The organism is Roseovarius sp. (assembly GCF_027019125.1).
GTDB lineage: Bacteria > Pseudomonadota > Alphaproteobacteria > Rhodobacterales > Rhodobacteraceae > Roseovarius.
Window position 1 is genome coordinate 1 of record NZ_JALUXE010000032.1, and the last position, 109,927, is coordinate 109,927.

Consider the following 109,927-nt stretch of genomic DNA (forward strand, 5'->3'; position numbering starts at 1 on the left):
CAACCGCCAGCTATTTGGGGAGCGCGGTCGACTGGCCGCCAGCGCTCTATGCGCCCTTCACGCCCAACCCCAAAGTGGCCTACTTTTGCGCCGCCCTTTGGTCGGGTTTTACTCCGCCGTTGACAGAAACTGCGCTGATCGTAGACGCGGACGCGCTCTGATCATTTGTAAGCACTTGGCCCGCAATCACGAGAGGTTGATCGGCGCCAGGGTTGGTGTCAACTGATCCGACATTTGTAGCGAGCGACAAATTGTTGGTGTCGGAAGTCGTCACAAGGCGATTGGTTGCCGTCGCACCCGTCACGCTGGCATCGATCTGGTTGTTAGTTGTCAGGACAGATGTGTCGTTGACATTGCTCGAGACCGTATTGTTGATACGGTTGCCTGTCGCACTCGCAGATACCAAACCGTTTATGGTTTGTACTGATGCAACTGCACCCGCTTCGCTCATCTCGGCGCCAGAGGCGAGGGTCAGAGTGTTCGAGGTTTGAAGACCCGTAGTCGTAGCTGACTGCCGGTTACCATCAACCTCAAGCGTGGAGTTAACTGTAGCTTCGGAGGCCGCACCGACAATGCTCTGAATATCGTTACCGGAAACCGCTGAGGTAACAGTGCTGGAGCCAAGGGTCTGAACATTGGCCACAACAGCATCGGCGTCGGCCGCCAATTGGACGCTGGGTGCTACACCTGAGTCGCCAACTACTGCGGCGAGACCCTCGCCGGTGATGCTGCTTGCATTCAAGGACAAGGACTGCGTGCTCGTGCTGCCAGTTGCAGAAGCAGTTTGCGAGTTTGCGTTCAAAGAAACGGTGCTGTTTGCTACCGCACCGCTGTTGACAACCACATCAGAAGTTTCCGCGACAGCCTGAACGGAAGCTCCAAGCAAACCCTGTAGGTTTGCGACGGCCGTAGACGCTGTGATGCTAGCGGTTGTGTCACTCGACACGATGCTGTTCGAAGCAGAATTTCCGGTAGCCGATGCGGCTTGGTCACTGTTTGTGATGGTCACTGTCGCCCCATCAAGCGCGTCGACCGACGTACTTGTCGCCGCGGTCTGCACCGAACCAAGGATCGCGGCGCCTTCAACTTCTTGCGCGGAACTGACCAGCAAATCAGCATCGGTCGCGCTCTGTGGATTGGTAGCAAGCAAAGTGTCAATGCGCACAATGGCCTGTCCGGATGCTGCCTGAACAAGATCAAGGCCGCTGGCAACTTCGATGGTAGAGGTGCCGCTGTTTCCGGTCGCCGTCGCCGTAATATCGTTGTTGTCTTGGATAGCAGCACCAGTCAGGGTTCGGGTTCCATCCCCCTGGTTTGTGATCAGAATAGAATTTGTATCGCCGAGAGAACTGGCGGATACGTTTGCTTCGACCGACTGGAGGGTGGCAACTGCGGCGGTGTCGCCCGCGGTGGAGGGCGCAAATTCTAGCTCTGCAGATGCGGTCGAAATGTTGCCTGTCGCAGAGGCTGACAGCAGGTTGTTCGTGGCAGGCGCAACGCCGGTGATGATATCGTCCACAAGGTCGTTGCGCGTCAGGTTGATATTGACGTTCGTGCCGATCAATGACCCAGTGATGCCCGCCGTCAGACGCTGATCATTGCCACCGGTCAAGGTCGCCGATGAGGCAATTGACTCGAAGGTCGAAATATTGAGGTCAGCGCTCGCTTGGGCAAGGGCTGACGTCGGATTAAAGGCAATGAGCAATGCTGCCGTTGCCGTCGAACTGAATAGCCTTAAATGGGCCGCTTTCATCGTTTTCTCCTGTTGAGATGATTCATATTACAAAAATGCAACGCTATCCTTTTCGCCCCCTCAGGCGATGCGTTGCCAATCACTGGTAATCGTCACAACTGTTGCAACTAGCAGTTCAATTAGCCTGCTCAGTTGACTCAACCGACTGATCGCAACTGCCCACGGGCACATCGGTCACGGTCGGAACTATCTCCAGAAGGGCGCTCTCGATCGCCATGCGTACTGCAAGGTGCAGCGGCTCTTGGTGCTTTGCCCCAGCGTTCACGTCCCATAGGGTGTCGTCAAAGAAGCGGAATAGATCGGCCCCAACCTCGTAGCCCGTGATTTGCTTCTGAATGGATACTGTGTCGTAAACTCGTAGGGACTGACTACCGACAATTCGTAGGTCCAAACCCACGTTCATCGTGTAAATCCGGCCCTTGCCACCGATATTGTTTAAGCCCAACTCGGCACCACCGGACTGGATATTGAAGTTCAACTCAGTAATTCCGCCAACTATGAAAAAATCTGATTGAAGAACACTACCGCCATAATAGGGCATCCAGGGAACTTGATTAGTTTCCCCAGTTTGTTGGTCCACAGTCTCGTGCTGCCCTCCATTACCGAGCTGTCGATTGGCGAGGTAGGCGAGTTCCGCATCCGCAATCTGCGTGTCAAATCTCTCGTAAAGGGAAATGCCTGGAACCAGATGACCCAGCGCAGTGTATGCCATCAACGCTCCACCTTGGGTCACAAGATACCCTTCCAAGTCGCTTTGCTTGCCAGTGTAATCACGTATATTGCCTACCGCGATTGCCACCGGCCTGGACTTCGCGGACTTGAGTTGTTCTCCGTAGCAAACAAGTTGCCGCGTGAGCGGTGTAACGTTCGTTGTTGGCGTAGTGGTTAGAATGATGGGCACGTCGCCAGCGTTCAGTGTCTCTCTCCGCATATCATTAGGCACGACAGCGCATGCAGCTGTCGTGCAGGCAATAATAATCGCCCCGAAACGTTTTACATTTCTAATCATTGGCCTGCTCTTTTTTGTTTAGTTTAGTGGACCGCTATCGGGGGCATTTACCGTACCGGTCACCGTAGAGCCCTGCATGTTGCAAGCTGTGCTGCTTTCAACTCCCGCAGTCTGCGATCCAGAGTTTTGCTGGTCATTGTTCAACGCCTGGTCGGTGCCGCCGTTCGTAACGTTCCCGAAGCTGTTTTGAATATCGCTGTTGCCGATCGTCGCAGTGATCTGCCCAGAGTTGGTCTGATTGCTCGTCTGGGTTGTCAAACCGCCGCTCGATGGATCCTCCGCGACCGACGAGGAATCACTATTTGCAGTTCCGTCTGCCGAAATCGTGGGGGTGCCATTTGAAGATGTATTTGGACCAGCCTGACCATTGTCAGCGATGTTAGCCGTCGCATTGGCGTTATTGTTACAGTTTATCTGGGAGGCAATATTCGTTTCGTTGTGAATGTTTGTGATAAATCCGTCATAGAAGCCGCCTTTTTTGCGCTCTATCAAGTCCAAAACCACCGCTTTATTGGCGCGGTCTGCGGTTGTCTGGAACTGCCAAGGGCGGTTCTCGAGATAGCCATTTGCAAGAACTGCAGGAGCTGAGAATGTGCACAACGCCACCGTTGCTACTTTAAAAATATCGCCTTTTTTCATAGCAAACCTCGCGCGCATTATTGAGCCGTTGCCACTAGCTCTGTCAGTTTTCCGTTATCCCCAATGGCGATAAGCTGCGTTCTGATGATGGCGCTGTCTTGAAATTAAAGCATTATCTCATAACGGTCTTTTTTGATCTTTAGAAATAACGTGCTGGCATCTTGGGATAAGATGTCGCGCAACTTCTATTAACATGCAGGAGATATAGGAAAGATTATTGGTTCTTTTGGCACATGACGTGGTCCAAACGATTTGTGCGACATGACTGCAAGAATCTCTAGTTTTCACGTGGCACACGTATTGGGTGCAACCGATACAGCCGCGCCAATTGACGGACCGCGACACCTTAGATTAGCGTCTCGACCACAGTCTGGCCTTCGCCTCTCCCCCGCCCAACGCAGCTCGACTTTCGAAGCCGCTAAAAGGTTTATAAACCCAGCGGAGGCAACACTCTGCTCGCGATGAATTTCTAATACGCTGTTAAATGCAAATATCATAATGTGTCGGATTTGCGCTGCCTGCTTAAACCGGGCCAACCGATAGGTGCGCACCAACGTCCTGTCCGGAGAGTTTATTTGAAGAGCGTTACGACGGCGGCGGGTGAGTTCTCAGATACCCCCCAAACTGAAAACCTCGCCACGCGTCCGACCGCCGCCAACTGCAACTGCTTTAGCAGGGAGACCTGAGTTTGGTGCCCAATCGCACTTAAAAGCTTCAAAAGCGCATGCTACTCAGAGAACTGAGAATGTGCTGCTATTTGATTGGATCTCGCAACTGTCCGCGCGGACTGAAAACTGAGTTCTGGTGCGCTTCGTCGCGTGAAATTTCTCACGCTACAGATCATCCGCGGGGTCGATTACATTTATGATGCTCATCATCTTTTCTGCGGCTTCTCGTAATCGTATGATCAGCCCGTCCAACAAGCTCAGTTGCAGCTCCGGAACAGATGTGGGCAAAATGATATCATCTATTTCTTCAATTGTTTTAACCAAGTCTTCAAGCTCGGCGCGGATAACTTGGTATTCTTCTGGCTCTAAAACCGCTGGAGTGGTCATAGTCTGAGTATTCTCCCGGACAAGTTAACAATTGGCAGCGTTCATTCAAACGGGATAGCGATAAGCTACTTTCTGAAGCTCACGCCATTTTGCAACTTTCCAATTTTATCACGATCTGATCTGATTCTGCATAATCTTACGATAGTAGTTTACTGCGTCGCACCATCTGGGCGGAGTGAGCTGCTACCCGAAGATCGGACAGTGACGTAAGCTACGATCTGACGTCTGCTGATCTCCAAGAGCGAGGAGATCAGAACATGAAGAAACACAGGAACCATGATGCGGGATTCAAAGCCCGTGTGGCGCTGGAAGCCGAGAAGGGCGAGCGCACGGTGTCGGAGCAGGCCGCCGAATATGGCGTGCATCCGACGATGATCGATCAGTGGAAACGCGTTCTGCTCCAAGGTGCTTATTGCGTGTTCGAGCGCGGGGCAGCAAGAAGCTCGCAAGTGATGAAGATCTGGTGGAGGAACTCCAAGCCGGAATCGAGGAGCTGGCGATGGCCAACTCTTAGTTGGAACTAAAATTGAAGCCTTGGGGCGGGAAGTGAGGCGCGGTATGATCGAGCCGGACAATCCGGACCTGTCCATCGGTCAACAGTTCAAGCCGCTGTCGATTGCGCGCTCGTCTATCCATTACATACCCAAAGGCAAGATCGAGCCGAACCTTGGCTTTATGCGTCAGATCGACGAGCAGTTCCTGAAAACGTCGTTCTTCGGTGTCGGCCAAATGACCTAGCACCTTCGCGACGATGGCCAAATGGTAAACGAGAAGCCAAAACGTCGACAGATACGCCTCATGGGACTGATGCCGATGTACCAGATGCCCGACACGAGCAGGCAGGCACGCGAGCAGAATAGAAAGCTTGAATGAGAGGCTTTCCCGGTATAACGCGCAGGCCATAGCTCTTCTTCGCCGCCCTTCCAAGCTAACAGAAACAGTGGACAGAAAAGTGGATAATTACATGATTTTCGACGTATAGTATTGACATATATACGTTTTTCAGCTTGACAATACCCCCGCCGGAGGCTCCGACCCTCGCGGCATTCGCAAAGGCATGACAGTGCGCCCCTATGAAAAGAACCCCTCGGCCATCTACGAGATGAGCTTTGCCACAGTGCGCCAAGAGGCGCGGCTCGATCGGTTTGGCCCCGGCATGGAGGCGCTTGCGATCCGGCTCATTCATGCCTGCGGTATGGTCGAGGTGGCGGATCGCTTGGCCTTTTCCGGCGGGGCATATGCCGCGGGCCATGCTGCCTTGCAGGCGGGTGCGCCGATTTTTTGCGATTGCGAGATGGTGGGCGCGGGTATCATCCGCCGCTATCTGCCGCAAGACAACGAGGTGATCGTCACGTTGAATGATCCGCGCGTGCCGGGACTCGCTGCGGGGATTGGCAATACGCGCTCGGCGGCGGCGGTGGAGTTGTGGGCGGAACGGCTGGAGGGGGCCGTGGTGGCGATCGGCAATGCGCCCACCGCGCTTTTTCATCTCCTCGAATTGCTCGACGAGGGCGCGCCGCGCCCGGCGCTGATCCTGGGCTTTCCCGTGGGGTTCGTTGGCGCGGCTGAGAGCAAGGCGGAACTGGCGGACAATCCGCGCGGCTGCAACTTTGTGGCCCTGCGCGGGCGGCGCGGCGGATCGGCGATGGCGAGCGCGGCGGTCAATGCCCTTGCCGCAGGCTTGCCAGAGGTGCGCGCATGACGAGCAAAGTGGATCCATGGCTGCATATCGTAGGCATTGGCGAGGATGGGATGGCCGGGCTCTTGCCCGCAACCCGCGCCATCGTCGAGGCCGCAGAGGTGATCGTGGGCGGCGAGCGGCATCACCACTTGTCCGAGGCCGTGACGGCAGAGCGCATCGCCTGGCCCTCGCCGTTTGATGCGCTGACCGACCTTCTGGCAGGGCTGCGCGGGCGGCGTGTGGTGGTTCTGGCCACGGGCGACCCGCTGTGGTTCTCGGTCGGCGCGCGGATCGGACGTTCTTTGCCGCCCTCCGAGATTGTCTATCATCCGCAGCTTTCGGCGTTTCAGCTTGCTGCGGCGCGGATGGGCTGGAGCATGGCGGATCTTGAGACGCTGACGGTGCATGGACGCCCCGTCGAGCAGATGATCGCCTTCATTCAACCCGATGCGCGGCTTTTGATCCTGACCACGGGCGCCGAAACGCCCGGACAGATTGCGCGGTTTCTGACCGAACGGGGGTTTGGTCAATCGCGGATGACGGTCCTGGCCAATATGGGCGGGGCCGAGGAGGCGCGGTTTGATGGGCTGGCCGAAAGCTGGGCGCATGTGGTGCCGCCGTTCAACACGCTGGCAGTGGACTGCGTGGCCGCCCCGGATGCCGCGCTGATGCCGCGTGTGCCGGGACTGGCGGATGATCTCTTTCAACACGACGGCACCATGACCAAGCGCGAGGTGCGCGCCGCCACGCTGGCCAAGTTGATGCCGATGCGCGGAGCCTTGTTGTGGGACATCGGCACCGGCTGCGGTTCGGTCGCGGTGGAGTGGATGCGCGGCGCGCGCTATGCTCGCGCGATTGGCATCGAGCCGCGCGCGGATCGCCGCGCGATGGCGGCGGCGAATGCATTGGCGCTCGGAGTGCCGCGACTGGAATTGATCGAGGGGCGTGTGCCCGAAGCGATGAGCGGCCTTGAGGCCCCGGATGCAGTTTTTATCGGTGGCGGGCTGTCGGAGGCGGTGTTCGAGGCGGCCTGGGCGGCGCTGCGGCCTCTGGGACGGCTGGTGTGCAATGCCGTCACGTTGGAGAGCGAGGCGGTGCTTGTCGCGCTCTACAAGCGGCATGGGGGTGAGTTGGTCAAGTTGCAGGTCAGCCGCGCGGAACCGGTTGGCGGTTTGACCGGCTGGCGGCCACTCATGCCGGTTACGCAATGGAGCCTGGTGAAGCGATGAGCGGCGGGCGTCGGATTTGAGTATTTTGAGAACGATGAAAGGCGTGCGCGCATATGTCCGGTAAGCTCTTTGGCGTGGGTCTGGGGCCGGGCGATCCGGAGTTGATGACGCTCCGGGCGCATCGGCTTATTTCGTCTGCGCGCGTGGTGGCCTATCCGGCATTGGCGGGAGGTGAGAGTTTTGCCCGCGCGATTGCCGCCGGAGCGATTGCGCCGGGCACGCGCGAGATCGTGATGGATGTGCCGATGACGGTCGAACGGGCCCCGGCACAAGCGGCCTATGACCGAGGCGCGGCCGAGATTGCCGAGGCCTTGGACGAGGGGCAGGACGTGGTGTGCCTCTGTGAAGGCGATCCGTTTTTCTATGGGTCGTTCATGTATCTCTTTGCGCGCCTCAGCGGGCGGTATGAGGTCGAGGTTGTGCCCGGCGTCACCTCGATCGCCGCTTGTGCGGCGCGGGCGGGGCGGCCCTTGGTGGCGCGCAACGAGCGGCTGACAGTGCTGCCGGGGCCGTTGCCCGAGGCAGAGTTGCGGGCGCGGATCGAAGGGGCCGAAAGCGTTGCCATCATGAAGGTGGGGCGACACCTTGCCAAGATCCGGGCGGTGATCGACGATCTGGGGCTGACCGCGCAAGCGGTCTATGTCGAACGCGCGAGCCTGCCCGAAGAGGTGGTGTGCCCGCTGGCGCAAGCGCCTGAAAAGGCGCCGTATTTTTCAATGATTCTGCTCACGAAAGGGGCCGATCCATGGCTGTGAGACCTGTTATTCTGGCGTTGAGCCGCTCTGGTGAGGCGGTGGCGCATCGCGTGGCGGAGCTGATCGGCGGCGATGTGCATGGGCGTGAGGGGCGTGTGGACCAAGCGGCTGCCTGGTTTCCCAATGCACTCGATCATGCGCGTGACCTCTTTGCTGCCGGGGTGCCGGTGGTGGGCGTCTGTGCCAGCGGCATCCTGATTCGGGCGGTTGCCCCGCTGTTGAGCGACAAGCGGGGAGAGCCGCCTGTGGTTTCGGTGAGCGACGATGGCTCGGTGGTCGTGCCGCTCTTGGGGGGGCACCGGGGGGCCAACCGGCTGGCGGCGGTGATTGCCGAGGGTCTGGGCGCCGTGGCCGCGGTGACGACGGCGGGCGATGTGGCGATGGGCGTGGCGCTCGATGCGCCGCCCATGGGCTACCGTCTGGCCAATACCGAGCATGCCAAGGCGGCGATGGCGGCGATGCTGGCGGGTGAAGGTGTCAGTGTCACTGGAGAAAATATATTTGACATCGAAGAGATGGGTGGATCTGTCGAGTTGGTGGTGAGCGAAGCGCCGGTTGCGGGCCATGATCGCAGGCTCGTCTATCATCCGCAGCGTTATGCCCTCGGTTTGGGCTGCGCGCGGGGCTGCGAGACCGAGGAACTCTGGGATCTGGTCTGTCGGACCTTGGACGAGGCTGGCATTGCGCCGGGGGCGGTGGCCTGTGTCGCGTCGATCGACCTCAAGGCTGACGAAGGTGCCATGAATGCGGTGGCGCGGCGGTTGGGTGTGCCCTTTCGCCTGTTCAATGCAGCGGAGCTAGAGGCCTTTGCGGGACAGTTGGCGAACCCGTCCGAAGTGGTCTTTGCCGAGGTTGGATGCCACGGCGTGTCCGAGGGTGCGGCACTGGCCTGTGGTGGTCAACTGGTTGTAGAAAAAAGGAAAACCGCCAATGCAACCTGCGCGCTGAGCCGGTCCGAGGCGGTCATTACCGAGATGCCGGGGCGGGCGCGCGGGCGTTTGAGCGTGCTGGGCATTGGCCCCGGACAGGCAAGTTGGCGGACGCCGGAAGTCTCTCGTCTGGTGGCGGAGGCGGATGAGCTGGTGGGCTATGGTCTCTACATCGACCTCTTGGGACCATTGGCGGCGGGGAAGAGTCGCAGCGATTTTCCGCTGGGCGGTGAGGAGGCGCGGTGCCGTTATGCGCTGGAACAAGCAGGGCAGGGAAAGAACGTTGCGCTGATTTGTTCAGGAGATGCAGGTATTTACGCGATGGGGGCGCTGGTTTTCGAGCTCTTGGATCGCGGGCCGGAGGCGCAGGGGGTGAGTGACGCGGCGCGGCGGGTGGAGGTTGTGTGCTCGCCCGGTGTGTCGGCGCTGCAGGCGGCGGCGGCGCGGGCGGGGGCCCCTCTTGGGCATGATTTCTGCACGATTTCGCTAAGTGACCTATTGACGCCGCGCGAAGACATCATTCGGCGATTGAATTCTGCGGCAGAGGGCGATTTCGTGATCGCTTTCTACAATCCGGTGTCCAAGACGCGGCGGACTTTATTGTCCGAGGCGCGGGATATTTTGCTCAAACACCGTCCGGCGGATACGCCTGTGCTCTTGGCAAGCTCGCTGGGGCGACCGGAAGAATCCTTGCGATACAGGCGCTTGGCCGATTTGCAGGTGGATGAGGTGGATATGTTAACGGTTGTTCTGGTCGGGTCGTCCAACAGCCGTCTGGCGCAGTTGGGCGAAGGGCCGCGCATGTTCACGCCGCGCGGCTATGCGCGCAAGATTGACGGCGATCTGGCCGAGGTCAGAATAGGGAAGGCATTGAAATGACTGTCTATTTCATCGGTGCAGGGCCGGGCGACCCGGAACTTTTGACCAAGAAGGCGGAGCGCATCATCGGGCAATGCCCCGTCTGCCTTTATGCCGGGAGCCTTGTGCCGGCCGAGGTTGTGGCCGGGGCACCTGAGGGAGCGCTGGTCATGGACACCGCGCCGATGACGCTGGAGGATACCCATGCGGTCATTTTAGAGAGCCATAACAAGGGTTTGGACGTGGCGCGGGTGCATTCGGGCGATCCGTCACTCTATGGTGCGATTGCGGAACAAATTCGTAAACTTCGGGCAGATGGCATTGATTATCAGATCATTCCGGGGGTTCCGGCCTATGCGGCGGCGGCGGCGGCGCTGGGACAGGAATTGACCGTGCCAGAAATCGCGCAAAGCATTGTTTTGACGCGGGTTTCCATGAAATCCACGTCGATGCCCGAGGGCGAGACGCTGGAGAATTTCGCGCGCACCGGGGCGACGCTGGCGATCCACCTCGGGATCCGTAACCTACGGGAAATACACAGAATTCTGGCGCCCTACTATGGCGATGACTGTCCCGTGGTGGTGGCCTATCGGGTGGGCTGGCCGGATCAGATGTTTATCCGGGGCACGCTGGCCGACATTCACGCCAAGGTTCGCGCCGAGAAGATTACCCGTACCGCGTTGATTCTGGTGGGAAAAGTTCTGGGCGAGATTGCTGATTTCAAGGATAGCGCGCTCTATGATCCGGGTGTTCCGCATGTGCTGCGGCCCAAGGTGGCGGCGAAGGTGTAGACCTTACGATCCGTAAGGTTTGCAAGGGGATTTTGTAAGGTCGGCGTTGTGATTTAAAGAATCCACCTGACCTGCCCCTATGTGGGTGCCTGTTTGTGATCCGTCGCGCGGTGCCCGTCCGCCGGGTGGGCGCAGCGACAGAAGTGATTGGCACTTTATGTCTGCCAAGTCTTCCGCGCTTTCGCTGAGATGAGCCGTTGCAAAAGCGCCCGCCCGAGGGGGCGGGTCATGCCAGAGGCATGCCTTCGGCATGACCGCTGCGCGGCGGTGCCTGCGGCACCTTGATTCCGCGCAAGGGAGATTGGAAAAACGCATGAAATTTCAGTTGATTTTTTCACGGAATCGGCGCAGCGTGAAAATTGAGCGGAAATTTTCACGAGACCTTCCATGCAGCAGAGTCAGATCGACGGGATGCGCAGCCTTGGTGCGGACCTGCGCGCCCTGCGCAAGGCGCGCGGGCTGACGCTCGCGGCGCTGGCCGAGATGCTGGGTCGGTCGGTGGGCTGGCTGTCTCAGGTTGAGCGTGATCTGTCGGAGCCGTCGATCAGCGATCTGCGGCAGGTGGCCGAGGTCTTGGGCGTGCCGATGTCGCTTCTCTTCGGTCACGCGAGCGCGCCCGCCGAGGAACAGGGCTATGTGGTGCGCGCGGGCGCACGGCGGCCGATGGGATCGGGCGAGGAAGGGTTGATCGAGGAGTTGCTCTCGCCGGACCTGACCGATGATTTCGAGGTGATCCATTCGACATTCCGCCCCCGGTCCAGGATGCAGCGCCCGGCGCAGCGCCCGACGCAGGAGGTGGGCTATATCCTGTCCGGGCGACTGGACCTGAGTATTGGGGAGCGGAAATTTACTGTCGGTCCCGGTGACAGTTTCCGGTTTCGCGGCGAGCCCTATGGCTGGGCCAATCCCTATGACATCCCTTGCGTGGCGATCTGGGTGATCGCCCCGCCGGTGTATTGAGGGCGCGCCATGAGCTATCACGCCTGGACGGTCTTTGCGCTCTTCTGGGTGGTGTTCGTCACCACGCCGGGGCCAAATGCGGTCAATTGCATCACCAACGGTATGACCATCGGGTTTCGGCGCAGCCTCTGGGGGGTGTTGGCGATCCTGACGCAAGCGACGCTGTTCCTGAGCCTGTCGGCAGCGGGGATCACGGCGCTGATTGCGGCCTCACCGGTGGCGTTTCAGGTGGCCAAGCTGATCGGGGCGGGGTTCCTGATTTACCTCGGGGTGCGCGGTTGGATCCTGGCGCGGCGACCTGTTGAGGCGGGGGAGGCCCCGAAAGGCTCGGTCTATTGGCGGGCCTTGGCGATTGCCACGATCAACCCCAAGAGTGTGGCGGGCTATCTGGCGGCGTTTAGCCAATTCGTGCAGCCCGATGTGCCGATTGGCGCGCAGATGTGGGTGATTTTCCCCACGGCGCTGAGCCTGACGACGCTGAGCTATGTGGGCTACACCGCGCTTGGGGCAGGGCTTGGCCGGGCGGCGCTGGGGGCTGTGTTCAATGTCTGGCTGCGGCGGGGTATGGCCGCCTGTTTCGTGATCTATGGCGTGGCGCTGGGCAGCGCCGTAACTCCGGGGAGAGGATGATGCACAAGGGATCGTGTCTGTGTGGGGATGTGACATTTACGGTGAATGCGGCACCGAAAGGCGCGAGCGTGTGCCATTGCGGGCAGTGCCGCAAGCAATCGGGGCATGTCTGGGCCTCGGCCTATGTGGCGCGGTCGGATTTGAGCATTTCGGGATCCGTGAGCTGGTACGCGGCGAGCGACATCGCCAAGCGCGGGTTTTGCCCCAAATGCGGTTCGTTCCTGTTCTGGGCCGCGCATGACGAGGACACCATGAGTTTCGCGCTGGGGGCGCTGGAGGCACCGACCGGGCTGCGCTTGGAGAAGCACATCTTTGTCAAGGACAAGGGTGATTATTACGACATCGCGGACGGCGTGCCGCAGAAGGACTGAGGGAGAGGGACATGGCGGAATTTCCGGGCACGGCGCGGGTCGTGATCATCGGCGGGGGCGTGGTGGGCGCGTCCTGCCTCTATCATCTGGCCAAGGCGGGGTGGAGCGATTGCGTGCTGCTCGAAAAGAACGAGTTGACCGCTGGCAGCACATGGCATGCGGCGGGCAATGTGCCGACCTTCTCGACCAGCTGGTCGGTGATGAACATGCAGCGCTATTCCACCGAGCTTTATGCACGCCTTGGCGCGGAGGTGGATTATCCGATGAATTACCACCAGACGGGGTCGATCCGTCTGGCGCATAGCCGCGAGCGCATGCAGGAGTTTCAGCGCGCGCGGGGGATGGGCAAGTATCAGGGGATGGATCTGGAAATCCTCGGGGTGGACGAGATCAAGGCGCGCTACCCGTTTCTGGAGACGCATGACCTGCAAGGCGCGCTCTATGATCCCAATGATGGCGATATTGATCCCGCACAGGTGACGCAGGCCTTGGCCAAGGGCGCGCGCGACATGGGCGCGACGATCCTGCGGTTCACGCCCGCCACGGGCGTGCGGCGCGAGGGGGCTGAGTGGATCGTCGAGACCGAGAAGGGCGAGATCCGCTGTGACTATGTAGTCAATGCCGCCGGATATTATGCGCAGCGGGTGGGCGAATGGTTCAAGCCCTATGGCGGGCGCACGGTGCCGATGATGGTGATGAGCCATCAGTATCTCTTGACCGATGAAATCCCGGAACTGGAGGCATGGAGCCGGGAGCAGGGGCATAAATTGCCGCTCTTGCGCGATGTCGACAGCTCTTACTACCTGCGGCAGGAAAAGTATGGTCTGAACCTCGGGCCCTATGAGCGCAATTGCAAGGCGCATTGGGTGAAGCCTGACGATCCGATGCCGGAGGATTTCAGCTTTCAGCTCTACCCCGACGATCTGGAGCGGCTGGAGTGGTATATCGAGGATGCGATGGCGCGGGTGCCGTTGCTGGGGCAGGCGGGGATTTCCAAGGTCATCAATGGGCCCATTCCCTATGCGCCCGATGGTCTGCCGCTGATTGGCCCGATGCCGGGGGTGCCCAATGCGTTCGAGGCCTGTGTCTTTACCTTTGGCATCGCGCAGGGCGGGGGTGCTGGCAAGGTGCTGGCGGAATGGGTGACGGAAGGCGCGACCGAGTGGGACATGTGGGCCTGTGACCCGCGCCGCTATACCGATTACACCGACCGGGACTATTGCATCGCCAAGGGGATGGAGGTGTATGGGCATGAATATGCCATGCATTTCCCGTGGCACAGATGGCCCGCGGCGCCGGATCGCAAGGTGAGCCCGGTGCATGACAAGGTGAAGGCATTGGGCGGCGTCATGGGCGTCTACAATGGTTGGGAGCGGGCCAATTGGTTTGCAAAGCCCGGCGATGACACGTCAGAGGCCGCGACGCAGACCTGGGACCGCGCGGGCCCTTGGGAGGCGCGTATTCGCGAGGAATGCGAGGCGGTGCGCGATGCCTGCGGCGTGCTCGATCTGCCGGGGTTCACGCGGCTCTGGATCGAGGGGGCGGGGGCAGATGACTGGCTGCGCGGCTTTGTGACGGGGGGATTGCCCAAGGTGGGGCGGATGAACCTTGTTTATGTGGCCGACAAGCGCGGGCGGATCGTGACGGAGTTTTCCTGCATCCGGCTGAAGGAGGACAGTTTCGTGCTGATCACGGCGGCCACGGCGCAGTGGCATGACGGCGAATTGGTGCGAAAGGCGCTGCCCGAGGGGCTGAGCCTGCGCGAGACCACGACGGAGCGCGATGCGCTGCTCCTGGCGGGGCCGAAGAGCCGCGAGATTCTGGCGGGGCTGACCGATGCCGATCTGAGCCTGCCGTGGTTGAGCCATCAGCATGCGACCGTCGCGGGGCAAAAGGCGTTTCTGATGCGGGTGAGCTTTACCGGCGAATTGGGCTGGGAAATCCATGCCGAGAATGCGGCGATCCCGGCGATCTATGAGGCGTTGATGGCGGCGGGGGTGAAACCCTTTGGCATGTTCGCGCTGAATTCCTTGCGGATCGAGAAGGGCTATCGCGCGTGGAAAGGTGATCTGAGCACCGATTATTCGATGCTGGAGGGAGGGTTGGACCGGTTCGTCAAACTGGACAAGCCGCAGGATTTCCCCGGCAAGGCGGCGCTCTTGGCCGAGAAGCAGCGGGGGGTGAAGAAACGCTTTGTCACGCTGATCGTCGAGGCCAAGGCAGCGGATGCGCCTTATATGTCGACGCTCTGGCATGACGGGCAGATCGTGGGCGAAACCACGAGCGGGGCCTGGGGCTATCGCGTGAATGCCAGCGTGGCCCTGGGCATGTTGCGCGCCGATCTGGCGGTGCCGGGAACCGAAATCGAGGTGGAGATTTACGGGGAACGCTGCCGCGCGGTGGTGCAGCCCGACGCGCCCCTCTGGGATCCGGAGAATGAGCGGTTGCGGGCATGACCCTGCCTGAAACCATGTGCGGCGTGTATCTCACCCGTCATGGCGGACCTGAAGCGTTGCAGTGGCGCGCGGATATTCCCGTGCCACGGCCCGGCCCCGGCGAGGTGCTGGTGCGGGTGCGGGCGGCAGGTGTCAACAACACCGACATCAACACCCGCGAGGGCTGGTATGCGGCAGAGGTGACAGGGGCCACGGGCGAGACTGCGGACGGCGTGGAGAGCGGCGGCTGGGCGGGCGCGCTGGCGTTTCCGCGTATTCAGGGCGGTGATCTCTGTGGCGAGGTGGTGGCGCGCGGGCCGCAGGTCGAAACGCCTGCGCTGGGCGCGCGCGTCACGTGCCCGATCAACATTCCGCGCCCAAGCGCGGAAAATCCGGTCGGATTCATCGCGCTCGGGTCCGAGATCGACGGCGCCTTTGCGCAATACTGCCTGATGCGCGCCGATGACCTCTATGACGTGAGCGATGTGCCGCTCTCGGATATCGAGATTGCGGCGATCCCGTGTGGCTTTGGCACGGCGCTGGGCCTCTTGGATCGGGCGGGGGTTGGGCCGGGGCAAGAGGTGTTGATCACCGGGGCGTCGGGCAATGTCGGCCTTGCGGCGGTGCAGCTTGCCACGGCGATGGGCGCGCGCGTGACGGGGATGGCTGCCGCCGCCAAGGCGGCGGTGTTGCGCGAGGAAGGCGCGGCAGAGGTGATCGCGCGCGACGCGCCCTTGCCGCAGGATCGCTATGACGCGGTGATCGACCTTGTGGGCGGTGCGGGCGTTGCCGCGCTGATTGATGCGCTGCGCCCCGGTGGGCAGTATGCCGTGGCCGGTGCCGTTGCCGGGCCGATGGTCACGGTCGATCTGCGGCGTATTTACCTGCGCGACATCACGCTGCATGGCTGCACCTATCAGCCGCCGGAGGTGTTTGCCCGGCTGATCGATATGGTGCGTGCGGGGCGCGTGCGCCCCCGCATTGCCGCCACCTACCCGTTGCGCGACATCGCCCGCGCGCAGGCGGATTTTCAGGCCAAGACCCATGCTGGGAAATTGGTGCTTTTACCCCCGGAGGATAAACGATGACCGCAATCACGCTGCTCGATGGCTCTATCGGGCAGGAATTGGTGAAACGCTCGGGCGACCGGGCGACGCCGCTCTGGTCGACGCAGGTGATGATCGACCATCCCGGATTCGTCCGGTTGGTGCATGACGATTATTTCGCGGCGGGGGCCACGGTGGCCTCGACCAATACCTATGCGGTGCTGCGCGACCGGCTGACGCGCGTGGGATTGCAGGATGAGGTGGCGCGGCTGACCGATGTGGCGGTATCGGCGGCGGTGGCGGCACGCGATGCCCATGGCTCGGGCCGGGTGGCCGGAGCGATCGGGCCTCTGGTGCAGTCCTATCGGCCTGACCTCTGCCCGCCCGCCGCAGAAGCCGCCGCACTCTACGCCGAGAATGTGGCGCTGCTCAGGGATCGGGTGGACCTGATCCTGCTGGAAACCATGGCCTCGGTCGATCAGGCGCGCGGCGGGTTGATGGCGGCGGGGCAGAGCGGCCTGCCGGTCTGGCTGGGGGTCACGGTGATGGATGACGACGGCACGCGCCTGCGCTCGGGCGAGGCGTTGGGCGATCTGGCCCCGTTGGTGGCCGAGTTTGCGCCCGAGGCGGTGTTGATCAACTGCACGCGGCCTGAATCCGTGGCGGCGGGGCTGGAGATCGTGCGCGGGTTCGGCCTGCCCTTTGGCGCCTATGCCAATGGGTTTACCTGCATCAGCGCGGGCTTTCTGGGGGCGGCCCCCACGGTGGACGCGCTGGAGCAGCGCAGCGATCTGACCCCGGACGCCTATGCCGATTTTGCCATGGGCTGGGTCGCGCAAGGGGCCAGCATCGTGGGCGGCTGCTGTGAAGTGGGGCCTGCGCATATCGCGGAACTGGCACGGCGGCTGCGCGCGGCCGGGCATGACATCGTCTGAGACTTTCATCGTTATATCATGGGGTTATGAATGACCTATCTTCCAACTCAGGCCCGTGTGGTCATCATCGGCGGCGGCGTCGTGGGCTGTTCCGTGGCCTATCATCTGACCAAGCTCGGTTGGCGGGATGTTGTCCTGCTGGAGCGCAAGCAATTGACATCGGGCACCACCTGGCATGCGGCCGGGCTGATCGGGCAATTGCGCGCCTCGGCCAACATGACGCGGCTCGCGCGGTATTCGGCAGAGCTCTACACCGGGCTTGAGGCCGAGACCGGCGTTGCCACCGGGTTTCGGCAGGTGGGATCGGTGTCGGTCGCGCTGACGGGCGAGCGGCTGGAGGAACTCAAGCGCAATGCCGCGATGGCGCGTGCCTTTGGTGTGCCGGTCGAGGAGATGAGCCCGAGCGAGATCAAGCTGCGCTATCCGCATCTCAATCTTGACGGCGTGACGGGCGGTGTCTGGCTGCCCACGGACGGGCAGGCGGACCCCGCGAATATCGCGCTGGCGCTGGCCAAGGGCGCGCGCAACCGCGGCGCGCGGGTGCAGGAGCGGGTCAAGGTCACGGGGATTGCCCGCGCCGGGCGGCGCGTGACCGGAGTCGAGTGGCAGGGCGAGGACGGCAGCGCGGGCCATATCGCCTGTGAGATGATCGTCAATTGCGCCGGCATGTGGGGGCATGAGGTGGGCCGGATGGCGGGCACCAATGTGCCGCTGCATGCCTGTGAGCATTTCTATATCGTGTCCGAGCCGATTGCGGGATTGACGCAATTGCCGGTCCTGCGGGTGCCCGATGAATGCGCCTATTACAAGGAGGATGCCGGCAAGATCATGCTGGGCGCGTTCGAGCCGGTGTCAAAGCCCTGGGGGATGAATGGCATCCCCGAGAGTTTCGAATTTGACCAGCTGCCCGAGGATTTCGACCATTTCGAACCGATCCTGGAAGCGGCGGTGAACCGGATGCCGATGCTGGCCGAGGCGGGGATTCACACGTTCTTTAACGGTCCGGAAAGTTTTACCCCCGATGATGCCTATCATCTGGGGCTCTGCCCCGAGATGGACAATGTCTGGGTTGCCGCCGGGTTCAATTCCATCGGTATCCAGTCGGCCGGGGGGGCGGGCCATGCGCTGTCGCTCTGGATGGATGCGGGAGAGCGGCCATTTGATCTGGGCGATGTGGATGTGGCGCGGATGCAGCCCTTTCAGGGCAACAAGCAGTATCTTTTCGAGCGCTCCAAGGAAACCTTGGGCCTGCTCTATGCCGATCACTACCCCTACCGGCAAAAGGCCACGGCGCGCGGTGTGCGGCGCACGCCGTTTCATGCGCAGCTCTTGGCCCAAGGTGCTGTCATGGGCGAATTGGCGGGCTGGGAGCGGGCCAATTGGTATGCCGAGGCCGGGCAGGAACGGGAGTATCGCTATAGCTGGAAGCGGCAGAACTGGTTTGAGAACACGGCGGCGGAGGTGCGGGCCATTCGCGGGGCCGTGGGCATGTACGATATGTCGAGTTTCGGCAAGCTGCGGGTCGAGGGCCGCGACGCCGAGGCGTTTCTGAACCATGTCTGCGGCGCGGATATGTCCGTGGCGCCGGGGCGGATCGTCTATACGCAGTTCCTGAATGCCAAGGGCGGCATCGAGGCCGATGTGACGGTGACGCGGCTGAGCGAGACCGCCTATCTGGTGGTGACACCGGCGGCGACGCGGCTGGCGGATGAAACCTGGCTGCGGCGGCATGTGGGGGAGCGCGCGGTCGTGATCACCGATGTGACGGCGGGCGAGGGCGTGCTGGCCGTGATGGGGCCGAAGGCGCGCGACCTCATGCGCGCGATTTCACCCGATGATTTCTCGAACGACGCGCATCCCTTTGGCCATGCCCGGCAGATCGAGATCGGCATGGGCGTGGCGCGGGCGCATCGTGTGTCCTATGTGGGCGAGTTGGGCTGGGAGATCTATGTGAGCGCCGAGATGTGCGGCCATGTCTTTGAGGTGCTGCATGCGGCGGGGGCGGATCACGGGCTGAAACTCTGCGGGATGCACGCGATGGACAGTTGCCGCATCGAAAAGGCGTTCCGGCATTTCGGCCATGACATCACCTGTGAGGATCACGTGCTGGAGGCGGGGCTTGGTTTTGCCGTGGCCATGGGCAAGGCCGATTTCATCGGGCGCGATGCCGTTCTGCGCAAGAAGGAGGCGGGGTTGGAGCGGCGGTTGGTGCAATTCCGCCTGACGGACCCCGAGCCGATGCTCTATCACAACGAGCCCTTGCTGAGGGATGGCGAGATCGTGGGCTATCTGAGCTCGGGCGCCTATGGGCATCATCTGGGAGGGGCGATGGGCCTGGGCTATGTGCCCTGCGCGGGCGAGAGTGCCGAGCAGGTTCTGGCCTCGGGCTATGAGGTCGATGTGGCCGGGGTCAGGGTGAAGGCGGAGGCGTCGCTCAGGCCGATGTACGATCCCGGATCCGAGCGCGTGAAGGCGTGAGCAGGGTGGGGGGGCCAGCCCCCCACGCCCCCCGAGGTATTTCGGGCCAGATGAATGTGGGAGTGGTCATGGCGGGGCGGGTCGTGTAAGGCGCGGCCATGAGTGACTATGATCCGCCGACCGATCCGCTTGAGGTGCTGCATGACGATCACGAGATCGTCGTGGTGAACAAGCCTGCGGGCCTATTGAGTGTGCCGGGCAAGGGCGAGCATCTGGCCGATTGCCTGATGGCGCGGGTGCGCGATGTGTTTCCCACCGCGCTCTTGGTGCATCGGCTGGATCGCGACACCTCCGGCGTGATGATCTTTGCGCTGACGCCCCATGCGCAGCGGCATCTGGGGCTGCAATTCGAGAAGCGGCAGACGCGCAAGACCTATGTGGCGCGGGTCTGGGGGCGGATGGAGCCGGAAACCGGCGTGGTCGATCTGCCGCTCATCGTGGACTGGCCCAACCGCCCGTTGCAGAAGGTCTGTCACGAGACCGGGCGCGCGGCCTTGACCGAATGGCGGGTGCTGCGCGCGGGGGACGAGGAGAGCCGGGTGCGGCTGAGCCCCAAGACCGGGCGGAGCCATCAGCTGCGGGTGCATATGCTGGCGCTGGGCCATGTGATTTTGGGCGATCCGCTCTATGCGAGCGGGGCGGCGCGGGATTTTCCGCGCCTGATGCTGCATTCCGAGGAATTGCGGCTGCGCCATCCGGATGGCGGTGCCGGGGTCAAGTTTCGGGCGGCGGTGCCGTTCTGAGGCCGATGTGGGTCACGCTGTGGCAGAGGTCGAGCGCGGCGGTGAGGGCGCGGCCCGTGGCCTGTGCCAGTTGCGGCAGGAGCATCCATTCCAGCGCCCAAGCCGCGCCCGAGCGTTCCTGTTCATGGATCAGCGCGTGATGCAGGCCGGAGACCTGCACCGCGTTGAAGCGGCCGAGGGTCACGAGCAATTCGGCGAGGATCGGGTTCTGTTTATGCGGCATGGCCGAAGAGGTGCCGGTGCCGGTGAGGTGAATCTCTTCCAGCCCCTGTTGTGCCATCAGGGTCACGTCCTGTCCCATCTTGGCCAATGTGCCGGAGATGAGCGAGAGGGTGCTGGCATAGTCGGCCAGCCCGTCGCGTGTGGCATGCCAGCAGGCGGGCGGATTGCCGAGGCCCAAGGCATTGGCCAGATGCGCGGCGATACCGGGGGCATCCGCGCCCATGGCCGCGCGGTCGCCTGCCGCGCCGCCGAATTGCAGAAGCGCCACGCCTTCGGTCGCGCGGGCCAGGCGGGAGCGATGGGCCGCGAGCGGCGTGATCCAGGGGCGCAGGCGGTCGCGGACATGGATCGGCATGGCGGCCTGCATCCGGGTGCGGCCCATGAGCGGGTTGGCCCCGAAGCGGTGGTCGAGATCGGTGAGGGCGCCGTGCAGTGCGGCGAGGCGCTGATCCAGCAGCGCGCTGGTGGCCTGAAGGGTGAGGGCAAGGGCGGTGTCCATCACGTCTTGCGAGGTGGCGCCCTGATGCACGGCGGTGGGATCGGGGGCGTTGGCCTTGAGCAGGCGCACGAGGGCCGGGATGGGCAGGCCATCGCGCGCGGTGCCGGTGGCAAGTGCCGTGAGGTCGAGGGTGGTGCCGAGGATGTGGCGGGCGGTTTCTTCGGCTGTGTTCGCGTCGATGCGGCCGACATGGCCCAGGGCGCGGGTCCAGGCCGCCTCGAAGCGCAGCATGTGGTTGAGTTGAGTCTCGGGCGACCAGAGCGCGGCAATCTCGGGATCGCCAAAGAGCGCGCCGAGCCAGGGGTGATCGAAAACGCCGGTCATGCGAGCGTGCCGTAGAGGTCGCGCAGGAGCGGGGTCAGGCGCTCGGGGGCTTCGATGCAGGGCAGGTGGCCGACACCGTCGAGGCAGGTGTAGCGCGCGCCGGGGATCATGCCGGCCAGCGCCTCGACCAGCGGTGGCGGGGTGGCGCCATCCTGTGCGCCGGATACGCAGAGGGTGGGGAGGCGCAGGCGCGCGGTGTCGGCAGTGAGGTCGGCGTCGCGGATGGCCGCGCAGGTGGCGGCATAGCCGTCGGCGGGCGTGCGGGTGAGCATCTGTCGCCAGCCCGAGAGCGCCACGGGATGCGCCGCGCGCCAGTCGGGGGCGAACCAACGCTCAAGAATGGCGTCGGCCATCGCCGCGATGCCGCTGCTCTGGACGGTGTCGATGCGCATGTTCCATGCCTCTGCCGTGCCGATCCTGGCCCCTGTGTTGCACAGCATCAGCCCTGCCACAAGATCGGGGCGCAGGTGCGCCAGCGCTTGCGCGATCATGCCGCCCACGGAGACACCGCAGATCAGGGCATCTGAGAGGTGCAGATGGTCCATCAGCGCGGCAAGGTCCGTGGCGAGGGTGGCGATGCTGATGGGCCCGTATTCCGAGAGGCCGTGGCCGCGTTTGTCCAGCGCGAGGGTGGGGATTTCGGGCGGCAACTGTTGGCGCACCGCGTCCCAGATGCGCAGGTCGGTGCCGAGGGAATTGGCGAAGACAATGGCGCGGCGTGCGGGCTCGCCCGCGTGGTGATTGTAGTGCAGCGTGACATCCTTGGGCCGGGCAAAGCGGGTCATGCCGGGGGCCTCAACCCCAGAATGGCGCGTGCCTCTTGCCAGGTGGCCACGGGGCGTTCGTATTTCTCGCACAGCTCTGCCGCGCGGCGCACGAGGGCCGCGTTGGAGGGGGCGAGGCGGTCGCGATCCAGCCGCACGTTATCCTCGAGCCCTGTGCGGGTATGGCCGCCCTTGGCGATGCACCATTCGTTAAGGGTGATCTGGGCCGGGCCGATGCCCGCGCCGCACCACTGGGCATCGGGGGCCAAGCGGTTGAGGGTTTCGATGTAGAAGTCGAGCACGCGCTCATCGGCGGGCATGGCATTCTTCACGCCCATGACGAATTGCACGTAGAGGGGCGATTTCAGGCGTCCGTCCCTGGCCATGGTGCAGGCCTGGATGACATGGCCGAGGTCGAACGCCTCGATTTCCGGCTTGACGTCATGGGCGATCATTTCGGAGGCGAGCCAATCCACGAGATCGGGGCTGTTTTCATAGACGCGGGTGGGGAAGTTGTTGGACCCCACCGAGAGCGAGGCCATGTCGGGGCGCAGCGGCAGCATGCCGCCGCGTTCATACCCCGCGCCGGAGCGGCCGCCGGTGGAAAGCTGGATGATCATGCCGGGGCAGTGCCGTTCCAGCCCTTCCTTGAGGCGGGCGAAACGCTCGGGGTCGGAGGTGGGGCGGCCCGCGTCGTCGCGCACATGGCAATGGGCGATGGTGGCCCCGGCCTCGAACGCCTCTTGCGTGCTTTCGATCTGTTCCGAGATCGTGATCGGCACGGCGGGGTTGTTGGCCTTGGTGGGCAGCGAGCCGGTGATGGCGACGCAAAGGATGCAGGGGTTGGACATGGCGGCCTCAGACATCGAAGAACACGGTTTCGGCCTCGCCCTGAAGGCGGATGTCGAAATGGTAGGTGGAGCCATCGGCGCGGGCAATCAGGGTGGCGCGACGGTGGGTCTGTTCAATCAGATTGAGCACCGGGTCGGCGGCATTGGCGGCAGCTTCGTCGCCGAAATACATCCGGGTGTTGAGCCCGATGTTGAGGCCGCGTGCGACCAGCCAGAGGTTGAGATGCGGTGCCATCGGGCGGGCGTTGCGGCCCATCACCGGGCCGGGTTTAACGGTGTCGAAGCGGAATTGCCCGGTGTCGAAATCTGGCACCACGCGGCCCCAGCCGCGAAACCCCTCTTCGACTTTGCCAGCACCGGGGTAGATGCCTGCGGCATTGGCCTGCCAGACCTCGATCAGCACATCCTTGACCGCGGCGCCGGTGCCGTCGGTGACGGTTCCGGTCACGGTGATGGGCGTGCCTGCGGCGTTGGGACCGGCGATGTCGCGGCCGAGTTCCTGCGCGTAGATGTCAAATCCCGCATCGCCGGGCGCAAGGCCGATGTGAACATAAGGACCGGCGGTTTGCGAGGGGGATTCCTTGAGATAGGGAAGCGGTTGGGCCATGGTCAATTCCCCTCGGGACGGTTTTCGAAGTAGGTGGAACGGGTGCCGCGCAGCACGATGTCGAACTTGTAGGCGATGGCATCGAGCGGGACGGAGGCATTCATGTCGAGCGCCGCGACGAGTTGATCAATCGCGCGCGGATCGGGGATGGTCTGGACGATCGGGCATTTCGCGATGAGCGGATCGCCCTCGAAATACATCTGGGTGATGAGGCGCTGGGCAAAGGCGGTGCCGAAAACCGAGACATGGATATGCGCGGGCCGCCAGTTGTTGACCCAGTTGCGCCAGGGGTAGGCACCGGGTTTGATGGTGCGGAACACATAATAGCCGTTCTCGTCGGTCAAGGTGCGCCCGCAGCCGCCGAAATTGGGATCGATCGGCGCGAGGTAGCTGTCCTTTTTGTGGCGATACCGCCCGCCGGCATTGGCCTGCCAGATTTCCACGAGCGTATGGGGCACGGGGCGCGCGTTTTCATCGAGCACGCGGCCATGCACGATGATCCGCTCGCCGATGGGGGTGCCGCCATGGGCGTAGTTGCGGATGAGGTCATTGTCGAGCGCGGCGATGTCATTGTGCCCGAAGGTCGGGCCGGTCAGTTCGCTGGCCGAGGTCTGAAGCGAGAGAAGGGGCAAGCGCGGCGACCGGGCGACGGAGGTCTTGTAATCCGGCGCGAGGGCGGGCGGGTGCCTTGTGCGGTCGCGTTGATAGAGGTCGGTTGCGGTCATGGTCTGTCCTTTTCCATCTCTGCATAGGTGTCTTTGGCCAGTTTGATGGCGTGATTGGCGGCCGGAACCCCGGCGTAGATCGCGACATGCTGGAAAGCCTCGATCACGTCGCGGGGGCTGGCCCCGGTGTTGGCGGTGGCGCGGATATGCATCGGGATTTCCGCGAAATTGCCGGTGGCGGCGAGCAGTGCCAGCGTGAGCATTGAGCGTTCGCGCAAGCTGATGCCGTCGCTGGCCCAGACCGTGCCCCAGGCGGATTCGGTGATGAGGGTCTGAAAGGCCGCGTCGAACTCGGATTTGGCGGCCTCGGCGCGGTTCACGTGGGCGTCGCCCAGAACGCGGCGGCGCACGGCCATGCCGGTGGTATATCGGTCGGTCATCGTCTGGGAATCCCCTTGTGGCGCATCAGGCGTTTCTGGGCGGCGATGCGGAAGGGGGCGTTGGGCGCGCCATAGCCCTGATAGCCGCCCGAGCGCTGGAGGATTTCAAAGAACATGCCGCCTGCGTAGGGGCGCGAATAAAGCTGGTAGAAGGCGCCTGTTGCATCCTCGTCATAAAGGATATTGCCCGCTGCGAGCCGCGCCAGAAGATCGGGCGCGAGATCGAAACGTGCGGCGAGATCGGCGTAGTAATTGGGTGACATCGGCAGCGGTTCAAAGCCACGGGCGGTGAGGGCGCTTGCGGTGGCGAAAATATCGTCGGTGGCCAGTGCGATATGCTGCACCGACGCGCCAAAGCTGTCGGCCAGAAAATTGCCCGCCATGGTGCGGTGGGTTTCCGCGCCATTGAGCGTGATGCGGAAGGCACCATCGGGGGTTTCGAGCGCCTGAGAGCGCACGAGGCCGTCGGGATCGACCACATCGACCATGGGCGATTTGCGCATGTCGAAAAGCGTGGTGTAAAAGAGCGACCACGAGAGCATCTGGTCATAGCTCATGGTCTGGGCCAGATGGTCGATGCGGGTGAGGCCCGCGCCGGTTTGGGCGGGCCGGTCGGGGATGAATTCGACCGACCAGACATCGCTGAGGCCGCTCTTGTCGTCGATGAAATGCAGCACGCTGCCGCTGAGGCCACGGATGGCGGGAATGTCCAGTTCGCCGGGGCCAAGCGGCTGCGAGAAGGGATGCGCGCCAAGGCCTGTGGCGCGGGTGACGGTGGCGGATGCGTCATCCACGGCCAAGCCCACATCGCAGACGGTGGTGCCGTGCATCGTATAGGCGCTGCTGGCGTAGCCGGTGTTTTCGCGGTTGATGACGATGCGGATGTCGCCTTGGGTCCAGAGCGCGAGCTGTTTCGAGATGTGGCGCCCCGCGGGGGCGAAGCCCAGGGTTTGCAGGAGGGATTCGAGCGCTGTCGCCTCGTCGCCGCGGGTGGCGAATTCGACGAAGGACACGCCCTGAACCTGTGCTCGGGCGGGCATTTGCGGAAGGTTGAGGGCGGTATCCGGCTGCCGCCTGCGCACCTCGTCAAGGAGCGCCGTGAGCGAGCGGTAGCCGTCTTCGGCCACGGTGCGGGCGCTGCCGCCGCGAAACTGATCGTTGAAGATTTCGAGCGAGACCGGCCCGGCATAGCCGGTGGCCGCCACCGCCTGCATGAAGGCGGTCACATCCAGATCGCCCTCGCCGGGCATGTTGCGGAAATGACGGGACCAATAGAGCAGGTCCATCTCGATGCGGGGGGCGTCGGCGAGTTGGACAAAGAATATCTTGTCGCCGGGGATGCGGCGGATGGTGTCGGGATCAATGCCGCGCCCGAGGGTATGAAAACTGTCGAGGATGAGGCCGACATTGGCGTGATCGGCACGGCGCACGATTTCCCAGGCGTCGCGGTGATCATTGACATGGCGGCCCCAGGCGAGCGCCTCGAACCCCACGCGCAGGCCGCGTTTCGCGGCGCGTTCCCCAAGCTCGTGAAAGTCCTCGGCGGCGCGGTCGATGCCGCCCAAGGATTGCGGGTGGCAGGAGGAGCACATGAGAATGAGATCGGTGCCCAGTTCCTGCATCAGGTCGAATTTGCGTTCGGCCCGGTCAAAGGCCTTGGCGCGCAGGGGGGCGGGCAGGCCTTCGAAATCGCGGAAGGGCTGAAAGAGGGTGATCTCAAGCCCCATGGCGCGGATCATCTCGCCCACCTCGCGGGGGGCGCCGTCATGGGCGATGAAATCCTGCTCGAAGATCTCGATCCCGTCAAAGCCGGCGGCGGCGATGGCCTCGAGCTTTTCGGGCAGGCTGCCTGAGACCGAGACCGTGGCAATGGAGGTTTTCATGCAGCATCCCCTTCGATGGCGGCGCGCAGGGCGGGCTCGTCGAGCGGCGTTTCGGTGAAGATCGCCCAGGCATCCACGCCCTGGCCGAAGAACAGCTCGTAGCCCGAGATGATCTGCAGCCCGGCGGCGGTGGCGTCGTGCAGGAACTGTGTGTCGACGGGGGTATAGACCGCATCAAAGGCCCATTTGGCCCCGGCCATGGCGGGGGCGGGCAGGGGGGTGCCGCCGATGCCGACCATGCCAAGGGGGGTGCAATTGATGAGGCCATCGGCCCCCATGGCGGCGCTGACGGGATCGGTCGAGACCTCGATTTTTGTGTCGGTGCCAAGGGCGCGCAGGCTGGCGGCCAGTGCCTCGGCCTTGGCGGCATCGAGATCGACGCAGCGGATGGCGGTGGCGTTGAGGCCGATCAGACCGAAGGCCACCGCCTTGCCCACGCCGCCCGTGCCAATGAGGCAGACGGTGCCGGGATTGGCCGTGCCCAGCACCGCCCGATAGGCGCGCATGAAGCCGGTGTAATCGGTGTTGAAGCCCTTCGGGCCGTCCGCGCCAAAGATCACGGTATTGACCGCGCCGATGGCACGCACCAGCGGGTCGGAGACCGTGACGCGGCGGGTCACGAGTTCCTTGTAGGGGTAGGTGATGTTGAGGCCGCGATAGCCTGTTGCCTGCGCCTGATCGAACACCTCGTCAAAGGTGAGGTGCAGGTCGCGCGGGATCAGGCGGTCGTAGGTCACGTCGAGGCCGGTCAACTGGCCCGCCGTGACATGCAGGCGCGGCGATTTCGAGCGGGTGATATTATCGCCGATGAGGCCGAGTTTCACGGCGCGGGTGCGGGTCGTGGTCATGGTCATGCCTTTCGGAAGAGGCGGGTTTTCAGGGCGGTCCAGAGCGGGGTCTGGCTGACGAAGATCAGGATCACCGCCGCAAAGAGGGTGACGGAAAGAGGGCTGGTGAGGATGCCTTCGAAGAAGCGGCCGAGGTCCTCGCGCTCGGAGATGATGGCGCGGCGCCAGTTGTCATCGAGCAGGCGCGACAGGATCACGCCGAGGATGACGGGGCCCAGCGGATAGCCGTAGTGGCGCATGAAGTAGCCAAAGACGCCAAAGCCCAGCATCCAGTAGACATCGGAAATCGCGTTGTTGACCGCATAGGCCCCGACGATGGACAGCAGGAGAATGAGCGGGATGATGACGGCGCGGGGCATTTCCACGATCTTGGTGAAGATGCGGATGCCGGTGAGGCCAAAGATCAGCATGAAGATATTGGCCATGAAGAGCGCACCGACGATGAACCAGAACATATCGGGCTGATCCACCATCAGCATCGGGCCGGGGTTGAGCCCGTGGATGAAAAGCGCGCCGATCATGATGGCGGTGACGGCATCGCCGGGGATGCCCAGCGTCATCATCGGGATGAAGGCCCCGCCCACGGCGGCGTTGTTGGCGGTCTCGGGCGCGACGAGCCCCTCCATCGCGCCTTTTCCAAAGGGGACCTTGGGGGTCTTGGTCACGCGCTTGGCATGGTCATAGGCCATGAGGGCCGCGATGTCGCCGCCCGTGCCGGGCAACGCGCCGATGATCACGCCGATGGTCGAGGTTTGCAGCGAGAGTGGCAGGTATTTGCGGATCACGCCGAAGGAGGGCACGATCCTGGTGATTTTCTGGCGCACGGCGGTCTTGTTGACGTTCTGGAGTTGCAAGAGCGCCTCGGACACGCCGAACATGCCGATCATCACGGCGATGAAGGAAATCCCGCCCTCCATCAGTTGCAGATCGAAGGTGAGGCGTTCGGTGAAGGTGAGCGGATCACGCCCGACCGCGCCGATGGCAAGGCCCAAGGCCCCGGCAAAGATGCCCTTGACCAGAGAGCCCGACGAGAGCGAGCCGACCAAAAGGATGCCCAGAACCGCCAGGAGCATGTAGTCGCGCGGTTGGAACTTGAGCGCAAAGACCGAGACATAGGGCGCGGCGAGGGCCAGAACGAGGATGCCGATCAGCCCGCCGAAAAAGGACATGACGGTGGTCACGCCAATCGCCTGTCCTGCCTCGCCGCGCTGGGCCATGGGATAGCCATCGAGGGCCGTGGCAATGGCCGAGGGCGCGCCGGGGATATTGAGCAGGATCGCCGTGCGCGAGCCGCCATAGACACCGCCCATATAGATGCCGACCATGAGGGAAATCGCCGGATAGACATCCCACGAGAAGGTAAAGGAAATGAGGATCGACACGGCCATCGTGACCGAAAGGCCCGGGATTGCCCCGATATAGATGCCCGCGAAGGTGCCGACGCCGACCAGAAGCAGCAGATCAGGTTGGGTAAAGACCGTGAGAAGGGCGAGAAACGCTTCCATCAGGCGCCCCCCCCGGACAGAAGTGTGCGGAAGACCTGGATGATCTCTGCCTCGGGCACCACGCCGGAGGGCAGGAGCACGGTAAAGATCACGCGGAACACGATCCAGATCACGGCAAGGGCAAAGAGGGCTGTGAGGATGGTCCGGGGCCAGCCCCAGCCGGACAAGAGCCGGATTGCGGCAATCAGAAAGAGGGCTGCGGTGGGCAGGAAGCCAAGAGGTTTCAGAGCGAGGCCGAAGATCACGAGGAAGGCCACGAAGACGAGGACCGTGACCGGCAGGATGTCACGCGCGAGGGTTTCGGTCGTGACCCGCGGCAGGCGCGCGGTGCGCCAGGTGACGACGAGGGCCGCGATGAGCATGACGGCGGTGGTGGCCATGGGCACCGAGCCGGGGGCCGAGAGGGCGTCAAACCCGGAAATTGCGTAGGCGTTGTAGAGCAGGATCGCGCTGGCACCCGTGAGGAAGAGGGCAAAGCCCAACTCGCCGGGTCTGCGCTCGGCAGGGTATCCGCCGGGGGTTGCGTCGGACGTGCCGTCGTGGTGGTCCTGATCGCCTCTGAATTCGGGGTCCATGCGGGTCTCCTCCGTTGACGTGGCGGTGATCGTGCAGGCCATGTGCCGCCCAGCCCAAAGCCGTCGGCGGGATGCCGATGCGCTGACTCACGATCTGTCTGATTTGAGGCAACAGCGAGATCGAAAGTCACGCGTGTTGTGTCTGTGCGGCGCGCGGCGCGGGCCGGGGAGTGGCTGGCCCAGCGGCCAGCCACGCGGTCAGGGTTTACTGGCCCGGACGGGCGATGCCGAACTCTTCCGGCGAGGCCTTGGTCAGACCTGCGTCTTGCAGGAGCCATGCGGTGTTTTGCTGCCAGGTGGTCAGGAACTCGGCGGCGGCGTCGCCGCTGATCGACATCATGGTGAAGCCGCGGCCATCCATCAGCGACAGGAAGTCGGGGTTCTGCGCGCCCGTGGCATAGGCCTCGGTCAGTTTGGCCACCACGTCATCGGGGGTGCCTTTGGGGACGAAGACGCCAAAGAACGGACCCCAGGGCAGATAGGTGCTGTAGCCGTCGTTGAAGGAGGTGACGGTGGGCACGTCGGGCAGCTTGGGGCTGGCCTCGGTGTCGAAGATCGCCAGCGGTTTCATCGCCCCGGCGCGGATCGACTCGATGGCGGCCCCGAGAACGGCGGGCATCACGTCGATGGCGCCGCTCTGGAGCGCGGTGAGGGCAGGGCCGTCGCCGTCATAGGGGATGGCTGTCACGTCGAGTTCGCCTTCGACGGTGTTCATCATCGCGGTGACGACGGAGGGCACGCCGCCCGGACCGGTGGAGCCGAGGCGCAACTCGCCCGGATTGGCCTTGATGAAATCCATCATGCCGGCGTAATCGTCGAAAGGTGCGTCGTTGCGGGCCACGAGAATGGGTGTGCCGCGCGCGAGAATGTTGATCGGGGTGAATTCCGAGTAATCCTTGTCGCCAAGGCCCATCACCTTGTAGAGCAGCGGGTTTTCGGCGCCCATCAGCAGCGTGTAGCCATCGGCATCCGAGCCTGCGACATGGTTGAGGGCAATCGCGCCCACGGCGCCGGTCATGTTCTGCATGACCACGGTGCCACCCAGCACGGCTTCGGCATGGGGGGTGACGGCGCGCATCACGGTGTCGGTCGAGCCCCCGGCCCCCCACTGGATGATGCCCTGAATTTCCTTGGCGGGGTAGTCTTGCGCGGTCGCGACGGCGGCACTGAGGCCGAACGCAACGAAGGCGCCAATCAATTTACGAGACATCTCTGTCCTCCCTGGATTTCAACGCTGACGATTCGCTCCTCGCATCGCCAGTTGATCCCTTTATGTACCTTGGGGTTAATTTGTCAAGAAAAATGGACCTGCGGGTTAAATTCGTGCTATCCAATAAGGAATCAGAGTTTGAAATGAGGCGGTTGCATGGACGCGTCCGAGGGCGGTGCAGGCCAGAAGCGCAAGACATCGTGGAAGAAAGACCCCGAGGCGGTGCGCCGGGACATTCTGCATATCGCCACGCAGGAATTCGCGGCGCATGGGCTGTCGGGGGCCAATATCAACGAGATCGCGCGCCAGACCTCTACTTCCAAGCGGATGATCTACTATTACTTCGGTGACAAGGAAGGTCTCTATCAGGCGGTGCTGGAGGGGGTCTATGCCACGCTGCGCGCGCGCGAGGACGATCTGGATGTAGCCGGGCTCGAGCCGGTGGCGGCGCTGCGGCGGCTGATCGAGGCCACCTTCGAGGCGCATGTGACCGCGCCGCATTTCATCCGGCTGGTGATGATCGAGAACATCCACAACGCCGAATATCTGCGCAAATCCGAGATCGTGCCACGCCTGAACCGCTCGATCATCGACAAGCTCGAGGATGTCTGCGCGCGGGGCAAGGCGGCGGGGCTGTTCCGGGCGGGGGTGGATGCGCTGGAGCTGCATTGGCTGACGAGTTCGTTCAGCTTCTACAACGTGTCGAACCGGGCGACTTTTTCGACGTCGTTCGGCAACGATCTCTATGCCGAGGGGCGGCAGGCGGCGCTGTTGGAACGGTTGGTCGACATGGTGCTGGCCAGCGTGGTGATCGGCTATGAGCCGCGAAGCTGGAGCGCCTCTGTCTGACGTGGGGCTGGCGCGGCACACACGAAACGGGCCGGGCGTGAACGCCCGACCCGCATCACGTTCGGATTTTTCGGGGGCGTTTCAGCCCTTCCACTCTTTCATCGCTTCGAACTCTTCGATGGTGAGGCTGGTCGTGGCCTCGAGAGTATCGGTCTCGCCTGCCTGATCGCGGCTGATCTCGATTTCTTCAAACGCGACCGCGACCGGCTTTTCGCCCAGCCCGAGGAAGCCGCCCACGTCGACGATGACCTGCTCGACCTGACCGTCATCGGTCAGCACGATGTCGGAGATTTCGCCGACACGCTCGTCGGTGGCGTCGAAGAGCGCCACGCCTTCGAGGTCCTCGGCGGTCAGCGCGGTGCGCTCCTCATCGGTCAGTTGCGGCATCACGCCCGCATCGGCGCTGCTGTCGGTGTTGGCTTTGGTTGCGGAGTGGTCGCTCGACACATCAGAGGATTCCGTCACGCTCGGGCTGGTCTGGTCCGTGGTTTCGGCCTGCGCCACGGCTGGCATTGCGGTCAGAGCGACGATGGCGGTGGTTGCGAGAATACGTTTCATTGCTTGAACTCCTCAGTCCTGCGTTGAAGGGATGCTGCGGGGATGCAGCGCCCTGTTCACCCAACCATCGGTGACGCGGAAAGTTTCTCGTACGGGGTGAAAAAACATATGAAAATCAGAGGGAACATTGATCGCCCTCATACGTTTCATGACTGCAGGCCCCGTTTGAATCCGGGGGGATTATCCGATGCGCCGCGCGCGGCGCGCGAAGTAAGATTGGAGTTTGGACGATGCTTGAGATCACCGGCATTGGCGGGATCATTCTGTTGATCCTCGATATTTGGGCCATCATTTCGGTTGTGGGGTCGGGGGCGACCACGGGCAAGAAGGTGCTCTGGGTTGTGTTGGTCCTGTTGCTGCCGCTTTTGGGCTTTATCCTCTGGCTATTGTTCGGGCCGCGCTCTGGCCGGGCGTGACGCCGGCCTTGCGGCAGGGCATCCTTTCTTTGGTGGCTCCGAATTTTTCAGGGAACCGAATGGCGGGATGCGCGTTGCAAAAATATGGTCGGCGTGATGCGCCGACCGTCCGGAGCCTGACAGTCATCCCCCAAGATGCAAGCCAAGCTCTGCCGCACCCGGCCCGTGTCCCTGGGGTGCGTGCCCCCGCCTGTCCCGGCGGGGGCATTTACGACAGATCGTTCGGGAGACCGGACCTGGATTCAACCTCTGATCGGCAGGACAATGACCCAAGGCAGGCCCGCGCAGGGTGATACAGCAGCAGATGCGATCACGGACCTTGAGGTTCTGATTACCGCGGAAGAGGCGTATCCGGCTTTGGAACGCGCCTTTTTGCAGGCGCAGACCGAGATTTCGGCCTGTTTCCGGGTTTTCGATTTGCGGACGCGCCTGCGTTCGGCCGAGGCGCGCGCGATCGGTGCGACGTGGTTCGATCTTGTCGTTCACACGCTTGACCGCGGGGTGGCGATCCGGCTTGTCGTGTCGGATTTCGATCCGATTGCCGCGGTGCATCTGCACCGGTTGGCATGGCAGACCCTGCGTCAGATCGCGGCGGTTCGGGAAATGGCGAAGCCAGAGGCGCGGCTCGACTTTACCGTGGCGCTGCATGCGGCCAAGAGCGGGATATTCCCCCGCCTGCTGCTCTATCCGCTGGTGCGGATGAAAATCCGCGAGATGTTGGACCGCTGGTGCCACATGAACAAGGACGAGCGCGAGCGGTTCCGGGTCGAGACGCCGCGCTTGCGCAGCCTTTGCCGTGTGGATGAACGGGATCAACTGTGTTTCCCGATGCGATTGATGGACCTGCATCCGGCGACGCATCATCAGAAGCTGGCGGTGTTCGACCGCCGTCTGGTTTATATCGGCGGTCTCGATCTGAATGAGCGGCGGTATGACACCAAGGACCATCGCCAAGAGCCGAACCAGACCTGGCATGATGTGCAGGTTCTGGCGACGGGCAGGGTCGCCGAGGCAGCACAGGCACATCTGGAGGGATTTCTGGCAGCGGTTGCGCGCAGATCCGAGCCGCCGCCGCAGGTGCCGGGATTTCTGCGCACGCTGTCGCGCCGCCGGTTGAGCGCGCCGATGCGATTGTCACCGCATCGTGTCCTGCGCGAGATCGAGCGCGCGCATACGGGGGCTATCGCATCGGCGGAGCGGCTGATCTATCTGGAAACGCAGTATTTTCGGCATGTGCCTCTGGCGCGGGCCTTGGCGCGGCGGGCGGGGCAATGCCCGGACCTGCGCCTGATCCTTGTTCTGCCGGCGGCCCCCGAGGAAGTGGCGTTTTCGAGCGATCCGGGGCTCGACGGACGGTTTGGCGAGCATCAGCAGGCGCGGGCGCTGGCCTATCTCAAGGCGGCGTTCGGGCCTGAGCGGCTGGTGATCGCATCGCCGGTGCAGCCGCGCGCCAGCGACAGCGCTGCGCGTGATGCGCTGGAGGGCGCGCCGCTGATCTATGTGCATTCCAAGGTTTCGATCTTTGACGAGGCGGAGGCGATCGTTTCTTCGGCCAATCTCAACGGACGCAGCATGAGATGGGACACCGAAGCGGGGCTGCATGTGACCCGGAGCGATCATGTCGCCGAAATCAGGGCAAAGGTGATGGGCTGCTGGGTGCCGAAGGAGGCGGATGCATCGTTTCTCGACATCGAGACAGCCTTTGACGCGTGGCAGCGCATGGTCGCAAGCAACAGCGTGCTGCCGCCGCAGCATCGTGCGGGATTCCTGGTGGATTACGATTCGGACGCCGCCCAGGCGATTGCGACGCCCCTGCCGGGGATGCCTGAAGAGGTGGTTTAGGGCGCGGGCGTGGGTGCGGTGCCGTCGACCGTGAAGATGTCGAGAAGGGCGAGGGCGATGACCAGGACCGGGATCGCGATGATGCCACCGATGGGCCCCCACAGCCAGAGCCAGAACACCAGCGACACGAAGATCAGCAGCGGGCTGACGGAAATGTGGCGTCCGACCAGGGCGGGGGTTGCGAACTGGGCCTCAAGCATGTTGAGCGCGAGAAAGATCGCCGGGGGCGCCAGGACCATCAGATCGTCAAAGGCCACGATGCCCGCCACGAGCAGCCCCGCAGTCACGGTCATTGGCCCCACGTAGAGCACGAAATTGAGCAGGGCCGCGACCATGGCCCAGACGAAAGGCCCCGGCAGGTTGATCAGCAGAAGCGCCCCGCCCAAGGCCGCACCAAGGCCGGCATTTATGCTGGAAATCGCAAGAAAATAGCGGGCGACCAGCCGTTCGGCATTGGTAAACCGGCGCTGAAGGTCGGCGGTATCGTCCGGGGTGCCGATCCAGAGCGACAGCCACGCGTACATGCCCTTGCGGGTCAGCAGGAAGAAGAAAAGCGTGCCGCAGAAAACGAGCGCCTGCGCCAGAACCACCGGGGCCATGAAGAGCGCGCTTGTGATACTTGGTATGCTGCCGCCTTCCCCGGTGTCCTTGGCGGGGGTCGGGGCGGCCCCTAGTGCGGCTTCGACCTCTCGGTTGATTTCTTCCAGACCGCGAATGAGGCTGCTGAATTCCGCGATGATCGAGCGGAGTTCGTATTGGATGCGCGGCAGTTCTTCGGCGATCTGCCAGATCACGGGTTCGGCCAGGATGGCCAGGATGGCAATGGCCGAGACCCCGAGGATCAACACGGTCGAGGCGGCGAGACCCGGGGAAAAGCCGATGCGCTCGAAGGCATCCGTGACGGGGGCGAGCATGACCCCGGTGACGATGGCCAGGGTCATCGGTGCGAAGATGTCCGCGCCGATCTTGAGGGCGGCAAAGCTGAGGATGAGTGCGATCACGATCACCGCCACGCGCTGAGCCGGATCACCGTGGACGGAAAACCTGTGCATGAAGCCCCAACGCCGCCGCGGCGATTTTGTTCCGCCGTGGTTCCACAATTCTCAGATCAGCGGGCGGGTCATCGGCTTGCGGTCACTTTCGAGCCGGGCGATGCGGCAGAGCTTGTCGCGGTCATTGACGGTCAACAGGCCGTTTTGCCACGTCGCCGCGCGCTCTTGGCGCAGGCGCTTGAGCATCTTGTTGACATGAACGACCGAAAGGCCGAGCGCATCCGCGAGATCCTGTTGCCGGTAGGGCAGCGGCATTTCCGATCCGCGGGCCAGACCGACGGCCGCACCCCGGTCAAAGAGCCGCACGAAGGCGCGCGCGATGCGTTCAAGCCCGCTCATATGGCCGAGGATGGCGAGGCTCTCGCCCAAGAGGTGTTCCTCGACGGCGGCAAGCCATGTGAGGTCATAGGCGCGGTCGGGATGGTCGCGAAAGAGCGTCCAGAGGCGTTTGCGGTCAAAGACGCAGAGTTTCATGTCGGTCGTGGCCTCGACCGAATGTTGCATCTCCTGCATGACCCCGGCCTGAAGGCCTATGAAATCGCCGGGCACCACGAAGTTGATGACTTGTCGTTCGCCCGAAATGAGCGTCTTGTAGCGCAGGCCCATGCCGCTGAGGGCGGTATAGAGTTGCGGGCTGTTGGAGGCCTCAAGCATCAGGGTGGTTCCACCCTCGACCTTGAGTTCGCCGGTTTTGAAGCCTTGCATGAAGGCCACCTCTGTGGCGGTCATGGGGGCAAAGATGGGGCGGGTGCGCAGGGGGCAATTCTGACAATCCGTGGGCATGAAAAAAATACTCCGTCGAGATGTCATAGTTTAATGCGGAAACTCGGAATATGTTCCAGATTTAGGGATGTTTGGACCTGACCCTATGAAAGAGCCCCTGATGCCCTACGACGAGAGGACGCCGCCGGAGCCGCCGGTCTATATTGTCATGGACAGTAACCTGTTGATTGCAGAGGATCTCTGCGGGTCGCTACAGGCGACCGGGCCCTGTCGCGTGATCAGCGTGTCGCACCCGGATGAGTTGATTCGCGTTCTCGGAGAGGAGTTGCGGGTCTCGGCGGCATTTCTGGAAATGCGCTATGATCAGGTGATCGCGTCGGAGCTGGATGGCGCGCTTGGCCAGCGCGGTGCGCGTATCGTGCTGACGATGGGCGAAGAGGACGAGATCAGGGTCGCCAAGCAGGGTTGGGCCATGCTGATCCGGCCCTTTACCGAAGACATGGTGCGCGGTGTCTTGCGCCCGGTGGTCGAGGAGGGGTGACGCGGCGCTGCCCGCTCAGGAGCGCGGCGCGCGCGCCTCGCGTCCGGCCGCCAACCCCATGGCAAAACCCTCGGCCACCTGTAGAAACGGGTCTTTGGCGGCGCGCTCTTCTGGTGCGGCTTCGGCCTCGGTTGACTGAGAGCCAAGGGCCAGGAAGCAAAACCCGAGGATCAGATAGAGCGTGCCGATGACGGCATGTGCGACAAGCGCGCTCTCGTAGGTGGCGATCAGGATCCAGAGGGCCACGGTGAGAAATCCGAGGCCCGCCAGCCCGAAGACAACACCTGCGACGGTAAAGGCCGCCGCGCGCGCGGCATTGCGCGCACGGCGGCGGACTTGGGCGACCAGACCGCGCATCGGTTATTTCCGGCCTGTGAGGAACCCGAGCAGAAAGCCCACCCCCACTGCCAGGCCAACGGCAGCCGCGGGCTGATTGCGCACGGCGTCGGCCGCTTGCTGCCCCATGTCTTCGGCGCGGTGCTGTGCGGCGTGCAGTTGTTCGGAGCCGGCATCGCGCAATTGCGACACCTTGCGGCGTGCGCCATCCACGGCCGCATCCCGGCTGGAGCCGCCAAGCGCTGCGAGGCTCTTGGAAATGGCAGAGATGTCTTCTCGCAATGTCGAAATCTGCTGGGAGAGGTGATCCATCTCGTCTTGCGGCGATGTGTCGGCGGTTTTTGCCTGAGCCATGGGGTGTCCTTTCACGTTGCTTCAGAAAGTTCAACGCGGACGGGCGCGCAGGGTTCCGGGACTATCGGGAAAAAATGATCTCTGGGGGAAAAGCCGGTCTGCCGGGAACCAAACAGGCCCGTGCCCGTTGGGTTAGCAATCGAAACCATGTTGCCTTGAAAGGAGATTCCGATGCTTTATTGGGCGCTTGTCTTTTTGGTGGTCGCGCTGATCGCCGGTTTTCTGGGGTTTGGCGGCGTTGCCTCGGCTTCGGCGGGGATTGCGCAGATCCTGTTCGTGATCTTTCTGGTGTTGTTTGTCGTGGCGATGGTCGCACGCGCCTTGCGTGGCCGAGCGCCGTAAACCGGACGGCAAGGAACCCCGCGCCATCCGCGCGGGGTTTTTTTCTGCCCGGATCAGCCCTGAAGCGTTTCGGTGCTGGCAAAGAACATGGCCTGGCTCACGGCGGATTGCAGCTGTTCCTCGCCATAGGGTTTGGTGATCAGAAAGGCCGGTTCGGGCCGTTCGCCGGTCAACAGGCGCTCGGGGAAGGCGGTGATGAACACGATGGGCCGTTCCCCCAGTTCCTTGAGGATGTGATTGACCGCGTCGATGCCGGATGATTTGTCGGCCAGCTGAATGTCGGCGAGGATCATGTCGGGCGGGTCGCGACGGGCGAGTTTCACGGCCTCATCGCGGGTGCGGGCGATGCCGGTAACATCATGGCCCATATCTTCGACAATGGCGCGAATATCCATGGCGATGATCGCCTCATCCTCGATGATCATGATCCGTCCGCTGATCGCGTTGGTCATTTCGGTGCGCGCGATGGTCAAGAGCGTGCTGACCTCCTCCGCCGTGCCGCCGATGATCTGGGCGATTTCGGACACGCGAAACCCTTCGATGCTGTGCAGCAACAGCGCCTCGCGGGTGTTCGGGGTGAGGGTGGACAGCCGCCATTGCGCGCGTGCCTCGGGGGACGAGGCGCCGTCAACCTCGGCGATGGGCGCGCCGGAGGACGTCCATATCTGATTGAAGGCCCGGAAGAGCGCAGTTTTCGGCGCGAGACCGCTATTGAAGACATTGCGATCCTCGAGCAGGGCCTCGAGCGTGGCGAGCGCGTAGTGATCGCCCGTCTGCTGATTGCCGGTCAGGGCGCGTGCATAGCGCCGCAGATAGGGGAGGTGTTCAGCGATCTGAGTGCTCAGGTCCGGCTGGGGCGTTGTGTCCGTCATGTCTGTCCTCAAAAAATGCATCCTTTGAGGGAACCAAACGCCGAGCTGCGTGTTATGTTCCCGACCGGGTGCAGAAAAGTGCCGTTCTCTTCATGGCAGATGAATAGGCGAAATGGAAAAGAATCGCAGGACCAAGAAATTGACTCAAACGATCGACGAGAATCTCCGGCGTGCCTACGCGGACACGGCCAAGGAGCCCGTTCCGGACCGCTTTATCAAGCTGCTGGAGCAGTTGCGCCAGCAGGGTGACGAGGAGCGAAAACCCTCCGGTGACGATTCGTGACAGATCATCAGAGCCCGAAAATGGACCCGCGCGACGAATTGATCGGGCATTTGCCTGCGATGCGTGCCTTTGCGCTCAACCTGACGCGCAATGCCGCGACGGCGGACGATCTCGTGCAGGACGCGGTGGTCAAGGCCTGGGGGAACTTTGACAAGTTCAAACCCGGCACCAATCTGCGCGCGTGGCTGTTCACCATTCTGCGCAACACCTATTATTCCCTGTATCGCAAGCGTCGCCGCGAGGTCGAAGACCCCGATGGCAAGATGGCTGGTCAATTGTCGGAAAAGCCCGCGCATGACGGGCATCTGGCGATGACCGATTTCCACGCCGCCTTTGCGCAATTGACCGATGAGCAGCGCGAGGTTCTGATCCTGGTGGGTGCCGAAGGGTTTTCCTATGAAGAGGCCGCCGAGATGTGCGGCTGTGCGGTGGGCACGATCAAGAGCCGCACCAATCGCGCGCGCAAGCGTCTGGCGGAGCTGATGCATCTGGAGGATGAGGACGAGTTGGAGCTGACCGACGCCGCGACGATGGCGGTGGTGAACGGGGCCTCTGTTGCATGAGGCTGCGTCTGGCCGCGCTGCGCGGGCTTTCGAGACCCAGTCTTGCGTCGCAATTGGGCATTGGGCTGAGCCTTGCCATCCTGCCGCTCGGGTTTGTTTCGGTGTTTCAGACCCACAAGGTTCTGGAGGAACGGCAGGCGTTGTCGGAGACCGCGCTGTTGGAGCAGACCCAACAGGCCGTGTCGGAGAGCCGTGACATCATCCAGGCGGCGCTGAGTTCGGCCGAGACACTGGCGATCACGGTTCCTGTCTTTGACCTTGGCGAGGGCACCTGCGACGCGGTGATGACGCGGGTGGTGGAAGAGAACCCGATCTATAGTTTCGCGGGGTTCGTCAATGCCGATCTCGAACTCATTTGCGCCTCGAACGGCGGGCGGCAGGACCTGAGCAATCTCGATTCCATCCGCACGGTGCTGACCAGCACTCAGACCGAAATCCTGATGCATCCTCTCGAATTCATTGGCGGGATTGCCACGGTCAGCGTTGCGGTTCCGGTGTTCGCGGAGGGGGCATTGCGCGGTACGGTCTGGGTTGCCGTTCCGATCAGCGCGCTGAACGAACAATTGTCCATGGTGGTCCCGAATGTCGATCTGGTGTTGTTCCAATCCGAGGGCGAGATTGTCGCGACGGCGGAATTCTCGGATTTCCGGCGCTCTGTGCTGCCTGCATCGTACAGTTTGCGAGATCTGGCCGAGGTGGGGCGCCAGACGTTTCGGGATGTGAACCAAGAAGGAAGCACGCGCGATTTCGCGGTCGTTCCCATCGTCAGCGACAAGGTCCTGGCGCTGGGCAGTTGGGAGCCGCGCCATGGCAGCGGATCCCTGCAGGGCTACGAGGGCACCTTTGCGCTCTACCTGCCGCTGGCGATGTGGGTGATCACGATCATGGTGGCTTATGTCGGGGTCAATCACCTGGTGATCCGGCATGTGCGGCGTCTGCGGTCCTGGATGCGGCTTTATGCGGCGGGGCGTGGCGACCTCGATAGCGCGCGGCTCGACAGGGCGCCCGAGGAGCTGGAGGTGGTGGCCGAGGCGTTTCGGGCGATGACCCGGCGGCTGTCAGAGCAGGAACGCAGGCTGGAAGAGGATCTGCACGAGAAGACCGTGCTCTTGCGCGAGGTGCATCACCGCGTGAAGAACAATCTTCAGCTCATATCAAGCATGCTCAACATGCAGATCCGCGCGACCCGCAGCGAGGAGGCCAAGCATCTCTTGCGGCGGGTTCAGGACCGGGTGATGGCGCTGTCGGCGATCCACCGCTATCTCTATCTGGCGCGCAAACTGTCGATGGTGCGGGCTGATACGCTGCTTGAGGATATCATTCAGCAACTGGTGATCGTCGGCACGCTGGACGATTCGGGGCGTCAGATCACGGTCACGACCGCGCTCGAACCTGTGGAAATCAGCCCCGATCAATCGGTGCCCCTGTCGCTCCTGACCACCGAGGCGGCGATCAACGCCGTGAAATATTGCGGCATGTCGAGTGGCTCTGATGCCTGGATCAACATCGCGTTGAAGGCCGTTTCGGAGGACAGTTTCTGCCTGAGCGTGGTGAATTCGCGCGCGCCCGAGCAAGAGCCCGAGGCCGAGGCAGGGGACGCATCCATGGCGGGATCGGGACTTGGATCGAAGCTGATCGAGTCCTTTGTGGCCCAGTTGAATGGAACGCTCGAGATCGACACGCAGCCGGATCGGTATGAGCTTCACGTCGTCTTTCCGATGACATGGCCCACGCCCGACGAGGACGAGGGCTGATTTTTCGGATTTCTGTGTCTTTTGGGGAACCTGGCGGGCGACGCTGCGTTGATCTTGCACATCACTTAAAGCGGAGAACGCAATGACACGTGCAAGACTTTCCCTCGTTTCCCTGCTCTTCATGGGTGCTCTGGCGGCCTGTGAGACAATCGAAGGTGCCGGTCGGGACATCGAGGATGCCGGTCAGGCGGTGACGGGTGCATCGCAGGAGGTGCAGAGTTGATCGTTTGAACCGAGGGGGTTTGCCCCGATCCGAGGCGATCCTCGCGGTGCAAGATTTACAAGACAAGGGGCGCGCATCCGTGGGATGGGCGCCTCTTGTGCTTGTGCGTCAGGGGTAACGGGTGTGCGGTCAGGTCGTTACAAGGCTGGCCACGCCGCTGACCATTGCGGTGGCCACAAGCAGCCCGATCAGGACCAGGAGACCGTCGCCCACGAACATGCCAACGGCCAGCGCCGTGATCACCACGCCCAGGATCGACGAGGTGAAGGGAATCAGTTCGAGAAAGGGCATCAGCGCGCCGCAGATCAGGCAGAAAAGCTGTGGCAAGAGCACCATTGGGCGCGTCACCAGAAAATGCAGTCTTTGACGTGTGACGCGGTCAAGCCATCGCGCGGGCACGCGGAACCAGGTGTAGACCCGGCGCACCCGCTCCGTGCGCAGATGTGCCGCGCGCATCCACTTGGGCAGCCAGAGCGAGGAGCGGTGAGCCATCTGCTGCAACGACACGGCCGTGATGATCAGACCGCAGAGGGTGGTAAAGCCGGGCACACCGCTGAGCGGCGAGACCAGCGCCAAGGCGGGCAGGATCAGGAGGGGGGCGAAATTGGCCCGCCCCAGCGTATCCACGATGTCGCCGACGCTGGTGTGATCCCCGTCTAGGGCGGACCAGCCCTTTTCCACCAGATCCATAGCCGTTTCATGGTCTGGCACCTTGTCCCTTGGCATTTCCCGCCCCGTGCTCCTGCTCTGGTTTCCGTCCTTTGCCCTAAGGATAACGTCTTGAACTTCTTGTTGTTCCGGATGTGAGCCGGGGATCGGGCCGTGTTGGCCGCTCTGGGAATCTAGGGATTTCAGGGAACCATACCAGAGGTGAGGGCGTTCTAAGAGCACATCACGCCGCTTGGGCGTGCGTGTCACCGACCCGTCGGGTCACCGCGCGATGCGGAACAGATACGAACTCATATCGGAGGCTCTTAAAATGAAACTTCTTCTGAGCACGGCCCTTTGCACGGGGCTGACCTTGACTGCTGTCAGCCCGGTTGCTGCGATGGAAAAAACCCTGTCCGGTCTGGACGTTACGGTTGATCTGAGCGCCTATGAAGGCAACAATGTGCTGAAATACTGGCCCACACTTGAGGCCGATCTGGCCACGGCCATCGCGTCGAAAGTGACGCTGGACGATGCCGCCGACGCACCGAGAATCGTGGTCGAGATCAACAAGGTGGCGATTGATGGTGACACCATCCTGCCGGATACCGGCGAGTTCAACCAGTTGGAGGGCACCGTCTCGACCTTTGAGGGGCTCAACGATGCCGTTGCCGTCAGCGCCGACCGTCTGGAGGACCCCGATGAACAGATCGGCAGCTATGCGTTGCAGATGACGGCTGTCGCGGGCGAAACCCCGGCTCCCGAAGGCTGGGTCACGATCACGCCGTCGCAGGACGATTTCTACGCGGCGCTGGTCGATGCCTATGCAACGACCGTGGTCGAACGTCTGGACGATTGATCCGGTTTATGACGGCGAATTGGGGCGCGGCACCGCTCTGCGCCCCAGCCTGAGCCGATAGGCCCATGAACAAAAGAGGGCGGCGACTTGACGGTCGCCGCTCTTGACGACTCAGTGCAACGCACGCGCATCGAACGGCGCATTGCATCGGGATTGCTGCCCCCATTTTCAGAGTAGTGGTGAGCCGTGCAGGACTGTGCGGGGTGAGGGAAATCAATGGCTTGCGCTGGCGAACCGGAAAACCACGCCCCTTGATTTGATTGGGCTTTTCGGGCCTCTGGCGAACCGTTTCAGGAGTCCCAGAAACCGAAAGGCCGCTGACTGGGCTGGCACCCGCGTCAACGGCCAAATCGAAAAGTTTGCGAGAGATGAATACCAGATCGCGCCCGTGATCGCAATCGCGGGAGGCGCTGATGTCTGAGGTTCTGCCCTTCTGCAAAATCAAGCTGCAATACCTGCTGGAGATGGTCACGGACCACGACCTGGACGACAACGCCTTGCGCGTGGCCCTCTACCTGGCACTAGCCCATGCCGACCACGAGACCGGCGAGAGCCGCCCCTCATTCGAGACCATCGGCGCGGCCATCGGCAAACACGCTAAGTCGGTCAAACGCGCGCTAAACAAGGTCGAGGCGGCGGGTTACATGACCGTGGAGCGCGGGACCAATAAGGGGAAATCCTCGCGCTACCGCCCGACCGAAGCGGCCCTGAAACGGGCCACGGATCGCCGCCGGGAGGGGGACAAGGTTGTCCCGCTTAGCCGCGCCAAAGGGGGACAATCCTGTCCGCAAAGCGGGGCAGAGTTGTCCATCAAAGGGGGACAGGATCGCCCCCCGAACAGAGAACAAGAACTTAGAAAAGAACGAGGGCGCGCGTCCGCGCCGGATTTGCCCGATGAAGGGCAATCCGGCGGAACGCGCTCGGAGTTGGTCTTCGTCCCGAGGGGTATCTGCTTTGTCCGGGACTGGGATGCACGGTTGGCCCGGGAAGGAATGACCACGCTGGAACGCAGCCTGCCCCTGTCACCGCATGAGCATCACCTGGGCTTCTGGCTACCGGCACGGACACCAGCCCCGGTGGACAGCGCGGAATGGCAGGCGCAGTTGCGTCTTCTGCGGGATGTCATCCGTCAGACGCAAGATGGCGCATGCGCCGCGCCCTCTGCACCCCGCATCACGTCCTTTGCACCGCGTCAGATGCAGACTGCATCGCGTTCGACGCAGGATTTTGCCCCAACCGTGGATGAGAACCGCCATGCGGTCTGAGGAAACAGCAAGGCGACCCATGTCATACGCTGGCGCTGCTGACACGGGACCTTGCGAGGGGCGGCAAGCCTCCCCTTCGAACCCCACCGGCGCGGGAAAAGCCCGCGCAAAGGAGCCGCTGACGGCGACCTTTGTCTTCCGTTGCACGGCCACCGAGAAGGCTGAGCTGCGCGCCAAGGCCGAGGCCGCAGGTCTGCCCGCCGCAACGCTCTTGCGCGAGGCGCTTGGCCTCACCGAGGCGCGCCGACGCAAGCCCATCCCTCGCGTTGATCCGGCGCTGGTGCTGGCCGTCGGGCGCATCGGCGGCAACCTCAACCAGATCGCCCGCTGGCTCAACTGCGCGATGCTGGTCGGCCGCACCGACCTCGACAGTCTGACCGTCGCGCGTCGCCTGTTGGTGATCGAACGCCAGCTGGCCCAGCTCCTCGAAGAGGCGCGGCGGTGCTGATCAAGTTCTTCCCCAATGGCAAGGGCGCGGGCGCTGGTCCGGTCGGCTATCTCGTGGCCGAGCGCGTGCTGGCCTATGACGGCAATCGCGACCTGGTCCGTGACGCCGATGGCCAGCCCTTGATGGTCACGCGCGATCCCTTGCCCGAGGTGCTGCGCGGCGATCCCAGCCGCACCGAGTCCCTGATTGACGCCAGCCGCCACCAATGGACCTACCGCGCGGGCGTGATCAGCTTTGCCGCCGAAGACGCGCCGAACGAGGCGCAGCAGGCCGAGGTCATGGACGCTTTCGAGCAACTGGCCTTCGCCGGGCTGGACGGTGAGCAATACGACATGCTCTGGGTCCGTCACAGCCACGAGGACCGCGTCGAGTTGCACTTCTGCACCCCGCGCCTGGAGCTGACCACCGGGCGCAGCCTGAACATCGCCCCACCCGGCTACCAGGACGCCTATGACAGCCTGCGCGACTTGATGAATCAGCGCCACGGCTGGGCCGACCCGATGGAGCTGGAGCGCGCCCAGGAGGCGCGCGACACCATCGAGGCCCCCACCCGCGCCCAGGGCCGCGACGAGCTGCATGCGTGGATCCTCGATCAGATTTCTGTGGGTCTGATCGAGGATCGCGCCAGCATGCTCGACGCCCTTGCCGATGCGGGTTTCGACCTGCCGCGCGTCGGCAAAGCCTACCTGACCGCGCAAGACCCCGAGACCGGCGAACGCTGGCGCCTGAAAGGAGAGATTTTCCATGAAGACTGGCAAGCCGACCCGGCTGAGCGAGAAGCTGAACGCGGAGCTGGACACGATACGTCAGGATTACGCCGCCTCGATGGCATCCCAATTGGAGAGCTTCAGGACCGATTTGACGACCATTGCGAGAGACGCGCGGCGTACCATCGAGAGCGATACGCGCCACTTCCTGAACGAGAACAGGAGCTTGTTCGAGACCCGGACCGAGCAGATCAGGCACTGGCTGACGATCTCGCCCTGGCTGATCTCGGGGCTGATCGTGACGGGGATCGCCTCGATGATGGCCGCGAGCTGGTTCTGGACGTCAATGCTGACGCGCTCGGAGCTGACGGAACTGGGCCTGACGCGGATCGAGCAGGGAGAACAGACCTGGCTGACGCTGGACCCCGACAGGACCGAGCTGAAGACCTGCACGCTGGCCGGGACGCCGGTCATCTGCATCAAGATCGAGGAGAAATGAATGACGACGCCCCTGACAGCATTGGAACGCGACTTGCTCGCCTGCGTCGAGCGGTTGGTGACGGCCTGCGAAATCTCAGCGCAGGAATTGAACGGGTTAGAGGCACGCTCGACGAAGAGGCTGCAAACCCAGTTGGATGGTATCGCGGGCTGCGCGACGTTGCTCATACGCTCGCAGATCGCGTCAATGCAGGCGTTGCGTGGCTTGCTGAGCGAAGAGGCCACCTACAACGCGCTGGACGCGAAGTTGAACGAGAGCTTGAGCTTAGCGAGGGACGCCGAAGAGTGGCTGAGACGGAGCTAGAGGCGCGGGATCGGGATATGGACCGGGGGCTGACGCATTGAGATTTGGAGCCCATTTGGTGCCAAGCTGCAGGTTGGCAAATCGGAGCCGTTTGCCAAACTCAAGTTTGGCAAATGCTAGGCGGCAATGTTGTTCTGTATTGTTGGTCGCTTCAAATAGTCCGGAGACATCTTTTCACTGATGTTGCGCATAATAGACAAGAGGACGTGATCTCGGGCTTCCGAGTTCACCCAAACATTCTCGTGAAAATCCTCTATTTCTGTAGACAGTTCCATCGAGCAAGCAGGTGCCATAGTTGTGGCTAGGTCGCTTCTCTCCGGCCAATAGTGGCTAGTGTAAAAAATCTGATTTCTCACAGATTGATACCCCTTGAACTTGAAGTTCTGGATCCAAGTCTGTTCCCTTTGATCCAGCCGATCAGTGTTCAATATCCTCATCATACGCTGGAACAGATCCCAAACATGCTGCTGATCTACTTTGTAGTTTTTGTTTGAAACAACGGTTACGGGTTTCTGCATGCCGCGCGTGTGTTGGCGAAAAGCACTTTCTCGCTTTCGATTCCCTGACTTAAGATCAGGAAAAACATCAACAAAATGCCAAGTTTCACCATGCCGAATAACGAAAACGCCACAGACGCCAGCCACGTATTTCGCGTACAAGACTGAGGCATGGTGAGCGTCCACAGTGCTCCAGCTTACGCGCCCGGAGTCAAAGAGAACACCGGCGCTCTCCCAAGCCATGTCCGCCTTCAGTTTGAGTTTTATGAGATCGCTGAGGGCGTTGCTTTCAACGCCAGGCGCATTCAAGTACTGTCCAGGTAAGGATGGATCAATTGAGCTTGGCTCCCAGATTTCGGCTAAATAGTCTTGAAGCGATACTTCATCTGCCGCTGCTTCTGAGTAAACCGCGTCCCAACGCGCCGTGACATCCGCGTGCTTGCGCCCGAAAATATTTTTATCGGTGGCTCTCGTCCAAGACATCAGAGTTTCATTTTCTTGAACTTGCCGTCCTCTTCTTTGGCCTGAATTGCTCGGTCAAAGTCGATCAACAGGTCTTTCGCCGCGTCATTTTCGGCCTTCGTTCCTGATCCGTGGCTTGACCATTGTCCGAAATCAAAGCCCTCAACTAGTTTCAAAGTGCGCACGACATCCTGTTGCTGAAACGATGAATAACGGCGGCTGGTTTCATCAAAGACTCGCTGAAAAACATTCATCAGCGCCCCAAATCCAATTGTTCTCAGGAAGATGCTGTTTGTTTGAGTCCACTCGTCGTGAAAAACAGACTTTATAGCCCAGAAATAGTTCTTCAGTATTTTTGATTGCTCCTCGAAGGTGAAGGACTTCAAGACGCCATTCTCTTGGTGCACTAGAGGCGTAACTTTGCGCACAAAGTTTGTCAATGATATCTGACCCTTAGATGGAGCATCTATGACAATTCGATTGAAAAGCGGGCTGTCTTTGTCATCCCGAAGCTCTTTGGCGATGTCGGCAGCACGTTCATTTGCCAGGTCCGACGGCTTCTTTTTCGGGATCATATTCAACAGATCGAGAACCAGCGAACTTGGCACACCTTTTGCTTCACGGTTGATGGTGATGAACTGCTCGACCTGAGCCTCTTCAGAGAGCCCCGAGAATGCTACGACAGGTAGGTCATAGTCTGTACCGGATTCCTTGAATGCTTCATGAGCACCAGCTAACCGATGTTGTCCATCAATGACCCAACCGACGTCTTTCCCAGCAGGAATCTTTAGTTCGCCTGACTTCTCATCGAATGTAGCCTTGTCAAAGCTCAGTACTACAGAGTTGGGGATGGGATGCCCCTCCTGAATGTATCCAGAAAGCGATTTGACGCGACTATTCGGTAGAACCCTTTGGTAGCCCTCGTCTTTATCCGGATTTCGGCGATTGATTGAAACCATTCCCCATAGTTCAGAAGCCTTAAGCTTGAATACATAAAGCGCCCGAGCTCCTTGGCTCAATTTCATCGCGGGAATCGAAATTTCCTTGACTAGCCGGCCTGTCTTTTTGCCAGTTTGTCTCGAAGGCTTCTTCGCCATTTGAATACCTCGTATAGGTTAACCCGCCCACTATACGGCGGCTGCCGTCCAGTTGTTAGCACATCATAGCGCCATGGTGTTCCAAGTGCCATTGGCTCGCGGCTTCATTTTCAAGAAACAGCTTCTTGTCAGGTGTTTAGGGCGGTTTTTGCATGAAACCTAAGGGCCTGCTCTACCGACCAATGGGATATCTCTTTCTATCATGAAGTGACAGGAACTTGGGCATTCGTCCAAGATCCTTTTCCGTTGTCCGCTGGTATATGCGGAGCAATGTCAGCAACCGATCGAGTGTGCAAAACTGGCTTAGCTGCGTTCATATCCCAAATGTGAAAGAGGTAGGCGTCTGAAGCCTGAACAGCCTTGTTCCACTCATTGCGCGTCACAATAAATCGCATCGGTGAAATCGTGGTGGACTTGACCTCGATCAGCCGGTTCGCAATTCCGCCCGTTCTGTGATCGTAGGAAAGGACATCGTATCCAGCAAAGTTATCATCAAAGCCTGGCCACTCGGGTTCGAGATCAATGCCGATTTCTTTGAGGCGCTCGCGCTCATATTCCAGCGTCAGTATCTCCGCAGCGCGGCCTTGTTCCATCTTTTCCTGATCGGTGAGAAGGCGGGCATAGCCTGAGACCGAGTCCCACCAAGTCACGACATGAAGGGGTGTTGGGCTTTCCATCAGGCCAGCGGCAGCAAAGATGTCCTGATCGTTAGGATCAAGCTTATTGACGAAGCGTTGACGACCCTGGCGCATGAGTTTCGCCCAGATCGGCTGCTGCTTAAGGAGAACGCCCCTGATGCAGTTCTGGTAGAATGCGTGGCCATCGAGCGGGCAGTCTTTCTCGACGATTTCAGAGAGATAGACCGAGGCCTCCATATCAAGGCTGTGCGCGTCGGCTTCGACCTGATCGATCAAGGTCAGAAGATCAGGGATCGCCAGATCGGGGTGATCGGCCATGTATCTTCTGAACAGGCGCAGTCCTTCGAAACAGGGCAAGGAGAACAGCCGCTCAGTCGAGATCGCACCGCTCATACTTCCTCCGAAGGAGCCTTTGGCGCGGTACCCTCCAGCTCTGCGATGAGGTCGATAACGTCTTTGAGTTCGACATCATAATCGAGTGGGTCTGCGGCTTCTTCTTCGTCAAAGGCAATCTCGTGGAGATCGGGATCGTCCAGGAGCTGCTGCATATTTCTAATCTTCTCGACAAGGCGGCGGCTCACCGACATGTCGATACTGCCAATTACTGGAGGCGCTTTCGAGCGATAGATATGGATATGGGTTTCTTCGTCAGGGCCGAGGCCTAGGCGGTGAATCCGATCGATAGACTGAAGATAGTGCGTCGAGACGTAGCTGCGGTCGGCATAGATCGCGTTGTGACATACGGTGTGAAGGCTGATCCCTTCGCCCGCGGCTGCAGGGTTGGCGACAAGAACATAGCAATCTGAATCTTCGTGGAAGCGGCGTATGCGCCCCTCCCTACTTTCAGGGTCGTCGGGAAGACCAGACGGTACACCGCCGTGGATATAGACGGGGTTGAGATCGGCCAGAGCCGATACAAAGCTATGGATCGTGTCGGTGAAAATCGTCCAAATCACGCACTTCTTGCCCTCCTTAGCGAGAGCATAGGCGTGATCCATAACCGCTCGCATCTTGGCGGAATGGCCTTCGTCGAGGACAAGATCGACAATATTCGAGTCTACTTTTACGTCGTCGTTCGCCATCGCGCTTAGCGCTAGGGCCGGATTGATGGAGAGCTGTAGAAGGCGCATCACAGAGCGCCGCGCTCGCAAGAGCTGCGCATCACCCATGCCGCGCGATAATTGCTTGGAGTAGTCGCGAATAAACTCGTTGCGGACGATGGAATAAAGCGCGAGCTGTCCTGAATCCATGCCGACATCAATGAAATGCCGCTCGGCGGGTGGAAGGCCAAGCTCAGACTTGGTCGTGCGAACATAGAGATTGCCGAGCACCTCGCGCGGGGATTTTCCATGCGAGATTTCGAGGCCGTAGCCGTGGCCTGGCCACAGGAAGTCAAGCTGGGACTCCATGTCGGACGCTGCCTGCGGCATGGGCGTTCCGGTAAGGATATCGCGCCGCACGGGATCATCGGCGGTGCGCAAGAAGAATGCGCCGCGCTGCGACTGCCAGCCTGCTTTCATGCGGTGTGCTTCGTCTAGAACAAGATGGGTTGGTGTGGTGGCGAAGTGCGCAGCTAGCATTCCTTGCTGACGGATCACCATGTCATAGGAAATGATGAATCGTGTTTCGCCGGAGCGAAGCGCCTTGCGGTTTTCGTCTTCACTGCCAACCAGAAGGGTGAAGGGCTCTGCCCCACCGTCATGCGCATCATCGTCCATGCACTCGTCAACGATGTCCATCCACGCTTGGAAGGCGGCTTTCGGAGCAACAACGATGAAATGCTGACCTGGTTGGCGCGTCAACATATGCAGTGCGAATGTGACGGTGGTCTTGCCCGCGCCAGGCACGGAGAAATTCGCGCCATTGCTCAAGGCGAGAAGGTGAGAGAGATCGCGAAGCTGGAAGTCGCGAAGCTCTCGCTTGGTGAAGCCCATCGTCTTTAGCTTTTCGTTGATCTCTTCAGGCGAGAGAACTTCAGTGATCTCGCCACGCTGTTCACGCGTTTTTTTGATCTGCGCTGCGAAGGCGCGGAGCTTGACTGCCGCTTCGCTTTCGGGCCTGAAGCGGAAATGTAGGCTTTTCTGGTTGGACTTGCTGCCAAGCTCGCGCACCACACTGAGCGTATCTGGCCATGAGATATTGATCTGGTTCCCAGAAAGGGTGTGGTCGAGCTTCTTGGTGCGGATCGCCAGCTTCAGACGCGACCAGATTGGGGTCTCGAGCGCGTCCTCAGGCACGGAAAAAGTGCCAGTGTGATCGGCGTTATACCGTATGGAAACGGCAGTCGGGGAATCGCTCACGCAGGTTTACTCCTCCCCATTCGTGTCAGTCGCGCCGTCGTCTTGGCGAGCCTTCACGGACGTCTCGATCTTGTCGAGGTTCTTGCGGATCGAGCCGATATGTTTGAGGATTGCTGGCAGTGTCGAAGTTCCCGCTGCACTAATATCGATTCCAGTCACCTTGGAATTGACCTGCGCCAGGGCCCTTAGCGCCGCCTCCTCGTTCTTCTGTCCTTTGTCGAGTTCGATAGCAGTTTCGCAGGCATCAATCAGCGTCGTGATCCTATCTTCATCATCGCCTTCGTCGCGCAATGCCTCGATTATCGGAGTGTAGTCTTTGCTGGTGCCGTCATCATCGATGTCAATGGCGAAATCGTCATCATCGAAGGCTTCGTCATCGTCATTGACAGGTAGGTCGAGCCTATCTTCAAGGATTTCCAAGACTTTTGGCGCGAGCTTGCCGAAAGCGGCATTGAGGCGGTAGACGCGCCCACTGATCTTGTCGCGGTTCTCGTAGATCGACCAGGCAATTGCGCGGCTGGCGTTCTGGAGATTGACATCCTTTTTGGCGATGGCTTTGGGGAGATCGCCGAATATCTGTTGCCCTTCTTGGAGTAGGTCGTACTCACCAGGCTTTTCAACCCACTCGCTCAAGTACAGATCCGCCTCGTCGAGCGCTTGAAGGACGTTTTCGATGTCAGGTTTGCTGCGGCGCAGGCGGTCGGCGACCTCTTTAGTAGATCTACCTTTGCCGACCTGGCGACGTATCAGCCTAGCATCACCGATCCAGTCATAGTCGAGCTTGGTCTGCGGGCGCGCCTGAAGATCAGCTTCAATGTCATCGATTTCATCGCGCGTGACGTCGGACGGTAGGACGGCACACTTGATGTTTGTGAAACGTTTATCCACCGAGCCGTCTTTGTGGGTCTTGAGTTCGCGCATCGCAGCGAGTCTGCGGTTGCCGTTGACCACCACACCCGTACTGGTGATGAGAATTGTCTCACGCTGCCCGTCTTTCTCAAGAACCGAGATGATGGGGGTAACGGATTCGGTTCCTTGTTTGGCGAGTTTGGCGAGTATCTCATGCTGCGCCTGCTGCGCAGTAGTGAGTTCCTGTCCCTTTTCAAAGAAGTCTTTCGCCCGGCCTTCACGCGCGATTTCGGTCTGCTGCGCGCTAAATGTGCGGCAGTTTTCCATCCGGTACACAGGCACCTCTATCGGCAACGAGATCACCTTGGGAGTGAAAGAACCGCTGCGGAAGTCGTAGATCGTCTCGCCGAACTCATTGGAGGCTTCAAGCCGCTTGGCGATCATTGCTTCGCGTTCGGCGCGGGGTTTGAGATCAATCGTGTAAGTCATGGCAACTACCTATTACTCAAAAGCGACGACGAGAATCGGTACGGTGATCACGCGGTCGAATAGTTCCAGCTCCTTTATGACGCGCTCGGCATTGGCGATGTTATCTCCGATGACTTTGGCGGCTTCCTTCGTTGGCAACGCGAGAGCGGCGGCCTCAATACGCTCGCTCTGGAACAGATACTGCAGCTTCAAAAGATCATACGGTGCTCGGCTCATGTTTCCAGTCTGAAGCTGAAAAGCCAGATCGTCCTGCATGGCAAAAACGCTGAGTCCATGCGCTTGATCGAGATTGACGTTTAGCGCCCAGCCCTCGTTCAAGAATTCGGTTTCGACGTGCTTTCGAATCTGCGGCGTACAGCGCGGCTCAATCTTGACGGCGGGCGCTTCAAATACGTCTGTGAGCCACTCCTTCAGCTCCCGACGCTCCCATTCGGCACCTGCCGAGTGATGATCATCATAGGTATAGGCAAGCTTCATGCGTCCCCCTTTGCGTTGGGGTCATAGACAGGCTTGTTCATCGGGCGGGTTCTGAGCGTACCTGCACGGAGCTGATGAATCCGATCCCAAGCAATATCGATGTAGCCTTTGTCTAGATCGCAGCCGTAGGCGTGACGGCCATGCTTAAGCGCCGCAATCGCTGAGGAACCCACGCCCAGATATGGATCAAGGACGCTCTCACCTTCGTTCGTCAAAGCCAAGACCAAGCGCTCCACCAGCCCAATGGGGAACTGGCAGGGATGATCTGTCTTCTCTACGTGGTTAGATTTTACGTTTGGAATATCCCAAACATCTGACGGATTCTTTCCAAGGGGATTGCTGGAAAGCTCGCCTTTGTTCGGTCCTTTGAAGTGCTTCTTATTCGGGTACTTCGACGGAACGCGGACGGAATCGAGGTTGAACGTGTATTCCTCAGATTTGGTGAACCAGAGAATTGTTTCGTGCCTACCCGAAAAGCGTTTCTGACAGTGCAGGCCATGGCCAAAAGTCCAGACAATTCGATTGCGAAGTTGTAGGCCGTGGTTCTTGAATAGCGGGTAGAGCAAAATATCCAATGGAAATATCTCGCCCGAGTCAACGTGGTTACCAACCTGCCAGCAGATAGATCCATTTGGCGCAAGCAGACGCACGGCTTCCGCGATACAGGCCGCCTGGTCCTCGACATACTTTTCCTGAGAGGTGCGTTTTTCGTAGGACTTCCCTATGTTGTAGGGTGGAGAGGTCACAATCAGGCTCATGGATTCGTCCGGTAGGCGTCGCATGAACCTAAGATTGTGCTCACAGGCGATCTCGGTCTTCGCATCGCGTTCAAGCCGATGGATGTCTGCGCCTTCTTGTCCACTCAAGTTGCGAAGTGCGAACGATTGTTTTGGAGCCATCGGTTGTATCTCTTTATTATGGCCGATCAGTCGATGCGGCACTTTGTTAAACTCGGCATTAGCTCTACGATATCTGGTAGCTGCTGCGTGGGGCAACCCTGTATGTCGCGCCAAAAGTGAGCACCCGTTTATCGCCGTTGAAAGAGTCAACGGGCATCACCAAAACAGCAGCGCCGCAACCCTCTCCTTCATGGGGCTACCGTTTCTAGAGCGCGCAATCGACGCATGAAATAGCCCTCAATCCCTACTGCCAGGGCGAAGGCCGGGGCGGTCAGAGTCACAATGCAGGCTGACAAGGCCGTCGCGAGGAGCGGCAGCCATGGCATATTGTTAACGCCCCAGAAGGCAACAAGCGGCCCCCAAGTCATTAGGTAGGACAGCGAACTGATGCCCATGGCGCTGATAACAGGGCGCGTGTAGCGGCTGATATCCGCCTGCATGCGTTCTGTTGTCGCCAGTTGGTGGCGCTGCCAGGTTTCAGGTTGTCTCAGGTCCATTCGTTACTCCTTCAACAATTCGATCCAGGTGTGGACGTCGTCCATGGCGATCTCTTTTCCTTCCAGAAAGGACCGGTACCAACGCGCGGCAATCGCTCCGCGCTTTTCGCTCTTCAGCTTTGTGCCGCTGTCAGACAGGTACCTGTCCAGCGCGACCTCGAACTCTTCTAGGGCGGCAATGTCATGTTTCATTCGTACAGCTTCAACTCCCAACAAAATCCAATTCAGGTCCACTTCGAATTTTCGGTGCATTTCGACCAGCGCCTCGACCGGGATCGAGCGCTTGCCGAGCTCATAGCTCTGGTAAGCGCGCAGTGAGATTCCGAGTGCTTCAGCCAGTTTCGCCTGCGACATGCCCAACTCGTTGCGCGCAATCGCGATGCGCGCGCCGAGGGCGCTCAGGTAGTCATAGGGACGATCCGCCATTTTCGACAGCAATCCACTTGCAGTTGCGTTCATTTGAATGCTATACGCACAAATGAACGTTGTTCGTTGTGTTTCGTTATCGGACCATCGCGCATGAGCGCATTCAACCCGATTCGCGCTACCTTACGAAAAGGAGAGGGTTTTGGCACAGGAAAAACTGCTTTCACCAAAAGAGCTGGGTGATCTTGTCGGATTAAGCGCTGCGCAAGTTCGCGCGTTGATGAACGATGGACGGCTGGAGTTCGTCGAGATTTCCACAAAAACCAAGCTTCTGACCATGAGCGGCTGGGAGCGGTTCCAGAAGAACGCGACCAGGGTGAAACGCCCTGAAGGCAACCAGCCGGGCTTACCCTTGGGTGAGCCGCAGCACCACAGCCTCTGACGGAAAGGGACACCCCATGGCCATGCCCCGCGCGACGCTGACGCAGAGCGAACTGACACGATACCTCAAGGCGTACCGGGATGCGGGCATTCCGGTCGTGCGGTCTGAGATCAGCCGCGACGGCAAGGTCGTGATCTACAGCACCGAGAAACAGACCGACGAGGTCAACAACCCGTGGGATCGCCCGTGAAACGCCGCAAGCAGTTTCCCGGCGCGACGGCCTATTTCGACCGACACGGGAAGCGGCGTTGGCGGTTCCGGAAGGGTGGGTTTTCGGCGGAGTTGGGAAGCGATTACGGGTCGGAGGATTTTGTCCGGCGCTATGAGGACGCGGTGAATGGCCACAAGACGCGCGGGCTGATCGGGGCGGACCGGACGAAGCCCTACAGTGTCAGCCAGCTTGTCGCGCTCTGGTATCGCTCGCCCGAGTTCCTCGATCTCGCGCCCAGTACGCAGAAGGTCTATCGTGGGATCGTCGAGAAGTTCCGGGAGGAGCATGGCCAAAAGCCGGTGCGATTAATGCAGCGGCGGCATGTCCAGACGATCCTGGCGGAGAAGGCCGAAACACCGACAGCGGCAAACAACCTTCGCAAACGGCTGATCCAGTTGATGGATTTCGCAATCACGCTGGACTGGCGCGGCGACAACCCGGCGCGGGCAACGAAGCCGTTTCGCGTGGGCGGTGACGGTTTCCACACCTGGGACGAGGACGAGCTGGCGCAGTTTTTCAAGGTCCACAAGCCCGGCACGCTGGCGCATACGGCGGTGTCGCTGATGCTCTACACTGGCGCGGCGCGGGTCGATGCGGTGAAGCTGGGGCCAAAGAACGTCCGCAACGGCAAGATCGAGTATCGGCGGCAGAAGACGCAGCGGTCTGGCGGTGTGGTGGTTTCCGTGCCAATCCACCCGGACCTGGCGGAGGTTCTGGACAAGTTGCCGAAGGACCGGCCCTTCCTGGCCACCCAGAAAGGCACGATGCGCTCCGCAGGCGGTCTGGGCAATCTCATGCAGCGTTGGACCGAAGACGCGAAACTGCCCCAGTGTTCTGCCCACGGGTTGAGGAAGGCCTGTGCGCGTCGATTGGCCGAAGCTGGAGCGACGGCGCACGAGATCGGCGCGGTCACAGGCCACAAAACGCTGGCCCTGGTCCAGCGGTACACCGAGGCCGCAGGCCGCGAAGGCATGGCCGATTCCGCGATCGAGAAACTAATCGCCCGCCCCAATGGCGAGCGCAATTTGGCGAACCTTCCCAAGAGGTTCGTCAAATCCAACACCAAACCCAAGCAGGGAAAGGATAATTTATGAGAAGTGGTGAGCCGTGCAGGATTCGAACCTGCGACCCACTGATTAAAAGTCAGTTGCTCTACCAACTGAGCTAACGGCCCACTAGACGCGCTATCTAGAAAGACCGGGGCAGGGGGTCAACCCCGAAAGTGCAAGATAATTCTGCGATCTGCTGGATTCGTCTCTCGGGCCGGTTTATATGCGCCGGCATGAGCCAGGCGGACAACACCGGATTGCCCTTTTTCAAGATGCATGGGCTGGGAAACGACTTTGTCGTTCTGGATGGGCGTGTGCGCGATCCGGGGCTGACGCCGGGGTTGATCAAGGCCATTGCGGACCGGCATCGGGGAATCGGATTCGATCAGCTCGCAGTGATCACGCAGGGCCCGGGCGATGCGCATCTGACGTTCTACAATGCCGATGGCTCGACCTCGGCCGCCTGCGGTAATGCCACGCGCTGTATCGCGCGGCATCTGATGGCGGAAACCGGCAAGACGCGGCTTGAGCTCAGCACGGCGCGGGGCGCGCTGGTGGCGGTGGATGCCGGGGCGGGGCTGACCTCGGTCAACATGGGGCAGCCGCAGCTTGACTGGTCCGAGATTCCGCTGGCCGAGGCGATGGATACGCTGGAACTACCGATCGAGGGCGGGCCGGTGGCCACGGGCATGGGCAATCCGCATTGCACGTTTTTTGTCGCGGATGCCGAGGCGGTGCCCCTGGAGCAATTCGGGCCGCGCTATGAGCATCACCCGCTCTACCCTGAGCGGACCAATGTGCAGGTGGCCACGGTCATTGGCACGGATCACATTCGCATGCGCGTCTGGGAGCGGGGGGTTGGGGTCACGCTGGCCTCTGGCTCGTCGTCCTGTGCGACGGCGGTGGCGGCGGCGCGGCGTGGCCTGACCGGGCGCGCGGTGCGGATTGATCTCGATGGGGGCACGATCCATGTCGACTGGCGCGAAGATGGCGTCTGGATGACCGGAGAGACGGCGCATGTGGCAAGCGGCGTGTTCACGCCTGCGTTTCTGGCGGCCAACCGATGAGCGAAGCGCCGAAATTTACCACGCTCGGCTGTCGGCTCAACGCCTATGAAACCGAGGCGATGAAGGAGTTGGCGGGCCAAGCGGGCCTAGGCAACGCGGTTATCGTCAACACCTGCGCGGTGACATCCGAGGCGGTGCGCAAGGCGCGACAGGAAATCCGGCGCTTGCGGCGCGAGAATCCAGGCGCGCGATTGATCGTGACCGGCTGTGCCGCACAGACCGAGCCCGAGACCTTTGCCGCGATGGCGGAAGTGGATGCGGTCATCGGCAATACCGAGAAGATGGCGGCGGATACATGGGCGCGGCTGGCCGGGGATTTCATCGGCGAGACCGAGCGGGTCCTGGTCGATGACATCATGTCGGTGCGCGAGACGGCGGGGCATCTGATCGACGGGTTCGGCAGCCGCAGTCGCGCCTATGTGCAGGTTCAGAACGGCTGCGATCATCGCTGCACCTTTTGCATCATCCCGTTTGGCCGGGGCAATTCGCGCTCTGTGCCCGCCGGCGTCGTGGTCGAGCAGATCAAGCGGCTGGTGGGGGCGGGCTATAACGAGGTCGTGCTGACCGGCGTGGACCTGACAAGCTGGGGCGCGGATTTGCCCGCCGCGCCGAAACTCGGCGATCTGGTGATGCGGATTCTGCGCCTGGTGCCGGACCTGCCGCGCCTGCGGATTTCGTCGATCGATTCCATCGAGGTGGATGACAACCTGATGCAGGCGATTGCCACCGAGCCGCGTCTGATGCCGCATCTGCATCTGAGCCTGCAACATGGCGATGATCTGATCCTCAAGCGGATGAAACGGCGGCATTTGCGCGAGGACGCCATTCGCTTTGCCGAAGAGGCGCGACGCTTGCGTCCCGAGATGACCTTTGGCGCGGATATTATCGCAGGCTTTCCGACCGAGACCGAGGCGGCATTTGAGAACTCGCTGCGGCTGGTGGAGGAGTGTCACCTCACGTGGCTGCATGTCTTTCCTTATTCTCCGCGCCCCGGCACGCCAGCCGCCCGGATGCCGCAGGTCAAAGGCCCGGAGATCAAGGCGCGGGCCGCGCGGTTGCGCGCGGCAGGGGAAGCGCGCGTTGCCACCCATCTGGCCGCGCAGCAGGGGCGCGCGCATGCGGTGCTGATGGAGGCCCCGCGCATGGGGCGGACCGAGCAATTCACCGAGGTGGTTTTCGAAAGCGACCGCCCCGAAGGACAGATCGTGCAGGCGCGTGTCACGGGTTGGCAGGGCGGACACCTGACCGCAGCCTGAGCGCGCGAGCCCAAGCCAGAGCGCGCGGGGTGAGGTGGCGCCGGGTATTTGCAGAGAGATGAAAGCTGGCAGCCCTGCCAAAAATGCCACAATTCGGGGGCTAGGCCCTTGGTTTTGCTGGACCTGAGGGCAGGGCTTGGGTAGATTCAGGGAAACGGGACGCGAATGATCCCGAACCTTGAGGCAGTATCAGATGTTTCCCGAGCGGTTTGCGAACCTACCGGCCTATGCGTTTCCGCGCCTGCGGACCCTGCTTGATGCACATGCACCGGGCGGCGAGGTCGTGCATATGACAATTGGCGAGCCGAAACACGCGTTCCCGCGCTGGATCGTTGATGTCATTGCAGAAAATGCCGATGGATTCGGATCCTATCCGGTCAACGAGGGCATGCCCGCGCTGTTGCAGGCGGCAAGCGACTGGGTGGGGCGGCGCTATGGTGTGACGCTCGATCCCGGCAGCCGGATCATGGCGCTGAATGGCACGCGCGAGGGGCTGTACAACGCGATGATGGCGCTCAGCCCCGAGACCAAGGGCGGCAAGCGCCCCGTCGTGCTGGCCCCGAACCCGTTTTATCAGGTCTATATGGTGGCGGCGCTGAGCGTGGGGGCAGAACCGATTTTCCTCAATGCGACCCATGACACCGGGCATTTGCCGGATTTCGCGGCGCTGTCCGAAGAGGTTTTGAACCGGGTCACGGTGGCCTATCTCTGCTCGCCCGCCAATCCGCAGGGCACGGTGGCAAGCCGGGCGTATTGGACCGATCTGATCCGGCTGGCGGAGCGGTATGATTTCCGAATTTTCGCCGATGAATGCTATGCCGAAATCTACCGCGACACGCCGCCGGTGGGTATTCTGGAGGTCGCGCAGGAGATGGGCGCGGACCCCGAGCGGATCGTGGCCTTTCACAGCCTGTCGAAGCGGTCGAACCTGCCGGGGCTGCGCTCTGGCTTTGTCGCCTCTGGCCCCAAGAACATCGCGCAGATGAAACAGCTGCGCAATTATGCGGGATCGCCCCTGCCGATGCCGTTGCAGCATGCGGCGGCGCGACTCTGGGCGGATGAGGCGCATGTGATCGAAAACCGCCGTCTCTATGGCGAGAAATACGAGATTGCCGATGAAATTCTGGGCAATCTGCCCGGCTATCGCAGCCCGGAGGCCGGGTTCTTCCTGTGGCTGCCGGTCGAGGATGGCGAGGCGGCGACGCTGCGGCTCTGGCAGGAAACCGGCGTTCGGGTGCTGCCGGGGGCCTATCTGAGCCAGGAGGCGGGGGGCGTTAACCCCGGCCAGGGCTATATCCGGGTCGCGATGGTGGCCCCCAAGGACGAGATGGCGGATGGATTGAGACGGCTGCGCGCCTGTCTCTATGAATGATTTAGGACGAGGGACGAGATGGCATATCAGACGCGCGGGCGCGACCCCTTGCTGGACAGCAACATGGCTGAGGCAATCGAGAAACGCGGCAAGGAATTGCTGGGCCTCGTGCTGATGGCGGTGGCGCTGATGGCGGCGGCGATGGTGGTCTCTTATACCCCCGACGATCCAAGCTGGATGTCGGCGACGGATGCGCCGGTGCAGAACTGGATGGGGCGGCTGGGCGCGTCGGTCGCCGCGCCGCTGTTCATGATCATCGGCTGGGGGTCCTGGGGCTTTGCCATCGTTGCCGGGGCTTGGGGCGCGCGGCTGGCGCTGCACTGGGGCGAGGAGCGGGCCATGGGGCGGCTCATTTTCGCGCCGATCTGGCTGGCGGTTCTGTCGCTTTATGCCGCGTCGCTGACGCCGGGGGCAGAGTGGGCGCAGACCCATAGTTTTGGTCTGGGTGGTCTCTTTGGCGATACGGTTTTGGGGGCGATGCTGGGTATCTTGCCGGTGGGCGCGAGTGTGGGGCTCAAGCTCTTGTCGCTGGGCTTGGGTGTGGGCGTGCTGGTGATGGGGGCCTTTGTGCTGGGCTTCACGCGGGTGGAATTGCACCGGGTGGGCCGCTTCCTGCTGGTGGGGATGATCCTGAGCTATGCCACGGTGATGAAGGCCATGGGCCGGGGGGCTGGCGGTGCGGCACAGGCCGGGCAGGCCATGCAGGCGATGATGGCCGAGCGGCGCGCACGCCGGGGTGAGGCGGCTGTGGCGCGGGCGGCTGCGCCGCTGCGGGCCGAACCTGCGCTGGAGGGCGCGCGGGTGCGCCGGTCCGAGAGCATGCCCCTTGTGGCCGAGCGGTCCGCGCCGGTCGCGCCCAAGGCCGCGCAGCCAGTGGAAAAACCGGGCGGATTGCTGGCACGGATGCCGATGCTGATGCGCAAGCCCGATGTCATGCCCGAGCCGGAACTGGTCGAGCCCGCGACCTATGAGGGCGAGGCCGAGATGCCCGGCGATGATCGCATCCGGGCCAAGATTTCCGATGTGATCAAGGCGCGGGTGCGCCAGAGCCCGGCGGTGCGCATCGAGTCGGTGGCCCCGCTGACCAAGGGCCGTGGCCGTGGCCCCGATCCGCTGATCCTGAACACAGCGCCGCGCGGGGTGTTGCCCCCCGAGCCGCCCCTGACGGCGCGTCATGCGAGCCAGACACCGCTGCGGGCCGAGCCGCCGTTGCGCATGAACGCACCCGCAAGCATGGCCGCCCCGATGGTGGATTTGACCGAGGACGACGATTTTGATGCGATGATCGAGTCGTTCGGGCAGGATGAGGCGCCCGAGTTGGCCGCACCTGCGCCGCGGATTCCCGTGCCGGAGCCGCGCAAGGTGGTGCAGCACGCGCCGCGCAAGCCCATGCAGCCGTCTTCGCGGGCCATGGCCGAGGCGCAGCCGACACTGAAGTTCGATAGCCCGGCACAGCCGGTGTATGAATTGCCGCCGCTCAGCCTGTTGGCGGACCCCGAGCAGATTCAGCGCCATCATCTGAGCGACGAGTCGCTGGAAGAGAATGCGCGGATGCTGGAAAACGTGCTCGACGATTACGGTGTGAAGGGCGAGATCGTAAGCGTGCGCCCAGGCCCCGTGGTCACGATGTACGAACTGGAGCCGGCACCGGGCCTCAAGGCAAGCCGGGTGATCGGCCTGGCGGATGACATTGCGCGGTCGATGTCGGCGCTGAGCGCGCGGGTGTCCACGGTGCCGGGGCGGTCGGTCATTGGCATCGAATTGCCCAATGACAACCGCGAGATGGTGGGCTTTCGCGAAATCCTGTCGAGCCGGGCCTATGGCGATGGCAATCAGAAGCTGCCGCTTGCGCTTGGCAAGGACATTGGCGGCGATCCGATTGTGGCCAACCTCGCGAAGATGCCGCACCTGCTCATTGCCGGCACCACCGGCTCGGGCAAATCGGTGGCGATCAACACGATGATCCTGAGCCTGCTCTACAAGCTGACGCCCGAGGAATGCCGGTTGATCATGATCGACCCCAAGATGCTGGAACTGAGCGTCTATGACGGGATTCCGCATCTGTTGTCCCCCGTGGTGACCGACCCGAAAAAGGCGGTGGTCGCGCTCAAATGGGTGGTGGCCGAGATGGAGGACCGCTATCGCAAGATGTCCAAGATGGGCGTGCGCAACATTGACGGCTACAACGGTCGGGTCGATGAGGCGCTCAAGAAAGGCGAGATGTTCAGCCGGACGGTGCAGACCGGGTTTGACGACGACACCGGCGAGCCGGTCTTCGAGACCGAGGAATTCGCGCCCGAGAAGATGCCCTATATCGTCGTGATCGTCGACGAGATGGCCGACCTGATGATGGTCGCGGGCAAGGAGATCGAGGCCTGTATTCAGCGTCTGGCACAGATGGCGCGGGCGAGCGGTATTCACCTCATCATGGCGACGCAGCGCCCGTCGGTCGATGTGATCACCGGCACGATCAAGGCGAATTTCCCGACGCGGATTTCGTTTCAGGTGACATCGAAAATCGACAGCCGCACCATTCTGGGCGAGATGGGGGCCGAGCAGCTCCTGGGTATGGGCGACATGCTCTATATGGCCGGGGGCGGCAAGATCACGCGCTGCCATGGCCCGTTTGTGAGCGATGAAGAGGTGGAGGAGGTGGTCAATCACCTCAAGGCCTATGGCCCGCCGACCTATGTGGGATCGGTGCTGCAAGGCCCCGATGAGGACAAGGCCGAGAGCATTGATGCGGTGCTGGGGCTCTCGTCGGGGAGCGGGGCAGAGGGTGACGACCTGCTCTATGATCAGGCGGTGGCGATCGTGATCAAGGATCGCAAGTGTTCCACCTCTTATATCCAGCGGAAACTGGCGATTGGCTATAACAAGGCCGCGCGCCTGGTCGAGCAGATGGAGGATGAGGGGGTGGTCAGCGCCTCGAACCACGTCGGCAAGCGCGAGGTGCTGGTTCCGGAGCCGCAATAGGCGGCGGCAGGTCGCTCAGCCACGAAAAATTTACGCCCCGCGCAGGTGCAATCCCGCGCGGGGCGTCTTATCTGAAGGGTATGAACACGATGCGTTTTCTCATGGTCCCCGCTCTTTGGGCGGCGATGGCCCTCCCGGCGGCGGCGGAAAAGCTTTCGTTGCGGGAAATTTCCAGCTATCTCAACGATCTGCGCACGGCCCAAGGCGCGTTTACCCAGATCAACGAGGATGGAACGATCAGCACGGGGCGGATTCTGATCAAGCGCCCCGGTCGGGTGCGGTTCGAATATGACCCGCCCGAAGAAGCGCTGGTTGTGGCCGATGGCGATACGGTGGGCGTCATTGATCCGCGGTCGAATGACGGGCCGGTGGGTTATCCGCTCAACCGCACACCGCTCAAGATCATCCTTGCGCGCAATGTGGATCTCACGCGCGAGCGGATGGTGGTGGGGCACGCGAGCGACGGCACCTCGACCACGGTGCGCGCGCAGGACCCGGCCAACCCCGAATATGGCAGCATTGACCTTGTCTTTACCGGCAGCCCGGTCGAATTGCGCCAATGGGTGATCCATGACGGCAGCGGTAGCCAGACCACGGTGGTTCTGGGTGATATGCAGCGGGATGTGCGGCTCAATGACGAGAGTTTCGTCATTCCCGGCAAGGATCGAATGCGGATAGACCGCTGAGCCCGCAAGGCGGGCTCTGCCTTGCTCAGATCAGGCCACGGCCAAGGGAACAGGTGCCAAGCTGCGCGCGGTAGGTCTGTGACCGCACTTCGACACTGTCGGCGACGCGCAGCAGCCACGGCTTGCTGTTGTAGCTGCCGCGGGCAAAGCCGGTGCGACCGTCGTGATAGGCAAGATACTGGTTGCGCGCATCCGTGAGCGGGATGCCGAGGCTCTGATTGGATTTCGCCATATACCAGCCCATGAAATCCGTGGCATCGCCGATATCCGTGCGGCGCGCGCCAAAGCGGCCGGTCTCGCGCTGATACTCTTCCCACGTGCCATCAAGTGCCTGGCTATAGCCATAGGCAGAGCTGACACGACCGGTGGGAATCACCCCAAGGGTCCAGCGGAATGGCGTGCGCGCGTCGCTGATGAACTTGCTTTCCTGATAGATGGTGGCCATCAGAACATTGGCGGGCACGCCCCATTTCCGCTCTGTCGCGCGGAAGGCGCGGGCGTATTCGGGGCGCTCGTCCAGAATGGCGCATGCGTGGTCCAGATTGCGCGGCGCGGTGCCATAGCCATTGCCGCCGCCGCAAGACGCCAGCACAAACAACACCATGAACGCGCGAAGAGTTCTGCTCATTTGCCTCTCGCTCTCTTTTTTCAGGCAGTTTACCGGAAACTCTGGCTGGGGGAAATCACGAATTCACAGGGGTTTCGTGCTGTGGCGCTGTCACGCGCATGCTCACAGACTGTTTCCCGTATGTTTCAGCCGACTGTTGGACAAACCACCCTTGAAAGGTTTACAATCCATAGGTAGGGGCAAACGCGATATGATTAAAACACGTGCAAAATATCATCTGGGCCAGGTGGTCCGTCACAAGAAGCACCCGTTTCGCGGGGTGATCTTTGACGTCGATCCGCAATTCTCGAATACCGAGGAATGGTATGCCTCGATTCCCGAGGATAGCCGCCCATCCAAGGAACAGCCGTTCTATCATCTGCTCGCGGAAAACGAGCAGAGCTATTACGTGGCCTATGTCAGCGAACAGAACCTCGTGGCGGATTATTCCGGCGAGCCGGTGGGACATCCCGATATCCCCGATCTCTTCGGACCGTTCGAGGACGGGCATTACCCGCTGCATTTCCAACTGAATTGAGCGGTTGAGGGTGGGTTTGCACCCACCCTACGCCCCTGCTCAATAGCCAAGCGCGCAGCCATCCTTGCGCGGGTCGCTGCCGCCCTCAAGCACGCCGTCCTCGTGGATATAGATCGCCTGTGCGCCGCCGATGGGGCCGGGCATCCGCAGGATTTCGTGCCCCATATCGGCAAGGGTTTGCGCCACGTCATCGCCATAGCCGCGCTCGAGGTTGAGGCCCAGAGGATCGGCGAAGGCGCGCGGCGCGTCGATGGCGGATTGCGGGTCCATTCCGAAATCGCGCAGGTTCGACACAAGCCGCGCATGCCCTGTTGACTGATAAGAGCCACCCATCACGCCAAAGGGCATGGTCACGCGGCCATTCTCGGCCAACATGCCGGGGATGATCGTGTGCATCGGGCGTTTGCCGCCGCCGAATTCGTTGGGATGCCCCTCTTCCAGCGTAAAGCCCGCGCCGCGGTTTTGCAGCAGCACGCCGAATTTCTCGGAGGCGATGCCCGAGCCGAAGCCGTGGAAGATGGAATAGATCAGCGACACCGCCATGCGGTCGCGATCGACCACGGTGATGTAGATCGTGTCGCGGTGCACCGCCTCGGTCAGGGGTTTGGCGGCGGCCATGGCGCGGTTGGGATCAATCAGCGCGGCCAGTTTCGCCGCTGTTGCCTCTGAGAGCATGTGATCCAGTTTGCGCATGTGATCGGGATCGGCAATGAAGCGGTTGCGCGCGTCATAGGCCAGTTTGGTGGCCTCGGCCTCGATATGCACGCGCTCTGCGCCAAACGGGTCCATGCCTGCAATATCGAAATTTTTCAGTATGTTGAGCAGCAGGATCGCGGTGGCGCCTTGGCCGTTTGGCGGATGCTCGACCAGGTTGGCGCCTTTGTAATCGCCGCGGACGGGAGTCGTGTAGTCGCAGCGCTGAGTGGCGAAATCTGCGGCCTGATGGGTGCCGCCCAAGGCATTGAGCGTGGCGATGATGTCGTCGGCCACTTCGCCTTCGTAAAAGGCGGCGCGCCCATCACGGGCGACGCGGCGCAAAACCTCGGCCTGGCCGGGAGCGCGGAACATCTGGCCTGCCTTGGGGGGCGTGCCCGCGGGCATGAAATGGGTGAGGCCATGCCCCTGAAGCGCAGCGCCGGCGGTGGGCCAGTCGAACGCCACGCGGGGGGCCACTGGCACGCCCTCTTCGGCGTAGCGGATGGTGGGGGCGAGCAGGGTATCTAGGCCAAGCCGCCCGTGATCGGCGCTGAGGCGGCAAAAGGCGTCGATGGCACCGGGGACAGTGACGGCATGCGCGCTCTGGAGCGGCACTGTTTCATGGCCCGCCGCGCGCAGGGCGGCGGCAGAGGCCCCGGCGGGCGCGCGGCCAGAGCCGTTGAGCGCGTGGATGGTGGGATCGCCCGGTTTGGTGAAGAGGACAAAGCAATCGCCGCCGATGCCGGTCATCTGGGGTTCGCAAATGCCCAACAGCACCGCGCCTGCGATGGCCGCGTCCATGGCGTTGCCGCCGCGTTCGAGAATGTCGATGGCGGTCTTGGCCGCGAGCGGGTGCGAAGTGGCGCACATTCCGTTGGTGGCGAAGGTGGCCGAACGGCCGGGCGTGTGAAAGTCGCGCATGGGGTGTCCTTGTGTCCGTGATGCGCGGACACTAGGCGGAGTTTGCGGATTTGCCAATTGGGGGAGGAGATAAGCCTCGACGCCGCGCGCTGGGTGGGGGCAATTACACGCGACGCCGAGGGAAGCCATATGCAGCTACAGTCTAGTGTATGCGGGGGCTCTGCGGCGTGAGTTGGCCCGGAATAAGGTAAGATTGCGGCGGCCTGATCCCAGGGTTGTATCAGAGCGGGGCGCGGCGGAATTCCACGCTCAGGTGGTTCCATCCTGCGGCGCGGCGATAGTCGACCCGGTCGGCAAGGTCGCGAATCAGGAACCAGCCAAATCCGCCCTCGGGCAAGGCGTCGCGCGCGACGTCATGCGCGGGCAGGATGCCATCGGGGGCGCGCAGGCCGGGCAGGGCCGTGCCGTGGTCGCTGAGCACACAGACAAGCCGGGTCAGATCAAGCGCGAGGTCTAGGCGTATCTCGCCGGGGGTATCCGCCGGATAGGCATGTTCGACGATGTTGTTCAGCGCCTCGGCCAGCACGAGTTCGACGGTGCCACGATCCTCGTCTGTCAGGGCGCGGGCGTGCAGCCAGCGCCGGATGCGCGCTAGCACCGCGCGCACCGCGAGATCCGATGCCGGGGTGCTGAGCGAGAGGCGCTGTGCCGTGGTTCCGGGGATCACCGCGCGCGGCCTTTGGTGGGGGGCAAGGGATGCTCCATCGTGGCGAATTACCCTGTCGCGCGGGTATTGAGCATGCGCAGATCGTCATGGATGGTGAAAACCGTATCCATCCGGGTGAGGCGAAACACCTTGGCCACATCGGGGGTGAGGCAGGCCAGGTCAAGCCGCCGGTCGCCGCCCATCTGTTTCATCGCGGCGACGATGGCGCCAAGACCGCTCGAGTCGACAAAGGTGACATTGCCCAGATCGAGCACAACCGGCCCCGCCCCTGTGGCGGTGGCGGCGCGCATGGCGTCCTTGAACCGAATGGCGGCGGCGGCGTCGATCCGCGCCTCGGCTACGGTGATGATGGTCAGGTCGGGATGGTGAGTGGCGTGCAAGTTCATGGTGCCTCCGGCGCGATACGTAGTAATACAGGGCACGCTAGACCCAATTCCTTACCATTCGGTATGCAGGATCAGGATTTGCGAGGAGGCAAAGATGCATGATGTGGTGATCGCAGGGGCGGCGCGCACGCCCATGGGCGGATTTCAGGGGGATTTCGATGGGGTGCCCGCGGCGGAGCTGGGGGGCGCTGCGATTCGTGCCGCACTGCTGGATGCGGGGGCCGAAACCGTCGACGAGGTCTTGATGGGCTGTGTGCTGCCTGCGGGGCAGGGGCAGGCCCCGGCGCGGCAGGCAGGATTTCTGGGGGGCTTGGGCGAAGAGGTGCCCGCCACCACGCTCAACAAGATGTGCGGATCAGGGATGAAGGCCGCGATGATGGCATTCGACCAGATCGCGCTGGGCCATGCGCAGGTGATGCTCGCGGGGGGCATGGAATCGATGTCGGGCGCGCCCTATCTCTTGCCCAAGATGCGGGGGGGCGCCCGGCTGGGCCATGCGCAGGTGGTCGATCATATGTTTCTCGACGGGCTCGAGGATGCCTATGACAAGGGGCGTCTGATGGGCACCTTTGCCGAGGATTGCGCCGAGGCGTTTCAATTCACCCGCGAGGCGCAGGATGCTTATGCCCTGGCCTCTTTGGAGGGGGCACTGGCGGCGCAGGCGAGCGGTGCCTTCGCGCGCGAGATTACCCCGGTCACGGTGCGGGGGCGCAAGGGCGAGGTGGTGATTTCCGCAGACGAGCAACCGGCCAAGGCGCGGCCTGAAAAGATCCCGACGCTGAAACCGGCGTTTCGCGCCGAGGGCACTGTGACGGCGGCCAATTCCAGCTCGATCAGCGATGGGGCTGCGGCGCTGGTGCTGGCCTCGCGCGGCGCGGCAGAGGCGCAGGGCTTGCGCATCCGCGCGCGGATCATGGGGCATGCCAGCCATGCACAGGCGCCGGGCCTCTTTACCACCGCGCCTGTGCCTGCGGCACGCAAGCTCTTGGATGGTCTGGGTTGGGACGTGAACGATGTCGATCTGTGGGAGGTGAACGAAGCCTTCGCCGTGGTGCCCATGGCCTTCATGCACGAGATGGGCGTGGCGCGCGAGCGGCTCAACGTCAATGGTGGTGCCTGCGCGCTGGGTCATCCGATTGGCGCCTCTGGCGCGCGGATCATGGTGACGTTGCTCAATGCGCTTGAGACGCGCGGGCTGCGGCGTGGCGTGGCCGCCATCTGCATCGGCGGCGGCGAGGGCACGGCCATTGCGATTGAACGGATGTGATCCGGTTCACGCCGCTTCGAGATCGCGCCGCATCGTGGCCATGCCCCGGCGGCGCGACAGTTCCTCGTATCCTGCTTTGCGGTAAAGATTGAGGGCCGGCGCGTTGTCGAGTTCGACCTTGAGCGTCATCGTCAGCGCGTTGAGCTGACGCGCGGCATCCTCGGCCATGGACAAGAGCACCTCGCCGGTGCCACCGCGCATGCTCTCTTCGACAAAGACATAGGTGAGGTGGCGCACCTCGGGGCCGATGCCAACGCGCAGCGCGAAAAAGCCGACGTCGCGCCCGTCCTCATCCCGCAGATAGAAGGTCTCGTCTTCGAGATCGCCCACCCATTTCAGCGCCCATTCGCGCGCGTCAAAGGGATGGCTGGCCTGCGGATTGATAAGCGCGAGATCCTCCTTGTCGGTCAAAAGGCGCGCCAGCGGTTCCAGATCGCGGGTCACGTTGCGGTGCAGGCTCAGCCGGGGCATGTGTCGTTTTCCTTATAGTCTATGTCGGATTCGTATTCGGGGCGCGTCTCTGCCATGGCCGGACCGGGGATGCAACCCGATGGCGCACGCAGCCTCTGGCCTTGGGCGTCGGGGCGTGGCATATGGCTGCCATGCGGATCGACTATGACCATATTGCCCGGACCATTGCCGCGCTCACCGAAGGGGAGAGCGACGCCGTTGCGCTCATGGCCACGGTGGTGTGCGAGGTGCATCATGCCGATGACCGGTTTGACTGGACCGGATTTTACCGCGTCACGGCACCAGAAATGCTCAAGATCGGCCCCTATCAGGGGGGGCATGGATGCCTGAGCATCCCGTTTTCACGCGGGGTGTGTGGGGCGGCGGCGCGCACGGGCGTGGTGCAACTGGTGCCGGATGTCGATGCCTTTCCGGGGCATATCGCCTGCGCGAGTTCCACGCGCTCGGAGATTGTCCTTCCGGTGCGTGACGGGGCGGGCCGACTGATCGCGGTTTTCGACATCGACAGCGATCAACCGGATGCCTTTACACAAGAGGATGCCGCGCGTCTGGAAGAGATTCTGGCGGCTGTGTTCGGGCGGATTTGAGGCGCGTTACCTGCGCGTCAGACACCCGCCCTCAGCGCCCCTTCCAGACCGGATCGCGTTTTTCGGCAAAGGCGCGCGCGCCCTCTTTCTGATCCTCTGAGGCATAGAGGATATCCACCGTCTCGAACTGTCGCCGGGTGATGCGGTTCATCGCATCCTGAAAGCGCATCGCCTCGGCTTCGCGCACGATTTCCTTGATCGCGGCATAGACAAGCGGCGGGCCGCTGGCGATGGTCTGGGCCATGGCGCGCGCTTCGGCCATCAAGCGATCGGCGGGGTGGATATGATTGACCAGCCCCCAATGCGCGGCCTCTTTTGCATCGAACCAGCGGCCCGTGATCAAAAGCTCCATCGCGATGTGATAGGGGATGCGCTTGGGCAGCTTGATACTGGCGGCATCGGCCACGGTGCCCGAGCGGATTTCGGGCAGGGCAAAGGTGGCATGTTCGGCGGCCAGTATGATGTCTGCCGACAGCGCCAGTTCCAGCCCGCCGCCGCAGGCAATGCCGTTGATGGCCGCAATCACCGGCTTGTTCAGCCCGCGCAACTCTTGCAGCCCGCCAAAGCCGCCGACGCCGTAATCGCTATCGGGCGCCTCGCCTTCGGCGGCGGATTTGAGATCCCAGCCGGGGCAAAAGAATTTCTCGCCCGCGCCGGTCAGGATCGCCACGCGCAGGGCGGGATCGTCGCGAAAGTCGCGGAATACCTCGCCCATGATGCGGCTGGTGGCGGCGTCGATGGCATTGGCGCGGGGGCGGTCCAGTGTCACCTCGAGCACGGCACCATTGCGTTCGATGCGAATGGGGGTGTCGGTCATGGTCTCTCTCCCTTTGTGATGAGCGCATCCACCGCGACCGCGTCCGACGCGGTGCAGAGGAGCGGGTTGATTTCCACCTCTTCCAGACAGGCGGCATGGGTGATGACATAGTCCTGCACGGCCATGACGGCCCGCAGTATCGCGGCGCGGTCTGCCGCTGGCTGGCCGCGATAGCCATGAAGCAGCGGCGCAAGGCGCAGGTGGTTCAGGGCCCTGTCAATCTCGGGTTCCGTGACGGGCAAGAGCAGGCAGGTGGTATCGCGCAGGATCTCCGTCAGTGTGCCACCCGCGCCCAGCGTCAGCACGAACCCATGCGCCGGGTCGCGCAGCACGCCGATCAAGAGTTCGGCGACGGGGTCTGCAACCATCTCTTCGATCAGCCAGCTTTGACAAGGCATGGCGACCGCCTTGGCCAGCGCCTCGGGGATCTCCCCGACCTCGCGGAGGAAGAGCACGCCGCCGGCTTCGGTCTTGTGCGCCAGCCCTTCGGCCTTGATGACCAGCGGGAGGGGCATGGCGGTGAGGATTTCCGAGAGTTCGGCAGCAGAGGCGGCGCGGCGGGCTTGCGGGATGCGCAGACCATGGGCGGCGAGCGCGGCCTTGGCCTCGGCCTCGGTCAGGGTGTGGGGCTGCGTGGGGGTTCCCGGCAGGAGCAGGGGGGCCGGTGTGGCGCGCGCCTGTCCCAGCCATGCGGCATGGGCGATGGCGGTGAGACCGTCATCCAGCCCGGCCAGAGGGATCAAACCGCTTGCGATGGCGCGCTCTGCCATAGCCTCGGACAGGCAATCCGGCAGGGTCGCGATGAGCGCGAGCGGCTTGCCCACCCGGCGTCGCGCTTCTGCGCCGGCCTCGAATATGCAGTCCCAAGCGGCGGGATCGCAGCGGTCGGGGCGCGGAAAATCAGCGATCATCACACCGATGTCGGCGGGGCCCTCCAGCGCGGCAGCAAAGGTGGCGGTCATGGCGGGCACGTCGCCCCAGATGAACGTGTGGTAGTCGAGCGGGTTGGCGAGCGCCACCCGTGGCCCGAGTGCGGCGCGCAGGGCGCTGGCCTGAGAGGGGGTGAGCGGTGGCAGGGTAATGGCATGGTCAAGGGCTGTGTCGGCCATCAGGCTGGCCTCGCCGCCCGAGCACGAAATCGAAACCACGGCATTGCCGGGCAGGGGGCCTGCGAAATGCAGGAGTTTCAGGGTTTCCAGCATCTGAGGCAAAGAGGTAACCTGCGCGATGCCGAGCCGCGCCAAGAGCGCCGCCGCCCCCGCGCCGCTGCCCGCGAGCGAGGCGGTGTGCGATTGCGTGGCGGCGCGCGCCTGATCCGAGCGCCCTGATTTCAGAGCGACGATGGGCTTGCCAGCCGCGCGCGCGGCCTCGGCCAATGCCTCGAAGGCGCGCAGATCCCCCACCCCTTCGATATGCAGGCCAAGGGCGGTGACGCGGGGATCGTCCAATAGCGCGCGGCCGAGGTCCGCAAGGCCAAGCTGGGCCTGATTGCCCGCCGTCATGAGGTAAGCAATCGGCAGACCGCGCGCCTGCATGCTGAGGTTGATCGCGATGTTCGAGCTTTGCGTGAGGATCGCCACACCGCTCGTGCAGCGTTGCCCGCCATGTTGATCGGGCCAGAGAAGCGCGCCATCGAGATAATTGACGAAACCATAGCAGTTGGGGCCGACGATGGGCATATCGCCCGCAGCCTCCAGAAGCCGCGCCTGCATGGCCGCGCCATCGCCCAGCTCTGCCTCGGCCTCGAGAAAGCCTGCGGCAAAGCAGACCGCCCCACCTGCGCCCATCGCGCGCAGCTCTGCCACGGTGGCAATCGTCGCGTCGCGGTTGACGCCGACAAAGACCGCATCAGGCACGCCGGGCAGGGAGGCAAGCGTGGAATAGGCGCGTGCGCCGCCGATTTCGGGCTTGGTGGGATGCACCGGCCAGACCGGCCCGGCAAACCCCATGGCCGCGCATTGCCGGATGAGATTGGCGCACCAGGTGCCGCCGCCGATCACGGCGATGGAGGCGGGACGCAGCAGGCGGGAGAGGTTTTGGGTCATGTGCGGGCACTCTGGAAAGGCAAGGGGCGCTGCCCCTCTGGCCCTGCGGGCCATTCACCCCGAGGTATTTTGGGCCAGATGAAGGGTTTGGTTAACGTTTCTGCGGCAAGCTGGTGCGGCGGTACAGGCTGAGGAGCCGATGACCGCGCCAGGTGAAGCCCCCTGCTCTCTTCGGGCAGGGGGTGCGCCTCATTCATCTGGCTTAAAATACCTCGGGGGGTCCGGGGGGCGGCGCCCCCCGCCGGTTCGACGCCGCAGGCGGCGATACCGTTCATGCGCCCAAGGGCCGCAGCATCTCGCGGCTGATGATGTGGCGTTGGATCTCGGACGTGCCGTCCCAGATGCGTTCGACCCTTGCATCGCGCCAGAAGCGCTCGATGGGCAGGTCGTCCATCAGCCCCATGCCGCCATGGATTTGCAGCGTGGCATCGGTGACGCGGGCCAGCATTTCGGAGGCATAGAGCTTGGCGCTGGCGATTTCGCGGTTGGCGGGCAGCCCCTGATCGAGCCGCCACGCGGCGTTGAGCGTCAAGAGGTCGGCGGCGTCGATCTCGGTGACCATATCGGCCAGTTGAAAGCTGATGCCTTGGAACTTGCCAATCGCCTGCCCGAATTGTTCCCGCTCTGCCGCGTAGCTGAGCGCGTGGTCGAAACAGCGGCGCGCGCGGCCCACGGCCATGGTGGCCACGGTAATGCGGGTGGCATAGAGCCATTCGTTCATCACCGCGAAACCGCCGTCGACCTCGCCCAGAACCTGGGCATCGGGCAGGCGGCAGTCGTCGAATTCCAGCACCATGTTCTTGTAGCCCCGGTGGCTGACGGATCTATAGCCGTCGCGGATGGTGAAGCCGGGTGTGCCGCGATCCACGAGGAAGGTGGTGATGCGCTTTTTCGGGCCCTTGTCGGTCTGATCCTCGCCGGTGGCGACAAAGACGATGACGAAATCGGCATGATCGGCGCCCGAGATGAAATGCTTGGTGCCGTTCAGCACCCAATCGCCGCCGTCGCGTCGCGCCGCGCATTGCATGCCGCGCACATCCGATCCGGCGCCCGGTTCGGTCATGGCGAGGGCATCCATCCGCTCGCCGCGCACGGCAGGGTGCAGATAGCGCTCGATCTGTTCGCCCTTGCAGGCCATCAGAATATTCTGTGGGCGGCCAAAGAAATGCGTGAGCGCCATGGAGCCGCGCCCGAGTTCGCGCTCGACAAGGGCGAATTCGAGATGGCTCAGCCCCGCGCCGCCCGCGGATTCAGGAAAGTTGCAGGCGTAGAATCCAAGGTCGATGGTTTTCTGCTTGATGGCCTGTGCCACCTCGGGCGGCACCTCGCCGGTGCGCTCGACGAGGGCTTCATGCGGATAGATTTCATTCTCGACAAAGCTGCGCACGGTCGAGACGATCATTTCCTGTTCGTCGGTCAGTCCGAAATGCATCTCACGCCTCCTGGTGCAGCTTGGCCAATGCTTCGACCCGCGCCAGCACATCGGCGCGCGGAGCGCAGGATTTGCGGGTTTGCAGATCGACATGCAGCATGAACTGGTCGGAAGTGGCCAGAAGCGCACCGTCGCTCTCGCGTTTCATTTCGTGAAAGCAGCGGAGTTTCTTTCCTTCGCCTTGGGTCACGCGCGTTTCGACCCGGACACGCTCGCCAGCATGGGCCTCGGCCAGAAAGCTGATGGTGTTCTCGACGGTGAAATAGCTGAGACCACCCGCGATATAGTCGGCATCGGCCCCGACATGGGTCATCACCGCATCGGCGGCATCGCTGAAAAGCTGGCCAAAGCGCCCCTCGTTCATGTGGCCGTTGTAATCGGTCCAGTCGGCGGGGATCACCCGGCGGGCGCTCGTGATGGGCGGACCATCGGTGAGGGTGGTCTTGATCGTTTGCTGATGCGCGTTGATCAGCCGTCCCGCCGCATTGCCCTGTTGGCGCAGGGCGCGCAGCATGGCGACAAGGTTGTTGTCGCGCTTGCGTTCCAATTCGCGGATCGTCAGATGGCCCGATTGCGCGTCGGATTGATCGGCGATCATCTGGGCCAGCTCTTCGGTCAGCTCCGGCACGTCCATGAGTTTTGTCCAGGGCCAGGAGAGGCAGGGACCGAACTGGTCGATGAAATGTTTCATTCCCGCCTCGCCGCCCGCGATGCGGTAGGTTTCAAACAGGCCCATCTGCCCCCACCGCAGGCCAAAGCCGTAGCGGATGGCGTTGTCGATTTCCTCGGTCGTGGCGATGCCATCCTTGATGAGCCAGAGCGCCTCGCGCCACACGGCCTCGAGAAAGCGATCCGCGATGTGGGCGTCGATTTCCTTTTGCACATGCAAGGGAAAATGGCCGAGCGAGGTGAGAATATCCTTGGCGCGGGCGATGAGGGCGGGGGTATTTTTCTCTGTCGTGACCAGTTCGATCAGCGGCAAGAGATAGACCGGGTTGAACGGGTGCGTCACGACAATCTGCTCGGGCCGGGTCGCGCAGCCCTGCAGTTCCGAGGGTTTGAAGCCGGAGGTGGAGGAGCCGATGATCGCGGCCGGGTCGCAATGTTCCTGAAGGGTCTGAAAGACCTTGCGCTTGAGTTCCAGCCGTTCGGGCACGCTTTCCTGAATCCAGTCCGCGCCCTTGACGGTCTCGGACATGGTGGAGTGAAAGCTGAGCTTGCCCTCCGGAGGGAGGGCCACGTCATAGAGCATGGGCAGGGCGTGGCGGGCGTTGGCCAAGACCGCGTCGATTTTGCGCGCGGCCTCGGGATCGGGGTCGAACACCCGCACATCCCAGCCGTTCAGAAGAAAGCGCGCGGCCCAGCCGCCGCCGATCACACCGCCGCCGATGATTGCTGCTGTTTTCGTCATCACACCATGCTCTCCGTATGTCCGTCTACGGCCAGGATCTGGCCCGTTATCTTGCTTGCGGCGGGGGAGGCGAGGAAAAGCGCCATATCCGCCAGATCATCCGCCGTGACCCATGTGCGCAGGCTGGTGCCGCGCGCATAAAGGTTGCGCACCTCATCCTCGGTCCGGCCCGAGGCGCGGGCCTCCATTTCAACGACCCGTTCCATGCGCGGGCCTTCGACCGCGCCGGGGGCAATGGCGTTGACGCGCACGCCCGCCGGGCCAAGCTCCATCGCCAGTGTCTTGGTCAGCCCCACCAGCCCCCATTTGGCGGCTACATAGGGCGTGCGGTAAGGCACGCCGTGCAGGCCGGAGGTGGAGGAGGTGATCAGGATCAGCCCCGATCCTTGCGTCCGCATCACCCGCGCTGCCCACCGGCACGCCAGGAAGGCACCAAAGAGGTTGACGCCGACGCAGGCCTGCCACGCGGCGTAGTCCAGTTCCTCGATCCGGCCTGCGGGGCCGCCGGTGCCGGCATTGGCGCAGAGAACGTCGGCCCCGCCCCATGCGGCCTCGACATCGCCCAGAAAGGCGGACATCTGCGCCTCATCGGTGACATCGGCCTGATGCGCGATCATGGCGGGGTGGTCGGCCTGCATCCGCGCCACCGCCGCGCCATCGGCATCGCAAATCGCCACCCGGTCGCCGCGCGCGGCAAAGCGTTCGGCCAGGCACTGCCCGATCCCCGACGCGCCGCCGGTGATCACGATGCGCTGGCTCATCCGCGCGGCGCCCGTTTGGTGAGGCGCAGTTTCTGGCGGACTTCGGCGGGGGTCATGAGGCGCGCGCCCAAGCCCTCGATGATGCCCTTTGCTTTTTCCACGAGTTGCGCATTGGTGGCGAGAACGCCACGGTCGAGCATGAGATTATCCTCGAGCCCCACGCGCACATGCCCGCCTGCCAGCACCGAGGCGGCGACATAGGGCATCTGGTGGCGGCCCAGTGAAAAGGCGGAAAAGGTCCAGTTTTCGGGCACGTTGTTGACCATCGCCATGAAGGTGTTGAGATCGTCGGGAGCCCCCCACGGCACGCCCATGCAGAGCTGCACCAGCGCATCGGGTTCCAGAATGCCATCCTTGACCAGTTGCTTGGCGTACCAGAGGTGGCCCGTGTCAAAGGCCTCGATTTCCGGCTTCACGCCCAGGTCTGTCATCATCCGGCCCATGGCCTGCAACATGCCGGGGGTATTGGTCATCACGTAATCGGCTTCGGCGAAATTCATCGTGCCGCAGTCGAGCGTGCAGATTTCGGGCAGACATTCGGCAACATGGGCCACACGCTCGGTCGCCCCTGCCATATCGGTGCCCTTGGGCGAGAGGGGCAGGGGGGATTCGACATCGCCAAAGATCATGTCGCCCCCCATGCCTGCCGTCAGGTTGAGCACAACATCGGTGTCGCTGTCACGGATGCGGTCGGTCAACTCGCGAAAGAGCCTGGGATCGCGCGACGGCGCGCCGGTTTCGGGGTCGCGCACATGGCAATGCACGATTGCCGCTCCGGCCTTGGCGGCGGCAATCGCGCTCTCGGCGATCTCTTTGGGCGAGCGGGGGACATGCGGGCTTTTGTCCTGCGTGGCCCCCGATCCGGTAACGGCACAGGTGATGAAAACCTCGCGGTTCATGGTGAGCGGCATGGCATCCTCCGGTTTTGGTGTTGGCCCGAGCCTAGCGCGCTGGCAGATCGATTGAGTGTGCGGTATAAGACAATAATCATGCCGGAATGGACAAAATCATCAGGCGCCCCTGTGCGTATCGCGCTCCTGCTCTTTGACAGGTTCTCGAACCTGTGCCTTGCGAATTGTCTGGAGCCGTTGCGCGCCGCCAATACGCTGGGGCCGCGGCGCGGGTTCGACTGGCAGATTCTCACGCTGGATGGCGGGCCTGCGCGCTCGTCCAGCGGAATCGAGGTTCTGGCGCATGGCGGGCTGGGGGCGCTGACCCATTGCGATTACCTCTTTGTGCTGGCGAGTTACGATCACGACCGGCACGACAGCGCCGCCACGCGGCGCGCGTTGCAGGGCGCGGCGCGGCGGGCGGGGGTGACGGTGGGGCTGGATGCCGGTCCCTGGCTGCTGGCCTCTGCGGGGCTATTGGACGGACGGCGGGCGACGGTGCATTGGGACCTGCTCGATGCCTTTACCGAGCGATTTCTGGCGGTCACACCGGAACGCGCGCGCGTCCTGCGTGACGGGGCGCGGATGACCTGTGCGGGGGCGATGTCGGCGCTCGATCTCACGCTGGGCTTGATCAGCGATCATCTGGGGATGGCGGTGCGGCTGGACGTAGAGGCGCTGTTCCTGCATGGCGATCCGCCTGTGACCCCGGCGCGCGAGGATGCGGCGGTGGGCGATCCGCTCTTGCGGCGGGCGTTGGGACTGATGCGGGACAATGTCGAACGGCCCCTGTCGCTGAGCGATCTGGCGCGGCGGCTGTCGTGCCAGCCGCGCACGCTGGATCGGCGGTTTCGGGCGGGCCTTGGTGCGCCGCCGGGGACGGTGTATCGCCATCTGCGATTGGCAGCCGCGCGCAAGCTGGTCGAGAATACGCGTCTGGGTATGGCGGAAATTGCGCTGCGCTCGGGCTATGAATCGCCTGCGGCGCTGACCCGGGCGCTGCGTCGGCAATATGGCACCACGCCGCGCACCCTACGGCGCGGCTAAGGCGCGTCAGTCCTTCATGTGTTTCTCGCGTTTGGCGCGATAGGCGGCGATCTGCGCCTCGAGCCGGTCGGCATAAGCGGCTCGGTCGGCATCGGACATGGCGGCAAGATGCGTCAAGAGCACCTCTTGGCCCATCTCGAACCGTGCGGCAAAGCCGTCGCGTTGCGCGCGCATCTGTGCTGCCACGCGGTCCGCGTCGAAAGGCACGGCGCGCAGGTCGACCACGAGCGCGTCGAAACTTTCCCCGATACCGGGGCTCGTGTTTGCGCGCGCCCGCCACTTTTCGCGCATCGCGCGGCCAATCTCGCGGCGGTCCTCGTCCGAGAGCGCGCGGGTGAGCGGCCCGCCCACCATATCAAGCCGTGAGGGGTGATGCCCTGCGTGGTCGCCGCCATGGCGCAGCACCCAGCCTGCCGCCAGCCCCGCCACCGCGAGGTTGAGCGCCAGAGAGCCCACCAGAAGTGCCCGCACCCAAGGGTTGGGTCGCCCCGTGTTCTGCTGCTCTGCCATCAAAAATCCCCTGCCAGTTCGAACACCGCTTCGGGTGTGATATCGACCAGATAGGCCGCTTCGGCGCCACTTGACACGCCCTCGGGCAGCGCGGTGCCGATCCAGACGCCTGCCACGATCGCCGTTGTCAGCCCCGCCATCGCAGGCCATCCCCCCAATAGACGATAGAGTTGCTCCAGCAGTCCGGCGCGCGGCGCCTCCGTGGCGGCCTGCGCGCGGCGGGTGATCCAGACCTGTTCGGCCTCGGCATCGCTGAGGACGCGCGCCAGCAAGTCCGGTGAGGGCGCGGGGGAATGGGCGCGGGCGGCGTCAAAGAACGCGCCAAGCCCGTCTAGATCCTGATCCTTATCGCTCATCGGCATATCCCAACTCCTCTTGTCGCCCCGCCAGAAGCGCGCTGAGCGCGCGCTTGCCGCGTGAGGTCAGACTTTCGACCGCCTCGACGGTCACGTCCATGATGTCGGCGATTTCGGGGTTCGCCAACCCTTCGATATGGCGCAGAACCACCGCTTGCCGCTGCCGTTCGGGCAACTGGTCGAGCGCGGATTGCAGCGCGTCGGCGCGGGCGCGGTCCTGCATCTGTTCGGCGGCGCTGGCCTGCCCATCCTCGGGTTCGGGGATGGCGTCAATGGGCACGGAGCCGCCGCGCGCGCGCCTGCGCCGGTCGATGCAGAGATTGGCCACCACGCGGTAAAGCCAGGTGCTGACCTTGGCCTCACCCGCGCGCCAGACGGGGGCCTGGCGCCAGAGCCGCAAGAGCGCCTCTTGGGCCACATCCTCGGCCTCGGTGCGGTTGCCCAAGAGGCGGTAGGCATGTGCCATCACGCGCGGTGTAAGGCGCAGCGTGAGGATGCGTGCCGCCACGGCATCGCCATCGGCGAAACGCGCCAAAAGCGCGTCGTCAGGCAGATCTTCCGTGGCGTCGAATGGCATGCGCATTGCCTTCTAGGGTATCCTTCAGACTGGCCCCTGACCAGAGGCCCGGCGCGGGGTGTTCCCCGCGCCGCCCGATGTCACTCGCTTGCCTTCTTGTCCTTCATCATGCCGTGGTGCTGGCCATGTTTGCCGCGCATTTCCGTGAATTCCTCTTTGGAAATCGCGCCATCGCCATCCGCATCCATCATTTCGAACATCTTGCCCTTGTTGCGGGCCTGCATTTCGTCGGGGCTGAGCTTGCCATCCTTGTTCGCGTCATGCCGCTCGATCATGTGATCGGCATAGGCGGCCATGCGTTCGGCCTGACGTTCCGTCATGCGCGCGATCAATTCGTCCTTGGAGAGCGCGCCATCGCCATCGGTGTCGGCCCCTTCGAACCGCGCCTGCATATGGGCGCTCATTTCTTCGGGCGTGATCTTGCCATTGGCATCGGCGTCCAGCTCTTCAAAGCTGTGGTGCATGCCCATGCCCTTGCCCATCTTGCCCATATGGCTTTCGGCCTGTGCCACGCTCAGCCCGCCGGCCAGAATTGCGGTTGTCAGGCCCAGCATCAGAACGGTCTTGTTCATCGTCTCGATCTCCTTCGGGGTTTGATCTGATCTCGTGAAACCCCACTCATCCGGGCGTTTCCAAGGTCTCTAACGCGGGCGTCGGGCCGTTCCGTCGCGGGGGCCGGAATTATTTGCAGGCAGGAGTCCGTCTTTGCGACATCGCGCCGCAAGGACGGTCTGTCACCTTTCCTCTATCTGCCCTTTGCGCCATGTTTGCGCAAACGCTTAGCGAGGCCCTTATGCGCGATACGACTATAGTTCCCACTGAACGTGACCTCTGGCCCGCGCTGCGCCGGGGATTCGCGCGCAAATGCCCGAATTGCGGCAGTGGTCCGCTTCTGAGCAGCTATCTCAAGCTGCGCGATACCTGCCCGGTCTGCCGCGAAGACCTGAGCCATGCGCGCGCCGACGACGGCCCGGCCTATCTGACGATTCTGATCGTTGGGCATCTGATGGCACCGCTTCTGCATATTGCGTTTGTGCAGTTTCGGCCCGAGCCTCTGGTGCTCTTCACGATATTTGCTATTGGCACCATCGCGCTCTCGCTCTACCTTTTGCCCCGGTTGAAGGGGGCCATTGTGGCCTTTCAATGGGCGCGGCTGATGCATGGGTTCAAAGAGAGCCACTAGCCCCGTCACAAAGGGGCAAGCATGACCGTGATAGACAAGACCGCCATTCGCGACGCCGCGACCGTAATTGTATTGCGCGACCCTGAGCGCCCGCATGTCCTGATGGGGCAGCGTGGGGCCGAGGCGGCCTTCATGCCCAATAAATTCGTCTTTCCCGGTGGGGCGGTGGATGCGGGCGACGCGGATATTCCGCTGGCGCGCTCCCTGCCGCCTCTGTGTGCTGCGCGCCTGACCGAGGATTGCGACCGCGATCTGAGCCATGCGCTTGCCGCAGCGGCCATCCGGGAGCTGTGGGAGGAAACCGGGCTGGCGTTGGGCATGCCCGGTGCCTGGCCGGGGGCGGTTCCCGACGATTGGGCGGGTTTTGCCGCGCGCGGCCTGGTGCCGGTGGCCGATCCGCTGCAATTCGTGTTTCGCGCCATCACCCCGCCGGGGCGTCCGCGCCGGTTCGATGCGCGGTTCTTTCTGGTGCATGCCGAGGCTTTGGCCGGGGACCCCGACGATTTTTCCGCCGCCTGCGAGGAATTGAGCCATTTGCAATGGATCCCGCTGGAAGAGGCGCGCGGGTTTGACCTGCCGTTCATCACAGAGGTGGTGCTGGCCGAGGTCACGGCGCGGGCCCATGACCGCACTCCGCCCGCCTCGGTGCCATTCTTTCGCAATGATGACGAAGAGAGCCTGTTCTTGCGGCTGAAGGGGGCGGCGGCTGGGTGAACGGTGGGGGGCGCGTCCCCCTTGCGCGGAATCAAGGTGCCGCAGGCACCGCCGCGCGGCGCCCGACCGCCCCCCGGGCGGGCGCCATTGCAACGTAGCAACCTATTGAGAGCGCGGAATATTTTGCAGATATAAATTGCCCATCATTTCTGTTGGAGCGCCCTCCCGCGGTCGGGCCCCGCGCGGCTCAGCGCGAGAGGCCATAGCTCCTCACCTGAGCGCCACCACCGCAATCACCGAGAGGGTGATCAGCGCAATCCCCCACCCTTCGCGCCGGGTAATCCGCTCGCCAAAGAAGAGCACCGAGGCGAGCAGCGAAAAAATCACCTCGACCTGTCCCACTGCGAACACCATCGCCGCGTTTTGAAGCGTGAAGGCGGTAAACCAGCACAGGCTGCCCGCCATGCCGGTCAAGCCCATCCAGACCGCCGTGCGCCGGGCCGCGATGACACGCCCGACCTGTCCGGGTTCGCGCCACATCAGCCAGAGCGTGAGTGCGACGGCCTGCATCACCGTCACCATCATCAGCGAAAGACCGGCGCGCAAGAGCGGGTCCGCGCTGGCGATCTCAAGAGTGGCGCCGCGATAGCCCACGGCAGAGACCGCGAAGAACGCCCCCGATGCCAGCCCGAGTGCCGCCGCGCGATTGCCAAAGCGCCGCCACCAGCGGCCTTCGAATCCCGGCGTTTCTGACAGGATCAGCACCCCGATCAGCCCCAGGACGATGGCACCAAGGCCCAGCCATGTGATCCGGTCGCCCAGAATGACGAGACCGACGAGGGCGGTCTGCACCACTTCGGTTTTCTTGAAGGTGATGCCCACCGCGAAATTGCGCTCGGCAAAGAGGGCGACCACGCACCATGTCGCAAGGATCTGCGCCAATCCGCCGGCCACGGCATAGGCCCAGAAGAGCGGCGTATAGCCCGGCCAAGCGGTGCCGGTTGCAGCCAGATAGCCCAACGAAAGAGCCACAACGAACGGTGCGGAGTAAAAGAACCGCGCCAGCGTTGCGCCACCGGCGCTGAGTGCGCCCATGCTGAGATGTTTTTGCAGCATGAAGCGCAGCGTTTGGAACGCTGCCGCCGCAATCGAGAGAAATATCCAAGGCTCCATGCCGGTCACACGCCGCGCATGGGCGCAGGCGCGTCAGCCGCCAAACTGGCCCTCGTAAACCGGTTCCAGCGTCGGCGTGTCAAAGAGCGATGACACGCTGGTGCCGTTCCAGATGTTGAGGATAGCTTGGGCAAAGACGGGTGCCGTCGGGATGATGCGGATATTGGGCGTTGCGCGCACCGCCTCGGTGGGCAGGATCGTGTCGGTGATGACCATGGATTTGAGCACCGATTTCGTGATCCGCTCGACCGCCGGGCCGGACATGACTCCGTGGGTGGTATAGGCGTGCACCTCGCGTGCGCCGTTCTCCATCAGGACCTCGGCGGCCTTGCACATGGTGCCGGCGGTGTCGCACATGTCGTCCACGATGATGCAGATCTTGTCCGTCACATCGCCGATCACGGTCATTTCCGCCACTTCGCCCGCCTTTTCGCGCCGCTTGTCGACGATCGAGAGGGGGGCGGTGATCCGCTTGGCCAATTCGCGCGCCCGTGCCACGCCGCCCACATCCGGCGAGACGATCATCACATCGTCGGTCCGGCCCTTGAATTGCGTCATGATGTCGAGCGCAAAGATCGGAGAGGCGTAGAGGTTGTCCACCGGAATATCGAAGAAACCCTGAATCTGCGCGGCGTGCAGGTCCATGGTCAGCACCCGTTCAACCCCCGCCTCGACGATCATGTTGGCGACGAGTTTCGCGGAAATCGGCGTGCGTGCCTTGGACCGGCGATCCTGACGGGCATAGCCGAAATAGGGGATCACTGCGGTGATGCGTGCCGCAGACGACCGGCGCAGCGCATCGGCCATGATGAGCAGTTCCATCAGGTTGTCATTGGCCGGGTTCGACGTGGGCTGGATGATGAACATATCCTCGCCGCGCACATTCTCGTAGACCTCGACGAAGATTTCCTGATCGTTGAAGCGTTCGACCCGGGCATCGACCAACCCCACATTGACACCGCGATGCATCGACATCCGCCGGGCAATTGCCGTGGCAAGCGGCAGGTTGGCATTGCCCGAAATGAGCTTGGGTTGCGATGTGGCTGGCATGATGGGGTCCCCGGCTGTGCAATATGACAGATTCGTGATGTTGACACCGCTTAGCATGTGGTCATGCTCAGGCAAAGCGATGCAGCAAGGGAACGTGCCGAAATGGCTCATATCGACTATTATTTTTCGACCCTCTCCCCCTACGCCTATCTGGCGGGCGCGGGACTGGAGGAGACAGCGACACGTCATGGGGCCAGCATAACCTACAAACCGCTCGACATCATGGCGCTGTTTGCGCGCACGGGGGGCACGGCGCCTGCGGACCGGCATCCGGCGCGCACCGCCTATCGCGCTCAGGAATTGCCGCGTCAGGCCAAGAAGCGCGGCATGGCGCTGACGCTCAAGCCTGCCTTCTGGCCCACCAATCCCGCGCCCTCGTCCTATGCCATCATCGCCGCGCAGGCGGCAGGGGGTGGTGATCTGGGGGGGCTGGTGCAATCCATCCTGCGCGCCTGCTGGGCCGAAGAGCGCAACATCGCCGAGGATGAGGTCATTCGCGATTGCCTGAAACGCGCCGGATTCGATCCCTCCCTGGCCGACAAGGGTCTTTTGAGCGGCGCGGAAACCTATGCCTCCAATCTCGAAGAGGCGGTCGCGGCGGGCGTCTTTGGCGCGCCCTTCTACGTGGTGGACAGCGGTCAGAACTTCTGGGGTCAGGACCGGCTCGAGGATCTCGACCTGCATCTGGCGGGCAAACTCTGATCCCATGCCAGCGGGGCTGAGGGGCGGGTTTCCGACCCATTGGACAGAGTTGGGCAGCGGGTCGCGCCGCGCCCTCGCGATTCACTGCTCGCTGTCGCATGGTGGCAGCTGGGGGCCTTTGGCGCGCGAACTGAGCGGCACGCTGCGGCTGACGGCGTTCGATCTGCCGGGGCATGGGCAGAGTGGGGCATGGGCGGGCGTGGGCGAAATCCAGGCGGTCAGCACCGCGATGGCGGCGGATTTTCTCGACACGCCCACGGATGTGATCGGTCATTCCTTCGGGGCGACGGTGGCGTTGCGTCTGGCGGCGGAGCGCCCAGATCTGGTGCGCTCGCTGATCCTGTACGAGCCGGTGTTCTTTGCCGTGGCGCTGCACGATCAGCCCGGTTTACGCGCAGGACACGAGGCCGAGATGGCCGATTATGCGGCGGGCATGGCGGCGGGGGATTTCATGCGGGCCGCCGAAGGCTTCACCCGCGTCTGGGGCGACCGGCGGGGATGGACGGCGTTGCCCGAAGTGGCGCGCGCGGCGATGGCGGCGCAGATGCCGTTGATCGAGGCCGCAACGGATGCGCTCTATGGCGATTCGGGCGGGATGTTGGCGAGTGGTGCCTTGGCGCGGATTGGCGTGCCGGTGGTATTGCTGGAAGGGAGCGAGTCCCCCGCGATCATTGCCGCGATCAATGCGGGTCTGGCGGCGCGCCTCCCAGAGGTGCTGCGCGTGGTGGTGCAGGGCGCGGGGCACATGGGGCCGATCAGCCACGCGCGGGTGGTTGCAAAGGAGATTCGGGGATTTCTTGGGGAGATGCAGGATTGACACCTGGCATTGAATCGCGCGGCGGCGCTCCGCGCCCTGTGCCGCGCTGTGGCTAGATCAAATCACTGAGCGCCACAGCCTGACCCGGCGCATCGGCGAATTCGACCGCTTCGACATCGACCAGCACGACCGCGCCTTGCGGTCCCTCAAGGATCACCCGCGCGCCCTCGCGCCCGATCCCGTATGCGTCCCGCCCCCCCGGCAGGATTGCCAGATCGCGGCCTGCGCCACCGTGTATGCGGTCAGCGCCACCGTGACCCAAGAAGGTATCATCGCCGGCACCGCCCAAGAGGATATCAGCCTTGGTCGTCCCTTCAAGGCGCGTGCCCTGCGGCCCGGCGGTGCGCGTCACGCCCTGCAGGAACGCATCCGTTGGCCGCTCGGTATCCCACTGGGGCGCCACCGCATTTGCGCGCATCAGCGCGGCCCAGCGGGGGGTCGTGTCGTCGAGATGCCTGAGCGCGCCCCAACTGCCCCATTTCGAAGGGGCAGCCACATCGACGAACGCGTTGAAGAGCGTGCCGCCTGCCGCTGTCCACCCCTCCAGCAATTCGTCATAGAGCGCGCCCATTTGCGGGCTGTAGTTGAAGCCCACAAAGAACTCTGTCAGCGCGTCATTCTCGACCGCAGCGCCCTGACCCACCACATGCGTGCCGCCCTCATACATCACCAGCCGCAGGCCGTTCCGGGCGGCCACACCGGCGTGATAGGGCAGGGTGTCGCGCAGCAAGTCGCCCAAAGAGCCCTGTCGCAGCGCCTCGGCGGCCAGATCATAGGCCAGATCATGGCGATCCGCCGCAAGATAGGTATCAGGGTCCGCGCCGGTCTCGGCCGCCTTGGCGCGGGCGATGGCTGCGCTCGTGGCGATCCAGCCCAAGACGGTGTCTTGCTGATCCTCGCCGCCCAGTTCGTAGCCGAAATAGCCGGTGACGGCATAGGCATCAAAGCGATCGACCGGAGGCGCGGTCAGGTGCCCGTGCTCAAGCGCAAGAGGGGCCATCAACAGCGGCTCTTCCAGCCCCGGCCAGCCGGTATGGGTGCCCACAACGATCTGCAAGCGGTTTTCCTGCCCCGCGAACTCCGCGCGCCAGATGTCGGCCATTTGCGCCGCGCGCAGGCCCGCGAACTGCATCCAGGCGTCGTCGCCCGCGTCATCGCCCCAGAGCGCCAGCGCCTGATCGCGGACCCAAGCGGTCTGGGGAAACATGAAATTCCACAGCTCGTTGGAATATTCCACATGCGCCTTGAGGGCGGGGTCCAGATGGTCGCGCATATAGGTGGCAAAGGCGCGGATGTATCCGTCATCGGCCATATGCGGCATGTTCACCCAAGGGTCGGCCCCGATCTGGTTGGCGAGATCCGCCATCACCTCGACCGGCACGCCGCGCCAGACATAGGTGGCATCCTGCGGTAGGGGGCGATCCTGCCAAGTGACCTGCGGCGCGCCATTGGTGAACATCCAGTCCATGAAGCGGATCACGCGCAGGTCCGCCACCTTGTCGATCCAGAGCGGGTTGAAGACCACGCCAAGCTCATGCAGCGCCAATTGATCCTCGCGCACCACCGTAATGTTGCGTAGCGGATCGGCGGGATCGGTTTCCAATAGGCTAAGCGCCACCGGGCCATCGCCCGGCGTCACATCGAAGCGCACCTCGCGTTTGCCATAGTCATAGCGGACATTGTCGGCGCGCCCCACCACCCGGATCACGCCGGTGCCGGTGTAGCGCAGCACATAGCGGCCCCTCAGATGGGTGGCCCCCTCGGGCTGGTCCGTCAGGATGAACGCCTCCAGCGCCTTGGCCCCGTCGGGCAGCGCGAGCGGCCAGCCGTATTCGTCGAGATAGCCGCCCGCCAGAAGCGCCTCGGTCGAAAACGCGCCCCATTGAGCGGCGGTATGGCCGACCCAGGGGCGTGCGGTCTTCATCACATCCACGAAAGGATGCTGGCTCGACCAGTCCGCGATGCCGTTCAGCCCCATGCCGAGGCTGGGGTTTGCGAGGCCTGCGCCGGGGGGCGTCATGGCCTCTGCGCTGGCCTCTTGCGCGGGGGGCGGCGCCGCCGCCGCGTCGCGCAGGCCAAGGGCCTGGGCGATTTCCTCGGTCAGGCGCGGGTAGAGGTCGCGCACCAGCGGGTGCAGGGTTTCGGGCAGATCGAACCCCGCCGGGGCCGGACCCTCGAATAGCGCGGTATAGGTGACGAGGGCGGCCAGAAAATACTGCGTGGCCGTGCCGTGCGGCGCGTCATCGGAATAGAGCGCCTCGACGGGGATTTCCTCCAAAAGGCCGGTTTGCAGGCCTGAGAGCACGGAGGACACCGGCAAAAGCGTGATCTCGACATCCGGCCGCGCGGCCTGCAACGCCGATACATAGGCGCGGAACCAGTCGTGATAATCGCTGAGCGCATAGCCATACCAGCGCCGCAGGTTGCGGTTCGAGGGGGGGAAGCCCCGGCTAAAGCTGCCCATGTCGGGCCAGCCTTCGTAAATCACGATGCGCGCGCCGGGCCACTCCGCCAGTGCACGGTCGATCACGTCGAGTGTCACCGACACCGGGCTGGCATTGGTGGGATTGTCGCCCTCGAAGGCTGCATCAGGCGATTGATATTGAATGAAATTCGCGGGTGTGATCAGCACGGTATCGGCGGCGCCGCGTCGCGCGCTCACGCCCTCGAAGGACCAGTTGGGTGCCACGCCCTGCGCCGCGAAATCCCGCAAGAATCCCCATTGCCCGGTGAGCGCCAGATCGCGCCCGCCCGCTCGCGCCAGACGCGCCAGCCAATGGGGCACATTGGTGGCCGGATCGTCGCTGAGGTGATGCACCAGCGAATTGCCAAAGACATGCACCGAGAGCGCCGCGCGATCGGCCTGCGCCGGGCCAGTGCCCAGAGCGCCCATGATGACAAGCGCCCCGATGAGGCCAATCAGATGTCGCACGGTTCGTTCCCCCTGTCTTTGCCCCAATATAGAGGCGGGGGGCGCGTCTTGCCACTCTCTGCGGTGGTATGGGGAAGGGGAGAAATTTTGAGTATTTGCACCAAGAAGAAGGCAAGGTTCTTCACTTCCTGCTTTGCCTGCGAAACGGGATCGGGCAAAAGAAGGCATGACGCCCGACGATATGGTTCTTACCCCTCTTGGCCTGCGGTTTCGCGGGCGGCGCTATCCCTGCACCTTGGGGCGTGGCGGCGTGTCGGCGCGCAAGCGCGAGGGGGATGGGGCGACGCCGGAGGGCGAGCATCGCATCGTCGGCCTCTTGTATCGACCGGACCGCATGGCGCGACCCGCAGATTGGGCGGTGCCGATCCGGCCCGGTGATCTGTGGTCGGATGACGCGGGCGATGAGAATTACAACCTGATGGTGCGCGCGCCCTATCCGCATAGCCACGAGGTGTTGCGCCGCGCCGATCCGCTCTATGATCTGGTGCTGATCACCGATTGGAACTGGCCGCAGGCGGTGCGGGGGCGCGGATCGTGCATCTTTGTTCACCGCTGGCGGCGGCCGGGCTATCCCACGGCCGGTTGTATCGGGCTGCGCCCTGACCATCTGCTGCGCATCGCGCGTGAGATCACATATGGTGCGCGGTTGATTGTGCCGCCGCGCTGAGACCTATTCAGGATATTTACGCGTCGCGGTGGCGCGGGCCAGAACCTTTTTGTCGGCGCGCGCCGTGGCGGTCCAGTCATAGGTATGTACACCCCCCGGGGGGCAGGGGCTTTTGTATTTGAAGGCGCCGAACGGTAATTTTCCGTCACTTCCGATCTTCAGGCGGCCGCCGCCATGGTTGTAATTGGGCGCGTTGCGATCCTTGAGCCTGAATTCGATCCACGTGGTTCCTGCGGGAACGCCGCGCAGAACAAAGGCGGGGCTGCCGACGGTATTGGGTCTGCCCGAGTTGCAGGATGGAATGTTGCCCCACTCAAAGGAAATCGTGAATTCTGCGGCGGCCGTGGTTGCGGACAGCGCGAGCGCGGCAAGGGAGAGGGAAAAAAGGCGCATGGGAATTTCACTCCAGATGAATGACTATCTGAAATGCTAGACGAACTTGTCCGGTCTGGCAAATTTCCAATGCCCTTGTCTTAGCCGTAATCGCGTTCGCCAAAAATGGCCGAGCCCACGCGGACATGCGTGGCACCTTGGGCAATCGCGCGCTCGAAATCGCCGCTCATGCCCATGGAGAGGCCCGAAAGCCCGTTGCGCGCCGCCATTTTCGCCAGAAGTGCGAAATGCAAGGAGGGTTCCTCTTCGACCGGGGGGATGCACATCAGCCCCTTGATCGGCAGATCGAGCGCGTGGCATTCCGCCACGAAGCCGTCCACATCGCCGGGCAAAACGCCTGCCTTTTGCGGCTCTTCGCCGGTGTTGACCTGCACGAAGAGGTCGGGACAGTGCCCCATTTCCTGTGCCAGGCGCGCGATGGCCTGCGCGATCTTGGGGCGGTCGACGGAATGGATGGCCTGAAACATCTCCATTGCCTGTCGGGCCTTGTTGCTCTGCAGGGGGCCGATGAGGTGCAGGATGATGCCGGAATAGCACTCTTGAAAGGCGGGCCAGCGGCCGGCCGCCTCTTGCACGCGGTTCTCGCCAAAGATCCGGTGTCCCTGGTCGAGAACGCTGGCGACGCGGTCCTCTGGCTGCACCTTGGAGACGGCGATCAATTCCACATCCCCCGGAGCGCGCCCTGCGGCGGCGCAGGCCTTGTCCATCCGTGCCCTGATTTCGCTCAGACCCATGACCGTCCTCTTTCATTGCCTTGGCTCTTGCATGCCACAGGGGCCGCACCCGGCACAAGTGCGCGACAGACCGTCAAACGGCTTGCCCCTTGGCCCCGCCTTGGATAGTAGGGATGGAAACAATCCCGGACGGTGCCATGACCCCTTCGCGTTTCAAGATCCTCGGCCTGACGGCGGCCTGCCTCGTGCTTCTGAGCGGGTGCGGCGGTTTCAAGAACGCCACGCTCGATGAAGAGGCGATGCGCGTCAAGGGGGGGCGCGAGCGGCAGTCCTCGGCGGACGATGGCTCGATCCTCGATGCGTTTCGCGGGGCCAAGGACACGGTCAAGGTCAATCGCTTTCTCTGGACGGCGTCGCTTCAGGTTCTGGACTTCCTGCCGATCGAGGCGGCCGACCCCTTTACCGGCGTGATTTCAACAGGCTATGGCACGCCGCCGGGCGGCGGACAGGCCTATCGCGCGACGATTCTGATCAGCGATCCGGCGCTGGACGCGCGGGCGCTCAATGTCGCGTTGCAGACCCGGGGTGGCCCGGTCGATGCCGCCACCGAGCGCGCCGTCGAGGATGCGATCCTCAACCGCGCGCGGCAATTGCGGATCAACGCGGCGAAGTTCTGAGGCGCGCATTCGGCTGGCGGCGCTCTTGCAACGCCTGTCGGATGATCTGCTGCGACGAATTGACGAAAAGTGCGGCCATGAGGCCTGCCACGATCACATCGGGCCAGCCCGTGCCCGTGCCCCAGACCGCAAGTGCAGCGAGCATCACCGCGACATTGCCGATGGCATCGTTGCGTGAACAGAGCCAGACCGAGCGGACATTGGCATCGCCATCCTTGTAGCGCATGAGCAAAAGCACGCTCGCCACATTGGCACCCAGCGCCAGAACCCCGATGGCCCCCATGATCCCGGCCTCGGGCAGGCCCAGATAGAACACCCGGTAGACCGTGCTGCCCAGCACCCAAAGCCCCATCGCCATGAGGCTGAGCCCCTTGAAAAGCGCCGCCGTGGCGCGCACGCGGAGGCTGGCACCGATCACGGCAAGCGAGAGCCCATAAGTCAGCGCATCGCCGAGAAAATCCAGGGCGTCGGCCTTGAGCGCCTGCGATTGTGCGGTCTGGCCGGCGATCATTTCCACCGCGAACATGACCGCATTGATGGCGATCACCATCCACAGCCGCCGTTTGTAGGCGTCTGAAAGCCCGTCGAACCGGGCCTCATGGCCACAACATCCCGCCATGCCGCACCTCCTTTGCATTTGCGTCAGAGGCAATGTAATCTCTCTAGTCACTAGAGGTTCAAGAGGGTTTTGCGATGTTTCTCTCGATTGGCGACCTGGCCGTGCGCACGGGCGTCAAGGTGCCAACCATCCGCTACTACGAATCCCGTGGCCTGCTTGCGGCCCCGCTGCGCAGCGCGGGCAATCAGCGCCGCTATGGGCGCGCAGAGCTGGAGCGGCTGGGGTTTATCCGTCACGCCCGCGATCTGGGTTTTTCGCTCGAGGCGATTGCCGCGCTGATCGAGTTGCAGGATCATCCCGACCGCGCCTGCACGAGCGCCACCCGAATCGCACAAGACCAGCTTGGGGCCGTGCGGGAGAAGATCCGCCGGCTGCGCGCGCTCGAATCCGAGTTGGCGCGCATCGCGGAGGGGTGCACCGGCGATGGGGCCGCGCGTGATTGTTATGTGCTGGCCTCGCTGGCGGATCATGACCTCTGTACGCAGGATCACCCGATCGAGGCCAAGTCCTCGACCCAAGTGAGCTGACGCGGCAGGCAGATGCTGCGCAGGTCATAGTGCGCGCGGATCAGGTCGCGGGCGTTTCGGCCCAGTCGTACCCGCTCGCCCTCATCCTCCAACAGCGCGCAAATCTCGTCCACAAGGGCCGTGCGGTCGAAGAAATCCACGAGCCGCCCGGTTTCGCCTTGGGTGATGACCTCGCGCACAGGTTCGGTATCGCCCGCGACAATCGCCGCCTCGCAGGACATCGCCTCCATCAGCGACCAACTGAGGACAAAGGGGTAGGTCAGGTAAACATGCACCCGGCTGACCTGCAAGAGGCGCAGGAATTGATCATAGGGAATGCGCCCGAGGAACCGTACCCGCGCCCAATCGGCATCCGAAATCTGACCGCGCACCTCGTCGATGAAAATCTGCTTCCATGTCTGCCCCCGGGGCGGGCGGGCGCCATAGCTTACCTCGTCCCCGCCCACGATCAGGACCGTGGCATTGGGACGCTCGCGCAAGAGGCGCGGCAAGGCACGCATGAAGACGTGATAGCCGCGATACGGCTCGAGGTTGCGGTTGACGAAGGTGATCACCTCATCCGCACGGGTTACATCGCACAGGCCGTCGATGGTCAGGCGCACATCGGGCAGGGGGGCGGCCTGAATCGTGTCGATGCCATCGTGGCTGACCGTGATCCGGTCGCGGAACGGGCTGGGAAAGGTATCGGCCTGAAAGCGGGTCGGGCTGATCCCTGCATGTCCGGCCTCGAAGTGAAGATGGTTGTTGATGTTCTTCATCCGGATGCGCAGCGTTTCGGCCTCGGTGTTCTTGGCCGCGAATTCGGGATCGAAGTTGAGATGCGGATAACCTGCGAGGTGATACAGCTCGCAATAGAGGCCGAGTTTCGCATTGGGCCAGACATCGCGCAGGAAGAGCGATTCGCCCCATCCCGGATGCGCAAGGATAAGATCGGGCGTATAGCCCTGATCGCGCAGGGCCACCGCCGCGCGCCAGCACGCTTCGCCACGCGTGACCTTGGTGTCGAGATCGACCAGCCATGGATGCAGGCTCTGCGCGTCGCGCTTGGGCAGGGCATAGGGGATGACCTGCACGCCCTGCCATTTCGTCGCCTCCTTGACCCGCAGGGTCAGGGCGACGCACTGATGCCCCTGACGTGCCAGAAGCGGCGCCAGATGTTTGTACTGGCCGGGGAAATTCTGATGGATGAAAAGGATTTTCATGGAAGTCCGAATGTCAGAGGTCAGGTGCGGTTATAATCGGGTGCTCTGCCCGCGCAAACCCCTTGCATTTTTGCGCGCGCCCACTGGACCCGCGCGGCCCAACCGCCTATCACCGCCTGCAACAACCCTATCAGCAAGAGGTGCGCCCCATGTCGCGCTATGCCGCCAGTGACGTCGAAGCGAAATGGCAATCCGCCTGGGAGGCGGCCGATATTTTCCGTGCGCGGCGCGATGAAACGCGGCCGAAATATTACGTGCTGGAAATGTTTCCCTATCCGTCAGGGCGCATCCACATGGGCCATGTGCGCAATTACACCATGGGCGACGTGGTGGCGCGCTACAAGATCGCGACCGGGCATAACGTGCTGCACCCGATGGGCTGGGACGCCTTTGGTATGCCCGCCGAGAATGCGGCCATGGCCAGCGGCGGCCATCCCAAGGATTGGACGTATGCCAATATCGCGGACATGCGCGCGCAGATGAAGCCCTTGGGCCTCAGCATCGACTGGTCCCGCGAATTTGCCACCTGCGATCCGGAATATTACGGGCAGCAACAGGCGCTTTTCCTCGATTTTCTCGAACACGGGCTGGTCTATCGGAAGAATGCGGTGGTGAACTGGGACCCGGTCGACATGACGGTTCTGGCCAATGAACAGGTGATCGACGGCAAGGGCTGGCGTTCGGGCGCAGAGGTGGAGCGGCGTGAACTGACGCAGTGGTTCTTCCGCATTTCGGATCACGCCGAGGAATTGCTCGAGGCGCTCGACGGCCTCGACAATTGGCCTGCCAAGGTGCGGCTGATGCAGGAGAACTGGATTGGCAAGTCGCGCGGGCTGCAATTCGCCTTTGGGCTGATTGATGGGCCCGAGGGGCAAGATCGGATCGAGGTTTACACCACGCGGCCAGATACCTTGATGGGCGCGAGTTTCGTGGGCATTTCGCCCGATCACCCGCTGGCCAAGGCGCTGGAGCGCGAGCGCGACGATGTGGCGGCGTTCTGTGCCGAGGCGCGCAAGGGCGGCACCACCGCCGAGGCGATTGAAAAGGCCGAGAAGCTGGGCTTTGATACCGGGCTGCGCGTGCGCCATCCCTTTGACACCGCTTGGGAATTGCCGGTCTATATCGCCAATTTCATCCTGATGGACTATGGCACGGGGGCGATTTTCGGCTGTCCGGGGCACGATCAGCGCGACCATGATTTCGCGCGCAAGTATGGCTTGCCCATCGTCGATACCTTTCTGCCGGTCGAGGGCGATCACGACATTCAGGTGGCCCCCTATGTGCCGCTGAAATCAGAAGCCGTGCGCTACACGCGGCTGGTGGCCGGTGAGAAGGTGCAGACCGGCGAGGCGGGGGTCAACGCGGCGATTGATTTCTGCGAGGCGAATGGCGTGGGGCAGGGTGTCACGAAGTTCCGCCTGCGCGATTGGGGGCTGAGCCGCCAACGCTATTGGGGCTGCCCCATTCCGGTGGTGCATTGCGATACCTGCGGCGTGGTGCCGGAAAAGAAAGAAAACCTGCCCATCCGCCTGCCGGATGACGTGAGCTTTGATGCGCCGGGCAATCCGCTGGATCGGCATCCGACATGGCGCGATTGCGCCTGCCCGCGCTGCGGCGCGCCCGCACGGCGTGAGACGGACACGATGGACACGTTTGTCGACTCAAGCTGGTATTACGCCCGCTTTACCGCGCCCCAGGCCAAAACACCGACCGACATGGCCGAGGCCGAGTATTGGATGAATGTCGATCAGTATATCGGCGGCATTGAGCATGCGATCCTGCATCTGCTCTATTCGCGCTTCTTCGCGCGGGCGATGCGGATTTGCGGCCATCTGCCCGCCAAGGCGATCGAGCCGTTTGACGCGCTCTTCACGCAAGGGATGGTGACGCACGAGATATACCAGACCCGCGACGCGGCCGGACGGCCCGTCTATCACCTGCCGGAAGAGGTGAGCGATGGGCGCTTGGCGGATGGAACGGAGGTGGAAATCATCCCCTCCGCCAAGATGTCGAAATCCAAGAAGAATGTGGTCGACCCCTCGACCATCATCGCGCAATACGGGGCCGATACCGCGCGCTGGTTTGTTCTGAGCGATAGCCCGCCCGAGCGGGATGTGGAATGGACCGCGTCGGGGGCCGAGGCAGCACATCGCCACCTGAGCCGCGTTTGGCGCATTGCTGACGAGATCAGGCAGAGCGACGCGCCCGCGAGCGCCGACGATGAGGCGCTCTTGCGCGAGATGCACAAATGCATCGACGAGGTGACCAAGGGCATCGACAGTTTCGGCTTTAACGCGGCCATCGCGCGGCTCTATGCCTTTACCAACACGCTGGCCAAATCGCAGGCGGGCAAGGATGCGAAAACCACTGCCGCGCGTACGCTGGCGCAACTCATGTCGCCCATGACGCCGCATCTGGCCGAAGATGTCTGGGCGATGCTGGATGGCGAGGGGCTGATTACCACCGCAGCTTGGCCTGTGGCCGATCCCGAGATGCTGATTGACGACACGGTCATTCTGCCGATCCAGATCAACGGCAAGCGCCGGGGGGAAATCACTGTGCCCGCCGATATGCCGAAATCCGAGGTTGAAAAACTGGCGCTGGCCCACAATGCTGTGGTCAAGGCGCTGGAGGGGGCCCAGCCCAAGAAAATCATCGTCGTCCCCGGACGGATCGTCAATGTCGTGGTGTAACCGCCGATTTCTTTTGCTGTCAGCACTCGCCCTTGTGGCGGGATGCGGCTTTGCGCCCGCCTATGCGCCGGGCGGGGCGGGATCGGCGCTGATGGGGCGGGTGTCGGTCGAGGCCCCGGATACCCGCGCCAGCTATCTCTTGGCGCAAGAGATCGAGACACGGTTGGGGCGGCCCGCCAATCCGCGCTACGCGCTGACCCCGGTCGTCACGCTGAACACACAGGCCATGGCGATCAACCGCAACAACGTGGCGTCGCGGTTTAACCTCTTGGGAACCGTCGCCTACAGCCTGCGCGATACGGAGACGGGGGCGATTGTCACCTCGGGTGATGTCACAAGCTTTACCGGCTACTCCGCGACCGGAACCACAGTGGCGGTGCAGGCCGCGGAGCGCGACGCCGAGGCGCGGCTGATGGCAATTCTCGCCGATCAAGTGCTGACCCGCCTTCTGGCCGCAGACCTGCCCCAGCCGGAATGAAACTCTCGCCGCGCGATGCTGTCCGCTACTTTGCCAAGCCAGAGGCGCAGCGGACGGGCATTCTGATCTACGGCGCGGATGCGATGCGGGTGGCGCTCCGGCGTCAGGAGCTGTTGGCGGCGCTGCTTGGCCCCACAGCCGATGAAGAAATGCGCCTGAGCCGGATGCCCGCCGGCGATCTGCGCAAGGACCCCGCCGCGTTGATGGATGCGGTCAAGGCGCAAGGGTTCTTCCCCGGTCCGCGCGCGGCCTTTGTCGAGGACGCCAATGACACCGCCGCCGATGCCATTCTGGCGGCGTTGGGCGATTGGCAGCCGGGGGATGCGCAGATCATCGTGACCGCGGGTGCGCTCAAGGCGACATCGCGGATTCGCAAGGCGTTCGAGAGCCATCCCAATGCCTATGCCGTTGGAATCTATGACGATCCCCCAAGCCGCGAAGAAATCGAGGCGACATTGACCCGCGCCGGTCTGCGGGATGTGCCGGGGCCGGTCATGTCCGATCTGACGGCACTCGCGCGCGATCTCGATCCCGGCGATTTCCGTCAGACCATAGAGAAACTGGCGCTCTATAAATTGGGGGATGCCACGCCCCTCAACGCTGCGGACATTGCCGCCTGTGCGCCTGCGTCGACCGAGGCGGATCTGGATGATATTCTCAATATCGTGGCTGAAGGGCGGTCGGCTGAAATCGGTCCGGTGATGCGGCGGTTGAAGGCACAGGGCACGCAGCCTGTCGGCCTCTGCATCGGGGCCACCCGGCATTTTCGGGCGCTTTACACCGCCGCGTCGGATCCCGGAGGCGCGGCGCAGGGTATCGCACGTATGCGCCCGCCCATTTTCGGGCCGCGCCGCGACCGGATGCTGCGGCAGGCGCAGGGCTGGGGCGCGGAGCGGTTGCAACAGGCGCTGACGATCCTGACCGATACCGACCTGAGCCTGCGGTCGGCAGGACAGCGCGCACCCGACATGGCGCTGGTCGAGCGGGCGCTGATCCGGTTGGCGATGCTGGCCGGGGCGCGGTGATCCGGGCGAATCTGGGTTAACAGACTGAAATTTAAGAAAATTACGGAGCGGTATCGCGGCGGCATTCCGTCGGTATTGCGTCGGTGCGGGTTTGGGGGAAGTGTAGGGTTAATTCAGCGGGCGCTGGACAGAGAGAAATGGCGGGGCAAGGCCGGCGAGGTGGGTGAAACTTTGGGTATCAGAGATCAAGCGAGCCTCAAGGAGTGGCTGGAGGATCAGCCGCGAGAAGTGGCTGTCTGGATCGCATCACGTGCGGCGGCGCGGGTGCTGCCGATATGGTGGCAGGCGGTGCTGACCGAGGACTGGGCAAACGAGGCTAATTTAACCGTCCTCCCAGCTTTGCGACGTTTGCTAACATCATCCGTTTCATTCCATAACCCCTCAGATTCATTGAGGATAGCTGCTAAAAGAACTCTTGAAGGCGGTATTGTCGGCATTCCCTTCAAGCCCCCACTTGAAGCGGATGGCGCCGCGCGCGGAGCCGCTCTTGCTGCATCAGCTGCCACAGCCGCACATCCTGCCGCTGTCGCTGCGTTCGCCGCATCTCGCGCGTCAAGCGGAGCGCAAATCGGTCTGAAATCAGATGCAATATTCCTGGCGAGTGGTGAATTGCCCGATGATCTTCCGCTCTGGCCCGAGGAGGCGGGGCCGCCTGCGGAGCAATGGCGCGCGATCAAGTGGCAGGTGGATCAATCCGAGGGTGCCGAGGACTGGCAATTCTGGATCAAGTGGTATGACGCGCTTCTCGACGGTCGCCCGATGCTGGGGGATGCTGGAGCAGATCGCCCTCATTGACCCCGAGACATGGGGCTATGGGCCGGAGGTGGTGAACCCGGTGATCCGGGAGATTTGGGAATTGCACCGTTTGCGTGCGGAGGTGGCGGCGCTGAACGCGGTTGTCGCCTATTGCGGCAAGGTCGGGGATGCGGTGGTGATGTCGGCTGCGACGGAGACGGGCAAGCTTGTCGCGCGCACCGCTTATGTGGCGACGCTTGATCATATTGCGAACAATGGCCGGTTGGTGCGGTTCGTGAAGGACTTGCTCGCCTTTGGCGGCGGGTGATTGGCACGGTGGGTTGGAAACCCACCCTACGCCGCCTGAAGCGGGTGGGGTTCCACCTCCCTCTTTGCGTCCAAGCGTGTCATGGAATCGGGTGAGGTGTGGCCTGGAGTTGACGTTCGGGGGCAGAAACAAGCCGCGCGGTGCCTGACCGCCGGGTGGGCGCAGCAACCTCGGTGGACCGCACTTTATGCCAGCCAAACACTCCCGCGTTTTCAATGGCTTGAAACGTTGCAAAAGCGCTCGCCCTAGGGGGCGGGTCATGCCAGAGGCATGCCTTCGGCATGACCGCTGCGCGGCGGTGCCTGCGGCACCTTGATTCCGCGCGGGGTGGCAGGGGCGACCGTGTTCCCACTCCTTTGAACACGAGCGCGTGATCTCAAGCCGTTTGTCGTCGCGGCCCCCGTTGCCTTGGCACGCCCTTTGGGCAATGGTGCCGCCATGCAAATCAAAGGGGGGAAATCGCCATGTATGATGTCATTGGATCGCGGGCCAGCCGGGCCTTTCGGGTGCTGTGGTTGCTCGAGGAAATTGGGGTGGAGTACAACCACCTCGCTGTTGCCCCCCGCTCGCCCGAAGCGCTTGCGGCCAACCCCTCGGGCAAGATCCCGGCCCTGCGGGATGGCGATGCGGTGTTGACCGATTCCACCGCGATCATGACCTATCTTGCCGATAAGCATGGGCAGTTCACCCATGCCCCCGGCACCGTGGCACGGGCGCGTCAGGATGCGTTGACGCATCAGATTCTCGATGAGATCGACGGCACCCTCTGGACGGCCGCGCGGCATAGTTTCGTGCTGCCCGAGGAGCACCGCGTGCCGGCGGTCAAGGAGTCGCTGAAATGGGAATACGAGCGCAACGTCGCGCGGATTTCCGAGGCGCTGACTGGCCCCTATCTGCAGGGGCAGACCATGACCATCGCGGATATTCTTCTGGCCCATTGCCTGATGTGGGCGGGCAAGGCCGGGTTCCCGGATGCGGGCGAAAAGCTCAATGATTACGTGGCGATGATGCTTGCGCGCCCGGCCTGTCAGCGGGCTGCCGCACTCCCCTGAGCGTAAGCGGCGGCGTGTTGCCCCGCCCAAACCCCGGTGGCAAGACAGGCGGTCAGCAGGTAGCCGCCGGTTGTCGCCTCCCAATCGAGCATTTCCCCGGCGGCGAACACGCCGGGGCGGGCGTGCAGCATGAGGCCCGCATCCAGCGCCTCGAACCGCAGCCCACCGGCAGTTGAGATGGCCTGATCCATCGGGCGCGGCCCGTTGAGGGGCACCGGCAGGCTCTTGAGCAGGGCGGGCAGATCGGTGGTGCTTCGGCCAAATTCCATCACCAGCGCCAGTTTCACGGGATCCAGGCGGAACGCCTTGCGCAGGCGGTTCTTGAGGCTGTCGCTGCTTTTGGTCTGGCGCAGGCGGTTCGCGACCTGGGACAGGCTCAGGTCGGGCAGGAGATCGAGCTTGAGAGGCGCACCATCGCGCAAGGCTGCGCTGACCTCATAGAGGCCGCCCCCCTCAAGCCCTTGGTTGGAAATGATGAATTCCCCGCGCGAGCGCATGGTCCCGGCGTGCAGTTCCACGCCCTTGACCGGCTGGCCGAACTGCGCCGTCATATGGGGCGACCAAGCGACCAGAAAACCCATGTTGGCGGGTCGAAAGGGCGCAATCGTCGCCGGGTCGAGATGCGCCGCCCATGCCCCGTCCGAGCCAAGCCGCGCCCAGCTTGCGCCACCGCAGGCCAGCACCGTCACGGTGGGATGCAGGCACTGCACGCCCTCGGGCGTGTCGAACAGCGCACCGCCCTCCCAGCCGCGCCAGCGCCAACGGGTGCGGATTTCGACGCCCAAGCCGCGCAGTTCAGACAGGAAACTGCGCAGGAGCGGCGAGGCCTTCATCACGCGTGGAAAAACCCGGCCGGTTGACCCGGCAAAAACCTCTTGCCCAAGGTCCCGCGCCCATGCCTGCACCGCGTCGGGGCCAAAGGCACTGAGCATCGGGCGCAGGGTGTCGGCGCGGGGGCCATAGGCGGCCAGAAAGGTCTCGAACGGTTCGACCTTGGTCAGGTTCAGCCCGGATTTGCCCGCCATGAGGAACTTGCGACCGACCGAGGGCTTGGCCTCGGCCACCAGCACGCGCAACCCGGCCCGAGCGAGTTCGCGCGCAGCCATGAGGCCCGCAGGCCCAGCCCCGATGACGAGCGCATCGGTCATGCCGCTGGGGTTGCCGGGGCGGGCAGCCCCCGGTGATGGACCACACGTTGCGGATAGGGCATTTCGACCCCCTCGGCGCGCAGCGCATTCCAGATCGCGAACAGGACGTCGGACTGATACTTTCCGGTCACGTCCTCGATCCCGTCGACCCAGTATTCGACCGAGAAATCCACGCCGCTTTCGCCAAAGGCCTTGAGTTCACATTCGGGGGCGAATTTTCCCGTGGTCTGCACCTCGGGGACGGCGGCGACGGCAGGTTCCACGAGGGCCGGAATCCGGGTGATGTCGGTGTCGTAGCTGACCGAGAAGGCGGCCTCGTAGCGGTGCCGCTTGCCTGCGTCGGAAAAGTTGACAACGCGGGAGGTAATGAAATCCTCGTTCGGCACCACGATCCAGCGGCCATCCACGGTTTCGAGAATGGCGGCGCGGGCGGTCATCTTGACGATGGTGCCTTCGGAGCCGTCATCGAGCACGACATAATCCCCCACCGTGGTCTGCCCCTCCAAGAGCAGGATCACGCCCGAGACGAAATTGGCCGCGATCTGTTGCAGGCCAAGGCCGATGCCCACACCAAGCGCGCCGCCCAGAACGGCAATCGCCGTGAGGTCGATCCCCATGATCGACATGAGCAACAGGAAGGCCGCGCCAAAGATCACGATCTGGCTGGCCTTGATCGCGAGTTCACGGGTGGCGGGGCGCAATTCCTCGCGGCGCTTGATGAAATCCTCGGATTGGCTGTTGGACCAGCGCCCGAGCCAGAAGAGCAGCGCGCCAGAGACAGCGCCACGAAGCAGGGCAAGGGCGGAGAAGCTGATATTGCCCAGATCGACCGAAATCGCCGCAAGCCGTTCGTTGGCCAGACCGAGAAGATCAAAGAGATAGAGCAGCGCCACGGGCATGAGCACGAAGCGCCCCAGAACCCGCAAGAAGGGATCGGTCAGGATGTCGCGCACGAACAGGCGGGCGGCGAGAACCATGAACAGCCGCTTGCCGAAGGCGATGACATCGCCCGAGCCAAAGAGCGAGCGTGTCACGCTCTCGCCCATGCCGGTGAGGCCGTAGGCGAGCAGCGGCATCAGAAGCGGCAGGAACATGAGGATGAAGCGCCGCGCCGAGGCGATCATATTGTCCTGACCGGCCGGGGGGGTGAGCACGCGGGTGATGGTCGGACGTATGCGGCGTGTGATCAGCACCGCCAAGAGCCACGCTGCGACAAGAAGACCGAATTGCGACCAGGCGGCGGGGCTGAGCAGCCAGCCTTTCGCCAGATCCCAGCCCTGCATTGCATAGCCCAGTGCCTGTCCGATGATCTCTGGCTGACCGTCCATCACACACCCCTTGCCTTTTGACCCGCGCGCGTCATCCTCTTGCCCGCAGCCAGCAAAAGGATCAAGTCAAACTGTCTGAACACCCAATTTGCCCGCTTTGCCAGCGCCCGATCCCGCCCGAGGTGCGCCAGAGCCTGCATCACCTTGTGCCCAAGCTGAAAGGCGGCAAGGGTGGCCCGGTGGTGCGCCTGCACCAGATTTGCCACAACGAGATCCACGCGACGCTGACGGAGGGTGAACTGGCGCGCGATTATGCCAGTATCGAGGCCCTGCGCGCGCATCCGCGTCTGGCGAAATTCATCGCCTGGGTGATCCAGCGACCGCCGGGGTTTCATTCGAGAACCCCCGGCGCGCGGCGCAAGCGGTAGTCATCAATACGGCATCGGATGCATCTTGTGGGTGGCGTCGAGATCGCTCAGCACCTCTGGGGCGAGTGTGATGCCCGCCGACCCAAGCGCCAGGTCGAGCTGAGCCATGTCGGTGGCCCCAAAGATGGCGGAGCAGAGGAAGGGGCGCGTCAGGCACCAAGCGAGCGCCATTTGCACGGGGTCGAGGCCGTGTTTCTGCGCGACCGCATGATAGGCCGCGACGGCCTCGAACGCGCGCGGGGTCTTGCGCCCGCCCAGATCGCCGTTGATCGCCATGCGCGAGCCGGTGGGCAGCGCACCGTCCTGATACTTGCCACTGAGCAACCCCGCCGCAAGGGGGGAAAAGGCCAGCAGGCCCACATCCTCATTGACGCTGAGTTCGGCGAGGTCCGTGTCATAGAGGCGGCACATGAGCGAGTATTCATTCTGGATCGAGGCGGCGCGGGGGCCGTGCCCCTCTTCGGCGAGCCGCAGCCATTGCGCCATGCCCCACGCGCTCTCGTTCGAGAGGCTGAAGGCGCGGATGGTGCCGCGCGCGACCTCGCGTTGCAGGGCCTCAAGCGTTTCTTGCATATGGGCGATTGTCTCGGCGCGGTTCTGGCCTGAGGGGTCATAGGCCCAGTTCTGGCGGAACATGTAGCTGCCCCGGTTCGGCCAGTGGAATTGGTAGAGGTCGATATGATCGGTCTTGAGGCGGCGCAGCGATCCCTCAATGGCCTGCGGGATGGACCCCGCCGTGATCGGCGCGCCGTCGCGGGCGTGTTTGAAGCCCTTGCCGGAATGTTTGGTGGCCAGGATCACGTCGGCCCGCCGCCCGGAGGCCGCGAACCACTCGCCGATGATTTCTTCGGTGCGGCCGGTGGTTTCCGCGCTCATCGGGGTGGTGGGATACATCTCGGCGGTGTCGATGAAATTCACGCCCCGCTCCAGCGCGCGGTCGATCTGGGCATGGCCCTCTGCCGGGGTGTTCTGAGAGCCCCATGTCATCGAGCCAAGGCAGAGCGCGCTCACCTCAATCCCGGTCCGGCCCAAGGGTCTTTTCTGCATGGTGTCTCCTAGGGTTTGGGTTTTGGCATGGGGATACGGGAGGAAGGGGGGGCAGGGAAGGGGGGATGTTGAGCCATTCGGTCGCAAGGCAAAGCTGTTTGTGGTCGTAGGAATGCGAGTGGATTTGGGGGAAAGTCGTGCCTGATACGGGGAACTGCAGCTTAGAGGCCGGAGCAGACTTTTGCGGCAAGCGTTCAGTACTGTAGGATACCTGAACGATATCTGGGAGTAAGCATATGCCAGCGATGATTTCATTTCGTTCTGTGGTTGACCCGTCTGACTGCGATTTTCTAGGTCACATGAACGTGTCCCGGTATTTTGCAGCCTGCTCCGATGGTGTTTTCGCAATCCAATCGGAAATGGGACTGACGGCAAATGATATGAGAGAGGGTCGACGGCTCTCTTTTGCCGTCGTCAATGCTCAAAGCGATTTTCGCGCTGAACTGTCTGCAGGTGATGCGATAAGGTTGGAGACTTCTGTCATGGAGATTGGCTCCAAATCCATGACGTTCAGGCATCGGTTAATTAGGTCAGAAGAAGACACCCTCGCTTTCGAGACAGTCTTTAAATGCGTACTGTTGAGCCTCGAGACGCGAAGAGCGGCGGAAATCCCTGATGATGTTCGCGAAACAGCCACACAATGGATGGAACAAGAAGCATGAACTTCTGAGTTATCCGTATTGCGGACCTTGCTGTGTATCGCGGCAAGTGTCCGCTTTCTCCCTCACCTTGGTCCCGAGTGCCGGACCGCCCCAGCCCTAGCACGCCTCTTGTCGGGGGAAACGTCTCGGGCCATGCTTCTGCGCGACCTCAAACCCAAAAGCCAATCAGCCCTTTCTCAACGCGTCTCAGTGGTTGTGCCCATGCCCATGCCCATGGTCGTGATCGTGCCCGTGGTCGTCATCCAGGCTGCCGTGGATGGCGAATTGTTCTAAGCCAGCGTCTTGCGCTTCGATCACGCTGAAGGTTTCGCGCACGCCGGCCTCTGTCAGTTCGCGGATCACGGTGAGCAGGGTGTTGGGATTGTGATCCTCGCAGAGATCGGCCATTTGCGCCACTTCCTCGCGCGCGACGGGGAGGGCCGCGGCGAGGTCCGGCGCGCCGTAGATGTCGACGAAATGCTGGGCGAGGGCCGTGGTGAGGGCGGCGACCTCGGCCTCTTCGACTTGGGTCACGGCGACAAAGGTCACGCGGCCAAAGGTTTCGACACCGAGCCAGCCATTGGCAAACGCCTGCCGGGCCTTGCCCGTGAGATCCGCCTCGGACCAGTTGGAAAACTCGAACCCGCCCGAGATGCACCATTCGCCGGTGCGCGCGGGGCTGTGATAGACGCGCTGATCGCTCTCGTCGAAATGGATGGCGCGGGCGAGTTTCATGGTTGAGTCTCCAACAAAGTGGTGAGCGGAATGAGATGGGTGGTGTCGGGGCCGCGCAAGAGCATGCCAAAGCGCTCGTCCACGCCCTGGAACGTGCCGGTGAGGCCATTTTGCGTGATCTCTTCGCCCATGCGCCAGGCAAGTCCGCGCCATTCGGCATGGAGCGCGCGGGGGCCTGCGTCCTCCCATGTGTTGATCCAGACGAGGCTGTGCCGCGCCCAGGCCTCTAACAATTCCACGGGGTCCACCTCGGCGCAGCCCTCGTCATATAGCGTGGTCTGGTCGGGGTGGTCGCCCGGGCGCTCGGTGATCTGCAGGAGGGGCAGGTCGAGGCCGATCACGAGCCAGTCGGGTTCGGCTTCGGGATCTGTGCCGCCTGCGGCCACGCGCAATCGCCCGCATGAGGCGCCGTTGAGGCGGATGCCGCCCGACCATTCCAGTTGCACCGCCACTTCGGGCGGGGCGAGCGCGCCAAAGGCGTTCTGAAAGCCGACACCACAGGTGGGCAGCATCACCATCGCCTCGGCCAGGGGCACTTCGGGGGCGAGGACAATGGCGGCCATCAGGTGATTGGCGGTGACGTTATGCACGATGAGGCCCGCATCACAGCCCTCGGTGGCCAGATCGCGGGCCACATCAAAGGGATGGGTCGCGCCGGTGACGGCGCGCCCCGACATCAGGGGTGGAAAGCTGGGCGCGGTCATGCCAGCCCGGTGCTGATGAGGCTGCGGGCCACCTCGCGGAAGGCCTGCGCCTGTGGGCTGTCGGGTTTCGAGACCACGATGGGCGCGCCCCCGTCCGAAGCCACGCGAATGTCGAGATGGAGCGGTATTTCCGCCAAGAGCGGAACGCCCAGTTTCTCGGCCTCTGCCCGCACGCCGCCATGGCCAAAGACATGCTCTTCGTGGCCGCAGTTGGAGCAGATATGCGTGCTCATGTTCTCGATCATGCCCAGCACCGGCACATGAAGCTGGTTGAACATGTCGATCCCCTTGCGGGCATCGAGGAGCGCCACATCCTGCGGTGTCGAGACGATGATCGCGCCATCCACCTGCGCCTTTTGCGCCAGCGTCATCTGCACGTCGCCGGTGCCGGGCGGCAGGTCCACCAAGAGCACATCGAGCGCGCCCCATTGCACCTGCATCAGCATCTGTTGCAGCGCGCCCATGAGCATCGGGCCGCGCCAGACCACGGCCTGACCCTCGTTGGTCATGAGGCCGATGGACATCATGGTCACGCCGTGATTGCGCATCGGCAGGATGGTCTTGCCATCGGGGCTGGCGGGACGGCCCGAGACGCCCAGCATGCGCGGCTGGCTGGGACCATAGACATCGGCATCGAGGAGGCCGACGCGCCGCCCCTCCGCGGCAAGGGCACAGGCAAGATTGGCGGAAACCGTGGACTTGCCCACGCCGCCCTTGCCGGACGCGATGGCGATCAGATGGTTGACGCCGGGCACCTTCTCAGGGCCTTTCGGCTCTGCCTTGCGGGAGGGCTTGAGGTCGGGCGGTGCCTTGGACGAATGGCCGGTGAGCACGACCGAGACAGTCTCTGCCCCCGCAAGCCCCTTGACCGCCGCTTCGGCCGCGTCGCGCACCGGGGTATAGATTTGCGCCTTGGCCGGGTCGATTTCCAGCACGAAACGCACGGTGCCGCCCTCGACGGTGAGGGCGCGCATGACACCGGCGGCCACGATGTCCGTGCCGCTCACCGGATCGGTGATGGTCTTGAGCGTCTCGAGGACGCTCTCTCTTGTCAATGCCACGTCAGTCCTGCCCTTTGATGATGCCGGTCACGGTGTGTTCGATGTCCAGCCCCTCGACGGTCAGAACCACCTTGGCGGTGAATTCCTGCCCGGCGGTTGCCCCCTTCTTGCGCAGGCCGTCCTCGATGGCCTGTTGCGAGGTGACGCCCACCTGTTTGAGGAATTTGCGCATCGACATGTTGAAATCGTCGCTCATCGGTTTCTCCCTTTGCTGATCTGAATGCTTGACGCCGATATAGGCGGTTTTCTAGGCTTGGGTATGCGCCTGTTGATGACCCTGTGCAATCGGCTCTCCCGGACCGCGATGCTGTGGCTCGCGGTGGCCTCTTTGCTTGTTCCCAGTGTGACCCGCGCCGACGACAAGCGCTTTCGCCTGAGCGCGCCCGAGGCCTTGGTGCAGAGCGGTCTCTTGCAGTATATCCTGCCCCGGTTCGCGCTCAAGGCCGGGATGCGCGTCGAGGTGGTGGAAGAGGGGACCGAGGCCGAGATCACTTTGGGTCACCACAAGGGCCGCCCGGTGTTCGAGGGGGCGGGCGCGGTCTGGCGCATGGGCGTGAGTGGCACGCATCCGGGGGCGGCACGGTTCGCCGACTGGCTGACATCCGAGATCGGGCAGCGCACGGTGACAAGCTATGAGGTGGGCGGTGAGGCGGCCTTTCGCCTGCCGCAAGTGGAGGCCGAGGCCGAGGCGGTCGCGGTGTTCGAGGGCGATCCCGCCCTTGGCAAGCGGGTGTCCCTGCGCGAATGCGGGCGCTGTCACGTGGTGGACCCCGCGCACCGGATGGGGGCCATCGGCTCGACCCCGTCCTTTGCCGTGCTGCGGACCTTTGCCGATTGGGATACGCGGTTCCAGAGCTTTTTCGCGTTGAAGCCGCACCCTGCCTTTACCCAAGTGACAGGGGTGACTCCGCCCTTTGCCCACCATCTGCCCTCGCCGATTGCGCCCATCGAGGTCACGCTCGAAGAGTTGGAGGCGATCATCGCCTATGTGGCGGGGTTGGCCCCCGCCGATCTGGGCGCACCGATTCAAGTTCAGTGATCCTTGCGCTTGGTCAGGTAATCCTCGGTGCGACGCACGCGCGGCCGCTGACCCAAGGCAAAGGGATTGTCGGTCGAGTTGAACTGCGCGTTGATGCGACAGCCCTCGCACATCTGGATCATGCGCGCGGCATCGGAGGAGGCGAACATCGCGTGCTTGCCCGCGAGTTTCTCGGTGATGCGGTCAATCGTGGCCTTGGAGCCAAAGAGCGTGCCACATTCGATGCAGGCAAAGGGCTCTTCCTCGTTCAGCACCACTTGGGTCAGGGCTGAGTCGTCAAGGTTCATGCGCGGCTCCAGCGTGATCGCCTTTTCCGGGCAGATCGTCGCGCAGATGCCGCATTGCAGGCAGGCATCCTCTTGAAAGCGCAATTGCGGTTTGTCCTCGTTGTCCATCAAAGCGCCCGAGGGGCAGAGCGAGACGCAAGAGAGGCAGAGCGTGCAGGCGTCGGTATTGACCAGGACCGCGCCGTAGGGGGCGGCGGCGGGCAGAGGCAGGGTGCCGCCCGAGGGATTCAGGGATTTGGCGGCAAGGCGCGCCACCTGCCTGCGGCTGCCCATCGGCAGGACCGGGCTGGCGATGGGGGCGGGTGGCGTGGCATCGTAGAGCGCGTCGCAGAGCGCGTCGGGGTCGGCGAGGTCGAGAAGCTGCACAGTGCCTGCGCCTGACATGGCCTGTGCCAGCGGCACCTCTTGGTCGAGCGCGTCGCGTTCGGTGGTGGGGGCGAGCAGGATCGCCACATCGGCAAAGCCCGAGGCGAGCGCCGCAAGGATTTCGGCATGGCCAAAGCCCGCAAGCGCCGAAACCTCCAGCGGGATCACATTGGCGGGCAAGCCGCGCCCGTGGCGGGCGGCAAGGCGGATCATCTCGGCCCCGTGAGTGGCGTCATGCACCAACAGGCGCGGGGCGGTGCCGCCCGCCTTGCGATAGGTCTGTGCCAAAGTCTGAATCCGGCGGAATGTCATGTCGGGCGGCGGTGCGTCATAGCTGATTGCGCCGGAAGGACAGCGTGCGGCGCAGGCCCCGCAGCCCGCGCATACCATCGGATCAATGCTGACGTGATCGCCATCCGGGCTGATCGCGCCGGTGGGACAGATATCGAGACATTTGCTGCATCCGGTCTGTTCCGCGCGGGAATGGGCGCAGATGAGCGGCTCCAGCGCGACATAGAGCGGCTTTTCGAAGGTGCCGATCATCTGGGCGGCCTGAAACACCGCGTCCGAGACCGCATGCAGGCTGCCGGGATCGGCGCGCAGGTAGCCCTCGCGCTTTTCCGGGGCGGGAAAGAGCGGCGTGCCGCCGCGCAGATCGAGCAGGACGTCGCATTGCGTCTGCCCGCCATCGCGCGGGTTCGTCCAGCTAAGTGCGCCGCGCCCGCCGGGATTGACCTGTTGCAGGGCGTCGATGCGCAGCTCGAACTGCCCGAGCGTGCCGCTGGCCTGGGTGATCCGGCCTCGGATCGCGTCGAAATCGCGGTTCTCGGGCGGATCGGTCTCATCCGTCAAAAGGACCGTCACCCCAAGGAGTGGGGCCAGTTTTTCGGCGGCAGGCAGCGCGACATCCGAGGCCCCAAGGATCAGACACAGCCCCTCGGAAACGACATCCACGGTCTTTTGCGGTGGGGTGGGCAGGCTGGCTTCGGCCAGAAGCGCGGCCATTTTGGGTAGTTTCGAGGTCGGATCATCCGACCAACCGGCCCGATCGCGCAGGTCGATAAGGGGGGGGCTGTCCACCTCCAGATCGGCGGCCAGGTCCTCGAATATGCGGGCCTCTTGGGTGCAGCAGATAATTGCCTCGCCGGTGGCAATGGCCTTGGCTGCGGCGTCCACTTCATCGGTGCAAAGCGCACTATGCAGCCGCGAACAGCTCAGGCCGGTGGCCTTGGACAGGCCCTCTGCGTCGAGCGTCTGGGTTGCGGAACAATCGCAGAGAATCAGATGTTTAGGCATATTTACCCCGGTGTTTGACACGTATGGGAAGCGGACCGGATCGGTCACTTTGCGCAGAGATTAGGCATGATTCGAAGCCCCCGTAAACCGCTATTCGAATCGTCTGGCCTGCGAGGATGGGCTGTTTTGGGGCGGATTTAAACCCGATTGATTCTATTTGTTTTCAGTGTCTTGTCATGCGGCGGTGCAGCATTGGAAAGGGCCGAGTGGACATTATGTCCATCGGGGCGGCTTGCGTGTTTCGGGGTGGTTCAAAATGTCCGGTTCGGACTTTATGTGGACGGTTGCACACAAAAAAGGCTTTGCGCGGTCAGGAAACCAAACCAATCTGGCATTACGCAGCAAAGGATGCACCACCGCGTGACCTATCGCCACGAACCAAAGACGCTGGACAAGCAGATGATTGTGCCTTTGGGCATTGTCGTGCGCCGCACGCCGGGCGTGACGCGCTGGGCGGCTTGGGCGTGGCGGGCGGTGGCCGTTCTTCCCGGGGCACCGCAGGCGGATTGGCGTGAATTGCGACGCGAGGGCGAGGCCGTGGATTTTCACGCGGCAACCGTGCTTCTCGATCTGCACCACACCC

General features: G+C 62.9%; 119 protein-coding genes and 1 tRNA gene (1 of these 120 cut by a window edge). 57 read left to right on the plus strand and 63 right to left on the minus strand.

The genetic code is table 11. From position 1 onward, the window contains the following. Window positions 1-79 precede the first annotated feature (79 nt). From MVC20_RS15075 to MVC20_RS15090, 4 genes are all read right to left on the minus strand, one after another. Window positions 80-1,753 carry a hypothetical protein gene (locus tag MVC20_RS15075; RefSeq protein ID WP_297542828.1) on the minus strand — a complete coding sequence of 558 codons (1,674 nt, stop codon included), beginning with the start codon at window positions 1,751-1,753 and terminating at the stop codon, window positions 80-82. A 115-nt stretch (window positions 1,754-1,868) separates the two neighbouring features. Then, a complete protein-coding gene (locus MVC20_RS15080; protein WP_297542830.1) occupies window positions 1,869-2,762 on the minus strand; it encodes a CsgG/HfaB family protein in 894 nt (297 codons plus the stop codon). 18 nt (window positions 2,763-2,780) lie between these two features. Continuing rightward, window positions 2,781-3,401, minus strand: coding sequence for a hypothetical protein (locus tag MVC20_RS15085; RefSeq protein WP_297542832.1), 621 nt, complete (start codon window positions 3,399-3,401; stop codon window positions 2,781-2,783). 833 nt (window positions 3,402-4,234) lie between these two features. Then, a complete protein-coding gene (locus MVC20_RS15090; protein ID WP_297542834.1) occupies window positions 4,235-4,456 on the minus strand; it encodes a hypothetical protein in 222 nt (73 codons plus the stop codon). Window positions 4,457-4,713: 257 nt separating this feature from the next. On the opposite strand from MVC20_RS15090, the gene MVC20_RS15095 reads away from it, so the two are divergent. From MVC20_RS15095 to MVC20_RS15165, 15 genes are all read left to right on the plus strand, one after another. Beyond that, complete coding sequence (locus tag MVC20_RS15095; protein WP_297542836.1) at window positions 4,714-4,980, plus strand: hypothetical protein; 267 nt, start codon at window positions 4,714-4,716, stop codon at window positions 4,978-4,980. 34 nt (window positions 4,981-5,014) lie between these two features. Continuing rightward, window positions 5,015-5,194, plus strand: coding sequence for a hypothetical protein (locus MVC20_RS15100; RefSeq protein WP_297542838.1), 180 nt, complete (start codon window positions 5,015-5,017; stop codon window positions 5,192-5,194). Between the two features lie 319 nt (window positions 5,195-5,513). Continuing rightward, window positions 5,514-6,158 carry a precorrin-8X methylmutase gene (locus MVC20_RS15105; RefSeq protein ID WP_297542840.1) on the plus strand — a complete coding sequence of 215 codons (645 nt, stop codon included), beginning with the start codon at window positions 5,514-5,516 and terminating at the stop codon, window positions 6,156-6,158. Beyond that, complete coding sequence (gene cbiE / locus MVC20_RS15110) at window positions 6,155-7,366, plus strand: precorrin-6y C5,15-methyltransferase (decarboxylating) subunit CbiE (RefSeq protein WP_297542842.1); 1,212 nt, start codon at window positions 6,155-6,157, stop codon at window positions 7,364-7,366. Before MVC20_RS15105 ends, cbiE begins: the two co-directional genes overlap by 4 nt. 53 nt (window positions 7,367-7,419) lie before the next feature. Next, entirely contained in the window at window positions 7,420-8,121 is a 702-nt protein-coding gene (cobI, locus tag MVC20_RS15115; protein WP_297542844.1) for a precorrin-2 C(20)-methyltransferase, read from the plus strand. Continuing rightward, on the plus strand, window positions 8,112-9,929 hold the full coding sequence (cobJ, locus tag MVC20_RS15120) for a precorrin-3B C(17)-methyltransferase (RefSeq protein WP_297542846.1): 1,818 nt from the start codon (window positions 8,112-8,114) through the stop codon (window positions 9,927-9,929). The genes cobI and cobJ overlap by 10 nt, the downstream gene beginning before the upstream one ends. Beyond that, window positions 9,926-10,699, plus strand: a complete 774-nt coding sequence (gene cobM, locus MVC20_RS15125) for a precorrin-4 C(11)-methyltransferase (protein ID WP_297542848.1) — start codon at window positions 9,926-9,928, stop codon at window positions 10,697-10,699. The genes cobJ and cobM overlap by 4 nt, the downstream gene beginning before the upstream one ends. A 387-nt stretch (window positions 10,700-11,086) precedes the next feature. Continuing rightward, window positions 11,087-11,659: an XRE family transcriptional regulator gene (locus tag MVC20_RS15130; RefSeq protein ID WP_297542851.1), complete on the plus strand. Its 573-nt coding sequence runs from the start codon at window positions 11,087-11,089 to the stop codon at window positions 11,657-11,659. A gap of 9 nt (window positions 11,660-11,668) precedes the next feature. Further along, complete coding sequence (locus MVC20_RS15135; protein WP_297542853.1) at window positions 11,669-12,289, plus strand: LysE family translocator; 621 nt, start codon at window positions 11,669-11,671, stop codon at window positions 12,287-12,289. Further along, complete coding sequence (locus tag MVC20_RS15140; RefSeq protein ID WP_297542855.1) at window positions 12,289-12,660, plus strand: GFA family protein; 372 nt, start codon at window positions 12,289-12,291, stop codon at window positions 12,658-12,660. Before MVC20_RS15135 ends, MVC20_RS15140 begins: the two co-directional genes overlap by 1 nt. 11 nt (window positions 12,661-12,671) lie before the next feature. Next, window positions 12,672-15,116: an FAD-dependent oxidoreductase gene (locus tag MVC20_RS15145; protein ID WP_297542857.1), complete on the plus strand. Its 2,445-nt coding sequence runs from the start codon at window positions 12,672-12,674 to the stop codon at window positions 15,114-15,116. Continuing rightward, on the plus strand, window positions 15,113-16,183 hold the full coding sequence (locus MVC20_RS15150) for a zinc-binding dehydrogenase (RefSeq protein WP_297542859.1): 1,071 nt from the start codon (window positions 15,113-15,115) through the stop codon (window positions 16,181-16,183). Before MVC20_RS15145 ends, MVC20_RS15150 begins: the two co-directional genes overlap by 4 nt. Beyond that, window positions 16,180-17,076, plus strand: a complete 897-nt coding sequence (locus MVC20_RS15155) for a homocysteine S-methyltransferase family protein (protein WP_297542861.1) — start codon at window positions 16,180-16,182, stop codon at window positions 17,074-17,076. Before MVC20_RS15150 ends, MVC20_RS15155 begins: the two co-directional genes overlap by 4 nt. 30 nt (window positions 17,077-17,106) lie before the next feature. Beyond that, on the plus strand, window positions 17,107-19,554 hold the full coding sequence (locus tag MVC20_RS15160) for an FAD-dependent oxidoreductase (protein ID WP_297542864.1): 2,448 nt from the start codon (window positions 17,107-17,109) through the stop codon (window positions 19,552-19,554). A gap of 98 nt (window positions 19,555-19,652) precedes the next feature. After that, window positions 19,653-20,297 carry a pseudouridine synthase gene (locus tag MVC20_RS15165; protein WP_297542865.1) on the plus strand — a complete coding sequence of 215 codons (645 nt, stop codon included), beginning with the start codon at window positions 19,653-19,655 and terminating at the stop codon, window positions 20,295-20,297. Here the strand turns inward: MVC20_RS15165 and MVC20_RS15170 are convergent. From MVC20_RS15170 to MVC20_RS15220, 11 genes are all read right to left on the minus strand, one after another. Further along, complete coding sequence (locus MVC20_RS15170) at window positions 20,269-21,342, minus strand: 3-carboxy-cis,cis-muconate cycloisomerase (RefSeq protein ID WP_297542867.1); 1,074 nt, start codon at window positions 21,340-21,342, stop codon at window positions 20,269-20,271. The two genes, MVC20_RS15165 and MVC20_RS15170, sit on opposite strands and share 29 nt — an antisense overlap. Then, a complete protein-coding gene (gene pcaD / locus MVC20_RS15175; protein ID WP_297542869.1) occupies window positions 21,339-22,127 on the minus strand; it encodes a 3-oxoadipate enol-lactonase in 789 nt (262 codons plus the stop codon). The genes MVC20_RS15170 and pcaD overlap by 4 nt, the downstream gene beginning before the upstream one ends. After that, on the minus strand, window positions 22,124-22,957 hold the full coding sequence (locus MVC20_RS15180) for a 3-keto-5-aminohexanoate cleavage protein (protein WP_297542872.1): 834 nt from the start codon (window positions 22,955-22,957) through the stop codon (window positions 22,124-22,126). The genes pcaD and MVC20_RS15180 overlap by 4 nt, the downstream gene beginning before the upstream one ends. 7 nt (window positions 22,958-22,964) lie before the next feature. Next, window positions 22,965-23,564 carry a protocatechuate 3,4-dioxygenase subunit alpha gene (gene pcaG / locus MVC20_RS15185; protein WP_297542873.1) on the minus strand — a complete coding sequence of 200 codons (600 nt, stop codon included), beginning with the start codon at window positions 23,562-23,564 and terminating at the stop codon, window positions 22,965-22,967. Window positions 23,565-23,566: 2 nt separating this feature from the next. Then, on the minus strand, window positions 23,567-24,289 hold the full coding sequence (gene pcaH / locus MVC20_RS15190) for a protocatechuate 3,4-dioxygenase subunit beta (RefSeq protein WP_297542875.1): 723 nt from the start codon (window positions 24,287-24,289) through the stop codon (window positions 23,567-23,569). Continuing rightward, window positions 24,286-24,669: a 4-carboxymuconolactone decarboxylase gene (gene pcaC, locus MVC20_RS15195; protein ID WP_297542877.1), complete on the minus strand. Its 384-nt coding sequence runs from the start codon at window positions 24,667-24,669 to the stop codon at window positions 24,286-24,288. Before pcaC ends, pcaH begins: the two co-directional genes overlap by 4 nt. Further along, the gene (locus MVC20_RS15200) at window positions 24,666-26,552 is read right to left on the minus strand and encodes a sugar phosphate isomerase/epimerase and 4-hydroxyphenylpyruvate domain-containing protein (protein ID WP_297542879.1); all 1,887 of its coding nucleotides are present in this window, start codon (window positions 26,550-26,552) and stop codon (window positions 24,666-24,668) included. Before MVC20_RS15200 ends, pcaC begins: the two co-directional genes overlap by 4 nt. After that, on the minus strand, window positions 26,549-27,400 hold the full coding sequence (locus tag MVC20_RS15205; RefSeq protein WP_297542880.1) for a shikimate dehydrogenase: 852 nt from the start codon (window positions 27,398-27,400) through the stop codon (window positions 26,549-26,551). The genes MVC20_RS15200 and MVC20_RS15205 overlap by 4 nt, the downstream gene beginning before the upstream one ends. 2 nt (window positions 27,401-27,402) lie before the next feature. Then, window positions 27,403-28,905, minus strand: a complete 1,503-nt coding sequence (locus MVC20_RS15210; protein WP_297542881.1) for a tripartite tricarboxylate transporter permease — start codon at window positions 28,903-28,905, stop codon at window positions 27,403-27,405. Beyond that, window positions 28,905-29,480: a tripartite tricarboxylate transporter TctB family protein gene (locus MVC20_RS15215; RefSeq protein WP_297542883.1), complete on the minus strand. Its 576-nt coding sequence runs from the start codon at window positions 29,478-29,480 to the stop codon at window positions 28,905-28,907. Before MVC20_RS15215 ends, MVC20_RS15210 begins: the two co-directional genes overlap by 1 nt. Window positions 29,481-29,685: 205 nt before the next feature. After that, entirely contained in the window at window positions 29,686-30,690 is a 1,005-nt protein-coding gene (locus MVC20_RS15220) for a tripartite tricarboxylate transporter substrate binding protein (protein ID WP_297542885.1), read from the minus strand. Between the two features lie 156 nt (window positions 30,691-30,846). Between MVC20_RS15220 and MVC20_RS15225 the strand changes: the two genes are divergently transcribed. Then, on the plus strand, window positions 30,847-31,539 hold the full coding sequence (locus MVC20_RS15225; protein ID WP_297542887.1) for a TetR family transcriptional regulator: 693 nt from the start codon (window positions 30,847-30,849) through the stop codon (window positions 31,537-31,539). An 81-nt stretch (window positions 31,540-31,620) separates the two neighbouring features. Here the strand turns inward: MVC20_RS15225 and MVC20_RS15230 are convergent, their stop codons facing one another. Then, the gene (locus MVC20_RS15230) at window positions 31,621-32,097 is read right to left on the minus strand and encodes a PRC-barrel domain-containing protein (RefSeq protein WP_297542889.1); all 477 of its coding nucleotides are present in this window, start codon (window positions 32,095-32,097) and stop codon (window positions 31,621-31,623) included. A gap of 230 nt (window positions 32,098-32,327) precedes the next feature. On the opposite strand from MVC20_RS15230, the gene MVC20_RS15235 reads away from it, so the two are divergent. Both MVC20_RS15235 and MVC20_RS15240 read left to right on the plus strand, forming a co-directional pair. Further along, a complete protein-coding gene (locus tag MVC20_RS15235; RefSeq protein WP_297542891.1) occupies window positions 32,328-32,513 on the plus strand; it encodes a PLDc N-terminal domain-containing protein in 186 nt (61 codons plus the stop codon). A 264-nt stretch (window positions 32,514-32,777) separates the two neighbouring features. Next, window positions 32,778-34,355, plus strand: coding sequence for a phospholipase D family protein (locus MVC20_RS15240; RefSeq protein WP_297542892.1), 1,578 nt, complete (start codon window positions 32,778-32,780; stop codon window positions 34,353-34,355). Here the strand turns inward: MVC20_RS15240 and MVC20_RS15245 are convergent. Next, the gene (locus MVC20_RS15245) at window positions 34,352-35,407 is read right to left on the minus strand and encodes an AI-2E family transporter (protein WP_297542894.1); all 1,056 of its coding nucleotides are present in this window, start codon (window positions 35,405-35,407) and stop codon (window positions 34,352-34,354) included. The two genes, MVC20_RS15240 and MVC20_RS15245, sit on opposite strands and share 4 nt — an antisense overlap. 51 nt (window positions 35,408-35,458) lie before the next feature. Beyond that, on the minus strand, window positions 35,459-36,190 hold the full coding sequence (locus MVC20_RS15250; protein ID WP_297542896.1) for a Crp/Fnr family transcriptional regulator: 732 nt from the start codon (window positions 36,188-36,190) through the stop codon (window positions 35,459-35,461). Window positions 36,191-36,290: 100 nt separating this feature from the next. Here MVC20_RS15250 and MVC20_RS15255 point away from each other — a divergent pair, with 100 nt between their 5' ends. Then, a complete protein-coding gene (locus tag MVC20_RS15255; protein WP_297542898.1) occupies window positions 36,291-36,671 on the plus strand; it encodes a hypothetical protein in 381 nt (126 codons plus the stop codon). 15 nt (window positions 36,672-36,686) lie between these two features. Here the strand turns inward: MVC20_RS15255 and MVC20_RS15260 are convergent, their stop codons facing one another. Together MVC20_RS15260 and MVC20_RS15265 are read right to left on the minus strand one after the other, a co-directional pair. Continuing rightward, window positions 36,687-37,028 (minus strand): phage holin family protein, encoded by a 342-nt coding sequence (locus MVC20_RS15260; protein ID WP_297542900.1) that lies wholly within the window; start codon window positions 37,026-37,028, stop codon window positions 36,687-36,689. Window positions 37,029-37,031: 3 nt separating this feature from the next. Then, the gene (locus MVC20_RS15265) at window positions 37,032-37,361 is read right to left on the minus strand and encodes a hypothetical protein (RefSeq protein WP_297542902.1); all 330 of its coding nucleotides are present in this window, start codon (window positions 37,359-37,361) and stop codon (window positions 37,032-37,034) included. A 171-nt stretch (window positions 37,362-37,532) separates the two neighbouring features. Between MVC20_RS15265 and MVC20_RS15270 the strand changes: the two genes are divergently transcribed. Then, window positions 37,533-37,703, plus strand: a complete 171-nt coding sequence (locus MVC20_RS15270; RefSeq protein WP_297542904.1) for a DUF1328 domain-containing protein — start codon at window positions 37,533-37,535, stop codon at window positions 37,701-37,703. Between the two features lie 53 nt (window positions 37,704-37,756). On the opposite strand, the gene MVC20_RS15275 is transcribed toward MVC20_RS15270, so the two are convergent. Continuing rightward, entirely contained in the window at window positions 37,757-38,575 is an 819-nt protein-coding gene (locus tag MVC20_RS15275) for a response regulator (protein ID WP_297542906.1), read from the minus strand. A gap of 112 nt (window positions 38,576-38,687) precedes the next feature. On the opposite strand from MVC20_RS15275, the gene MVC20_RS15280 reads away from it, so the two are divergent. The 4 genes from MVC20_RS15280 (at window position 38,688) to MVC20_RS15295 (ending at window position 41,398) form a co-directional block, all read left to right on the plus strand. Next, a complete protein-coding gene (locus tag MVC20_RS15280) occupies window positions 38,688-38,858 on the plus strand; it encodes a NepR family anti-sigma factor (protein ID WP_297542908.1) in 171 nt (56 codons plus the stop codon). A gap of 20 nt (window positions 38,859-38,878) precedes the next feature. Further along, entirely contained in the window at window positions 38,879-39,421 is a 543-nt protein-coding gene (locus MVC20_RS15285) for an RNA polymerase sigma factor (protein WP_297543071.1), read from the plus strand. Further along, entirely contained in the window at window positions 39,418-41,175 is a 1,758-nt protein-coding gene (locus MVC20_RS15290) for a sensor histidine kinase (protein ID WP_297542910.1), read from the plus strand. The genes MVC20_RS15285 and MVC20_RS15290 overlap by 4 nt, the downstream gene beginning before the upstream one ends. Before the next feature lie 82 nt (window positions 41,176-41,257). After that, the gene (locus MVC20_RS15295; protein ID WP_297542912.1) at window positions 41,258-41,398 is read left to right on the plus strand and encodes an entericidin A/B family lipoprotein; all 141 of its coding nucleotides are present in this window, start codon (window positions 41,258-41,260) and stop codon (window positions 41,396-41,398) included. Between the two features lie 129 nt (window positions 41,399-41,527). Here MVC20_RS15295 and MVC20_RS15300 read toward each other — a convergent pair whose 3' ends face one another. Continuing rightward, a complete protein-coding gene (locus tag MVC20_RS15300) occupies window positions 41,528-42,109 on the minus strand; it encodes an exopolysaccharide biosynthesis protein (RefSeq protein WP_297542914.1) in 582 nt (193 codons plus the stop codon). 268 nt (window positions 42,110-42,377) lie between these two features. Between MVC20_RS15300 and MVC20_RS15305 the strand changes: the two genes are divergently transcribed. The 4 genes from MVC20_RS15305 to MVC20_RS15320 all read left to right on the plus strand — a co-directional run bounded on the left by MVC20_RS15305 (window position 42,378) and on the right by MVC20_RS15320 (window position 46,168). Next, window positions 42,378-42,905, plus strand: coding sequence for a hypothetical protein (locus MVC20_RS15305; protein WP_297542916.1), 528 nt, complete (start codon window positions 42,378-42,380; stop codon window positions 42,903-42,905). Window positions 42,906-43,318: 413 nt separating this feature from the next. Continuing rightward, window positions 43,319-44,170 (plus strand): helix-turn-helix domain-containing protein, encoded by an 852-nt coding sequence (locus MVC20_RS15310; protein WP_297542918.1) that lies wholly within the window; start codon window positions 43,319-43,321, stop codon window positions 44,168-44,170. Window positions 44,171-44,189: 19 nt separating this feature from the next. Further along, window positions 44,190-44,618, plus strand: coding sequence for a plasmid mobilization relaxosome protein MobC (gene mobC, locus MVC20_RS15315; RefSeq protein WP_297542920.1), 429 nt, complete (start codon window positions 44,190-44,192; stop codon window positions 44,616-44,618). After that, on the plus strand, window positions 44,612-46,168 hold the full coding sequence (locus MVC20_RS15320; protein WP_297542922.1) for a relaxase/mobilization nuclease domain-containing protein: 1,557 nt from the start codon (window positions 44,612-44,614) through the stop codon (window positions 46,166-46,168). Before mobC ends, MVC20_RS15320 begins: the two co-directional genes overlap by 7 nt. Window positions 46,169-46,243: 75 nt before the next feature. Here MVC20_RS15320 and MVC20_RS15325 read toward each other — a convergent pair whose 3' ends face one another. The 9 genes from MVC20_RS15325 to MVC20_RS15365 form a co-directional block, all read right to left on the minus strand. Further along, on the minus strand, window positions 46,244-47,107 hold the full coding sequence (locus tag MVC20_RS15325; RefSeq protein ID WP_297542924.1) for a hypothetical protein: 864 nt from the start codon (window positions 47,105-47,107) through the stop codon (window positions 46,244-46,246). Beyond that, a complete protein-coding gene (locus MVC20_RS15330; protein WP_297542926.1) occupies window positions 47,107-48,183 on the minus strand; it encodes a DGQHR domain-containing protein in 1,077 nt (358 codons plus the stop codon). Before MVC20_RS15330 ends, MVC20_RS15325 begins: the two co-directional genes overlap by 1 nt. Window positions 48,184-48,383: 200 nt before the next feature. Then, window positions 48,384-49,214: a DUF3883 domain-containing protein gene (locus MVC20_RS15335; RefSeq protein ID WP_297542929.1), complete on the minus strand. Its 831-nt coding sequence runs from the start codon at window positions 49,212-49,214 to the stop codon at window positions 48,384-48,386. Then, on the minus strand, window positions 49,211-51,121 hold the full coding sequence (locus MVC20_RS15340; RefSeq protein WP_297542931.1) for a DEAD/DEAH box helicase: 1,911 nt from the start codon (window positions 51,119-51,121) through the stop codon (window positions 49,211-49,213). The genes MVC20_RS15335 and MVC20_RS15340 overlap by 4 nt, the downstream gene beginning before the upstream one ends. A gap of 6 nt (window positions 51,122-51,127) precedes the next feature. Beyond that, window positions 51,128-52,459 (minus strand): hypothetical protein, encoded by a 1,332-nt coding sequence (locus MVC20_RS15345; protein ID WP_297542933.1) that lies wholly within the window; start codon window positions 52,457-52,459, stop codon window positions 51,128-51,130. A 12-nt stretch (window positions 52,460-52,471) separates the two neighbouring features. Continuing rightward, window positions 52,472-52,936, minus strand: coding sequence for a BglII/BstYI family type II restriction endonuclease (locus MVC20_RS15350; RefSeq protein ID WP_297542935.1), 465 nt, complete (start codon window positions 52,934-52,936; stop codon window positions 52,472-52,474). Further along, window positions 52,933-53,835 (minus strand): site-specific DNA-methyltransferase, encoded by a 903-nt coding sequence (locus tag MVC20_RS15355; protein ID WP_297542937.1) that lies wholly within the window; start codon window positions 53,833-53,835, stop codon window positions 52,933-52,935. The genes MVC20_RS15350 and MVC20_RS15355 overlap by 4 nt, the downstream gene beginning before the upstream one ends. A 188-nt stretch (window positions 53,836-54,023) precedes the next feature. Then, entirely contained in the window at window positions 54,024-54,332 is a 309-nt protein-coding gene (locus tag MVC20_RS15360) for a hypothetical protein (RefSeq protein WP_297542939.1), read from the minus strand. A gap of 3 nt (window positions 54,333-54,335) precedes the next feature. Beyond that, complete coding sequence (locus MVC20_RS15365; RefSeq protein WP_297542941.1) at window positions 54,336-54,758, minus strand: helix-turn-helix transcriptional regulator; 423 nt, start codon at window positions 54,756-54,758, stop codon at window positions 54,336-54,338. Between the two features lie 142 nt (window positions 54,759-54,900). Between MVC20_RS15365 and MVC20_RS15370 the strand changes: the two genes are divergently transcribed. From MVC20_RS15370 to MVC20_RS15380, 3 genes are read left to right on the plus strand one after another with little or no spacing between them, the layout of a single operon-like run. Next, entirely contained in the window at window positions 54,901-55,140 is a 240-nt protein-coding gene (locus MVC20_RS15370; RefSeq protein WP_297542943.1) for a hypothetical protein, read from the plus strand. A 16-nt stretch (window positions 55,141-55,156) separates the two neighbouring features. Beyond that, entirely contained in the window at window positions 55,157-55,330 is a 174-nt protein-coding gene (locus MVC20_RS15375; protein ID WP_155846068.1) for a hypothetical protein, read from the plus strand. Continuing rightward, complete coding sequence (locus MVC20_RS15380) at window positions 55,327-56,445, plus strand: tyrosine-type recombinase/integrase (RefSeq protein WP_297542947.1); 1,119 nt, start codon at window positions 55,327-55,329, stop codon at window positions 56,443-56,445. The genes MVC20_RS15375 and MVC20_RS15380 overlap by 4 nt, the downstream gene beginning before the upstream one ends. Before the next feature lie 4 nt (window positions 56,446-56,449). On the opposite strand, the gene MVC20_RS15385 is transcribed toward MVC20_RS15380, so the two are convergent. Beyond that, window positions 56,450-56,525, minus strand: a tRNA-Lys gene (locus MVC20_RS15385). A gap of 108 nt (window positions 56,526-56,633) precedes the next feature. Between MVC20_RS15385 and dapF the strand changes: the two genes are divergently transcribed. From dapF to MVC20_RS15410, 5 genes are all read left to right on the plus strand, one after another. Next, window positions 56,634-57,467, plus strand: a complete 834-nt coding sequence (gene dapF / locus MVC20_RS15390) for a diaminopimelate epimerase (protein ID WP_297542950.1) — start codon at window positions 56,634-56,636, stop codon at window positions 57,465-57,467. Continuing rightward, on the plus strand, window positions 57,464-58,723 hold the full coding sequence (gene mtaB, locus MVC20_RS15395) for a tRNA (N(6)-L-threonylcarbamoyladenosine(37)-C(2))-methylthiotransferase MtaB (protein ID WP_297542952.1): 1,260 nt from the start codon (window positions 57,464-57,466) through the stop codon (window positions 58,721-58,723). Before dapF ends, mtaB begins: the two co-directional genes overlap by 4 nt. 193 nt (window positions 58,724-58,916) lie before the next feature. Next, window positions 58,917-60,095, plus strand: a complete 1,179-nt coding sequence (locus MVC20_RS15400) for an aminotransferase class I/II-fold pyridoxal phosphate-dependent enzyme (RefSeq protein WP_297543073.1) — start codon at window positions 58,917-58,919, stop codon at window positions 60,093-60,095. Between the two features lie 18 nt (window positions 60,096-60,113). Next, window positions 60,114-63,071: a DNA translocase FtsK gene (locus MVC20_RS15405; RefSeq protein WP_297542954.1), complete on the plus strand. Its 2,958-nt coding sequence runs from the start codon at window positions 60,114-60,116 to the stop codon at window positions 63,069-63,071. Between the two features lie 80 nt (window positions 63,072-63,151). Continuing rightward, window positions 63,152-63,757 carry an outer membrane lipoprotein carrier protein LolA gene (locus MVC20_RS15410; protein WP_297542955.1) on the plus strand — a complete coding sequence of 202 codons (606 nt, stop codon included), beginning with the start codon at window positions 63,152-63,154 and terminating at the stop codon, window positions 63,755-63,757. A gap of 25 nt (window positions 63,758-63,782) precedes the next feature. Here the strand turns inward: MVC20_RS15410 and MVC20_RS15415 are convergent, their stop codons facing one another. Continuing rightward, window positions 63,783-64,385: a lytic transglycosylase gene (locus tag MVC20_RS15415; RefSeq protein ID WP_297542958.1), complete on the minus strand. Its 603-nt coding sequence runs from the start codon at window positions 64,383-64,385 to the stop codon at window positions 63,783-63,785. Between the two features lie 190 nt (window positions 64,386-64,575). Here MVC20_RS15415 and hspQ point away from each other — a divergent pair, with 190 nt between their 5' ends. Next, entirely contained in the window at window positions 64,576-64,902 is a 327-nt protein-coding gene (hspQ, locus tag MVC20_RS15420) for a heat shock protein HspQ (RefSeq protein WP_008283234.1), read from the plus strand. 39 nt (window positions 64,903-64,941) lie between these two features. On the opposite strand, the gene MVC20_RS15425 is transcribed toward hspQ, so the two are convergent. The 3 genes from MVC20_RS15425 to MVC20_RS15435 form a co-directional block, all read right to left on the minus strand. Next, the gene (locus tag MVC20_RS15425; protein WP_297542961.1) at window positions 64,942-66,519 is read right to left on the minus strand and encodes a gamma-glutamyltransferase family protein; all 1,578 of its coding nucleotides are present in this window, start codon (window positions 66,517-66,519) and stop codon (window positions 64,942-64,944) included. Between the two features lie 220 nt (window positions 66,520-66,739). Continuing rightward, window positions 66,740-67,186, minus strand: a complete 447-nt coding sequence (locus MVC20_RS15430) for an ATP-binding protein (protein ID WP_297542963.1) — start codon at window positions 67,184-67,186, stop codon at window positions 66,740-66,742. Window positions 67,187-67,233: 47 nt separating this feature from the next. Next, window positions 67,234-67,572: an STAS domain-containing protein gene (locus tag MVC20_RS15435; RefSeq protein WP_297542965.1), complete on the minus strand. Its 339-nt coding sequence runs from the start codon at window positions 67,570-67,572 to the stop codon at window positions 67,234-67,236. Window positions 67,573-67,666: 94 nt separating this feature from the next. Between MVC20_RS15435 and MVC20_RS15440 the strand changes: the two genes are divergently transcribed. Beyond that, window positions 67,667-68,839: an acetyl-CoA C-acyltransferase gene (locus tag MVC20_RS15440; RefSeq protein WP_297542967.1), complete on the plus strand. Its 1,173-nt coding sequence runs from the start codon at window positions 67,667-67,669 to the stop codon at window positions 68,837-68,839. 6 nt (window positions 68,840-68,845) lie between these two features. Here MVC20_RS15440 and MVC20_RS15445 read toward each other — a convergent pair whose 3' ends face one another. Both MVC20_RS15445 and MVC20_RS15450 read right to left on the minus strand, forming a co-directional pair. Next, entirely contained in the window at window positions 68,846-69,310 is a 465-nt protein-coding gene (locus tag MVC20_RS15445; protein ID WP_297542969.1) for a GNAT family N-acetyltransferase, read from the minus strand. After that, window positions 69,298-69,432: a hypothetical protein gene (locus tag MVC20_RS15450; RefSeq protein ID WP_297542971.1), complete on the minus strand. Its 135-nt coding sequence runs from the start codon at window positions 69,430-69,432 to the stop codon at window positions 69,298-69,300. Before MVC20_RS15450 ends, MVC20_RS15445 begins: the two co-directional genes overlap by 13 nt. Before the next feature lie 9 nt (window positions 69,433-69,441). Between MVC20_RS15450 and MVC20_RS15455 the strand changes: the two genes are divergently transcribed. After that, window positions 69,442-69,897 (plus strand): GAF domain-containing protein, encoded by a 456-nt coding sequence (locus MVC20_RS15455; RefSeq protein ID WP_297543075.1) that lies wholly within the window; start codon window positions 69,442-69,444, stop codon window positions 69,895-69,897. A 31-nt stretch (window positions 69,898-69,928) separates the two neighbouring features. On the opposite strand, the gene MVC20_RS15460 is transcribed toward MVC20_RS15455, so the two are convergent. From MVC20_RS15460 to MVC20_RS15485, 6 genes are all read right to left on the minus strand, one after another. Beyond that, window positions 69,929-70,714, minus strand: coding sequence for a carnitinyl-CoA dehydratase (locus MVC20_RS15460; protein ID WP_297542973.1), 786 nt, complete (start codon window positions 70,712-70,714; stop codon window positions 69,929-69,931). Beyond that, entirely contained in the window at window positions 70,711-72,759 is a 2,049-nt protein-coding gene (locus tag MVC20_RS15465) for an acetate--CoA ligase family protein (RefSeq protein ID WP_297542975.1), read from the minus strand. Before MVC20_RS15465 ends, MVC20_RS15460 begins: the two co-directional genes overlap by 4 nt. A 271-nt stretch (window positions 72,760-73,030) precedes the next feature. Next, window positions 73,031-74,191: an acyl-CoA dehydrogenase family protein gene (locus tag MVC20_RS15470; RefSeq protein WP_297542978.1), complete on the minus strand. Its 1,161-nt coding sequence runs from the start codon at window positions 74,189-74,191 to the stop codon at window positions 73,031-73,033. Window position 74,192: 1 nt separating this feature from the next. Further along, window positions 74,193-75,602: a carnitine 3-dehydrogenase gene (locus tag MVC20_RS15475; RefSeq protein WP_297542980.1), complete on the minus strand. Its 1,410-nt coding sequence runs from the start codon at window positions 75,600-75,602 to the stop codon at window positions 74,193-74,195. Further along, the gene (locus tag MVC20_RS15480) at window positions 75,602-76,363 is read right to left on the minus strand and encodes an SDR family oxidoreductase (RefSeq protein WP_297542982.1); all 762 of its coding nucleotides are present in this window, start codon (window positions 76,361-76,363) and stop codon (window positions 75,602-75,604) included. Before MVC20_RS15480 ends, MVC20_RS15475 begins: the two co-directional genes overlap by 1 nt. Further along, window positions 76,360-77,274 (minus strand): 3-keto-5-aminohexanoate cleavage protein, encoded by a 915-nt coding sequence (locus MVC20_RS15485; protein WP_297542984.1) that lies wholly within the window; start codon window positions 77,272-77,274, stop codon window positions 76,360-76,362. The genes MVC20_RS15480 and MVC20_RS15485 overlap by 4 nt, the downstream gene beginning before the upstream one ends. Window positions 77,275-77,352: 78 nt before the next feature. Between MVC20_RS15485 and MVC20_RS15490 the strand changes: the two genes are divergently transcribed. Beyond that, window positions 77,353-78,300: a GlxA family transcriptional regulator gene (locus MVC20_RS15490; RefSeq protein WP_297542986.1), complete on the plus strand. Its 948-nt coding sequence runs from the start codon at window positions 77,353-77,355 to the stop codon at window positions 78,298-78,300. Window positions 78,301-78,306: 6 nt separating this feature from the next. Here MVC20_RS15490 and MVC20_RS15495 read toward each other — a convergent pair whose 3' ends face one another. From MVC20_RS15495 to MVC20_RS15510, 4 genes are all read right to left on the minus strand, one after another. Next, a complete protein-coding gene (locus tag MVC20_RS15495) occupies window positions 78,307-78,810 on the minus strand; it encodes a periplasmic heavy metal sensor (protein ID WP_297542988.1) in 504 nt (167 codons plus the stop codon). Beyond that, window positions 78,810-79,172, minus strand: a complete 363-nt coding sequence (locus MVC20_RS15500; RefSeq protein WP_297542990.1) for a hypothetical protein — start codon at window positions 79,170-79,172, stop codon at window positions 78,810-78,812. The genes MVC20_RS15495 and MVC20_RS15500 overlap by 1 nt, the downstream gene beginning before the upstream one ends. Beyond that, entirely contained in the window at window positions 79,156-79,749 is a 594-nt protein-coding gene (locus MVC20_RS15505) for an RNA polymerase sigma factor (RefSeq protein WP_297542992.1), read from the minus strand. The genes MVC20_RS15500 and MVC20_RS15505 overlap by 17 nt, the downstream gene beginning before the upstream one ends. Window positions 79,750-79,823: 74 nt before the next feature. Then, window positions 79,824-80,315, minus strand: coding sequence for an EF-hand domain-containing protein (locus MVC20_RS15510; protein ID WP_297542994.1), 492 nt, complete (start codon window positions 80,313-80,315; stop codon window positions 79,824-79,826). Window positions 80,316-80,536: 221 nt separating this feature from the next. Between MVC20_RS15510 and MVC20_RS15515 the strand changes: the two genes are divergently transcribed. Further along, window positions 80,537-80,926 (plus strand): DUF983 domain-containing protein, encoded by a 390-nt coding sequence (locus MVC20_RS15515; RefSeq protein ID WP_297542996.1) that lies wholly within the window; start codon window positions 80,537-80,539, stop codon window positions 80,924-80,926. Window positions 80,927-80,947: 21 nt separating this feature from the next. Next, window positions 80,948-81,640, plus strand: a complete 693-nt coding sequence (locus MVC20_RS15520; RefSeq protein WP_297542998.1) for an NUDIX hydrolase — start codon at window positions 80,948-80,950, stop codon at window positions 81,638-81,640. Window positions 81,641-81,850: 210 nt separating this feature from the next. Here MVC20_RS15520 and MVC20_RS15525 read toward each other — a convergent pair whose 3' ends face one another. Together MVC20_RS15525 and MVC20_RS15530 are read right to left on the minus strand one after the other, a co-directional pair. Further along, window positions 81,851-82,753 (minus strand): EamA family transporter, encoded by a 903-nt coding sequence (locus tag MVC20_RS15525; RefSeq protein WP_297543077.1) that lies wholly within the window; start codon window positions 82,751-82,753, stop codon window positions 81,851-81,853. A gap of 33 nt (window positions 82,754-82,786) precedes the next feature. Continuing rightward, window positions 82,787-83,803, minus strand: coding sequence for a ribose-phosphate pyrophosphokinase (locus MVC20_RS15530; protein WP_297543000.1), 1,017 nt, complete (start codon window positions 83,801-83,803; stop codon window positions 82,787-82,789). Window positions 83,804-83,905: 102 nt separating this feature from the next. Here MVC20_RS15530 and MVC20_RS15535 point away from each other — a divergent pair, with 102 nt between their 5' ends. Both MVC20_RS15535 and MVC20_RS15540 read left to right on the plus strand, forming a co-directional pair. Then, entirely contained in the window at window positions 83,906-84,505 is a 600-nt protein-coding gene (locus tag MVC20_RS15535; protein WP_297543002.1) for a 2-hydroxychromene-2-carboxylate isomerase, read from the plus strand. Window positions 84,506-84,509: 4 nt separating this feature from the next. Beyond that, window positions 84,510-85,322 (plus strand): alpha/beta hydrolase, encoded by an 813-nt coding sequence (locus MVC20_RS15540; RefSeq protein ID WP_297543004.1) that lies wholly within the window; start codon window positions 84,510-84,512, stop codon window positions 85,320-85,322. A gap of 52 nt (window positions 85,323-85,374) precedes the next feature. On the opposite strand, the gene MVC20_RS15545 is transcribed toward MVC20_RS15540, so the two are convergent. Then, on the minus strand, window positions 85,375-88,254 hold the full coding sequence (locus tag MVC20_RS15545; protein ID WP_297543006.1) for a calcium-binding protein: 2,880 nt from the start codon (window positions 88,252-88,254) through the stop codon (window positions 85,375-85,377). Between the two features lie 166 nt (window positions 88,255-88,420). On the opposite strand from MVC20_RS15545, the gene MVC20_RS15550 reads away from it, so the two are divergent. Continuing rightward, the gene (locus MVC20_RS15550; RefSeq protein WP_297543008.1) at window positions 88,421-88,921 is read left to right on the plus strand and encodes a L,D-transpeptidase family protein; all 501 of its coding nucleotides are present in this window, start codon (window positions 88,421-88,423) and stop codon (window positions 88,919-88,921) included. A gap of 3 nt (window positions 88,922-88,924) precedes the next feature. Here MVC20_RS15550 and MVC20_RS15555 read toward each other — a convergent pair whose 3' ends face one another. Beyond that, window positions 88,925-89,314: a hypothetical protein gene (locus MVC20_RS15555; RefSeq protein ID WP_297543009.1), complete on the minus strand. Its 390-nt coding sequence runs from the start codon at window positions 89,312-89,314 to the stop codon at window positions 88,925-88,927. 80 nt (window positions 89,315-89,394) lie between these two features. Beyond that, window positions 89,395-90,048 (minus strand): YggS family pyridoxal phosphate-dependent enzyme, encoded by a 654-nt coding sequence (locus MVC20_RS15560; RefSeq protein WP_297543011.1) that lies wholly within the window; start codon window positions 90,046-90,048, stop codon window positions 89,395-89,397. Window positions 90,049-90,161: 113 nt separating this feature from the next. Between MVC20_RS15560 and MVC20_RS15565 the strand changes: the two genes are divergently transcribed. After that, window positions 90,162-90,665 (plus strand): DUF3576 domain-containing protein, encoded by a 504-nt coding sequence (locus MVC20_RS15565; RefSeq protein WP_297543013.1) that lies wholly within the window; start codon window positions 90,162-90,164, stop codon window positions 90,663-90,665. Here MVC20_RS15565 and MVC20_RS15570 read toward each other — a convergent pair. Further along, complete coding sequence (locus MVC20_RS15570; protein ID WP_297543015.1) at window positions 90,646-91,284, minus strand: cation transporter; 639 nt, start codon at window positions 91,282-91,284, stop codon at window positions 90,646-90,648. The two genes, MVC20_RS15565 and MVC20_RS15570, sit on opposite strands and share 20 nt — an antisense overlap. 74 nt (window positions 91,285-91,358) lie before the next feature. On the opposite strand from MVC20_RS15570, the gene MVC20_RS15575 reads away from it, so the two are divergent. Then, window positions 91,359-91,811 carry a helix-turn-helix domain-containing protein gene (locus tag MVC20_RS15575; protein ID WP_297543017.1) on the plus strand — a complete coding sequence of 151 codons (453 nt, stop codon included), beginning with the start codon at window positions 91,359-91,361 and terminating at the stop codon, window positions 91,809-91,811. Here MVC20_RS15575 and MVC20_RS15580 read toward each other — a convergent pair. Next, window positions 91,772-93,013: a glycosyltransferase gene (locus MVC20_RS15580; RefSeq protein WP_297543019.1), complete on the minus strand. Its 1,242-nt coding sequence runs from the start codon at window positions 93,011-93,013 to the stop codon at window positions 91,772-91,774. The genes MVC20_RS15575 and MVC20_RS15580 overlap by 40 nt on opposite strands. A 149-nt stretch (window positions 93,014-93,162) precedes the next feature. Between MVC20_RS15580 and leuS the strand changes: the two genes are divergently transcribed. The 6 genes from leuS to MVC20_RS15610 all read left to right on the plus strand — a co-directional run bounded on the left by leuS (window position 93,163) and on the right by MVC20_RS15610 (window position 99,324). Continuing rightward, a complete protein-coding gene (leuS, locus tag MVC20_RS15585; protein WP_297543021.1) occupies window positions 93,163-95,706 on the plus strand; it encodes a leucine--tRNA ligase in 2,544 nt (847 codons plus the stop codon). After that, entirely contained in the window at window positions 95,693-96,184 is a 492-nt protein-coding gene (gene lptE, locus MVC20_RS15590) for an LPS assembly lipoprotein LptE (protein ID WP_297543023.1), read from the plus strand. Before leuS ends, lptE begins: the two co-directional genes overlap by 14 nt. After that, the gene (gene holA / locus MVC20_RS15595; RefSeq protein WP_297543025.1) at window positions 96,181-97,209 is read left to right on the plus strand and encodes a DNA polymerase III subunit delta; all 1,029 of its coding nucleotides are present in this window, start codon (window positions 96,181-96,183) and stop codon (window positions 97,207-97,209) included. The genes lptE and holA overlap by 4 nt, the downstream gene beginning before the upstream one ends. Window positions 97,210-97,368: 159 nt before the next feature. Further along, complete coding sequence (locus tag MVC20_RS15600) at window positions 97,369-98,004, plus strand: hypothetical protein (protein ID WP_297543027.1); 636 nt, start codon at window positions 97,369-97,371, stop codon at window positions 98,002-98,004. Then, window positions 97,979-98,272 carry a hypothetical protein gene (locus MVC20_RS15605; RefSeq protein WP_297543028.1) on the plus strand — a complete coding sequence of 98 codons (294 nt, stop codon included), beginning with the start codon at window positions 97,979-97,981 and terminating at the stop codon, window positions 98,270-98,272. Before MVC20_RS15600 ends, MVC20_RS15605 begins: the two co-directional genes overlap by 26 nt. A gap of 464 nt (window positions 98,273-98,736) precedes the next feature. Continuing rightward, a complete protein-coding gene (locus MVC20_RS15610; RefSeq protein ID WP_297543030.1) occupies window positions 98,737-99,324 on the plus strand; it encodes a glutathione S-transferase family protein in 588 nt (195 codons plus the stop codon). On the opposite strand, the gene MVC20_RS15615 is transcribed toward MVC20_RS15610, so the two are convergent. Together MVC20_RS15615 and MVC20_RS15620 are read right to left on the minus strand one after the other, a co-directional pair. Then, window positions 99,300-100,472, minus strand: a complete 1,173-nt coding sequence (locus MVC20_RS15615) for a TIGR03862 family flavoprotein (protein WP_297543032.1) — start codon at window positions 100,470-100,472, stop codon at window positions 99,300-99,302. The genes MVC20_RS15610 and MVC20_RS15615 overlap by 25 nt on opposite strands. Next, window positions 100,469-101,800, minus strand: coding sequence for a mechanosensitive ion channel domain-containing protein (locus MVC20_RS15620; protein ID WP_297543034.1), 1,332 nt, complete (start codon window positions 101,798-101,800; stop codon window positions 100,469-100,471). Before MVC20_RS15620 ends, MVC20_RS15615 begins: the two co-directional genes overlap by 4 nt. A 122-nt stretch (window positions 101,801-101,922) precedes the next feature. Here MVC20_RS15620 and MVC20_RS15625 point away from each other — a divergent pair, with 122 nt between their 5' ends. Beyond that, the gene (locus MVC20_RS15625) at window positions 101,923-102,168 is read left to right on the plus strand and encodes an HNH endonuclease (protein ID WP_297543036.1); all 246 of its coding nucleotides are present in this window, start codon (window positions 101,923-101,925) and stop codon (window positions 102,166-102,168) included. A 3-nt stretch (window positions 102,169-102,171) separates the two neighbouring features. Here the strand turns inward: MVC20_RS15625 and MVC20_RS15630 are convergent, their stop codons facing one another. Beyond that, window positions 102,172-103,215 (minus strand): aldo/keto reductase, encoded by a 1,044-nt coding sequence (locus MVC20_RS15630; protein WP_297543038.1) that lies wholly within the window; start codon window positions 103,213-103,215, stop codon window positions 102,172-102,174. Between the two features lie 236 nt (window positions 103,216-103,451). Here MVC20_RS15630 and MVC20_RS15635 point away from each other — a divergent pair, with 236 nt between their 5' ends. Next, a complete protein-coding gene (locus tag MVC20_RS15635; RefSeq protein WP_297543040.1) occupies window positions 103,452-103,877 on the plus strand; it encodes a thioesterase family protein in 426 nt (141 codons plus the stop codon). 186 nt (window positions 103,878-104,063) lie between these two features. On the opposite strand, the gene MVC20_RS15640 is transcribed toward MVC20_RS15635, so the two are convergent. Genes MVC20_RS15640 through MVC20_RS15655 form a run of 4 tightly spaced genes read right to left on the minus strand, consistent with a single transcriptional unit; the run spans window position 104,064 to window position 106,552 of the window. Further along, complete coding sequence (locus MVC20_RS15640; RefSeq protein WP_297543042.1) at window positions 104,064-104,591, minus strand: DUF6505 family protein; 528 nt, start codon at window positions 104,589-104,591, stop codon at window positions 104,064-104,066. After that, window positions 104,588-105,295 carry a biotin/lipoate--protein ligase family protein gene (locus MVC20_RS15645; RefSeq protein ID WP_297543044.1) on the minus strand — a complete coding sequence of 236 codons (708 nt, stop codon included), beginning with the start codon at window positions 105,293-105,295 and terminating at the stop codon, window positions 104,588-104,590. The genes MVC20_RS15640 and MVC20_RS15645 overlap by 4 nt, the downstream gene beginning before the upstream one ends. Further along, window positions 105,292-106,356: an iron-sulfur cluster carrier protein ApbC gene (gene apbC, locus MVC20_RS15650; protein ID WP_297543046.1), complete on the minus strand. Its 1,065-nt coding sequence runs from the start codon at window positions 106,354-106,356 to the stop codon at window positions 105,292-105,294. Before apbC ends, MVC20_RS15645 begins: the two co-directional genes overlap by 4 nt. 1 nt (window position 106,357) lies before the next feature. Continuing rightward, a complete protein-coding gene (locus MVC20_RS15655; RefSeq protein ID WP_296636576.1) occupies window positions 106,358-106,552 on the minus strand; it encodes a DUF6494 family protein in 195 nt (64 codons plus the stop codon). A 63-nt stretch (window positions 106,553-106,615) separates the two neighbouring features. Between MVC20_RS15655 and MVC20_RS15660 the strand changes: the two genes are divergently transcribed. After that, on the plus strand, window positions 106,616-107,395 hold the full coding sequence (locus MVC20_RS15660) for a hypothetical protein (protein WP_297543048.1): 780 nt from the start codon (window positions 106,616-106,618) through the stop codon (window positions 107,393-107,395). Here MVC20_RS15660 and MVC20_RS15665 read toward each other — a convergent pair. Further along, on the minus strand, window positions 107,389-109,344 hold the full coding sequence (locus MVC20_RS15665) for a 4Fe-4S binding protein (protein ID WP_297543050.1): 1,956 nt from the start codon (window positions 109,342-109,344) through the stop codon (window positions 107,389-107,391). The two genes, MVC20_RS15660 and MVC20_RS15665, sit on opposite strands and share 7 nt — an antisense overlap. A 348-nt stretch (window positions 109,345-109,692) precedes the next feature. On the opposite strand from MVC20_RS15665, the gene MVC20_RS15670 reads away from it, so the two are divergent. Next, on the plus strand, window positions 109,693-109,927 hold the 5' portion of the coding sequence (locus MVC20_RS15670) for a DUF3305 domain-containing protein (RefSeq protein ID WP_297543052.1). The gene runs 371 nt beyond the window's last position; 235 of the gene's 606 nt are visible here — the first part of the coding sequence; it begins with the start codon at window positions 109,693-109,695; its stop codon lies off the right edge, out of view.

Coding starts and splice junctions, on each gene's coding strand:
- MVC20_RS15075 (WP_297542828.1), bottom strand. CDS start 1,753: ATGAAAGCGGCCCATTTAAGGCTATTCAGTTCGACGGCAACGGCAGCA.
- MVC20_RS15080 (WP_297542830.1), bottom strand. CDS start 2,762: ATGATTAGAAATGTAAAACGTTTCGGGGCGATTATTATTGCCTGCACG.
- MVC20_RS15085 (WP_297542832.1), bottom strand. CDS start 3,401: ATGAAAAAAGGCGATATTTTTAAAGTAGCAACGGTGGCGTTGTGCACA.
- MVC20_RS15090 (WP_297542834.1), bottom strand. CDS start 4,456: ATGACCACTCCAGCGGTTTTAGAGCCAGAAGAATACCAAGTTATCCGC.
- MVC20_RS15095 (WP_297542836.1), top strand. CDS start 4,714: ATGAAGAAACACAGGAACCATGATGCGGGATTCAAAGCCCGTGTGGCG.
- MVC20_RS15100 (WP_297542838.1), top strand. CDS start 5,015: ATGATCGAGCCGGACAATCCGGACCTGTCCATCGGTCAACAGTTCAAG.
- MVC20_RS15105 (WP_297542840.1), top strand. CDS start 5,514: ATGACAGTGCGCCCCTATGAAAAGAACCCCTCGGCCATCTACGAGATG.
- cbiE (WP_297542842.1), top strand. CDS start 6,155: ATGACGAGCAAAGTGGATCCATGGCTGCATATCGTAGGCATTGGCGAG.
- cobI (WP_297542844.1), top strand. CDS start 7,420: ATGTCCGGTAAGCTCTTTGGCGTGGGTCTGGGGCCGGGCGATCCGGAG.
- cobJ (WP_297542846.1), top strand. CDS start 8,112: ATGGCTGTGAGACCTGTTATTCTGGCGTTGAGCCGCTCTGGTGAGGCG.
- cobM (WP_297542848.1), top strand. CDS start 9,926: ATGACTGTCTATTTCATCGGTGCAGGGCCGGGCGACCCGGAACTTTTG.
- MVC20_RS15130 (WP_297542851.1), top strand. CDS start 11,087: ATGCAGCAGAGTCAGATCGACGGGATGCGCAGCCTTGGTGCGGACCTG.
- MVC20_RS15135 (WP_297542853.1), top strand. CDS start 11,669: ATGAGCTATCACGCCTGGACGGTCTTTGCGCTCTTCTGGGTGGTGTTC.
- MVC20_RS15140 (WP_297542855.1), top strand. CDS start 12,289: ATGCACAAGGGATCGTGTCTGTGTGGGGATGTGACATTTACGGTGAAT.
- MVC20_RS15145 (WP_297542857.1), top strand. CDS start 12,672: ATGGCGGAATTTCCGGGCACGGCGCGGGTCGTGATCATCGGCGGGGGC.
- MVC20_RS15150 (WP_297542859.1), top strand. CDS start 15,113: ATGACCCTGCCTGAAACCATGTGCGGCGTGTATCTCACCCGTCATGGC.
- MVC20_RS15155 (WP_297542861.1), top strand. CDS start 16,180: ATGACCGCAATCACGCTGCTCGATGGCTCTATCGGGCAGGAATTGGTG.
- MVC20_RS15160 (WP_297542864.1), top strand. CDS start 17,107: ATGACCTATCTTCCAACTCAGGCCCGTGTGGTCATCATCGGCGGCGGC.
- MVC20_RS15165 (WP_297542865.1), top strand. CDS start 19,653: ATGAGTGACTATGATCCGCCGACCGATCCGCTTGAGGTGCTGCATGAC.
- MVC20_RS15170 (WP_297542867.1), bottom strand. CDS start 21,342: ATGACCGGCGTTTTCGATCACCCCTGGCTCGGCGCGCTCTTTGGCGAT.
- pcaD (WP_297542869.1), bottom strand. CDS start 22,127: ATGACCCGCTTTGCCCGGCCCAAGGATGTCACGCTGCACTACAATCAC.
- MVC20_RS15180 (WP_297542872.1), bottom strand. CDS start 22,957: ATGTCCAACCCCTGCATCCTTTGCGTCGCCATCACCGGCTCGCTGCCC.
- pcaG (WP_297542873.1), bottom strand. CDS start 23,564: ATGGCCCAACCGCTTCCCTATCTCAAGGAATCCCCCTCGCAAACCGCC.
- pcaH (WP_297542875.1), bottom strand. CDS start 24,289: ATGACCGCAACCGACCTCTATCAACGCGACCGCACAAGGCACCCGCCC.
- pcaC (WP_297542877.1), bottom strand. CDS start 24,669: ATGACCGACCGATATACCACCGGCATGGCCGTGCGCCGCCGCGTTCTG.
- MVC20_RS15200 (WP_297542879.1), bottom strand. CDS start 26,552: ATGAAAACCTCCATTGCCACGGTCTCGGTCTCAGGCAGCCTGCCCGAA.
- MVC20_RS15205 (WP_297542880.1), bottom strand. CDS start 27,400: ATGACCACGACCCGCACCCGCGCCGTGAAACTCGGCCTCATCGGCGAT.
- MVC20_RS15210 (WP_297542881.1), bottom strand. CDS start 28,905: ATGGAAGCGTTTCTCGCCCTTCTCACGGTCTTTACCCAACCTGATCTG.
- MVC20_RS15215 (WP_297542883.1), bottom strand. CDS start 29,480: ATGGACCCCGAATTCAGAGGCGATCAGGACCACCACGACGGCACGTCC.
- MVC20_RS15220 (WP_297542885.1), bottom strand. CDS start 30,690: ATGTCTCGTAAATTGATTGGCGCCTTCGTTGCGTTCGGCCTCAGTGCC.
- MVC20_RS15225 (WP_297542887.1), top strand. CDS start 30,847: ATGGACGCGTCCGAGGGCGGTGCAGGCCAGAAGCGCAAGACATCGTGG.
- MVC20_RS15230 (WP_297542889.1), bottom strand. CDS start 32,097: ATGAAACGTATTCTCGCAACCACCGCCATCGTCGCTCTGACCGCAATG.
- MVC20_RS15235 (WP_297542891.1), top strand. CDS start 32,328: ATGCTTGAGATCACCGGCATTGGCGGGATCATTCTGTTGATCCTCGAT.
- MVC20_RS15240 (WP_297542892.1), top strand. CDS start 32,778: ATGACCCAAGGCAGGCCCGCGCAGGGTGATACAGCAGCAGATGCGATC.
- MVC20_RS15245 (WP_297542894.1), bottom strand. CDS start 35,407: ATGCACAGGTTTTCCGTCCACGGTGATCCGGCTCAGCGCGTGGCGGTG.
- MVC20_RS15250 (WP_297542896.1), bottom strand. CDS start 36,190: ATGCCCACGGATTGTCAGAATTGCCCCCTGCGCACCCGCCCCATCTTT.
- MVC20_RS15255 (WP_297542898.1), top strand. CDS start 36,291: ATGCCCTACGACGAGAGGACGCCGCCGGAGCCGCCGGTCTATATTGTC.
- MVC20_RS15260 (WP_297542900.1), bottom strand. CDS start 37,028: ATGCGCGGTCTGGTCGCCCAAGTCCGCCGCCGTGCGCGCAATGCCGCG.
- MVC20_RS15265 (WP_297542902.1), bottom strand. CDS start 37,361: ATGGCTCAGGCAAAAACCGCCGACACATCGCCGCAAGACGAGATGGAT.
- MVC20_RS15270 (WP_297542904.1), top strand. CDS start 37,533: ATGCTTTATTGGGCGCTTGTCTTTTTGGTGGTCGCGCTGATCGCCGGT.
- MVC20_RS15275 (WP_297542906.1), bottom strand. CDS start 38,575: ATGACGGACACAACGCCCCAGCCGGACCTGAGCACTCAGATCGCTGAA.
- MVC20_RS15280 (WP_297542908.1), top strand. CDS start 38,688: ATGGAAAAGAATCGCAGGACCAAGAAATTGACTCAAACGATCGACGAG.
- MVC20_RS15285 (WP_297543071.1), top strand. CDS start 38,879: ATGGACCCGCGCGACGAATTGATCGGGCATTTGCCTGCGATGCGTGCC.
- MVC20_RS15290 (WP_297542910.1), top strand. CDS start 39,418: ATGAGGCTGCGTCTGGCCGCGCTGCGCGGGCTTTCGAGACCCAGTCTT.
- MVC20_RS15295 (WP_297542912.1), top strand. CDS start 41,258: ATGACACGTGCAAGACTTTCCCTCGTTTCCCTGCTCTTCATGGGTGCT.
- MVC20_RS15305 (WP_297542916.1), top strand. CDS start 42,378: ATGAAACTTCTTCTGAGCACGGCCCTTTGCACGGGGCTGACCTTGACT.
- MVC20_RS15310 (WP_297542918.1), top strand. CDS start 43,319: ATGTCTGAGGTTCTGCCCTTCTGCAAAATCAAGCTGCAATACCTGCTG.
- mobC (WP_297542920.1), top strand. CDS start 44,190: ATGTCATACGCTGGCGCTGCTGACACGGGACCTTGCGAGGGGCGGCAA.
- MVC20_RS15325 (WP_297542924.1), bottom strand. CDS start 47,107: ATGTCTTGGACGAGAGCCACCGATAAAAATATTTTCGGGCGCAAGCAC.
- MVC20_RS15330 (WP_297542926.1), bottom strand. CDS start 48,183: ATGGCGAAGAAGCCTTCGAGACAAACTGGCAAAAAGACAGGCCGGCTA.
- MVC20_RS15335 (WP_297542929.1), bottom strand. CDS start 49,214: ATGAGCGGTGCGATCTCGACTGAGCGGCTGTTCTCCTTGCCCTGTTTC.
- MVC20_RS15345 (WP_297542933.1), bottom strand. CDS start 52,459: ATGACTTACACGATTGATCTCAAACCCCGCGCCGAACGCGAAGCAATG.
- MVC20_RS15350 (WP_297542935.1), bottom strand. CDS start 52,936: ATGAAGCTTGCCTATACCTATGATGATCATCACTCGGCAGGTGCCGAA.
- MVC20_RS15355 (WP_297542937.1), bottom strand. CDS start 53,835: ATGGCTCCAAAACAATCGTTCGCACTTCGCAACTTGAGTGGACAAGAA.
- MVC20_RS15360 (WP_297542939.1), bottom strand. CDS start 54,332: ATGGACCTGAGACAACCTGAAACCTGGCAGCGCCACCAACTGGCGACA.
- MVC20_RS15365 (WP_297542941.1), bottom strand. CDS start 54,758: ATGGCGGATCGTCCCTATGACTACCTGAGCGCCCTCGGCGCGCGCATC.
- MVC20_RS15375 (WP_155846068.1), top strand. CDS start 55,157: ATGGCCATGCCCCGCGCGACGCTGACGCAGAGCGAACTGACACGATAC.
- dapF (WP_297542950.1), top strand. CDS start 56,634: ATGAGCCAGGCGGACAACACCGGATTGCCCTTTTTCAAGATGCATGGG.
- mtaB (WP_297542952.1), top strand. CDS start 57,464: ATGAGCGAAGCGCCGAAATTTACCACGCTCGGCTGTCGGCTCAACGCC.
- MVC20_RS15400 (WP_297543073.1), top strand. CDS start 58,917: ATGTTTCCCGAGCGGTTTGCGAACCTACCGGCCTATGCGTTTCCGCGC.
- MVC20_RS15405 (WP_297542954.1), top strand. CDS start 60,114: ATGGCATATCAGACGCGCGGGCGCGACCCCTTGCTGGACAGCAACATG.
- MVC20_RS15410 (WP_297542955.1), top strand. CDS start 63,152: ATGAACACGATGCGTTTTCTCATGGTCCCCGCTCTTTGGGCGGCGATG.
- MVC20_RS15415 (WP_297542958.1), bottom strand. CDS start 64,385: ATGAGCAGAACTCTTCGCGCGTTCATGGTGTTGTTTGTGCTGGCGTCT.
- hspQ (WP_008283234.1), top strand. CDS start 64,576: ATGATTAAAACACGTGCAAAATATCATCTGGGCCAGGTGGTCCGTCAC.
- MVC20_RS15425 (WP_297542961.1), bottom strand. CDS start 66,519: ATGCGCGACTTTCACACGCCCGGCCGTTCGGCCACCTTCGCCACCAAC.
- MVC20_RS15435 (WP_297542965.1), bottom strand. CDS start 67,572: ATGAACTTGCACGCCACTCACCATCCCGACCTGACCATCATCACCGTA.
- MVC20_RS15440 (WP_297542967.1), top strand. CDS start 67,667: ATGCATGATGTGGTGATCGCAGGGGCGGCGCGCACGCCCATGGGCGGA.
- MVC20_RS15445 (WP_297542969.1), bottom strand. CDS start 69,310: ATGCCCCGGCTGAGCCTGCACCGCAACGTGACCCGCGATCTGGAACCG.
- MVC20_RS15450 (WP_297542971.1), bottom strand. CDS start 69,432: ATGCCACGCCCCGACGCCCAAGGCCAGAGGCTGCGTGCGCCATCGGGT.
- MVC20_RS15455 (WP_297543075.1), top strand. CDS start 69,442: ATGCGGATCGACTATGACCATATTGCCCGGACCATTGCCGCGCTCACC.
- MVC20_RS15460 (WP_297542973.1), bottom strand. CDS start 70,714: ATGACCGACACCCCCATTCGCATCGAACGCAATGGTGCCGTGCTCGAG.
- MVC20_RS15465 (WP_297542975.1), bottom strand. CDS start 72,759: ATGACCCAAAACCTCTCCCGCCTGCTGCGTCCCGCCTCCATCGCCGTG.
- MVC20_RS15470 (WP_297542978.1), bottom strand. CDS start 74,191: ATGCATTTCGGACTGACCGACGAACAGGAAATGATCGTCTCGACCGTG.
- MVC20_RS15475 (WP_297542980.1), bottom strand. CDS start 75,602: ATGACGAAAACAGCAGCAATCATCGGCGGCGGTGTGATCGGCGGCGGC.
- MVC20_RS15480 (WP_297542982.1), bottom strand. CDS start 76,363: ATGAGCCAGCGCATCGTGATCACCGGCGGCGCGTCGGGGATCGGGCAG.
- MVC20_RS15485 (WP_297542984.1), bottom strand. CDS start 77,274: ATGCCGCTCACCATGAACCGCGAGGTTTTCATCACCTGTGCCGTTACC.
- MVC20_RS15490 (WP_297542986.1), top strand. CDS start 77,353: ATGCCGGAATGGACAAAATCATCAGGCGCCCCTGTGCGTATCGCGCTC.
- MVC20_RS15495 (WP_297542988.1), bottom strand. CDS start 78,810: ATGGCAGAGCAGCAGAACACGGGGCGACCCAACCCTTGGGTGCGGGCA.
- MVC20_RS15500 (WP_297542990.1), bottom strand. CDS start 79,172: ATGCCGATGAGCGATAAGGATCAGGATCTAGACGGGCTTGGCGCGTTC.
- MVC20_RS15505 (WP_297542992.1), bottom strand. CDS start 79,749: ATGCGCATGCCATTCGACGCCACGGAAGATCTGCCTGACGACGCGCTT.
- MVC20_RS15510 (WP_297542994.1), bottom strand. CDS start 80,315: ATGAACAAGACCGTTCTGATGCTGGGCCTGACAACCGCAATTCTGGCC.
- MVC20_RS15515 (WP_297542996.1), top strand. CDS start 80,537: ATGCGCGATACGACTATAGTTCCCACTGAACGTGACCTCTGGCCCGCG.
- MVC20_RS15520 (WP_297542998.1), top strand. CDS start 80,948: ATGACCGTGATAGACAAGACCGCCATTCGCGACGCCGCGACCGTAATT.
- MVC20_RS15525 (WP_297543077.1), bottom strand. CDS start 82,753: ATGGAGCCTTGGATATTTCTCTCGATTGCGGCGGCAGCGTTCCAAACG.
- MVC20_RS15530 (WP_297543000.1), bottom strand. CDS start 83,803: ATGCCAGCCACATCGCAACCCAAGCTCATTTCGGGCAATGCCAACCTG.
- MVC20_RS15535 (WP_297543002.1), top strand. CDS start 83,906: ATGGCTCATATCGACTATTATTTTTCGACCCTCTCCCCCTACGCCTAT.
- MVC20_RS15540 (WP_297543004.1), top strand. CDS start 84,510: ATGCCAGCGGGGCTGAGGGGCGGGTTTCCGACCCATTGGACAGAGTTG.
- MVC20_RS15550 (WP_297543008.1), top strand. CDS start 88,421: ATGACGCCCGACGATATGGTTCTTACCCCTCTTGGCCTGCGGTTTCGC.
- MVC20_RS15555 (WP_297543009.1), bottom strand. CDS start 89,314: ATGCGCCTTTTTTCCCTCTCCCTTGCCGCGCTCGCGCTGTCCGCAACC.
- MVC20_RS15560 (WP_297543011.1), bottom strand. CDS start 90,048: ATGGGTCTGAGCGAAATCAGGGCACGGATGGACAAGGCCTGCGCCGCC.
- MVC20_RS15565 (WP_297543013.1), top strand. CDS start 90,162: ATGGAAACAATCCCGGACGGTGCCATGACCCCTTCGCGTTTCAAGATC.
- MVC20_RS15570 (WP_297543015.1), bottom strand. CDS start 91,284: ATGGCGGGATGTTGTGGCCATGAGGCCCGGTTCGACGGGCTTTCAGAC.
- MVC20_RS15575 (WP_297543017.1), top strand. CDS start 91,359: ATGTTTCTCTCGATTGGCGACCTGGCCGTGCGCACGGGCGTCAAGGTG.
- MVC20_RS15580 (WP_297543019.1), bottom strand. CDS start 93,013: ATGAAAATCCTTTTCATCCATCAGAATTTCCCCGGCCAGTACAAACAT.
- leuS (WP_297543021.1), top strand. CDS start 93,163: ATGTCGCGCTATGCCGCCAGTGACGTCGAAGCGAAATGGCAATCCGCC.
- lptE (WP_297543023.1), top strand. CDS start 95,693: ATGTCGTGGTGTAACCGCCGATTTCTTTTGCTGTCAGCACTCGCCCTT.
- holA (WP_297543025.1), top strand. CDS start 96,181: ATGAAACTCTCGCCGCGCGATGCTGTCCGCTACTTTGCCAAGCCAGAG.
- MVC20_RS15605 (WP_297543028.1), top strand. CDS start 97,979: ATGCTGGAGCAGATCGCCCTCATTGACCCCGAGACATGGGGCTATGGG.
- MVC20_RS15610 (WP_297543030.1), top strand. CDS start 98,737: ATGTATGATGTCATTGGATCGCGGGCCAGCCGGGCCTTTCGGGTGCTG.
- MVC20_RS15615 (WP_297543032.1), bottom strand. CDS start 100,472: ATGACCGATGCGCTCGTCATCGGGGCTGGGCCTGCGGGCCTCATGGCT.
- MVC20_RS15620 (WP_297543034.1), bottom strand. CDS start 101,800: ATGGACGGTCAGCCAGAGATCATCGGACAGGCACTGGGCTATGCAATG.
- MVC20_RS15630 (WP_297543038.1), bottom strand. CDS start 103,215: ATGCAGAAAAGACCCTTGGGCCGGACCGGGATTGAGGTGAGCGCGCTC.
- MVC20_RS15635 (WP_297543040.1), top strand. CDS start 103,452: ATGCCAGCGATGATTTCATTTCGTTCTGTGGTTGACCCGTCTGACTGC.
- MVC20_RS15640 (WP_297543042.1), bottom strand. CDS start 104,591: ATGAAACTCGCCCGCGCCATCCATTTCGACGAGAGCGATCAGCGCGTC.
- MVC20_RS15645 (WP_297543044.1), bottom strand. CDS start 105,295: ATGACCGCGCCCAGCTTTCCACCCCTGATGTCGGGGCGCGCCGTCACC.
- MVC20_RS15655 (WP_296636576.1), bottom strand. CDS start 106,552: ATGAGCGACGATTTCAACATGTCGATGCGCAAATTCCTCAAACAGGTG.
- MVC20_RS15660 (WP_297543048.1), top strand. CDS start 106,616: ATGCGCCTGTTGATGACCCTGTGCAATCGGCTCTCCCGGACCGCGATG.
- MVC20_RS15665 (WP_297543050.1), bottom strand. CDS start 109,344: ATGCCTAAACATCTGATTCTCTGCGATTGTTCCGCAACCCAGACGCTC.